This is a genomic window from Aeromonas sp. S9(2024) (assembly GCF_041403185.1).
In the GTDB taxonomy this organism is placed as follows: Bacteria; Pseudomonadota; Gammaproteobacteria; order Enterobacterales; family Aeromonadaceae; genus Aeromonas; species Aeromonas enteropelogenes.
Genome location: NZ_JBGLRE010000012.1, coordinates 57,672 through 144,566, shown reverse-complemented (window position 1 = coordinate 144,566; position 86,895 = coordinate 57,672). Strand labels below are relative to the sequence as shown.

95 protein-coding genes, 1 tRNA gene and 1 pseudogene (1 of these 97 cut by a window edge) are annotated in these 86,895 nt (G+C 60.1%); 29 read left to right on the top strand and 68 right to left on the bottom strand.

Going from position 1 to position 86,895, the window contains the following annotated elements; genetic code table 11:
- Window positions 1-170 precede the first annotated feature (170 nt).
- The 28 genes from rplQ to rpsJ all read right to left on the bottom strand — a co-directional run bounded on the left by rplQ (window position 171) and on the right by rpsJ (window position 13,794).
- On the bottom strand, window positions 171-554 hold the full coding sequence (gene rplQ / locus ACB028_RS17830; RefSeq protein ID WP_005307999.1) for a 50S ribosomal protein L17: 384 nt from the start codon (window positions 552-554) through the stop codon (window positions 171-173).
- 43 nt (window positions 555-597) lie between these two features.
- Complete coding sequence (gene rpoA, locus ACB028_RS17825) at window positions 598-1,587, bottom strand: DNA-directed RNA polymerase subunit alpha (protein ID WP_005307997.1); 990 nt, start codon at window positions 1,585-1,587, stop codon at window positions 598-600.
- Between the two features lie 25 nt (window positions 1,588-1,612).
- Window positions 1,613-2,233 carry a 30S ribosomal protein S4 gene (gene rpsD, locus ACB028_RS17820; protein WP_005307996.1) on the bottom strand — a complete coding sequence of 207 codons (621 nt, stop codon included), beginning with the start codon at window positions 2,231-2,233 and terminating at the stop codon, window positions 1,613-1,615.
- Window positions 2,234-2,273: 40 nt separating this feature from the next.
- Window positions 2,274-2,663 carry a 30S ribosomal protein S11 gene (gene rpsK, locus ACB028_RS17815; RefSeq protein ID WP_005319702.1) on the bottom strand — a complete coding sequence of 130 codons (390 nt, stop codon included), beginning with the start codon at window positions 2,661-2,663 and terminating at the stop codon, window positions 2,274-2,276.
- 14 nt (window positions 2,664-2,677) lie between these two features.
- A complete protein-coding gene (gene rpsM, locus ACB028_RS17810) occupies window positions 2,678-3,034 on the bottom strand; it encodes a 30S ribosomal protein S13 (RefSeq protein WP_005307991.1) in 357 nt (118 codons plus the stop codon).
- Between the two features lie 139 nt (window positions 3,035-3,173).
- The gene (gene rpmJ, locus ACB028_RS17805; protein ID WP_005319705.1) at window positions 3,174-3,287 is read right to left on the bottom strand and encodes a 50S ribosomal protein L36; all 114 of its coding nucleotides are present in this window, start codon (window positions 3,285-3,287) and stop codon (window positions 3,174-3,176) included.
- 27 nt (window positions 3,288-3,314) lie between these two features.
- Entirely contained in the window at window positions 3,315-4,643 is a 1,329-nt protein-coding gene (gene secY / locus ACB028_RS17800) for a preprotein translocase subunit SecY (protein WP_026456047.1), read from the bottom strand.
- A gap of 8 nt (window positions 4,644-4,651) precedes the next feature.
- The gene (rplO, locus tag ACB028_RS17795; RefSeq protein WP_026456046.1) at window positions 4,652-5,089 is read right to left on the bottom strand and encodes a 50S ribosomal protein L15; all 438 of its coding nucleotides are present in this window, start codon (window positions 5,087-5,089) and stop codon (window positions 4,652-4,654) included.
- Window positions 5,090-5,091: 2 nt separating this feature from the next.
- Window positions 5,092-5,271, bottom strand: a complete 180-nt coding sequence (gene rpmD, locus ACB028_RS17790; RefSeq protein ID WP_005307985.1) for a 50S ribosomal protein L30 — start codon at window positions 5,269-5,271, stop codon at window positions 5,092-5,094.
- A 6-nt stretch (window positions 5,272-5,277) separates the two neighbouring features.
- Entirely contained in the window at window positions 5,278-5,778 is a 501-nt protein-coding gene (rpsE, locus tag ACB028_RS17785) for a 30S ribosomal protein S5 (RefSeq protein ID WP_005342686.1), read from the bottom strand.
- A 14-nt stretch (window positions 5,779-5,792) separates the two neighbouring features.
- The gene (gene rplR, locus ACB028_RS17780) at window positions 5,793-6,146 is read right to left on the bottom strand and encodes a 50S ribosomal protein L18 (protein ID WP_005340606.1); all 354 of its coding nucleotides are present in this window, start codon (window positions 6,144-6,146) and stop codon (window positions 5,793-5,795) included.
- A gap of 9 nt (window positions 6,147-6,155) precedes the next feature.
- Window positions 6,156-6,689, bottom strand: a complete 534-nt coding sequence (gene rplF / locus ACB028_RS17775) for a 50S ribosomal protein L6 (protein ID WP_026456045.1) — start codon at window positions 6,687-6,689, stop codon at window positions 6,156-6,158.
- A 13-nt stretch (window positions 6,690-6,702) separates the two neighbouring features.
- The gene (gene rpsH / locus ACB028_RS17770; protein ID WP_010672564.1) at window positions 6,703-7,095 is read right to left on the bottom strand and encodes a 30S ribosomal protein S8; all 393 of its coding nucleotides are present in this window, start codon (window positions 7,093-7,095) and stop codon (window positions 6,703-6,705) included.
- A gap of 20 nt (window positions 7,096-7,115) precedes the next feature.
- Complete coding sequence (gene rpsN, locus ACB028_RS17765; RefSeq protein ID WP_005340609.1) at window positions 7,116-7,421, bottom strand: 30S ribosomal protein S14; 306 nt, start codon at window positions 7,419-7,421, stop codon at window positions 7,116-7,118.
- A gap of 10 nt (window positions 7,422-7,431) precedes the next feature.
- Window positions 7,432-7,971 (bottom strand): 50S ribosomal protein L5, encoded by a 540-nt coding sequence (gene rplE / locus ACB028_RS17760; protein ID WP_005331162.1) that lies wholly within the window; start codon window positions 7,969-7,971, stop codon window positions 7,432-7,434.
- 13 nt (window positions 7,972-7,984) lie between these two features.
- Window positions 7,985-8,302: a 50S ribosomal protein L24 gene (gene rplX / locus ACB028_RS17755; RefSeq protein WP_005307977.1), complete on the bottom strand. Its 318-nt coding sequence runs from the start codon at window positions 8,300-8,302 to the stop codon at window positions 7,985-7,987.
- Between the two features lie 11 nt (window positions 8,303-8,313).
- Window positions 8,314-8,682: a 50S ribosomal protein L14 gene (rplN, locus tag ACB028_RS17750; protein WP_005307975.1), complete on the bottom strand. Its 369-nt coding sequence runs from the start codon at window positions 8,680-8,682 to the stop codon at window positions 8,314-8,316.
- Window positions 8,683-8,829: 147 nt separating this feature from the next.
- On the bottom strand, window positions 8,830-9,078 hold the full coding sequence (gene rpsQ, locus ACB028_RS17745; protein WP_005307966.1) for a 30S ribosomal protein S17: 249 nt from the start codon (window positions 9,076-9,078) through the stop codon (window positions 8,830-8,832).
- The gene (gene rpmC / locus ACB028_RS17740; RefSeq protein ID WP_005307965.1) at window positions 9,078-9,269 is read right to left on the bottom strand and encodes a 50S ribosomal protein L29; all 192 of its coding nucleotides are present in this window, start codon (window positions 9,267-9,269) and stop codon (window positions 9,078-9,080) included. The genes rpsQ and rpmC overlap by 1 nt, the downstream gene beginning before the upstream one ends.
- Window positions 9,269-9,682: a 50S ribosomal protein L16 gene (gene rplP / locus ACB028_RS17735; protein ID WP_005307963.1), complete on the bottom strand. Its 414-nt coding sequence runs from the start codon at window positions 9,680-9,682 to the stop codon at window positions 9,269-9,271. Before rplP ends, rpmC begins: the two co-directional genes overlap by 1 nt.
- Before the next feature lie 13 nt (window positions 9,683-9,695).
- Window positions 9,696-10,409, bottom strand: a complete 714-nt coding sequence (gene rpsC, locus ACB028_RS17730) for a 30S ribosomal protein S3 (RefSeq protein ID WP_005331168.1) — start codon at window positions 10,407-10,409, stop codon at window positions 9,696-9,698.
- Window positions 10,410-10,412: 3 nt separating this feature from the next.
- Window positions 10,413-10,757 carry a 50S ribosomal protein L22 gene (gene rplV, locus ACB028_RS17725; protein ID WP_005319741.1) on the bottom strand — a complete coding sequence of 115 codons (345 nt, stop codon included), beginning with the start codon at window positions 10,755-10,757 and terminating at the stop codon, window positions 10,413-10,415.
- A 10-nt stretch (window positions 10,758-10,767) separates the two neighbouring features.
- On the bottom strand, window positions 10,768-11,046 hold the full coding sequence (gene rpsS, locus ACB028_RS17720; protein ID WP_005307960.1) for a 30S ribosomal protein S19: 279 nt from the start codon (window positions 11,044-11,046) through the stop codon (window positions 10,768-10,770).
- A gap of 22 nt (window positions 11,047-11,068) precedes the next feature.
- Window positions 11,069-11,890, bottom strand: coding sequence for a 50S ribosomal protein L2 (gene rplB / locus ACB028_RS17715; RefSeq protein ID WP_026456043.1), 822 nt, complete (start codon window positions 11,888-11,890; stop codon window positions 11,069-11,071).
- Window positions 11,891-11,905: 15 nt separating this feature from the next.
- Window positions 11,906-12,208: a 50S ribosomal protein L23 gene (gene rplW, locus ACB028_RS17710; RefSeq protein ID WP_342011043.1), complete on the bottom strand. Its 303-nt coding sequence runs from the start codon at window positions 12,206-12,208 to the stop codon at window positions 11,906-11,908.
- Complete coding sequence (gene rplD / locus ACB028_RS17705; RefSeq protein WP_005307949.1) at window positions 12,205-12,810, bottom strand: 50S ribosomal protein L4; 606 nt, start codon at window positions 12,808-12,810, stop codon at window positions 12,205-12,207. The genes rplW and rplD overlap by 4 nt, the downstream gene beginning before the upstream one ends.
- A gap of 17 nt (window positions 12,811-12,827) precedes the next feature.
- Window positions 12,828-13,460 carry a 50S ribosomal protein L3 gene (gene rplC, locus ACB028_RS17700; RefSeq protein ID WP_005307947.1) on the bottom strand — a complete coding sequence of 211 codons (633 nt, stop codon included), beginning with the start codon at window positions 13,458-13,460 and terminating at the stop codon, window positions 12,828-12,830.
- Window positions 13,461-13,482: 22 nt separating this feature from the next.
- The gene (gene rpsJ, locus ACB028_RS17695; RefSeq protein ID WP_005307944.1) at window positions 13,483-13,794 is read right to left on the bottom strand and encodes a 30S ribosomal protein S10; all 312 of its coding nucleotides are present in this window, start codon (window positions 13,792-13,794) and stop codon (window positions 13,483-13,485) included.
- 356 nt (window positions 13,795-14,150) lie between these two features.
- Between rpsJ and ACB028_RS17690 the strand changes: the two genes are divergently transcribed.
- Window positions 14,151-15,065 (top strand): DMT family transporter, encoded by a 915-nt coding sequence (locus tag ACB028_RS17690; protein ID WP_042027323.1) that lies wholly within the window; start codon window positions 14,151-14,153, stop codon window positions 15,063-15,065.
- 36 nt (window positions 15,066-15,101) lie between these two features.
- Here ACB028_RS17690 and envZ read toward each other — a convergent pair whose 3' ends face one another.
- Together envZ and ompR are read right to left on the bottom strand one after the other, a co-directional pair.
- A complete protein-coding gene (gene envZ / locus ACB028_RS17685) occupies window positions 15,102-16,412 on the bottom strand; it encodes a two-component system sensor histidine kinase EnvZ (protein ID WP_371144855.1) in 1,311 nt (436 codons plus the stop codon).
- A complete protein-coding gene (ompR, locus tag ACB028_RS17680) occupies window positions 16,409-17,131 on the bottom strand; it encodes a two-component system response regulator OmpR (protein ID WP_026458451.1) in 723 nt (240 codons plus the stop codon). Before ompR ends, envZ begins: the two co-directional genes overlap by 4 nt.
- 227 nt (window positions 17,132-17,358) lie before the next feature.
- Between ompR and greB the strand changes: the two genes are divergently transcribed.
- Together greB and ACB028_RS17670 are read left to right on the top strand one after the other, a co-directional pair.
- A complete protein-coding gene (gene greB, locus ACB028_RS17675; RefSeq protein WP_042027321.1) occupies window positions 17,359-17,832 on the top strand; it encodes a transcription elongation factor GreB in 474 nt (157 codons plus the stop codon).
- A 189-nt stretch (window positions 17,833-18,021) separates the two neighbouring features.
- Window positions 18,022-20,331, top strand: a complete 2,310-nt coding sequence (locus tag ACB028_RS17670) for a Tex family protein (protein WP_371144854.1) — start codon at window positions 18,022-18,024, stop codon at window positions 20,329-20,331.
- A 57-nt stretch (window positions 20,332-20,388) separates the two neighbouring features.
- Here the strand turns inward: ACB028_RS17670 and ACB028_RS17665 are convergent, their stop codons facing one another.
- The 4 genes from ACB028_RS17665 to bioH all read right to left on the bottom strand — a co-directional run bounded on the left by ACB028_RS17665 (window position 20,389) and on the right by bioH (window position 22,592).
- On the bottom strand, window positions 20,389-20,667 hold the full coding sequence (locus tag ACB028_RS17665) for a hypothetical protein (RefSeq protein WP_026456822.1): 279 nt from the start codon (window positions 20,665-20,667) through the stop codon (window positions 20,389-20,391).
- Window positions 20,668-20,750: 83 nt separating this feature from the next.
- Window positions 20,751-21,521 (bottom strand): putative metalloprotease CJM1_0395 family protein, encoded by a 771-nt coding sequence (locus ACB028_RS17660; RefSeq protein ID WP_216993450.1) that lies wholly within the window; start codon window positions 21,519-21,521, stop codon window positions 20,751-20,753.
- 1 nt (window position 21,522) lies between these two features.
- Window positions 21,523-21,756, bottom strand: coding sequence for a flagellar hook protein FlgE (locus ACB028_RS17655; protein WP_042027316.1), 234 nt, complete (start codon window positions 21,754-21,756; stop codon window positions 21,523-21,525).
- Between the two features lie 71 nt (window positions 21,757-21,827).
- On the bottom strand, window positions 21,828-22,592 hold the full coding sequence (bioH, locus tag ACB028_RS17650; RefSeq protein ID WP_371144853.1) for a pimeloyl-ACP methyl ester esterase BioH: 765 nt from the start codon (window positions 22,590-22,592) through the stop codon (window positions 21,828-21,830).
- 38 nt (window positions 22,593-22,630) lie between these two features.
- Between bioH and ACB028_RS17645 the strand changes: the two genes are divergently transcribed.
- Both ACB028_RS17645 and nfuA read left to right on the top strand, forming a co-directional pair.
- Entirely contained in the window at window positions 22,631-23,359 is a 729-nt protein-coding gene (locus ACB028_RS17645) for a ComF family protein (protein ID WP_371144852.1), read from the top strand.
- 80 nt (window positions 23,360-23,439) lie between these two features.
- Complete coding sequence (gene nfuA, locus ACB028_RS17640; RefSeq protein WP_026456827.1) at window positions 23,440-24,018, top strand: Fe-S biogenesis protein NfuA; 579 nt, start codon at window positions 23,440-23,442, stop codon at window positions 24,016-24,018.
- A 72-nt stretch (window positions 24,019-24,090) separates the two neighbouring features.
- Here nfuA and gpsA read toward each other — a convergent pair whose 3' ends face one another.
- The 3 genes from gpsA to ACB028_RS17625 are packed head-to-tail and all read right to left on the bottom strand — an operon-like array spanning window position 24,091 to window position 26,047.
- Window positions 24,091-25,095, bottom strand: coding sequence for an NAD(P)H-dependent glycerol-3-phosphate dehydrogenase (gene gpsA / locus ACB028_RS17635; protein ID WP_201942489.1), 1,005 nt, complete (start codon window positions 25,093-25,095; stop codon window positions 24,091-24,093).
- A 2-nt stretch (window positions 25,096-25,097) separates the two neighbouring features.
- Window positions 25,098-25,568 (bottom strand): protein-export chaperone SecB, encoded by a 471-nt coding sequence (gene secB / locus ACB028_RS17630; RefSeq protein WP_026457218.1) that lies wholly within the window; start codon window positions 25,566-25,568, stop codon window positions 25,098-25,100.
- A 47-nt stretch (window positions 25,569-25,615) separates the two neighbouring features.
- Window positions 25,616-26,047 (bottom strand): rhodanese-like domain-containing protein, encoded by a 432-nt coding sequence (locus ACB028_RS17625; protein WP_042027311.1) that lies wholly within the window; start codon window positions 26,045-26,047, stop codon window positions 25,616-25,618.
- 245 nt (window positions 26,048-26,292) lie between these two features.
- On the opposite strand from ACB028_RS17625, the gene gpmM reads away from it, so the two are divergent.
- Window positions 26,293-27,822, top strand: a complete 1,530-nt coding sequence (gene gpmM, locus ACB028_RS17620) for a 2,3-bisphosphoglycerate-independent phosphoglycerate mutase (RefSeq protein ID WP_342013763.1) — start codon at window positions 26,293-26,295, stop codon at window positions 27,820-27,822.
- A 9-nt stretch (window positions 27,823-27,831) separates the two neighbouring features.
- Entirely contained in the window at window positions 27,832-29,133 is a 1,302-nt protein-coding gene (envC, locus tag ACB028_RS17615; protein ID WP_371144851.1) for a murein hydrolase activator EnvC, read from the top strand.
- A gap of 139 nt (window positions 29,134-29,272) precedes the next feature.
- Here envC and ACB028_RS17610 read toward each other — a convergent pair.
- Window positions 29,273-29,923, bottom strand: a pseudogene (locus ACB028_RS17610) (Qnr family pentapeptide repeat protein).
- A gap of 88 nt (window positions 29,924-30,011) precedes the next feature.
- Between ACB028_RS17610 and ACB028_RS17605 the strand changes: the two are divergent.
- Complete coding sequence (locus ACB028_RS17605) at window positions 30,012-31,019, top strand: substrate-binding domain-containing protein (RefSeq protein ID WP_371144850.1); 1,008 nt, start codon at window positions 30,012-30,014, stop codon at window positions 31,017-31,019.
- Window positions 31,020-31,093: 74 nt separating this feature from the next.
- On the opposite strand, the gene ACB028_RS17600 is transcribed toward ACB028_RS17605, so the two are convergent.
- From ACB028_RS17600 to ACB028_RS17590, 3 genes are read right to left on the bottom strand one after another with little or no spacing between them, the layout of a single operon-like run.
- Complete coding sequence (locus ACB028_RS17600; protein WP_371144849.1) at window positions 31,094-31,735, bottom strand: bifunctional 4-hydroxy-2-oxoglutarate aldolase/2-dehydro-3-deoxy-phosphogluconate aldolase; 642 nt, start codon at window positions 31,733-31,735, stop codon at window positions 31,094-31,096.
- A 9-nt stretch (window positions 31,736-31,744) separates the two neighbouring features.
- The gene (edd, locus tag ACB028_RS17595; RefSeq protein ID WP_371144848.1) at window positions 31,745-33,541 is read right to left on the bottom strand and encodes a phosphogluconate dehydratase; all 1,797 of its coding nucleotides are present in this window, start codon (window positions 33,539-33,541) and stop codon (window positions 31,745-31,747) included.
- The gene (locus ACB028_RS17590; RefSeq protein ID WP_026456630.1) at window positions 33,538-34,047 is read right to left on the bottom strand and encodes a gluconokinase; all 510 of its coding nucleotides are present in this window, start codon (window positions 34,045-34,047) and stop codon (window positions 33,538-33,540) included. Before ACB028_RS17590 ends, edd begins: the two co-directional genes overlap by 4 nt.
- A 245-nt stretch (window positions 34,048-34,292) precedes the next feature.
- On the opposite strand from ACB028_RS17590, the gene gntU reads away from it, so the two are divergent.
- The 4 genes from gntU to ACB028_RS17570 all read left to right on the top strand — a co-directional run bounded on the left by gntU (window position 34,293) and on the right by ACB028_RS17570 (window position 41,628).
- Window positions 34,293-35,633 carry a gluconate transporter gene (gene gntU / locus ACB028_RS17585; RefSeq protein ID WP_026456631.1) on the top strand — a complete coding sequence of 447 codons (1,341 nt, stop codon included), beginning with the start codon at window positions 34,293-34,295 and terminating at the stop codon, window positions 35,631-35,633.
- Window positions 35,634-35,785: 152 nt separating this feature from the next.
- Complete coding sequence (gene pssA, locus ACB028_RS17580; protein WP_371144847.1) at window positions 35,786-37,135, top strand: CDP-diacylglycerol--serine O-phosphatidyltransferase; 1,350 nt, start codon at window positions 35,786-35,788, stop codon at window positions 37,133-37,135.
- A gap of 192 nt (window positions 37,136-37,327) precedes the next feature.
- A complete protein-coding gene (gene recG / locus ACB028_RS17575; RefSeq protein WP_371144846.1) occupies window positions 37,328-39,397 on the top strand; it encodes an ATP-dependent DNA helicase RecG in 2,070 nt (689 codons plus the stop codon).
- Between the two features lie 152 nt (window positions 39,398-39,549).
- Window positions 39,550-41,628, top strand: a complete 2,079-nt coding sequence (locus ACB028_RS17570; RefSeq protein WP_371144845.1) for an AsmA family protein — start codon at window positions 39,550-39,552, stop codon at window positions 41,626-41,628.
- A gap of 45 nt (window positions 41,629-41,673) precedes the next feature.
- On the opposite strand, the gene ACB028_RS17565 is transcribed toward ACB028_RS17570, so the two are convergent.
- Window positions 41,674-42,594: a bifunctional GNAT family N-acetyltransferase/hotdog fold thioesterase gene (locus ACB028_RS17565; protein WP_026456896.1), complete on the bottom strand. Its 921-nt coding sequence runs from the start codon at window positions 42,592-42,594 to the stop codon at window positions 41,674-41,676.
- 51 nt (window positions 42,595-42,645) lie between these two features.
- On the opposite strand from ACB028_RS17565, the gene ACB028_RS17560 reads away from it, so the two are divergent.
- Window positions 42,646-43,326 carry a spermidine synthase gene (locus tag ACB028_RS17560; RefSeq protein ID WP_371144844.1) on the top strand — a complete coding sequence of 227 codons (681 nt, stop codon included), beginning with the start codon at window positions 42,646-42,648 and terminating at the stop codon, window positions 43,324-43,326.
- Here ACB028_RS17560 and dtd read toward each other — a convergent pair.
- From dtd to ACB028_RS17540, 4 genes are all read right to left on the bottom strand, one after another.
- The gene (gene dtd / locus ACB028_RS17555) at window positions 43,315-43,752 is read right to left on the bottom strand and encodes a D-aminoacyl-tRNA deacylase (RefSeq protein WP_371144843.1); all 438 of its coding nucleotides are present in this window, start codon (window positions 43,750-43,752) and stop codon (window positions 43,315-43,317) included. The genes ACB028_RS17560 and dtd overlap by 12 nt on opposite strands.
- An 86-nt stretch (window positions 43,753-43,838) precedes the next feature.
- Entirely contained in the window at window positions 43,839-44,711 is an 873-nt protein-coding gene (locus tag ACB028_RS17550) for a virulence factor BrkB family protein (RefSeq protein ID WP_042070586.1), read from the bottom strand.
- 163 nt (window positions 44,712-44,874) lie between these two features.
- Window positions 44,875-46,131, bottom strand: coding sequence for a malic enzyme-like NAD(P)-binding protein (locus ACB028_RS17545; protein ID WP_342013757.1), 1,257 nt, complete (start codon window positions 46,129-46,131; stop codon window positions 44,875-44,877).
- A 179-nt stretch (window positions 46,132-46,310) separates the two neighbouring features.
- Window positions 46,311-47,744 carry a DUF2867 domain-containing protein gene (locus tag ACB028_RS17540; RefSeq protein ID WP_371144857.1) on the bottom strand — a complete coding sequence of 478 codons (1,434 nt, stop codon included), beginning with the start codon at window positions 47,742-47,744 and terminating at the stop codon, window positions 46,311-46,313.
- 220 nt (window positions 47,745-47,964) lie between these two features.
- Between ACB028_RS17540 and ACB028_RS17535 the strand changes: the two genes are divergently transcribed.
- Window positions 47,965-49,050: a hypothetical protein gene (locus tag ACB028_RS17535; RefSeq protein ID WP_371144856.1), complete on the top strand. Its 1,086-nt coding sequence runs from the start codon at window positions 47,965-47,967 to the stop codon at window positions 49,048-49,050.
- 68 nt (window positions 49,051-49,118) lie between these two features.
- Here ACB028_RS17535 and priA read toward each other — a convergent pair whose 3' ends face one another.
- The gene (gene priA, locus ACB028_RS17530) at window positions 49,119-51,326 is read right to left on the bottom strand and encodes a primosomal protein N' (RefSeq protein ID WP_371144842.1); all 2,208 of its coding nucleotides are present in this window, start codon (window positions 51,324-51,326) and stop codon (window positions 49,119-49,121) included.
- Between the two features lie 147 nt (window positions 51,327-51,473).
- On the opposite strand from priA, the gene rpmE reads away from it, so the two are divergent.
- On the top strand, window positions 51,474-51,689 hold the full coding sequence (rpmE, locus tag ACB028_RS17525) for a 50S ribosomal protein L31 (protein ID WP_005306787.1): 216 nt from the start codon (window positions 51,474-51,476) through the stop codon (window positions 51,687-51,689).
- Window positions 51,690-51,769: 80 nt separating this feature from the next.
- Here rpmE and ACB028_RS17520 read toward each other — a convergent pair whose 3' ends face one another.
- Window positions 51,770-52,420 (bottom strand): chromophore lyase CpcT/CpeT, encoded by a 651-nt coding sequence (locus ACB028_RS17520; protein ID WP_223379512.1) that lies wholly within the window; start codon window positions 52,418-52,420, stop codon window positions 51,770-51,772.
- Between the two features lie 306 nt (window positions 52,421-52,726).
- Between ACB028_RS17520 and rraA the strand changes: the two genes are divergently transcribed.
- Entirely contained in the window at window positions 52,727-53,212 is a 486-nt protein-coding gene (gene rraA, locus ACB028_RS17515; protein ID WP_026456861.1) for a ribonuclease E activity regulator RraA, read from the top strand.
- 272 nt (window positions 53,213-53,484) lie between these two features.
- On the opposite strand, the gene ACB028_RS17510 is transcribed toward rraA, so the two are convergent.
- From ACB028_RS17510 to ACB028_RS17500, 3 genes are all read right to left on the bottom strand, one after another.
- Complete coding sequence (locus tag ACB028_RS17510) at window positions 53,485-54,159, bottom strand: 7-cyano-7-deazaguanine/7-aminomethyl-7-deazaguanine transporter (protein WP_042027298.1); 675 nt, start codon at window positions 54,157-54,159, stop codon at window positions 53,485-53,487.
- 94 nt (window positions 54,160-54,253) lie between these two features.
- On the bottom strand, window positions 54,254-54,541 hold the full coding sequence (locus ACB028_RS17505; RefSeq protein ID WP_216993428.1) for a DUF3630 family protein: 288 nt from the start codon (window positions 54,539-54,541) through the stop codon (window positions 54,254-54,256).
- 10 nt (window positions 54,542-54,551) lie between these two features.
- Window positions 54,552-55,979: a YdiU family protein gene (locus ACB028_RS17500; RefSeq protein ID WP_371144841.1), complete on the bottom strand. Its 1,428-nt coding sequence runs from the start codon at window positions 55,977-55,979 to the stop codon at window positions 54,552-54,554.
- Window positions 55,980-56,082: 103 nt separating this feature from the next.
- Between ACB028_RS17500 and ACB028_RS17495 the strand changes: the two genes are divergently transcribed.
- The gene (locus ACB028_RS17495) at window positions 56,083-56,385 is read left to right on the top strand and encodes a c-type cytochrome (RefSeq protein WP_201942446.1); all 303 of its coding nucleotides are present in this window, start codon (window positions 56,083-56,085) and stop codon (window positions 56,383-56,385) included.
- Between the two features lie 84 nt (window positions 56,386-56,469).
- Here ACB028_RS17495 and recQ read toward each other — a convergent pair whose 3' ends face one another.
- Window positions 56,470-58,305 (bottom strand): ATP-dependent DNA helicase RecQ, encoded by a 1,836-nt coding sequence (gene recQ / locus ACB028_RS17490; RefSeq protein WP_371144840.1) that lies wholly within the window; start codon window positions 58,303-58,305, stop codon window positions 56,470-56,472.
- A gap of 132 nt (window positions 58,306-58,437) precedes the next feature.
- Between recQ and ACB028_RS17485 the strand changes: the two genes are divergently transcribed.
- Complete coding sequence (locus ACB028_RS17485) at window positions 58,438-58,902, top strand: thioesterase family protein (protein ID WP_042027294.1); 465 nt, start codon at window positions 58,438-58,440, stop codon at window positions 58,900-58,902.
- Between the two features lie 124 nt (window positions 58,903-59,026).
- Window positions 59,027-59,554, top strand: a complete 528-nt coding sequence (locus tag ACB028_RS17480) for a hypothetical protein (protein ID WP_026457638.1) — start codon at window positions 59,027-59,029, stop codon at window positions 59,552-59,554.
- Between the two features lie 359 nt (window positions 59,555-59,913).
- Here ACB028_RS17480 and ACB028_RS17475 read toward each other — a convergent pair.
- The 9 genes from ACB028_RS17475 to ACB028_RS17435 all read right to left on the bottom strand — a co-directional run bounded on the left by ACB028_RS17475 (window position 59,914) and on the right by ACB028_RS17435 (window position 69,057).
- Window positions 59,914-59,990 (bottom strand) — tRNA-Pro (locus tag ACB028_RS17475).
- Between the two features lie 154 nt (window positions 59,991-60,144).
- Window positions 60,145-60,849, bottom strand: coding sequence for an MOSC domain-containing protein (locus ACB028_RS17470; protein ID WP_371144839.1), 705 nt, complete (start codon window positions 60,847-60,849; stop codon window positions 60,145-60,147).
- Between the two features lie 45 nt (window positions 60,850-60,894).
- On the bottom strand, window positions 60,895-61,737 hold the full coding sequence (locus ACB028_RS17465; RefSeq protein ID WP_026457636.1) for an ABC transporter permease subunit: 843 nt from the start codon (window positions 61,735-61,737) through the stop codon (window positions 60,895-60,897).
- Window positions 61,734-62,639, bottom strand: a complete 906-nt coding sequence (locus ACB028_RS17460; protein WP_042027291.1) for an ABC transporter permease subunit — start codon at window positions 62,637-62,639, stop codon at window positions 61,734-61,736. The genes ACB028_RS17465 and ACB028_RS17460 overlap by 4 nt, the downstream gene beginning before the upstream one ends.
- Window positions 62,636-63,790, bottom strand: a complete 1,155-nt coding sequence (gene potA, locus ACB028_RS17455; RefSeq protein ID WP_026457327.1) for a polyamine ABC transporter ATP-binding protein — start codon at window positions 63,788-63,790, stop codon at window positions 62,636-62,638. The genes ACB028_RS17460 and potA overlap by 4 nt, the downstream gene beginning before the upstream one ends.
- Window positions 63,791-63,868: 78 nt before the next feature.
- Window positions 63,869-64,954, bottom strand: a complete 1,086-nt coding sequence (locus ACB028_RS17450) for a polyamine ABC transporter substrate-binding protein (protein WP_042070603.1) — start codon at window positions 64,952-64,954, stop codon at window positions 63,869-63,871.
- Between the two features lie 119 nt (window positions 64,955-65,073).
- Window positions 65,074-66,171 (bottom strand): polyamine ABC transporter substrate-binding protein, encoded by a 1,098-nt coding sequence (locus ACB028_RS17445; RefSeq protein WP_329602421.1) that lies wholly within the window; start codon window positions 66,169-66,171, stop codon window positions 65,074-65,076.
- A 53-nt stretch (window positions 66,172-66,224) separates the two neighbouring features.
- Complete coding sequence (locus ACB028_RS17440; protein WP_371144838.1) at window positions 66,225-67,586, bottom strand: aspartate aminotransferase family protein; 1,362 nt, start codon at window positions 67,584-67,586, stop codon at window positions 66,225-66,227.
- 139 nt (window positions 67,587-67,725) lie between these two features.
- A complete protein-coding gene (locus ACB028_RS17435; RefSeq protein ID WP_224210620.1) occupies window positions 67,726-69,057 on the bottom strand; it encodes a glutamine synthetase family protein in 1,332 nt (443 codons plus the stop codon).
- A 465-nt stretch (window positions 69,058-69,522) separates the two neighbouring features.
- Between ACB028_RS17435 and ACB028_RS17430 the strand changes: the two genes are divergently transcribed.
- The 6 genes from ACB028_RS17430 (at window position 69,523) to yegD (ending at window position 74,722) form a co-directional block, all read left to right on the top strand.
- Window positions 69,523-69,909 (top strand): TraR/DksA C4-type zinc finger protein, encoded by a 387-nt coding sequence (locus tag ACB028_RS17430; protein WP_026457164.1) that lies wholly within the window; start codon window positions 69,523-69,525, stop codon window positions 69,907-69,909.
- 184 nt (window positions 69,910-70,093) lie between these two features.
- Entirely contained in the window at window positions 70,094-70,948 is an 855-nt protein-coding gene (locus ACB028_RS17425; RefSeq protein ID WP_216993425.1) for a hypothetical protein, read from the top strand.
- Window positions 70,949-71,017: 69 nt separating this feature from the next.
- Window positions 71,018-71,485, top strand: a complete 468-nt coding sequence (locus ACB028_RS17420) for a CreA family protein (RefSeq protein WP_026457162.1) — start codon at window positions 71,018-71,020, stop codon at window positions 71,483-71,485.
- Between the two features lie 19 nt (window positions 71,486-71,504).
- Window positions 71,505-72,185: an SDR family oxidoreductase gene (locus ACB028_RS17415; RefSeq protein ID WP_026457161.1), complete on the top strand. Its 681-nt coding sequence runs from the start codon at window positions 71,505-71,507 to the stop codon at window positions 72,183-72,185.
- A gap of 76 nt (window positions 72,186-72,261) precedes the next feature.
- Entirely contained in the window at window positions 72,262-73,251 is a 990-nt protein-coding gene (locus tag ACB028_RS17410; protein ID WP_026457160.1) for a 2-hydroxyacid dehydrogenase, read from the top strand.
- A 94-nt stretch (window positions 73,252-73,345) separates the two neighbouring features.
- Window positions 73,346-74,722 (top strand): molecular chaperone, encoded by a 1,377-nt coding sequence (gene yegD, locus ACB028_RS17405; protein WP_371144837.1) that lies wholly within the window; start codon window positions 73,346-73,348, stop codon window positions 74,720-74,722.
- 71 nt (window positions 74,723-74,793) lie between these two features.
- On the opposite strand, the gene ACB028_RS17400 is transcribed toward yegD, so the two are convergent.
- Both ACB028_RS17400 and ACB028_RS17395 read right to left on the bottom strand, forming a co-directional pair.
- Complete coding sequence (locus tag ACB028_RS17400) at window positions 74,794-75,615, bottom strand: formyl transferase (protein WP_201942435.1); 822 nt, start codon at window positions 75,613-75,615, stop codon at window positions 74,794-74,796.
- Between the two features lie 11 nt (window positions 75,616-75,626).
- Window positions 75,627-76,955, bottom strand: coding sequence for a DUF4910 domain-containing protein (locus tag ACB028_RS17395; protein WP_371144836.1), 1,329 nt, complete (start codon window positions 76,953-76,955; stop codon window positions 75,627-75,629).
- A gap of 326 nt (window positions 76,956-77,281) precedes the next feature.
- On the opposite strand from ACB028_RS17395, the gene ACB028_RS17390 reads away from it, so the two are divergent.
- The 3 genes from ACB028_RS17390 to malZ all read left to right on the top strand — a co-directional run bounded on the left by ACB028_RS17390 (window position 77,282) and on the right by malZ (window position 80,452).
- On the top strand, window positions 77,282-77,698 hold the full coding sequence (locus ACB028_RS17390; protein ID WP_042027272.1) for an META domain-containing protein: 417 nt from the start codon (window positions 77,282-77,284) through the stop codon (window positions 77,696-77,698).
- A 69-nt stretch (window positions 77,699-77,767) separates the two neighbouring features.
- The gene (locus ACB028_RS17385) at window positions 77,768-78,616 is read left to right on the top strand and encodes an HDOD domain-containing protein (protein ID WP_042027271.1); all 849 of its coding nucleotides are present in this window, start codon (window positions 77,768-77,770) and stop codon (window positions 78,614-78,616) included.
- A 6-nt stretch (window positions 78,617-78,622) separates the two neighbouring features.
- A complete protein-coding gene (malZ, locus tag ACB028_RS17380) occupies window positions 78,623-80,452 on the top strand; it encodes a maltodextrin glucosidase (protein WP_371144835.1) in 1,830 nt (609 codons plus the stop codon).
- A gap of 126 nt (window positions 80,453-80,578) precedes the next feature.
- Here malZ and ACB028_RS17375 read toward each other — a convergent pair whose 3' ends face one another.
- Together ACB028_RS17375 and ACB028_RS17370 are read right to left on the bottom strand one after the other, a co-directional pair.
- Entirely contained in the window at window positions 80,579-81,112 is a 534-nt protein-coding gene (locus ACB028_RS17375) for an ATP--cob(I)alamin adenosyltransferase (protein WP_371144834.1), read from the bottom strand.
- Between the two features lie 86 nt (window positions 81,113-81,198).
- The gene (locus ACB028_RS17370) at window positions 81,199-82,341 is read right to left on the bottom strand and encodes a DUF5610 domain-containing protein (protein WP_042027325.1); all 1,143 of its coding nucleotides are present in this window, start codon (window positions 82,339-82,341) and stop codon (window positions 81,199-81,201) included.
- A 170-nt stretch (window positions 82,342-82,511) separates the two neighbouring features.
- Here ACB028_RS17370 and trmA point away from each other — a divergent pair, with 170 nt between their 5' ends.
- Window positions 82,512-83,645, top strand: coding sequence for a tRNA (uridine(54)-C5)-methyltransferase TrmA (gene trmA, locus ACB028_RS17365; RefSeq protein WP_371144833.1), 1,134 nt, complete (start codon window positions 82,512-82,514; stop codon window positions 83,643-83,645).
- Between the two features lie 77 nt (window positions 83,646-83,722).
- On the opposite strand, the gene mglC is transcribed toward trmA, so the two are convergent.
- The 3 genes in view from mglC to mglB are tightly spaced (at most 54 nt apart) and all read right to left on the bottom strand, a layout consistent with a single transcriptional unit that may run on beyond the window.
- Entirely contained in the window at window positions 83,723-84,733 is a 1,011-nt protein-coding gene (gene mglC / locus ACB028_RS17360; RefSeq protein ID WP_026456961.1) for a galactose/methyl galactoside ABC transporter permease MglC, read from the bottom strand.
- Window positions 84,734-84,749: 16 nt separating this feature from the next.
- The gene (gene mglA / locus ACB028_RS17355; RefSeq protein ID WP_371144832.1) at window positions 84,750-86,270 is read right to left on the bottom strand and encodes a galactose/methyl galactoside ABC transporter ATP-binding protein MglA; all 1,521 of its coding nucleotides are present in this window, start codon (window positions 86,268-86,270) and stop codon (window positions 84,750-84,752) included.
- 54 nt (window positions 86,271-86,324) lie between these two features.
- Window positions 86,325-86,895, bottom strand: partial view of a galactose/glucose ABC transporter substrate-binding protein MglB gene (gene mglB / locus ACB028_RS17350; protein WP_082037535.1) — the 3' portion only. It continues 416 nt past the right edge of the window; 571 of the gene's 987 nt are visible here — the last part of the coding sequence; its start codon lies off the right edge, out of view — the gene reads right to left on this strand; its stop codon occupies window positions 86,325-86,327.

Genomic DNA, 86,895 nt, shown 5'->3' with positions numbered 1-86,895 from the left:
AGTTGAGGCAGTTGAGGCAGTTGAGGCAGTTGAGGCAGTTGAGGCAGTTGAGGCAGTTGAGGCAGTTGAGGCAGTTGAGGCAGTTGAGGCAGTTGAGGCAGTTGAGGCAGTTGAGGCAGTATCAGAATCCACTAAAAGAAAAGCCGGGACAAGCCCGGCGTTTTCTTTTATCACTCAGCAGCTGCTTCAGCAGCGGCCGGACGGTCTACCAGCTCAATATAAGCCATAGGGGCGTTGTCGCCAGCACGGAAACCGCATTTCAGAATGCGAGTATAACCGCCGGCGCGCTCCAGGTAGCGCGGGCCCAGTTCATTGAACAGCTTAGCCACGATCGCGTTATCGCGAGTACGGGCAAATGCCAGGCGACGATTAGCAACGCTATCAGTCTTGGCAAGGGTGATCAGCGGTTCAACTACACGACGCAGCTCTTTTGCCTTAGGCAGAGTCGTCTTGATGATCTCATGACGAACCAGGGAGCTGGCCATGTTGCGGAACATAGCCTGACGATGGCTGCTGTTCCGGTTCAGTTGACGACCACTCAAACGATGGCGCATGACCTTATCCTTCTAACTAAATCTGTGAAACCCGTAATCTGGATTACTCGTCAGCGATGCTGGCGGGCGGCCAGTTCTCAAGGCGCATGCCAAGAGACAGACCACGGGAGGCCAACACGTCCTTGATCTCAGTCAGGGACTTCTTACCGAGGTTAGGAGTCTTAAGCAACTCAACTTCGGTACGCTGTACCAGATCACCAATATAGTGGATAGCTTCTGCCTTCAGACAGTTCGCAGAACGAACTGTCAGCTCCAAATCATCGACAGGACGCAGCAGAATCGGATCAAACTCGGGTTTCTCTTCTTTCTTCTCGGGCACGCTGACATCGCGCAGATCCACGAAGGCTTCCAGTTGCTCGGCCAGAATAGTGGCAGAACGACGGATGGCTTCTTCAGGATCCAGGGTACCATTGGTCTCCATGTCGATGACCAGCTTGTCCAAGTCGGTACGCTGTTCAACCCGTGCTGCCTCAACATTGTAGGCAATACGAACGATGGGGCTGAACGCGGAGTCCAGCAGCAGGCGACCGATAGGACGCTCTTCATCATCGTTGTGAACACGAGCAGAAGCAGGCACATAACCACGACCGCGCTGAACTTTCAGGCGCATGCTGATTTCAGCATTGGCACCAGTCAGGTGGCAGATTACGTGCTCCGGGTTTACGATCTCGACTTCATCACCGTGAGTGATATCACCAGCGGTAACGGGGCCTGTTCCAGACTTGGTCAGGGACAGAGTTACCTCGTCCTTGCCTTCCAGCTTCACAGCGATACCTTTCAGGTTGAGCAGGATTTCAAGAATGTCTTCCTGTACACCTTCTTTGCTGCTGTACTCATGCAGTACCCCGTCAATTTCGACTTCAGTAACTGCACAACCGGGCATAGAAGACAGCAAAATACGACGCAGGGCGTTGCCCAGCGTGTGACCAAAGCCACGCTCAAGTGGCTCAAGAGTCACTTTCGCATGAGTCGGGCTAACTTGCTCGATGTCAACTAGCCGCGGTTTAAGAAAATCTGTTACAGAACCCAGCATTGTGTCCTCTCTTTAGAAGCTAGCTTTACTTGGAGTAAAGCTCGACGATCAGCTGTTCGTTAATGTCGGCAGACAGGTCGGAACGCTCCGGCAGGCGCTTGAAGGCACCTTCCATTTTAGCGGCATCAACCTCTACCCAAGTCGGCTTCTCGCGCTGACCAGCAACCTCAAGGGCAGCTTTGATACGCGCTTGCTTCTTAGCCTTCTCACGAACGCAGATCACGTCCTCAGGGGAAACCTGGAAAGAAGGAATGTTCACAACGCGACCGTTGACCATGATGGCCTTGTGGCTCACCAGCTGACGAGACTCAGCACGGGTAGCGCCGAAGCCCATACGGTAAACAACGTTGTCCAAACGACCTTCCAGCAGCTGCAACAGGTTTTCACCGGTGTTACCCTTTTGACGGGCAGCGTCGCGGTAGTAGTTGCGGAACTGTTTTTCCAATACGCCGTAGATACGACGAACTTTTTGTTTCTCGCGCAGCTGAACACCGTAGTCAGACAGACGCGCTTTACGCGCACCGTGTTGACCAGGAACGGTGTCAATCTTGCACTTAGAATCAATCGCACGAACACCAGACTTCAGGAAGAGGTCGGTGCCCTCACGACGGCTAAGCTTAAGCTTAGGACCGATATATCTTGCCATCTTCTTTCTCCAACAATCCTAGACCAAGTAGCTAAACGCGTTACACGCGGCGCTTCTTGGGAGGACGACAACCGTTGTGCGGGATCGGAGTCACATCAGTAATGTTAGTGATGCGGAAACCAGCCGCGTTCAGAGCGCGGATGGAAGACTCACGACCGGGACCCGGACCTTTGACCATGACTTCCAGGTTCTTCACGCCGTATTCTTTGGCGATCTCACCAGCGCGCTCAGCAGCTACCTGGGCAGCAAACGGAGTGGACTTACGGGAACCACGGAAACCGGAACCACCAGAGGTAGCCCAAGACAGAGCATTGCCCTGACGGTCAGTAATGGTCACGATTGTGTTGTTGAAAGATGCATGAACGTGCGCAATACCGTCGCTCACTTGCTTTTTAACGCGCTTGCGAGCACGAGTCGGAGTTTTAGCCATTTTCTACCTTCCCGTTACTTCTTGATAGCCTTGCGCGGACCCTTACGGGTACGAGCGTTGGTCTTGGTACGTTGACCACGAACAGGCAGGCTACGACGGTGACGCAAACCACGGTAGCAACCCAGATCCATCAAACGCTTGATGTTCATGGAAATCTGACGACGCAGGTCACCTTCAACGGTGAATTTACCTACTTGTTCACGCAGACTCTCGATCTGAGCTTCGTCCAGGTCTTTAATTTTCACATTCTCAGCGATACCGGCTGCGGCACAGATGGCCTTGGAGCGGGTACGACCGACGCCATAAATAGCAGTCAAAGCGATGACAGCATGCTTATGGTCAGGAATGTTAATGCCAGCGATACGGGCCACTATTCACTCCTACATATAGTAGATTACGACCACCACAAAGCCCGTGAGCGGATACGTGGCGGTCAACCAATGCACAACAAAAGTTGGCTGGCTATATTAGCCAGCACAACTATTTGTTGCAAGTACTAACCGTAAAAAATTAGCCTTGGCGTTGCTTATGCTTAGGCTCGCTGCAAATCACACGCACCACACCGTGACGCTTGATGATTTTGCAGTTACGGCAGATTGCCTTAACGGAAGCACGAACTTTCATTGCTTAACTCCGTAACTACGCCGACCTTTAGCGGCCGTAGCCCTTCAGGTTGGCCTTCCTCAGGACGTCGCCATATTGATGAGACATCATATGGGTCTGAACCTGAGCCATGAAGTCCATGATAACTACCACGATAATCAGCAGCGAGGTGCCACCGAAGTAGAACTGTACGTTCCAGGCAGTCATCAGGAACTGGGGTACCAGACAGATAAAGGTTATATAGAGTGCACCTGCCAATGTCAGGCGAGTCATAACCTTATCGATATAACGTGCTGTCTGCTCGCCCGGGCGAATCCCCGGGATAAAGGCTCCACTCTTCTTCAGGTTGTCTGCTGTCTCGCGCGGATTGAACACCAGCGCAGTATAGAAGAAGCAGAAGAAGATAATGGCTGCTGCATACAGCATCTCGTAAAGCGGTTGACCCGGCTGCAGGACCATAGAGACCTGCTGCAGAATATCAGCAACTTTACCCTCACCCTGACCAAACCAAGAGGTGATGGTCCCTGGGAACAGGATGATACTGGATGCGAAAATCGCAGGAATCACACCGGCCATATTTACTTTCAACGGCAGGTGTGTGCTTTGCGCTGCGAATACCTGGCGGCCTTGTTGACGCTTGGCATAGTTCACGACGATACGACGCTGACCACGCTCCACGAACACCACAAAGTAAGTCACTGCGAAAACAATCAAGCCCAGCAACAACAACAGCAGGATGTGCAATTCCCCTTGACGTGCCTGTTCGGCCGTAGCGCCAATGGCATGCGGCAGACCGGCAACGATACCCGTGAAAATAATCAGCGAAATACCATTACCAATCCCACGCTCGGTAATCTGCTCACCCAACCACATCAAAAACATGGTACCGGTGACCAGACTCACAACGGCTGTGAAGTAGAAGCCAAGACCCGGATTAGTCACGAGCCCCTGCATCATGTTCGGCAGACCGGTTGCGATACCAATGGCCTGGAAAGTTCCCAAAACCAGCGTGCCCCAACGGGTATATTGGCTAATCTTGCGACGGCCGGATTCACCTTCTTTCTTGAGTTCAGCAAGAGCGGGGTGAACCACTGTCAGCAGCTGGATAATGATCGATGCCGAAATGTACGGCATGATCCCCAACGCAAGAATAGAAGCACGCGAGAGTGCACCACCACTGAACATGTTGAACATCTCAATGATGGTGCCCTTCTGTTGCTGGAACAACTCGGCCAGTACGGCGGCGTCAATACCAGGAATCGGCACATAAGAGCCTGCACGGAAAACGATAATCGCCCCGAGAACGAAGAGCAGACGGCTCTTCAGTTCACTCAGACCACCCTGTGCTTTAACATCCAATCCTGGTTTCTTAGCCATTGTACTGATTATTCCTCGATTTTACCGCCAGCGGCCTCGATGGCTGCGCGTGCACCCTTGGTGACGGACAGACCACGAACAGTCACAGCACGGTCAATGTTGCCAGACAGAACAACTTTAGCGAACACGATGTTTTTGGTAACAACACCGGCTTGCTTCAGAGTGCTCATATCGACCACATCACCTTCTACCAGGGCGATTTCGTTCAGGCGCACTTCGGCAGAAACCAAAGACTTGCGAGAGAAGAAACCGAACTTCGGCAGACGGATTTTCAAAGGCATCTGACCACCCTCGAAACCGTTGCGGACTTTACCGCCACCGGAACGAGAGGTTTGACCTTTCACACCACGACCACCAGTCTTGCCCAGACCGGAACCGATACCACGGCCCGGACGGTGCTTAACGCGCTTGGAACCAGCGGCCGGAGACAGAGTATTCAGACGCATGCTTAGCCCTCCACCTTAACCATGTAGTAAACCTGGTTGATCATACCGCGTACGCAAGGAGTATCTTCCAGCTCAACGGTGTGACCAATGCGACGCAGGCCCAGACCACGCAGAGTTGCCTTATGCTTGGGCAGACGGCCGATAGAGCTGCGAGTTTGAGTTACTTTTACAGTGTTAGCCATGTCACATTACCCCAGGATTTCTTCAACGCGCAGACCACGCTTGGCGGCGATCTGTTCCGGTGATTGACCGTGAACCAGAGCGTCTACAGTAGCGCGAACGACGTTGATTGGGTTGGTGGAACCGTAGGTCTTGGCCAGCACGTTGTGGATACCAGCAACTTCCAGAACAGCACGCATAGCGCCGCCTGCGATGATACCAGTACCTTGGGAGGCCGGCTTCATGAACACGGTAGAACCGGAGTGAACACCTTTCACCGGGTGGTGCAGGGTGCCGTTGTTCAGCTCAACCTTGTTCAGGTTACGCTTGGCCTGTTCCATTGCTTTTTGAATAGCAGCCGGAACTTCACGGGCCTTACCATAACCGTAACCTACACGGCCGTTACCATCACCCACCACGGTCAACGCGGTGAAGGACATGATACGACCACCTTTAACAGTTTTCGAAACACGGTTTACTGCAATCAGCTTTTCTTGCAGTTCGCCGGCTTGAGATTCGACTTTAGCCATCTTCGACTCCTAGCTTAGAACTGAAGACCAGCGTCACGTGCAGCAGCTGCCAGAGCAGCAATGCGACCGTGATACTTGAAACCGGAACGATCGAAAGATACGTTCTGAACGCCTTTGGCAATAGCACGCTCAGCGATAGCTTTACCTACAGCGGTAGCAGCGTCTGCATTACCGGTGTATTTCAGAGCTTCACTGATGGCTTTCTCTACTGTGGAAGCAGAGGCCAGAACTTCGGAACCGTTGGCTGCAATAACCTGCGCATAGATATGACGCGGGGTACGGTGCACAACCAGACGGGTGGCTCCCAGTTCCTGCATCTTTTTCCGAGCACGAGTAGCACGACGGAGACGAGCTGCTTTCTTGTCCATAGTGTTACCTTACTTCTTCTTAGCTTCTTTAGTACGCACTTGCTCGTTGGCATAGCGTACACCCTTGCCCTTGTAGGGCTCCGGAGCGCGGTAAGCACGGATATCGGCGGCGACTTGGCCAACCAGCTGCTTGTCAACGCCACGCAGAACAACTTCAGTCTGGGACGGGCACTCAGCGGTTACACCAGCCGGCAGCTCATGCTCTACCGGGTGAGAGAAGCCCAGAGCCAGCGCGACAGCATTGCCCTTGATGGAGGCTTTGTAACCTACACCAACCAGCTGCAGCTTACGCTCGAAGCCTTGGGTAACACCGATTACCATGTTGTTGACCAATGCACGGGCAGTACCGGCCTGAGCGTCAGCACCAGCGATGCCGTCGCGCGGGGCGAACTTCAGTACATTGTCTTCTTTGGTCACTTCTACAGCGGCGTGGATAGAACGAACCAGGGAACCTTTACCACCTTTGATGGACAGTTCCTGACCGTTCAGAGTCACTTCTACGCCAGCAGGAATAGTGACGGGTGCCTTAGCAACGCGAGACATTTCCGACCTCCTATTAAGCGACGTAGCAGATGATCTCACCACCCATGCTTGCTTTGCGAGCAGCACGGTCGGTCATCACACCTTTAGACGTGGACACGATAGCAACACCGAGACCACCCATTACTTTCGGCAGATCGGTAGTGCGCTTGTAAATACGCAGGCCAGGACGGCTCACGCGTTGGATCAGTTCTACAACCGGCTTGCCCTGGAAATATTTCAGTTCAATTTCCAGTTCCGGCTTCACGTCACCAGCTACGTTGTAGCCAGCGATGTAACCTTCTTCTTTCAGCACTTTGGCAATAGCCACTTTCAGCTTGGAAGAAGGCATGGAAACCGCAACTTTGCTCGCCGCCTGACCGTTACGGATGCGGGTCAGCATATCCGCGATCGGATCTTGCATGCTCATAGTCTAACTCCCGAGATTCTTTACCAAGAGGCCTTTTTCAGGCCCGGAATTTCGCCCTTCATGGCATGCTCACGCACCTTGATGCGAGACAGGCCAAACTTGCGCAGGAAACCGTGCGGACGACCAGTAATATTGCAACGGTTACGCTGGCGGGACGGACTGGAATCACGGGGCAGCTGTTGCAGTTGCAGAACAGCATCCCAACGCGCTTCTTCAGAAGCGTTCATGTCAACGATGATAGCTTTCAGCTCGGCACGCTTGGTCGCGTACTTGGCTACCAGCTTGGCACGCTTTGCTTCGCGCGCTTTCATGGATGTTTTAGCCATAACCCTAACCTTACTTGCGGAATGGGAAGTTAAAGGCAGCCAGCAGAGCACGGCCTTCTTCATCGGTATTCGCGGAAGTGGTGATGGTGATATCCAGACCACGGACGCGATCGACTTTGTCATAGTCGATTTCCGGGAAGATGATCTGCTCACGCACGCCCATGGAGTAGTTACCACGACCGTCGAACGCTTTAGCGTTCAGGCCACGGAAGTCACGGATACGCGGTACGGAGATGCAGATCAGCCGTTCCAGGAACTCCCACATACGCTCGCCACGCAGGGTTACTTTACAACCTATCGGGTAGCCTTCACGAATCTTGAAGCCCGCAACAGATTTGCGAGCTTTGGTGATCAGCGGCTTCTGACCGGAAATGGCAGCCATGTCGGCAGCAGCATTTTCCAGCAACTTCTTGTCAGAGATCGCTTCACCAACACCCATGTTCAGGGTGATTTTCTCGATCCGAGGGACTTGCATGATAGTCTTGTAACCGAACTGCTTGGACAGTTCATTTACTACATCGGATTTGTAGTAATCATGCAGTTTCGCCATCGTTAAACTCCAATTACTTCACAAGTTCGCCGGTGGATTTGAAGAAACGAACTTTCTTGCCGTCTTCAATCCGGAAACCAACGCGGTCAGCTTTGCCAGTGGCAGAGTTGAACAGCGCTACGTTAGATACATCGATGGGGGCTTCTTTGGTGACGATACCGCCAGCCTGACCCAGTGCGGGTACCGGCTTCTGGTGCTTCTTCACCTGGTTGATGCCTTCCACGATTACCTTACCTTTGGCAATCAGGACCTGGGTGACTTTGCCACGCTTGCCCTTGTCTTTGCCGGTAAGAACAATCACTTCGTCTTCGCGACGGATTTTAGCTGCCATCGTTCGACTCCTTACAGTACTTCGGGTGCCAGGGACACAATCTTCATGAACTTCTCATTACGCAGTTCACGGGTCACCGGGCCAAAAATACGAGTACCGATTGGCTGTTGGTTGTTGTTAAGCAACACAGCCGCATTGTTGTCGAAACGGATGACAGAGCCGTCCGGACGACGAACGCCTTTACGGGTGCGTACGACCACCGCGTTATACACATCACCTTTCTTCACTTTACCGCGAGGAATGGCTTCCTTGATGGAAACCTTGATGATGTCGCCGATGCCGGCGTAACGGCGGTGCGAGCCACCCAGAACCTTAATACACATTACACTGCGAGCGCCGGAGTTGTCGGCAACACCCAGCATACTTTGCATCTGGATCATCTTAGTGCTCCGCTTTGTTTACTTCTTATCCCCAACGGGATCTGGCTGCCTTCAAAAGGCGCGAAACTATAACACAGGATTTTTAGAAAAGGTAGCCTAAAAAACAAACGGCCCCTGGAAGGGGCCGTTTGGGCAAAAAAGTACCGATTAGGCCTTTTCTACGACAGCAACCAGGGTCCAGGACTTGGTCTTGGACAGCGGGCGGCACTCGCGGATTTCCACGAGATCGCCAGCTTTGCACTCGTTGTTTTCGTCATGTACGTGCAGCTTGGTAGTACGCTTGATGATCTTACCGTAGATCGGGTGCTTTACCTTGCGCTCGATGGCAACAGTGATGGACTTGTCCATCTTGTCGCTGATTACACGACCCTGCAGAGTACGGATTTTGTCAGTCATTACGCACCTGCCTTCTCAGTCAGTACAGTCTTGATACGTGCGACGTCACGACGCACTTGTTTCAGAGTGTGAGTCTGAGCCAGCTGGCCGGTGGATGCTTGCATGCGCATGTTGAATTGCTCACGCAGCAGGCCCAGCAGTTCCTGGTTCAGTTCTTCGACGCTCTTTTGACGCAGATCTTGGGCTTTCATCACATCACCGTCTTAATTACGAAAGTGGTCTGAACAGACAGCTTAGCTGCGGCCAGGGCAAACGCTTCACGCGCCAGAGCCTCAGGTACACCGTCCATCTCGTACAGAACCTTGCCAGGCTGGATCGGGCAAACCCAGTATTCCACGTTACCCTTACCTTTACCCATACGAACTTCCAGGGGCTTCTCGGTGATGGGCTTGTCCGGGAACACACGGATCCAGATCTTACCTTGACGCTTAACGTGACGGGTCATGGCACGACGGGCTGCTTCGATTTGACGAGCAGTCAGCTGACCACGAGATGTCGCCTTCAGGCCAAAGGTACCGAAGGATACTTCGTTACCAGAGTTGGCCAGACCGCGGTTACGACCTTTGTGGGTCTTGCGGAATTTAGTACGCTTAGGTTGCAACATTTACCGAATCTCCTTACTTGGCAGCGCGGCGCTTGTTGTCACGCTTGGGCTTCGCAGGAGCTTGCTCTTGAGCAGCGGCAGCGTTGACAGCAGCCAGACCACCCAGAACTTCGCCCTTGAAGATCCAAACTTTAACGCCGATCACACCGTAAGTGGTGTGGGCTTCAGAAGTTGCGTAGTCAATGTCGGCACGCAGGGTGTGCAAAGGCACACGACCTTCACGGTACCATTCGGTACGCGCGATTTCAGCGCCGCCCAGACGACCGGAAACTTCCACTTTGATGCCCTTGGCACCCAGGCGCATGGCGTTCTGTACGGCGCGCTTCATAGCACGACGGAACATTACACGACGCTCCAGCTGGGAAGTGATGCTGTCGGCAACCAGTTTGCCATCCAGCTCCGGCTTGCGGACTTCGGAAATGTTGATCTGAGCAGGCACGCCAGCAATTGCGGCTACAGCTTTGCGCAGTTTCTCAACGTCTTCGCCTTTCTTACCGATCACAACACCCGGACGAGCGGTGTGAATGGTCACACGGATGCTCTTGGCCGGACGCTCGATGGTGATCTTGGACAAGGACGCGTTTTTCAGTTCCTTGGTCAGGAACTGGCGTACTTGAAAATCGCTGTACAGGTTGTCAGCGAAGTCTTTGGTGTTCGCGAACCAGGTAGAATTCCAAGGCTTGGTAATACCCAGGCGAATGCCATTAGGATGTACTTTCTGACCCATTGCTTATCTCCCAGCCTTAGCGTCGGATACCACTACAGTGATGTGAGCGGTACGCTTGAGGATACGATCCGCGCGACCTTTGGCACGAGGACGGATACGCTTCATGGAGGGACCTTCGTCAACCATGATAGTGGCAACACGCAGTGCGTCGATGTCGGCGCCTTCGTTGTGCTCAGCGTTGGCAATGGCAGATTCCAGCACTTTCTTCACCAGAACAGCAGCCTTTTTCGGGCTGAAGGTCAGGATGTTCAGAGCCTTGTCTACGGACAGACCACGTACTTGATCGGCTACCAGACGAGCTTTCTGGGCAGAAGTACGGGCATAACGGTGTTTAGCGATAGCTTCCATCATTTATCCCTTAGCGCTTCTTAGCCTTCTTATCAGCAGCATGGCCGCGATAAGTACGAGTAGGTGCGAATTCACCCAGTTTGTGACCGATCATTTCTTCGGTAACGAAAACCGGAACGTGCTGACGACCATTATGGACAGCGATGGTCAAACCGATCATGTTCGGGATGATCATTGAACGACGGGACCAGGTTTTAACCGGCTTTTTATCCCCGCTTTCCACCGCTTTCTCTACCTTCTTCAGCAAGTGCAGGTCGATAAATGGACCCTTCTTGAGAGAACGTGGCATGGTGATTCCTCTATGTTAACAATTACTTGTTACGACGACGTACGATGTACTTGTCGGTACGCTTGTTCTTACGGGTCTTGAAGCCTTTAGCCTTCTGGCCCCATGGGGACACAGGCTGCATGCCCTTGTTACGACCCTCACCACCACCGTGCGGGTGGTCTACCGGGTTCATCGCCATACCGCGAACGGTCGGACGAATACCACGCCAGCGGTTTGCACCGGCTTTACCCAGTTGACGCAACATGTGCTCGGAGTTACCAACTTCACCGATGGTGGCGCGGCACTCGGCCAGAACTTTACGTACTTCGCCGGAACGCAGACGCAGAGTTACATAGTTACCTTCACGAGCCAGGATCTGGATGAAAGTACCAGCGGAACGAGCCAGCTGGGCACCTTTACCAGGCTTCATCTCAACAGCGTGAACGGTAGAACCAACCGGGATGTTGCGCATCGGCAGGGCGTTACCTACCTTGATGGCTGCATCAGCACCAGAAGCGATAGCGTCACCAGCTTTCAGGCCTTTCGGAGCCAGGATGTAACGACGCTCACCGTCTGCGTACAACACCAGAGCGATGTTCGCGGTACGGTTCGGATCGTATTCCAGGCGTTCTACTTTGGCCGGGATACCGTCTTTGTCGCGCTTGAAGTCGACGATACGGTAGTGTTGCTTGTGACCACCGCCGATGTGACGGGTGGTGATGCGGCCGTTGTTGTTACGACCACCGGACTTGTCTTTCTTGTCCAGCAGAGCTGCAAAGGGCTTGCCCTTGTACAGGTCTTGGTTGACGATCTTGACGACGTGGCGGCGGCCCGGAGAAGTAGGCTTGCACTTAACGATTGCCATTTTTCAGAACTCCTCTTACTCGGCTGCGCCCATGAAGTCGATGTCCTGACCAGCTTTCAGGGTCACATAAGCCTTTTTCCAATCGGAACGACGGCCTACGCGTGCACCTGCGCGCTTGGTCTTACCCTTCATGTTCAGGGTACGGACGGTCTCAACTTCGACCTCGAACAGTTTCGCAACTGCAGCTTTGACTTCCGCCTTGGTGGCATCAATAGCAACTTTGAACACGATAGTGTTCTGCTTTTCTGCAACCATGGTGCTCTTTTCAGAGATGTGCGGAGCCTTCAGAACTTTCAGCAGACGCTCTTCACGGATCATGCCAGCATCTCCTCGATTTGCTTAACTGCGTCAGCAGTCATCAGAACCTTGTCGAAAGCGATCAGGCTGACCGGGTCGATACCGGCAACGTCACGCACGTCAACTTTGTACAGGTTACGAGCAGCCAGGAACAGGTTCTCATCGACTTCAGCAGTCACGATCAGAACGTCAGACAGTTCCATTTCTTTCAGCTTGGCGATCAGTTCTTTGGTTTTCGGAGCTTCGATGCCGAACTTCTCAACAACGATCAGGCGCTCTTGACGTACCAGCTCGGACAGGATGCTACGGATAGCGCCGCGGTACATCTTCTTGTTTACTTTCTGGCTGTGATCTTGCGGCTTAGCAGCAAAAGTCACACCACCGGAACGCCAAATGGGCGAACGGATGGAGCCAGCACGGGCACGACCAGTACCCTTCTGACGCCACGGCTTTTTGCCGCCACCAGACACTTCAGAGCGAGTCAGCTGCGCACGAGTACCCTGACGGGCACCAGCGGCATAAGCAACGACAACCTGGTGAACCAGAGCTTCGTTGAATTCGCGCCCGAAGGTAGTCTCGGAAACTTCAAGAGCGCTCTTGGCGTCTTTCATTACCAATTCCATTACTATCTCCTCAGACGTTACGCTTTGACGGCAGGTTTAACGATCACGTTGCCGTTGGTTGCACCCGGTACTGCACCTTTGATGAGCAGCAGGTTGCGTTCAGCGTCAACACGAACCAGTTCCAGGTTCTGAGTCGTTACACGCTCAGCACCCATGTGACCAGCCATCTTTTTGCCCTTGAATACACGGCCCGGGGTCTGGTTTTGACCGATGGAGCCAGGTACACGGTGGGACAGAGAGTTACCGTGGGTCATATCCTGGGTGCGGAAGTTCCAGCGCTTAACAGTACCGGCAAAACCTTTACCCTTGGATGTGCCGGTAACGTCTACCAGCTTAACGTCAGCGAGAAGATCTACTTTCAGCTCGCTACCAACAGTGAAAGTTTCACCGTTGTTCAGGCGGAATTCCCACAGACCGCGACCGGCTTCTACACCAGCTTTGGCGAAGTGGCCAGCTTCCGGCTTGGTTACGCGGCTAGCTTTCTTGGAGCCAGTGGTAACCTGAATAGCGTTGTAGCCGTCGGTTTCTACAGATTTGACCTGAGTTACACGGTTAGCTTCAACTTCGATAACAGTCACCGGGATAGAAACGCCATCTTCAGTGAAGATGCGAGTCATACCCACTTTGCGACCTACAAGACCGATTGTCATTGTTATCAACCTCTTTCCGTAATTAACCCAGGCTGATCTGGACGTCTACACCAGCTGCCAGATCCAGACGCATCAGAGCGTCTACGGTCTTGTCAGTCGGCTCAACGATGTCTACCAGACGCTTGTGAGTGCGGATCTCGTACTGATCACGCGCGTCTTTGTTGACGTGCGGGGAGATCAGAACGGTGAAACGCTCTTTGCGAGTCGGCAGCGGGATAGGACCGCGAACCTGCGCGCCAGTGCGCTTAGCAGTTTCAACGATTTCCGCAGTGGATTGATCAATCAGACGATGATCAAAAGCCTTCAGGCGGATACGGATTCTTTGGTTCTGCATTGACAGAGCTCCAATAGATAAAAGAACATAAACCAACACCGCCCGACCGAGATTGCTCCCGCCAGAGGTGTGATTTTTCACGTTTCCTCCCATATCGGGAGGACTGTATGGCTGATGCCCGTAACCGGGGAAACTCAGCAAGCAGACATATCGTCTGGCTTACCTCATGGGTAAGCGGAGGGGATTATACGGATTTTTCAAATTTGCGCAAGGGAAAGCGAACAGATTGTGCGCAATTTTATGTGACAGATGGATCTCGCACTAACCTGCTCATTTGGCGCACGAACGGGAGCCACGACAACCTCGCAAACTGGCTGATACACTGGCCCCCGCCTTCGTCAACGGAACGACTTTCAATGCTTAAAGATCAAAAGAAAGCCTATCAGTACGGACTCTGCGCCGTGGCCCTCTGGTCGACGGTCGCCAGTGCCTTCAAGATCTCTCTCACCTATTTTGAGCCGGTTCAGTTGCTGCTGGTTGCCGCCTTCACCTCGACGCTGACGCTGACCGCCATCGTTGCCAAGCAGGGCAAGTTGGCGCTGTTGCGAGATTACATCAAAGCTCGCCCCCTCTACTATCTCACGCTTGGAGTGCTGAATCCTTTCCTCTATTACCTGCTGCTATTCAAAGCGTACGACCTGTTGCCGGCCCAGCAGGCACAGACTCTCAACTACACCTGGGCCATTACGCTCAGTCTGCTGGCCGTCCCCTTCCTCGGCCAGAAGCTGCGCCGCCGCGATGGCGTCGCCATCGTGCTCGGCTACTTCGGCGCCCTGGTGATCGCCACCAAGGGGGATGTCTTCTCCCTGCAGTTTGACAGCCCGCTCGGGGTGACACTGGCACTGGTGTCCACCCTCATCTGGGCCAGCTACTGGATCCTCAATACCCGCAATCAGGGGGATCCCGTCGTCAGCCTGCTGCTCGGTTTCATCATCAGCCTGCCGTTCATTGTCGTGGCGACCTGGCTGCTCTCCGATTTCGCCATGACCGCCTGGCAGGGATGGGCAGGCGCCATCTATGTGGGCCTGTTCGAGATGGGGTTCGGCTTTGTGCTCTGGTTGATGGCGCTGCGCCATGCCACCAACACGGCCCCCATCAGCAACCTCATCTTCATTTCACCCTTTGCCTCCCTGGTGCTGCTCAACCTGCTGATCGGCGAGACCATCCACCCTGCAACCCCTATCGGGCTGGCGCTGATCGTGGCCGCCTTGCTGATCCAGCAGCTGAAATACGGCAAGCGCTATCGCAAGGCGAGCGAACCCCAGGCCTGATAATGCAAGGGGCGAATCACTCGATACGCCCCTCTTTCAATCCATCCACTCCTGCGGCTGATGCTTCGGCAAGCGGATCTCCACCTGCAGCCCTCCCCACTCCGAGCGCCCCAGCCGGATGGTACCGTGATGCTGGGCCACGATCCGGGCGACGATGGCGAGCCCAAGGCCGCTCCCCCCTGTGGTGCGCGCCAAATTGCCCTGAGTAAATGGCTTGAGCACTCGAAAGTGGTCCTGCTCCGGGATCCCGGGCCCATCATCAGAGAGGCGCAAGCGCACCCAGTGGCCATCATCCTTCAACTCGCCAAGCAGCCGGGTTGCGCCATAGCGCAATGAGTTACCCGACAGGTTACTCAGCACCCGGCGCATGCTGACCGGATTACACGCCACCCTGACCGCCTCTTCCGGCAGGGCCAGCTCGACCTCCAGCCCCTGCTCGGCATGCATCAGCAAGGCATCGTGCACCAGCTGGGTCAGGTCGACAGGATCCAGATTTTTCACCTCGTCCGGACGGATATAGTCGATGAACTGATCGATGATAGCGTTGGATTCGTCGATATCGGCGTTGATGCTCTCCTTGAGGTACTCATCCCCGGACGACATCATCTCGGTCGCCAGCCGAATGCGGGTCAGCGGCGTGCGTAGATCGTGGGAGACACCGGCCATCATCAGGTTGCGCTCCTCGATCAATCCCTTGATGGAGCTGGACATGTGGTTGAAGGTGCGGGTCAGCCGACGCACCTCCCGCGATCCCTGCTCCCCGAGCGCATCGGGAAAGTTGCCCCTCGCCACCGAGACGGCCCCGGCTTCCAGGTCTTCCAGCGGCCGCACCAGCTGGCGAGCGAAACGCCATGCGGCAAACAGGGTGATCACCAGCAAGACGCTCATGTAGAGGATCAGCGGCTCTATGTCATCATCCTCGATCTCGGTCAGGGGGATACGCACCCAGATTTTGCTGGCCTGAGGTGGCTGGATCCAGATGATGTAGTGATCCTGGATCTCGACCCGTACCTTGGTCGGGCCACCCAGCTCCTTGCTGATGTTCTCTGCCAGATAACGATAGGGCTTGGACTCCTTAAGCCCATGTTGTTCCGCCTCGCTCTGGGTGTAGATGTCGCTGCCGGTCGCCACATAGACCAGCGCCTCGGCATCGTCGCTCAACTCCAGCTGGTTGCTCTCGACCGGAAAAATCAGTTTGACCTGGTTGGCCAGCAGATGGCTGATCTGCTTGACGGTCGGCGCCAGCAGATAATTGTAGAAAGTGGCATAAGAAACGATCTGATAGACCACCAGCACGGCGGCCAGAAACCAGAGCATGCGGGAGAACATGCTACCCGCTTTTTTCATGTGCGTTCACCGTCCGGGACGAAGACGTAGCCCAATCCCCAGACAGTCTGCAGATAGCGGGGCTGGGCCGGATCCTGCTCCAGCATGCGGCGCAAGCGGGATACCTGCACGTCTATGCTGCGCTCGGTCGCCGTGTATTCGCGCCCCCTGGCCAGATTCATCAACTTGTCGCGGGAGAGCGGCTCGCGAGGGTGGCTGACCAGCACCTTGAGCACCGCAAACTCTCCGCTGGTCAGGGCCATGGGCTCGCCATCACGACTCAGTTCCCGGGTCGCCAGATTGAGCTGGTAACCACCAAAGCTGACCACTTTTTCGGCGGTAGAAGGCGCCCCCGGCAACTCGATGGTGTGGCGACGCAGCACGGCGCGGATCCGGGCCAGCAACTCGCGCGGATTGAACGGCTTGGGCAGATAGTCGTCGGCCCCCATCTCGAGCCCGACGATGCGATCTACTTCATCTCCCTTGGCGGTCAGCATCAGCACAGGGATCTGGTTGCCCCCCTCGCGCAGACGACGGCAGATGGAGAGGCCGTCTTCGCCAGGCAGCATCAGATCGAGCACCATCAGGCTGAAATTTTCGCGCGTCAGCAGACGATCGGCCTGCTCACCATTGGCCACACCGCGCACCACGAACCCCTGTTCGGTCAGGTAGCGCTCAAGCAGGGAGCGTAGTTTCAAATCGTCGTCCACGACCAGGATCTTGTATTGCTGCTGACTCATCGCTTTGCCTCTCAATATCATCTGCCTCAATACTAGGGGCCGTCAGTACGGGAGAAAAGCATAAATGTGTTACCGGTTATTACCTGGATCCCACTTCCCCACCAAGACAAAGTAGACTCAGCCCCCTGGCTACGGACCACGATTTCCCTCGACAGCAGGATGACAAAAGCTAATATTCCCGTGCAGTTAGACTCGACCTCCTCCATTTGACCAGATCACGGATCACCATGAAGACAAAGCTGATCACCCGCGAAGGTTATAACAAGCTGAAGGAAGAACTCGATTTCCTGTGGCGTCAGGAGCGCCCCGAGGTCACCAGGAAGGTCGCTTGGGCGGCCAGCCTGGGGGATCGCAGCGAAAATGCCGACTACCAGTACAACAAGAAGCGGTTGCGAGAGATCGACAGGCGGGTGCGCTATCTGCGTAAATGTCTGGAGGAGCTGGGGATCGTCGACTATTCCCCGGCCCAGGAGGGCAAGGTCTTCTTCGGCGCCTGGGTGGAGGTGGAGAGTGAAGAGGGCGAGATCAAGCGCTTTCGCATCGTCGGCTATGACGAAATCTTCGGTCGCAAGGATTACATCTCCATCGACTCCCCCATGGCCCGCGCCCTGCTCAAGAAAGAGGTCGGCGACGAGGCCATAGTACGCACGCCGGTCGGTGATGCCTGCTGGTATGTCAACGAGATCAGTTACACCAAGTAGCATGCAGGGGAAGGAGCCACTTCCCCCCAACCTTGTTTCCCCTCCCCCAGCCGATGACGCCCCCCCAATCGGCTCGAAGCGGCTTGCCCCCGGTGCGATAGGGTGGCATCCACCCGCGCGACCCCATATAGTGCTCACACTCGGCGCCGGATGGCGCGAATCGATCAACAGAGGCGCTCAACAGATACCATGACGCAAAGCATTGAGAGACAGATCGCCGGCGAGTTGAACGCTCGCCCGCAACAAATCGAAGCCGCCATTCGTCTGCTGGATGAAGGTGCCACCGTTCCCTTTATCGCCCGTTACCGCAAAGAGGTCACCGGCGGCCTGGACGACAGCCAGCTTCGCACCCTGGAGAGCCGTCTCGGCTACCTGCGCGAGTTGGCAGACCGCCGCCAGGTGATCCTGCGTTCCATTGAGGAGCAGGGCAAGCTCACCCCCGAGCTGGCCCGTGAGCTGAACGAAGCCGACAGCAAGACCCGGCTGGAAGACCTCTACCTGCCCTACAAACCCAAGCGCCGCACCAAGGGACAGATGGCCATCGAGGCCGGGCTGGAACCGCTGGCGAATCTGCTGCTGGACGACCCGATGCGGGATCCGGAGCAGGAGGCCACCGCCTTCCTCAATACCGAGCAGGGCATCACCGATAACAAGAGTGCCCTCGACGGTGCCCGTTACATCCTGATGGAGCGCTTCGCCGAACAGGCTGACCTGCTGGAAAAGCTGCGTGACTACCTGTGGCAGAACGCCACCCTGCGCGCCCGCGTGGTGGCCGGCAAGGAGCAGGAGGGGGCCAAGTTCAAGGACTACTTCGAGCACGACGAGCCGCTGCACAAGGCCCCCTCCCATCGGGTGCTGGCCATGTTGCGCGGTCGCAACGAGGGTGTGCTCAACCTGGCGCTGGTCACAGGCGAGGACGAGAGCGCCAGCCCCTGCGAGGGGATCATCGCCCACCATCTCAAGCTCAATCTGCAAAACCGCCCCGCCGACAAGTGGCTGCAGGGGGTAGTGAGCTGGACCTGGAAGATCAAGCTCTCACTGCAGATGGAGACCGAGCTCATCGGTCGTATCCGTGAGTCGGCGGAAGAGGAGGCGATCAAGGTGTTCGCCATGAACCTCAAGGATCTGCTGATGGCGGCCCCGGCCGGCATGCGTTGCACCATGGGGCTGGATCCCGGCATCCGCACCGGGGTCAAGGTGGCCGTAGTCGATGCCACCGGCAAGCTGGTCGATACCGCGACCATCTATCCGTTCGAACCGAAATGCCAGGTGGATCAGAGCCTCAAGACCCTGAGCGAACTGTGCCAGAAGCACAAGGTCGAGCTTATCAGCATCGGTAACGGCACCGCCTCGCGGGAGACCGACCGCCTGGTGAGCGACCTGTTCGAACGCTACCCCGCCGCCAAGGCCCAGAAGATTGTAGTGAGCGAAGCCGGGGCCTCGGTTTACTCCGCCTCCGAGCTCGCCTCCCTGGAGTTTCCGGATCTCGATGTCTCCCTGCGTGGCGCCGTCTCCATCGCCCGCCGCCTGCAAGACCCGCTGGCCGAGCTGGTCAAGATCGATCCCAAGAGCATCGGTGTCGGTCAGTACCAGCACGATGTCGGCCAGAGCCAGCTGGCCCGCCGACTGGATGCCGTGGTCGAGGACTGCGTGAACGCGGTGGGAGTGGATGTGAACACCGCCTCGGTCGCCCTGCTCAACCGGGTGTCCGGCCTCTCCCAGACCCTGGCCCAGAACATCGTCGCCTATCGCGATGAACATGGCGCCTTCCAGAACCGTCAACAGTTGCTGAAAGTGAGCAGGCTCGGGCCCAAGGCCTTCGAACAGTGTGCCGGCTTCCTTCGCATTCGTGGCGGCAGCAACCCGCTGGATGGCTCTGCCGTGCACCCGGAATCCTACCCCGTGGTGGAGCGGATCCTCGCCAAACTGGAACAGACGGTGGATAGCTTGCTCGGCAACAGCAGCCTGCTGCGCACCCTGAAGCCCGCCGACTACACCGACGAGCAGTTTGGCGTGCCTACCGTGACCGACATCATCGGCGAGCTAGATAAACCGGGTCGCGACCCCCGCCCCGAGTTCAAGACGGCCACCTTCAAGGAGGGTGTGGAGAAGTTAAGCGATCTGATGCCCGAAATGATACTGGAAGGGGTCGTCACCAACGTCACCAACTTCGGCGCCTTCGTCGATATCGGCGTCCATCAAGATGGCCTGGTGCACATCTCCTCCCTGACCGATCGCTTCGTCAAGGATCCCCGCGAGGTGGTCAAAGCAGGCGCCATAGTGCGGGTCAAGGTGCTGGAGGTGGATGTGCCGCGCAAACGGATCAGCCTGACCATGCGTCTGGATGAAAAGGCCGGCCAGCCGGCGCGCAAACCGGCACAGCCGCATCACTCCCATGGAGGCAATGCCAAGCTCAGACACGAATCGCGTCAAAATGCCCCTATGGGCGGCGCCATGGGCAACGCCTTTGCTGCAGCCCTCTCCAAGGCCAAGAAATAAAGCGCAGCCAGAAAATGCAAAAAGCCCCGCGAGGGGCTTTTTGCATCAGGCGCGAGCTTACTGGCTCAAGGTGTTCAGGATGCTCTCGGGATCCTGGTGCTGGGCCAGCACTTCCCGCAGTCGATTGAATGCCTTGCAGGCCTCCTGTGGATACTTGCCATAGGAGACCACGCCGGTATGGTTCCAGCCCGCCGCCAGCATTACCTTCTTCTTGAAGTGGGTCCCCTCGGTCCCACCACCACCCAGCTGCATCAAAAACTGTTCCATCTGGAGGTGTGGCGGAGGAACGCGGGAGAAAGTGGCGAAATCTTCCGGTTTGACTTCATCAAAGTGCATGACAGCTCCTGCTAGATAGGATGGGCCTGACCTTCAGATTAGTTGCAAAACCGGGGAACAAAGAAAAGTATCGCGCAGGGAATTCAGACCTGGAGATTAAGGGAGTGGCCAGCCGCCGGACTGACCGCTTGCTGGTAGCGGCCGGCTATCACCTGGTTGCGTCGATCCATGTAAGTACTCAGCACGCCCGTGGTCGCGGGATCATGCTCGGCCATCAGTGCCTTGCGGGCCTTGGCCTCTGTTGAGGCAGCACTGCGGGCTACGCTCAAGTCCTGGGCAGAGGGCTCGGCAGGAGCAAGGGCCGCAGCACGGACCTGTTGCATCTTGGCAATGGTGGCTTCGGGATCTCCCGCCACCTCGCCAGTATCGATAGACACTTCACCGCCAGTGGCATAACGCTTGCCATCCGGCCCCAACGAAAATTGGTAGGTAGGCGCACCGGCATAAGCGCCACCGACAGACTGGTGCGCCTGCTCATGGGTACGCACCTCCTGATCTCGGTCACTCAGCTCCTTGACCTGTTGCTCCTGCCGTTGTTGCTGTTCCTGCTGCTTGGGATCCTGTTGCTTGCGCTGCCCATCTTCACCAGTCGCCTCGACAAAACGGTGATCCAGGGCATGGGGAATCGTGGGCTGAGTTGACTCACGATTGTTCTGGGCCGGCAAAGTGCTGCTGGCCGTCTGACCGGCTTTCGATTTCTCTTTCTGGGAACCGACTTCGGTTTCGGCGCTGGATGCCTGTCCGGAGCGGGTCTGCGGGATCAGCTCGGCCCGGCGATTATCCGTCCTGGCCGCTTCCACTTGAGGTTGCAGCTGGGTAGGGATCAGCGTGGGCAGGCTGACATTGACGTTCATATCACACCCGGATATCGATCAGGGTGCCCATCATATCGCTGGCGGTCTGCATCACCTTGGTGGAGGCACCGGCCTGGATCTCCGCCACCTTGAGGTTGACCAGCTCATCCGTCACTTGCACCTGATCGCCACTCGGGGTATTGAGGCGGGCGATCTGGCTGGACGCCCGATCGGCGATCTGTTCAGCTCGCTGGAACCCCTGCACCCCGCTGTTGAAGGCAGATTCAATACGCATGATGTAACTCCTCTGGGAACAGATTAATTATCCGTCACCTCGGAGGATTAATGAAGCTTTCAGGCTGTTTTTTAGCCAACAAAATGCCTGATGGCTTCAACAAACTCCGTTGGATGGGAGATAAAAGGCGCATGCGAGGCCTTGTTGAAGGTCACGCTGCGACTGGCGGAGTAACGCTCGTCCAGTAGGGGAATGACCGCCTTGGGCACCAGTGAATCCAGTCGGCCATAGACCCGCAGCCAGGGCAGTGAAAGCGACGCCAACTCATCGCGCAGATCGATGTCGGCCAGCAAACCGAGTCCGGCCTCCAGCGCGGCCAGTTGCGGAGCCGGCCGTTCAGCCAACCAGTGGCGCAGCTGACGGATATCGTCGCGGGCATGTTCGCTGCCCATCGCCTGGATTGCGAGGAAGCGCTCTATGGTCTGGCGAAAATCCCCTGCCAGCATCTGGTTGAAGCCGGTCAACACCTTGGGGGCAATCCCGGGCCACTCGTCGCGGGCCATAAAGCAGGGGGAACTGGCTACCGTGATAAGGCTTGCGACACGCTCGGGATGGCTCAGGGCAATCTGGCTGGCGACCAGACCACCGAGGGACCAGCCGAGCAGATGGCATTTTTCCGGCAATACGGCCGCAACCTGCTCCGCTAGCCAGGAGAGGCTGTAATCGACCGTATCGGCCAGCGGGCTGTTGCCAAACCCCGGCAGATCCACCAGATGTACCCGGTAATTTTCCGCCAATGGCGGGACAATGCCATGCCAGACGGCGCCGTTCATCCCCCATCCGTGCAACAGCACCAGATCGGGCCCATGACCAAACCGCTCTACCGATACGCTCATCTAGACTCAAGATCCTTGTTCATGTCTCTGGGGTCAGCATGTTAAAGCGACTGCTCGTCAAAGCAAGTCCGCTGCTCGGCAGTCATAGTGACTGGCAAGGGAGTTGTCTGCTCTGTCATCAGTCCTGTGATGCCGAGCCCTTGCTGTGCAGTTGGTGCCGAGAGGCCCTGCGGCAGCCTCATCCAAGATGCCGCCTGTGTGCTGCGCCCTTGCAGGAATATATGAAAGAAAGCCTGTGGGTATGCGGCCGCTGTCAGCGCCGTCCTCCCCCCTGGGAGCGGTTGCAGGTTATTGGCGATTACCTGACGCCTTACCCCCTGCTGATCCCCCGGTTGAAATATGCAGGCCAGACCTTGCTGGCACCCTTGCTCGCTCGCCTGTTGGCGGACCATCTCGATCAAAGCGATCCGCCGGAAGCCATCATCCCAGTGCCCCTGCACTGGTGGCGTCACTGGTGGCGAGGCTTCAACCAGGCGGAAGAGATTGGTCGCGCACTCGGCGAGATAACCGGCATCCCGCTCGACCAGCGGTTGCTGCAGCGCATCAAGGCCACCCCGCAGCAGACCCGGCTCACCGCCGGCCAGCGACGGCGCAATCTGCGCGGCGCGTTCAGAGTCTCTTCCCATCAATATCGTCACGTCGCCCTGCTTGATGATGTAGTGACCACAGGCGCCACCGCGGGCCAGCTCACCCGCCTGCTCCATGAGAGCGGCATCACAAAGGTTGAAGTGTGGGCAATATGCCGTACTCTCAAGCACATCAAGTAACCCTCTGCATGCTACCCAAGCCCGGATAACCGCGTTATCATGAATACCCTAGTCGTACACTCAGGTTTGTGAGGATAGTGATGATCAGCATTTCCGACGCCGCCCAGGCACATTTCCGTAAACTGTTGGAAAAACAGCCTGACGGCACCAATATCCGGGTGTTTGTGGTCAATCCGGGAACCCAGAATGCCGAGTGTGGCGTCTCCTATTGCCCGCCCGATGCAGTCGATCCGGAAGATCAGCACCTGCCCTTCAGCGGTTTCGACTGCATGGTCGATCCCCTGAGTGCCCCCTTCCTGGTGGATGCCACCATCGATTTCGTCACCGATCAGATGGGTTCCCAGCTGACCCTGAAGGCCCCCAACGCCAAGATGCGCAAGGTAGCCGACGATGCCCCGCTGATCGAACGTATCGAGTACGCCCTCATCTCCGAGGTGAACCCCATGCTGGCCGGTCACGGCGGTAAGGTGACCCTGACCGAGCTGACCGAAGATGGTTACGCCATCCTGCAGTTTGGCGGTGGTTGCAATGGTTGCTCCATGGTCGATTACACCCTGAAAGAGGGGATCGAGAAGCAGCTGCTGGAGAAGTTCCCGGGCGAGCTCAAGGGCGTGAAAGACGCCACCGAGCACCAGCGCGGCGACCACTCCTACTACTGATGACGCCTTGCCTTAGTGGCAAAAAAAGGCCCCGCCAACTGGCGGGGCCTTTTGCATCGGGCAATCGGCAGATTACTCGTCCTTCTTGTCTCGTGACAAGAGAGCGATAGCAGCCTCTTTCGGGTTTTTCCCCTCGTAGAGCACCTTGAAGATCTGCTCGCAGATGGGCATCTCGACGCCGCAGCGGGCCGCCAGCAGATGCACCTCCTTGGTATTGCGATACCCCTCCACCACCTGACCGATCTCGGTCATGGCAGTGTCCACATCCTTGCCCGCCCCGAGGGCCAGACCGAAGCGGCGGTTGCGCGACTGGTTGTCGGTACAGGTGAGCACCAGATCCCCGAGCCCCGCCATCCCCATGAAGGTCTTGCCATCGGCGCCAAGCGCGGCGCCCAGGCGCTGCATCTCCACCAGGCCCCGGGTGATGAGGGCGGTTCTGGCATTGGCACCAAACCCCAGCCCGTCGGAGAGACCGGCCCCGATGGCGATGACGTTCTTCACTGCCCCACCCAGCTGCAGGCCGACGAAGTCCGGGTTGGTATAGACCCGGAACGAGCGGCCGCAATGGAGCAGTTGGGAGAGATCCTCGGCAAAATCATCGTGGGTCGAAGCGACCGAGATGGCGGTCGGCAGACCGGCGGCCAGCTCTTTGGCAAAAGTGGGGCCGGAAATCACCGCCAGCGGCATGGCATCACCCAGCACCTCGCGGGCCACGTCCTGCAACAGACGGCCGCTGTCCGGCTCCAGACCCTTGGTGGCCCAGGCGATACGGGTGTCAGGGCGCAGGAAAGGTTTGACCTGGGCCAGCACCTGGCCAAACACATGGCTCGGCACAACCAGCAGCAAAACGGGCGCGGCCTGCACCGCCTGTTGCAGATCGGCTGTCAGCTGCAGATCGGCGGGAAAGGGGACATCCGGCAGAAAAGCCTTGTTGCAGCGATCTTGTTCCAGCTCGGCGACATGGGCGGGATCGTGACCCCACAACAGGGTCGGATGGCCATTGCGCGCCAGAGAAATGGCAAGGGCGGAGCCGTAAGACCCCGCCCCCAAGACCGAGATAGCGATCTGGTCAGCCATTATCAGGCTTCCGCGGTCGCCTGCTGGGCCTGAGCTTGCGCCATGTGCTGGGCAAACAGGGCATCGAAGTTGACCGGTGCCAGGTTCAGCTGCGGGAAGGAACCCTTGCTCACCATGTTGGCCACGGCTTCACGAGCATACGGGAACAGGATGTTCGGGCAGAAGGCAGCCAGGCAGTGAGCCAGCTGCGGCTCAGGCAGGTTGCCGATGGTGAAGATGCCAGCCTGCTGCACTTCGCACAGGAAGGCAGTCTCTTCACCCAGCTTGCAGGTGACGGTCAGGGTCAGTACGACTTCGTAGACGCTGTCGGCCAGGATGTTGGTCTTGGTATCCATGTCCAGCTTGACGTCCGGCTGCCACTCTTTCTGGAAGATGTGCGGAGTGTTGGGCGCTTCGAAGGAGACATCCTTGGTGTAAACACGCTGGATGTGGAATTCCGGTTGTACTTCCTGGTTGTTGATCTCGTCAGCCATTTCGTTTGATTCCTTTTTATATGGATAAGTGGGCACAGGCCCTTACATCAGCGTTTCTTGGTGACCGGCAGATTCTCTGCACGCCACTGGGCCATGCCACCGCCGAGCACATATACCTGCTTGAAGCCAGCCTTGCTCAGCTGACGGCCGGCGCCGCCCGCAGTCATTCCCGACTCGCACACCACTATGATGGGGGCATCTTTATGCTTTTCAACCGGCCCCAAGTTATTGCTCTGGATCTGGGCGAGCGGCAGATGCTGGGCACCAGCCAGATGACCCTTGGCATAATCTTCCTGACTGCGAATATCCACCACTGTGGCATTCTCACGGTTGATCAGCAGGGTGGCAGTGTGATTGTTGACGGTTTTCACCGGAGACAAACGGGCACGCACAGTGGTGTAAACCAGGGTGCCCGCCAGGCCCAACCAAGCTGCCGTCAGCAGCGGGTTGCGGGCCGCAAAATCCAAATACTCTTGCATCTTCTACTATCCAGGGACCAAGACAAGGGCCCGAGTATACATGGGGGTGTGGCTAAGATCAGCCATCTTGGCGGCAAAGCGCGAGCAGGCTCCCATCATGCGCTAGCTCGATCAGGAGGAGCGGAGAGCCCCCTACTGGGCGATGGGAGGCAGCCTTGGCTATCAGGTGACTATTTCGGCAGATGTAGTAATATTACGCTAGTTTCATTTCCCGCATTTTTTCCAATCCGAGAGGACATAGCCTTATGTCAACAGCTAAGAAACCTTTGGTTCTGGTCATCATGGACGGTTGGGGCTACAGCACCAAGCAAGAGCACAATGCCGTCGCCGCCGCCAAGACTCCCAATCTCGATCGTCTGGCTCGTGACTACACCAGCACCCTGATCTCTGGCTCCGGCCTGGACGTGGGCCTGCCGGATGGCCAGATGGGCAACTCCGAAGTCGGCCACGTCAACATCGGTGCCGGCCGCATCGTCTATCAGGAGCTGACCCGCATCTCCAAAGACATCCAGGATGGTCCTTTCTTCGACAACGTCGAACTGGCCAAGGCTGTTGACGCTGCCGTGTCCAATGGCAAGGCCGTTCACATCATGGGTCTGATGTCCCCGGGCGGCGTACACAGCCACGAAGAGCACATCATGGGCATGATCGAGATGGCCGCCAAACGTGGTGCCGAGAAGATCTACTTCCACGCCTTCCTGGATGGCCGTGACGTGCCGCCGCGCTCCGCCCAGTCCTCCATCGAGCTGTTCGATGCCCTGTTCGCCAAGCTGGGCAAGGGGCGTTTCGCCTCCATGATCGGCCGTTACTACGCCATGGACCGGGACAACCGCTGGGATCGCGTACAGCAGGCCTATGACCTGATGACCCAGGGCAAGGGCGAGTTTACCGCTGCTTCCGCCACCGAGGCCCTGGCTGCCGCCTATGCTCGTGACGAGAACGACGAGTTCGTCAAGGCGACCCGCATCGGCGAAGCCGCACCCATGGTTGATGGCGATGCCCTGATCTTCATGAACTTCCGTGCCGACCGCGCCCGTGAAATCACCCGCGCCTTCGTTGATACCGACTTCACCGGCTTCGCTCGTGCCGCCGAACCCAAGCTGAACTTCGTGATGCTGACCGAGTACGCGGCCGACATCAAAACCGCCTGCGCCTACCCGCCGACCGCCCTGGTCAACACCCTGGGTGAGTGGCTGGCCAAGCAGGGCAAAACCCAGCTGCGCATCTCCGAAACCGAGAAGTACGCTCACGTCACCTTCTTCTTCAACGGCGGCGAAGAGGCCTGCTTCACCGGTGAAGATCGCGAAATTGTGGCGAGCCCGAAAGTGGCGACCTACGACCTTCAGCCGGAAATGAGCTCCGGCGAGCTGACCGACAAGCTGGTTGCGGCCATCAAGAGCGGCAAGTACGACGTCATCATCTGCAACTACCCGAACGGCGACATGGTCGGCCACACCGGCGTGTTCGATGCAGCCGTCAAGGCGTGTGAAGCCGTCGACCACTGCATCGGTCGCGTCACCGACGCGCTGGCCGAAGTAGGTGGCGAGTGCCTGATCACCGCCGACCACGGCAACGCCGAGAAGATGATGGACGAAGAGACCGGTCAGGCGCACACCGCCCACACCAACCTGCCGGTTCCGCTCATCTACTTCGGTCGCAAAGCCGAGGTGGTAGAAGGTGGCAAACTGTCCGATCTGGCTCCCACCATGCTGACCCTGATGGGTCTGCCGGTGCCACCGGAAATGACTGGCAAGCCCCTGATGATTCTGAAATAATCCTTCCCCATGCGGGGATGCGAAGTTATTTCACAGAAAACCAGTCGCGTCGGCCTGTTGGCCGGCGCGCTGTTTTTTTGCCTGTTTTGCGGCACGAGCCAGGCCTGGGCAACCAACCAGCAGCTGGGTACCATGCAGACCCAGATCAAGGAACAGCAGAAGACCATCAAGCTGAGCAAGCAGGAGCTGACCAAGCTCAATGCCCAGCTCAAGGCCGATGAGCAAGCCATCTCGGCAGCTGCCGCCAAGCTCAACCAAACCAAACAGCAACTCAAGCAGAACCAGCAGAAGCTGGCCGGTCTGCAGCAAGACAAGCTGGATCTGGAAGAACAGGCCAAACATCAGAAGCAGTTGCTGGCCAGGCAGGCGGAAAGCGCCTTCCAGGCGGGCAGCCACGACTACCTCAAACTGCTGCTCAACCAGCAGGACCCGGCCAAACTGAGCCGCTCCCTCGACTACTACGACTACCTCAACAAGGCTCGTATCGAAGCCATCGAGGCGCTGCGCGCCACCCGCACCAAACTGGCCAAAAACCAGCTGGCGACCAAAGAGACCGAGAGCCGGCTGCAGGCCTTGCTGAGCGAACAGCAGGAGCACCACCAGGCCCTGTTGGCCAGCCAGCAGAGCCGCGCCAAGTTGCGCAACCAGTTGCAACAGTCGGTGCAGGATGACGAGCAGAAGCTGGCCAAGCTGGTCAAGGCGGAGAAAGCCCTGAAAGCCCGGCTGGAGGAGCTGCGCCGCAAACGGGAAGAGCAGGAGCGCCGCGAGCGGGAACGCCTCGCCAAGCTGAAGGCCGAGCAGGAACGCCAGCGCAAACTGGCGGAGCAACGCCGCGCCGAGGAGCAGGCCAATCAGCAGAAAGTGGCCAGCAAAGAGCCGGAATCCAGCTCCAGCATCAGCGGCGCCGGCCACTACAGCGGCCTCAAGACCAATGGCAATCTGCGCTGGCCGGTTCAGGGCCCCATCCTCATCTCCTACGGCTCACCCCGTACCGCCCAGCTCAAGTGGAAAGGCACCCTGATCGGTGCCAGCGAAGGGACCCAGGTCAAGGCGGTGGCATCGGGCCAGGTAGTCTACGCCGACTGGCTGGACGGCTTCGGTATGCTGCTGGTGATCGACCACGGTCGCGGCTACATGAGTCTCTATGGCCACAACCAGTCGCTGCTGCGCCAGGTCGGCCAGAATGTGGAACAGGGCGAACCCGTGGCTCTGGTCGGCGACAGTGGCGGCCAGGACAGGCCCGGCCTCTACTTCGAGATCCGCTATCAGGGAGAAGCCATCAACCCCGCCAAATGGCTGGCCAAACGCTGACCAGGGGTCCCGGCCTCGCGCTTCCATCGAAAGCGGCGAACCAGGAACGACAAAGCCTGCATAATGCAGGCTTTTTTATTTGTCACGTGCGGCACAAGAGGCGGCAAAGTGATGAAAAATTACCTCTTTTTCGGCCCGCTCAGGGAAAGACAACAAGCCCGATCTGCTCCAGCAGGGTCTGCTGCTGATCTTCATTTATCTGCACCCCGGTCAGATCGACCCGCCGCAGATCCAGCCCGGGCAGATCACACTGGCGCAGGTCACAACCCTGCAGCTTGAAACTGGTCCACTCTATCTGGCCAAACTCGGAACCGCTGAGATCGGATCCCGCCAACGAAGCCCCCAGCAGGTTGGCCCCCTGCCAGCGGTTGCCGCTCAATTCGCATTTTTCCAGCAGGCAACCTTCGAAACTGGCGTAGCTGAAGTTGTTGCCGGTCAGATGGGCTTCGCAGAAGTAGCTCCTGGCGGTGATCTGGTTGGCGAAACTGGCGTGACCAAAGTTGATGCCCATCGCCTGACAATCACGCATCTCCAGCCCCAGACACTGGCTGCGGCTGACATCCGCCAGAGTGAGATCGCAGCGCAGGAAGCTCGCCTCCCTCAGATCGCAGCCCTGTAACTGGCAACCCAGCTCGCGCTCCCTGTCATAGAAGCAGCAATCGACGAAGCGACACTCGCCCAGATCCAGTCATGAGAAGTCACACCCGATAAAGTGACACCCGGAGAAATGCTCGCCCTCCACATCCTGTTGCTCGAAGCGAACCCCTTCGAAATGTTTGCCTCTGATCATCGGAAAATCCTTCCACTACGGTTTCATATGCTGACTTTGTCCGGTAAAAACGGTAATGTTACACGTAACATCCACGCTGGACACCGACATGACGACCACCCGCAAGCGCCGCCCCACCCTGCAAGACATCGCCGATCAGACCGGCGTGACCAAGATGACCGTCAGTCGCTACCTGCGGGATCCCCAGACCGTGGCCGAGGGGACCCGGGAACGAATCGCGGCGGCGGTGGAGGAGCTCGGCTACATCCCCAACCGGGCGCCGGATATTCTTTCCAACGCCACCAGCAAGGCGATCGGCATTCTGATCCCCTCCCTCTCCAACCAGGTCTTCTCGGCGGCGATCCACGGCATCGAGTCGGTGACTCGCCCCGCAGGCTACCAAACCCTGCTTGCCCACTATGGCTACAACCCGGAACGGGAAGAGGAACAAGTGGCCTCCCTGCTCTCCTACCATGTGGATGGTCTCATCCTCTCCGACAGCCAGCACACCGAGCGCACTCGCAAGATGATCGCCACCGCCGGCATTCCGGTGGTGGAGACCATGGATCTGCCACAGGATCCCATCGACATGGTGGTCGGCATGGATCACAAGGCCGCTGCCCGGGCCATGGTAACAGAGATGCTGCTGCGCGGCCGCCGCAAGCTGGTCTATCTCGGGGCCCGCCTCGACGTGCGCACCCAGTTGCGGATGGAGGGCTACTACCAGGCGATGGCGGATTTCGGCCTGGAGGGGCGCCACCTGCTGACAGAGCAGTCTTCCACCTTCACTCTGGGGGGCGAGCTGCTGGATCTGGCACTGGTGCGCTATCCCGACCTGGACGGCCTGTTCTGCACCAACGATGACCTGGCGGTCGGCGCCCTGTTGCAGTGTCAGGCGAAGTGGATCCCGGTACCCCAGCAGATCGCCATCGCCGGCTGCAATGCCCTCGACATCGGCCATGCCATGACCCCCAAGCTGGCCAGTATCGCCACCCCCCGCGAGGCGATCGGCCGCGAGGCGGCCACCATGCTGCTGGCGCGGCTCGATGGCAAAGCCCTGGCGGAGACCCGCAAGGACATGGGGTTCACCCTCTATCTTGGTGAGAGCCTGGGGTAAATAGCCCGCACTGCGCCATAAACAGAACAGGCCACCCGAGGGTGGCCTGTCAGCTTGGCAAGCATGATTGTCCGTTAGCGTTTCACCAGTTCGACCGCTTCGCGGGAGAGGCGGGTCACCTCCTCCCAGTTGCCGCTCTTGACCGCATCGGCCGGCAGCATCCAGGAACCGCCGACGGTGGCGACACACTTGAGTGCCAGATAATCGGCCACGTTCTTCGGACCGATACCGCCGGTGGGACAGAACTTCACCTGGGGCAGCGGCGCGGCGATGGCGGAGAGCGCCTTGGTGCCGCCATTGGCCTCGGCCGGGAAGAATTTCAGGTGGTCATAACCCGCTTCCAGCGCCTGCATCACCTCGGACGGAGTGGCCACCCCCGGGATCAGCGGGGCCGTGCTGTTGGCCGCGTGGGCCAGCAGCGCCGGGGTCATCCCCGGGGAAATGACGAAGCGGGCACCGGCGGCAACGGCGGCATCAAACTGCGCGCAGTTGAGCACGGTACCGGCACCCACCATGGCATCTGGCATCGCCTTGGCGATGAGGGCAATGGCCTCCAGCGCTACCGGGGTGCGCAGGGTGATCTCGAACACAGAGATGCCGCCATCGAGCAGCGCCTTGGCCATCGGCAGCGCCTGCTCCAGTTCGTTGATGACCATCACGGGTACCAGCGGGGAGGCGGCAAACACCTCGGCCGGAGTCACTTTCCAGTTCTGCATAGTTCTTCCTTAGTCAAAGATGGTGGCGCCGCACTCGGCGCTCGATACCGCGCGACGCATCACGCTAAACAGTTCACGGCCCCATCCCTCTTGCTCCAGAGTGAGGTCAATCTCGGCCTGGGTGCGACCGCTCAAATCGGTCAGGCAGTCGAGACGGCCGGACTCGGCATCCACCCGCAGCAGATCGCCGTCTTGCAGCAGGCCGATGGCCCCGCCGTGCAGCGCTTCCGGGGTGACGTGGATGGCGGCCGGGATCTTGCCGGAGGCGCCGGAGAGACGACCGTCGGTGACCAGCGCCACCTTGTGGCCCGCCTTCTGCAGGTTGCCGAGCACCGGCATCAGCTTGTGCAGCTCCGGCATGCCGTTGGCGGCCGGGCCGTTGTGGCGCACCACGATAACGGTATCCTGATTGAGATCCCCCGCCTTGTAGGCCGCCTCCACCGCATGCTGGGAGGAGAAGACCCGGGCAGGCGCCTCGATGACGCGGTATTCGGGGGCGACCGCAGAGACCTTGACCACGGCGCGGCCCAGATTGCCCGCCAGCAGCTTGGTGCCGCCGGTGGCCTGGAATACGGCCCCCGAGGGGGACAGCACGCTCGGATCCCGGCTCTCGCCGACCGGTTGCCATACCAGCTTGCCATCGACCAGTGCAGGACGAGTAAGGTAGTCCGCCATCTCGCCAAATACCGGCACGGCGTCCATGTTGAGCAGATCGGCCTCGGCCAGCCGGCGCATCAGGCCCGGCACGCCACCCGCCTGTTCGAAGGCGTTCACGTCAGCCGGACCATTCGGGTACATGCGAACCAGCAGTGGCACCACGTCGGAGAGATCACTGATATCGTCCCAGGTCAGCACCAGGCCGGCGGCGCGGGCCAGCGCCACCATGTGGATGCTGTGGTTGGTGCTGCCGCCGGAGGCAAGCAGGGCCACCAGGCCGTTGACCAGGGAACGTTCGTCGATCACCTTGCTCAGCGGACGATAAGCCGCAGAGCCCGGGATCATGGCGCTGATGCGGCGGGCGGCCTCGTCGGTGAGGGCCCGGCGCAGCTCGCTGTGGGGATGCACGAAGGCGGACCCTGGCAGCATCAGGCCCATGGCCTCAAATACCAGCTGGTTGGTATTGGCGGTACCGTAGAAGGTGCAGGTACCGGCCGAATGGTAGGCGCCGCACTCCATCTTCAGCAGGGCATCGCGCCCCACCTCGCCGGCGGCGTACTGCTGACGCACCTTCACCTTCTCGTCGTTACTGATGCCGCTCGCCATCGGGCCAGCCGGCACGAAGGCGGTCGGCAGATGGGCATGGGAGAGCGCCCCCATGATCTGGCCCGGCGCTATCTTGTCGCAGATGCCGAGCAGCAGGGTGGCATCAAAGGTGTTGTGAGAGAGCGACAGCGCCGTAGCCTGGGCGATCAAATCGCGGGAGAAGAGGGACATGTCCATCCCCGGCTGGCCCTGGGTCACGCCGTCACACATGGCGGGCACGCCGCCGGCTACCTGGGCGCTGTGGCCCAGCTCGGCCAGCGCCGCCTTGATCTGATCCGGATAGCCCTGATAGGGCTGATGGGCGCTCAGCATGTCGTTGTAGGCGGTGACTATGCCCACGTTGGCGCGGGTCATGTCGAGAATGCGTCCCTTCTCGTCACAGCTGGATGCAGCGACGGCGTGGGCCAGGTTACCACAGGCCAGGGCGGCACGGGTCTTGCCCTGCTCGGCCTGACGTTGAATGCGGGCCAGGAAGGCCTGACGACGGCTGGCACTGCGCTCGCGGATGCGGGCAGTAACCTCTGAGATGACGCTGTGTGTCATTCGGCTTGCTCCAACGCGGTGACGGCGCGGTCAACAACCTGTTCGAAGGTGCCGTCTATATCGATATGGAAGACCCCTGCCTCGCCATCCGGGCGCTCCAGGGTATCAAACTGACTTTGTACCATGCTTTCCCGCATGAAGTGGCCCTTGCGAGCCCGCATGCGCTCCAGGATCAGAGGCTGATCGCCATCCAGGAACAGGAAGCTGACCGACTCGTTACCCTCGCGGATCTGGTCGCGGTATTGTTTCTTGAGGGCGGAGCAGACGATGACACCCACCTCGTTCTTCTGTTCCAGGCTGTAGGCCGCATCGCGGATCCGCTCCAGCCAAGGGGCGCGATCCTCATCGTTGAGAGGGGTGCCACCGGCCATCTTCTGGATGTTGGCTTTCGGGTGCAGATCATCGCCATCAATGAACTTGGCCCCCAGTGCCTCGGCCACCTTGAGACCGACGCTGGACTTGCCGCTGCCACACACTCCCATCACGATAATGCACTTACCCGCCATAATTTGACCTCTGTCCCACTTTTCAAAAAACCAGCTGTTGATGGGTTCTAATCTAACACGTTACCGGTAACATGTTACCGGTAACTACAAAAAATGTGAAGCCGGCCACAGACAGTAACCCATACTCTCCGGCCTCGTGCTAAATGCCACAGACCAAAACATATATATAAACAAATCATGATGTTATGTTTGGTGCTGAGTCCTGCGGCATTGCCACTGAACAACTAAAAAAGGAACAGAGAACAATGTCGGATATCTCTTTGATCATGACGGCAGCCGGATCCATCGTGCTGCTGCTCTTCCTGGTGATGAAGGCCCGGTTGCACGCCGTCGTCTCCCTCATCCTGGTCTCCATGGTGGCGGGTCTGGCCGCCGGCATGAACCCGGCCGATATTGCCGCCACCATCCAGAAAGGGATGGGCGGCACCCTGGGCTTCGTGGCCGTGGTGGTGGCGCTCGGCGCCATGTTCGGCAAGGTGATGGAAGTGACCGGCGCCCTCGACCGGGTGGCACATACCCTGCTTGGCAAGTTTGGCGTCAAGCGCGCCAACTGGGCCATGGCGCTGACCGGCTTCGTCTGTGCGCTGCCGCTCTTCTTCGACGTGGCCGTGGTGCTGCTGATCGGGGTGGCGTTTGCCATCGTGCGTCGTGGCGGCGGCAGTGTGGTGAAGATCGGTATCGCCCTGCTGGCGGGTATCGCCACCTGCCAGGCCTTCCTCATTCCGGCGCCGGGCCCCATCCTGGTGGCCTCCCAGCTGGGTGCCGATTTTGGCTACATGATCCTGTTCGGCCTGATCGCCGCCGTGCCGGCACTGATCCTGGCAGGCCCGCTGTTCGGTGACTTCATCAGCAAGATCGTCGACGTGCCGCTGCCCGCCGATGCCCAGAACAGCGTCCATGACGACAGCAAGTCCCTCCCCTCCTTCGGGCTGGCCATGGGCCTCATCGGTCTGCCGCTGCTAATGATCGGTCTCAAGACCATAGTCGGGCGCTTCGTCGAGACAGGTTCCACCCTGCACGGCTGGCTGGAATTTGTCGGCCACCCCTTCACCGCCATCATGGTCGCCTGTCTGGCCGCCTTCTATCTGCTGGGCATTCGTCGCGGCATGTCCCGTGACGAGGTGATGAACGTCTGCAACAGCGCCATCCAGCCCGCCGGCGTCATCATCCTGGTGACCGGTGCCGGTGGCGTGTTCAAGCAGGTATTGGTGGATTCCGGTGTGGGCGCGGCTCTTGGCAACATGCTGGCCGACTCAGGCCTGCCCATCGTCGCCCTGGCCTTCATCCTGGCCGCCGCGGTGCGGGTCATCCAGGGTTCTGCTACCGTGGCCATGCTGACCGCCTGCGGCCTGGTGCTGCCGATGCTGGAGCCGCTGGGTCTGAACGGTGCCCAACTGGCCGCCGTGACCATCGCCATCGGCGGTGGTGCCATCGTGCTCTCCCACGTCAACGACTCCGGTTTCTGGCTGGCCAACCGCTATCTGGGCCTCTCCGAGAAGCAGACCCTGCAGACCTGGACCGTGATGGAAACCATCATCGGCACCACAGGCGGCGTGATGGCGATGATCATCTACAGCTTCCTCTAAACGTTGCTGTCATCCCCCGGAAAAAGGCCTCCTTCGTGAGGCCTTTTTCATCTTTCTGACGATTCTTTCTTTGGCTGGAAGGGCGAGATTGTTAGAATCGCCTATTCATCGCTCCGAGTGGAACGCTTAACCCCGTGATTTCAGGTTTCTCTATGCATTCATCGGCCCATTATCGACAACTGCTTGCACGCCTGCCCCAGATCGCCGTCGCGGCGGATCAGTTTGAAGTGCTCTACAGTGCCCAGGATTTCAAGCGCCGCATTCTTGCGCTCATCGCCAGCGCTACCCGCCGCATCTATCTGGTCGCGCTCTATCTGCAGGATGACGAAGCCGGACGGGAGATCCTCGCCGCCCTCTACGCCGCCAAACAACGCAACCCCGCTCTCGACATCAAGGTGTTCGTCGACTTCCACCGTGCCCAGCGCGGCCTGATCGGCAAGGGCAAGCAGGGGGGCAACCACCTGATGTATCAGGAGATGGCCGACCGCCACGAGCACAAGATTGAAATCTACGGCGTGCCCGTCAAGGGACGCGAGCTGCTCGGCGTACTCCACCTCAAGGGCTTCGTCTTCGACGACGTGGTGCTCTACTCCGGCGCCAGCCTCAACGACATCTACCTGCACCAGCAGGATCGCTACCGCTTCGACCGTTACCACCAGATTGCCAGCCCCGAACTGGCCCGCAGCCTGGTCAACTATGTTGACGACCAGTTCGTGAAGAGCGAGGCGGTGCAGCGCCTGGATCGCACCGACATCCCCAGCGCCAAGCAGCTGAAGGGGCCGATCCGCCGCTTCAAGCAGCAGCTGCGCCGCAGCCAGTACCGCTTCGAAAGCATCCCGGTCAACACCCAGGAGGTGGCGATCACGCCGCTGGCCGGTCTGGGCAAGCGGGGCAACCAGCTCAACCAGATGATCCGCAACCTGGTGCGCGCCACCGAGCGGGAGATCTTCATCTGCACCCCCTACTTCAACCCGCCCAAGGAGTTGAACAAGGATATCGAGGAGCTGCTGGCCCGCGGCTGCAAGGTGACGATCGTGGTGGGCGACAAGACCGCCAACGACTTCTTCATTCCGCCGGAAGAGAAGTTCTCCACCATCGGCGGCCTGCCCTATCTCTACGAGACCAACCTGCGCAAGTTTGCCGAGCGCAACCAGCATCACATCGATGATGGCCGTCTCAACCTGATGCTCTGGTGCTGCGAACGCAACTCCTACCATCTCAAGGGGATCTTCGTGGATGACGAGTGGGCCATGCTCACCGGCAACAATCTCAACCCCCGCGCCTGGGCGCTGGATCTGGAGAACGGCCTGCTGATCCACGACCGTCACCACCTGCTGCGTCCCCAGTTCAACGCCGAGCGCGAGAACATCCTGACCAACACCAAGCGGATCAGCCACTTCGATCAGGTAGAGCAGATCAAGGACTATCCGGATCAGGTGCGCAAGCTGCTGGCCAGAATCCACAGGGTCAAGGCCCATCTGCTGCTCAAGCGCATCATCTGACGCGAGGCGCTACCGCCCCTTCGCAGCCTGCCACAAGGCCTGCCATTCCCGGCAGGCCTTGCTCAAAAACGGCCCCGACCAGCCTCTTTCACCTGTTTCATCCCATCCTTGCCACGGCAACGCGGCTTGCGCCGCAACATCAATAGACCCTATTATCTGGACATATTTACAGTGTTTTCGGGCATCTAATTGATGAAATTGGATAAAATTCCTCTCGATAGCCTCAAGGGTGTCGGCAGCAAGATGCTGGAGAAACTCGAGCGGCTGGGGCTGGCCACGGTGCAGGATCTGCTGTTCCACCTCCCCCTGCGCTACGAGGACCGCACCCAGGTGTGGCCCATCGGCGATCTGCCGCCCGGCCTGCACGGCGCCGTCGAGGGCGAAATCCAGGATACCCAGCTGGTGATGGGGCGCCGCCGCATGCTGGTCTGCCGCATCAGCGACGGCACCGGCACCCTGACCCTGCGCTTCTTCAATTTCACCGCCGCCCAGAAGAACAGCCTGGCCCAGGGTCGGCTGATGCGCTGCTTCGGCGAGGTGCGCCCAGGCAAGTACGGGCTGGAGATGGCCCACCCCGAGTACAAGCTGCTCGGCGACGATCAGGCGGGCCAGACCGAATCGGCCCTCACCCCCGTCTATCCGACCACCGAAGGGCTGCGCCAGCTCACCCTGCGCAACCTCACGGATCAGGCGCTGGCCCAGCTCGATCTCTACGGGGTGGAGGAGCTGCTGCCCGCCGGCCTCTACCCCCATCAGATTGAGCTGGCCGCCGCCCTGCGCCTGCTGCACCGCCCGCCCCCCTCGGTGGCGCTGCCGCTGCTGGAAAACGGCCAGCATCCGGCCCAGCAGCGACTGGTACTGGAGGAGCTGCTGGCTCACAACCTCTCGGTGCTCAAAGTACGCGCCCAGTCGCAAACCCAGCTGGCACGGGCTCTCAAACCGGCCCCCAAGCTGGTCGAACAACTGCTCGGCGCCCTGCCGTTTAAACCGACCGGAGCCCAGAGCCGGGTGGTGGCGGAGATAGGTAAGGATCTGCAGCAGAGCCACCCCATGATGCGGCTGGTGCAGGGGGACGTGGGCTCCGGCAAGACCCTGGTGGCGGCCCTAGCCGCCCTGCAGGCCATCGGCAATGGCTGTCAGGTGGGGTTGATGGCACCGACTGAACTCCTGGCCGAACAGCACGCCATCAACTTCGCCAAGTGGCTGGAACCGCTCGGTATCCAGGTCGGCTGGCTAGCGGGCAAGCAGAAAGGTAAGGCGCGGGAAGAGGCGCTGGCTGCCATCGCGGATGGCAGCGTCAAGATGGTGGTGGGCACCCATGCCATCTTCCAGGAGCAGGTGGTGTTCCAGCGTCTGGCGCTGGTGATCATCGACGAGCAGCACAGGTTCGGCGTGCACCAGCGCCTCGCCCTGCGCGAGAAAGGGGAGCGGGAGGGAGTCCATCCCCATCAGCTCATCATGACCGCCACCCCCATCCCCCGCACCCTGGCGATGACCGCCTATGCCGACCTCGATACCTCGGTCATCGACGAGCTGCCGCCGGGCCGCACCCCCATCACCACGGTGGCGCTGCCGGACAGCCGCCGCCAGGACGTGATCGAGCGGGTCAGGCTCGCCTGTACCGAGGGCAAGCAGGCTTACTGGGTCTGCACCCTGATCGAGGAGTCCGAGGTGCTGGAGTGTCAGGCCGCCGAAGACACTGCCGCCGAGCTGCAAAACTTGCTGCCCGGTCTGCATATCGGCCTGGTGCACGGCCGGATGCGACCGGTCGAGAAACAACGGGTGATGGAGGAGTTCAAGGCGGGTATTTTGCAGTTGCTGGTCGCTACCACCGTCATCGAAGTGGGGGTGGATGTGCCCAACGCCAGCCTGATGATCATCGAGAACCCTGAGCGGCTCGGGCTGGCCCAGCTGCACCAGCTGCGCGGCCGGGTCGGCCGGGGGGCGGTAGCCTCCCATTGCGTGCTGCTCTATCATGCTCCCTTGTCCAAGACGGCCCAGAGCCGGCTAGGGGTGCTGCGCGAGACCAATGACGGCTTCCTGATCGCCCAGCGCGATCTGGAGCTGCGCGGCCCGGGGGAACTGCTCGGCACCCGTCAGACCGGGCTGGCCGATCTCAAGATTGCCGATCTGGTGCGCGACCAGCCGCTTATCCCCCAGGTACAGAAGATGGCGCGCTTCCTGATGGACAAGCACCCAGATCATGTCGAACCCTTGATCCGCCGCTGGCTGGGACTACGGGATCACTACTCCAACGCTTGAGCAGAGGAAAAAAGGTGGAATGATGTCAAAAGTTCCTGGTGGACAAGCATCCGTTTCATCCCATGTCGACCCGCTGATCCGCCGTTGGCTGGGACTGCGGGACCACTACTCCAACGCCTGATCACGCAAACAGAAACAGGAGGAAAGCACTCATGAATTCCTGGCTACGCGGCCTGCTCTACACCTTCGCCTTCCTGCTGCTGTTTGTCTGGGTCGCCCTCGGGCTGTTCGACGCCGAACGGGCCAAGGGGCCCATCGCCAGCTGGATCAGCCAGCAGACCGGGGTGCCCGTCAGCATAGGCCGGCTGGTGTTCAATCCGCTCCACCCCTATACCCTGCTGGCCGAACAGGTGCGCTACGGTGATGCGGTCACCCTCGACAAGCTCTATCTGGAAATCGAGGATATCGACTGGCTCAACCGGGACGTGCGCATCGCCCATCTCGATCTCATTCGCCCGGCTATCAAACTGCCGCTGCCGAACCGGCTGCCAGACTTGCCGATCCGCTCCCTCACCATCGCCGACAGCACCATAGATCGCCTCAGCCTGCAGAGTGACGCCCTGACCCTGCGCGGCCTCAACGCCACCCTGAGCGACTGGGAGCTAATCGACCCCAAACGCCAGCCACAGGCTAACCTGACCCTCAACATAGGCCAGCTGGAGACACCGCAATTCACCTTCGCCCGCCTCAACCTGAAGGGGCGGCTGGAAGGGGAGGTACTGTCCAGCGACAAGCTGATAACCAACCTGTTCGACGGCCTGCTGGAGACGGGTCTGGTACTGGACTGGCCCGCCCGCAGCCTGCAACTGCGCGATCTCAAAGCACGCGGCATGCGGGTCGAGCTGGGGGATCTGGCACAACATCCCTTCCCCCTGCGCCAGGTCAGCCTGGATCGGGGCCAATTCGACGAGGTGAGCATCAACGACATCAGGCAGGAGCTCGCCTTCAACAACTTCAGCGGCCAGCTCACCGCCTTCAACTGGCAAACAGGTAGCCAGCCGAGCGGCTATCTGGCCGGCACCCTGGGTGACATGGGGCGCGGCCTGTTCCAGCTGGAAGCCATCAAGGGCAAGCTTGCCTTCTCCCCCCAACAGATCGAGGGCGAACTGCAGGGCAAGGCCTACGAGGGGGAGTTCAACCTGGAGCTGGCCCTCGATAGCCAGCAGCAGAAGCTGACGTTGAAAGACATGGCCCTGAGCGGCATGGACATCAGCCTGCCCCAGGGGTGGTGGCAGGATTGGCAGAGCTGGCGGCCACAGCAGATCGACATCCGCAAGCTGACGTTTGACAAGCTCAAGGTGCTCTCCTTCGATGACAGCCTACCCCTGTCGCTGACCGGCTGGCAGCTCTACCTGACCGATTTGAGCCTGCGAGGCAACCAGCCCGGCCCCCTGTTCGGCCGCGCCCGCGTCGAGAGCAAGTGGTTCGAGCTGGTGTGGGATGGTCTCAGCGCCCGCAACGGCGAGCTGGATGGGGAGCTGACCCCCAGCACCTGGCAGCTCGACAAACTCACCAGTTCGCTGCCGGATGAGGGGAGCCTCACCCTGAATGGCCAGTGGGGACGGAAGCCGGGCCAGCTCAGCCGCCTGCAACTGAACGCCGCCAAGCTTGACTTGGATCAGTGGGGCAAAATACTGCACTCCCCCGTCTCCTTCGCGGGCAAGGCGGATCTCAGCGCCGATCTGCAGGCGACGCACGGCAAGAGCGCCGGCGAGTGGCGCAGCACCCTGCAGGGAAGCTTCGCCCTCGACGCCGACGAGCCCTTCTGGGATAAGGTGAAGATAGATCCCCTGCTGGATGAGTGGTTCAAGGGGGCGACCCCGCCCACTCTCACCCCGGAGCAGCTGTGGCAAGCGATGCAGGAGGGAGATACCCCCTTCTACCGCATCAGGCTGCAAGGCAAGATCGAGAATGGCCAGCTGAGCGTCGAACAGGCGGGCGCCTCCACCATCACCCACCTGCTGGCCCTGCAGGGTGGGATCGACTTGGTCAACGAACAGTGGCAGCTGGATCTGGGCGTGCTCAATGGCAAGCGCTGCGCCGAACTGACCGGTCAGTGGCGCGGACCGCTCTCGGCACCAACCCTGACCTGGGCCTTCCCGCAGCAACAAGCGTCATGTGACTGGGAGGTGGGTGTCCGCTACCCCGCCCAAGGTCGCAGCGCCCCGCTCTGGCGACCGGCTCCCGCGGCAAAAGCCCAGACCGGGCAGGAAGCGCCGGCAGAGCAGTAAACAACAAGGCCTCATCATGAGGCCTTGTTTGCATCGCACAACCGGTTACAGCACCGGCGCCTGACCGCGCCGCTTGATGGGTTGCACCACGTACTGGCCAACGAATTCCACCGCCAGCTTGTCACCGCTGAACAGCTTGATCTTGAGACTGAACTTGGCGGACTCCCCGCTCTTGAGCGGCTCCAGCACCGCGGGCATGCCCTCCCGGGCGACCCGCGCCTCCGGCTCCTCGTCGACCGGACGGTAGTACTTGATGTTGCCCTCCGCCAGCACTATGTCCCCCATCAGCCCGGCCTCCTTGAGCTGCAGCCAGATCAGGCCCCAACCCGCCAGTACGCACTGGCTGTAGATGCTGCCGGCAAACATGGTGTCGTGCACATTGAGGTTGGCCGCCAGGTTGGCCTTGAGGTGGAAGGTCTGGCCGTCGTAGTGGGTGATGTGCATCCCCATCTTCTCGCTGATGGGAATCCCCCTGGACCAGCGGGTGGTGAGGTCCTGGCACCACTCGGGACGGTACTGGATGGTCTGCATGGGGGTCAGGGACTTGATCATCTGACGGTGCGGAATGCGACCGAAGGAGACAGGCCCTTCACCCACCTCGAGAAAGCCGCACCTGCGGTAGAACTCCACCGCCTCCTGACGGGCGTTCATCACCAGTCGTTTGACCTTCTCGCTCAGGGCCAGTTGCTCGAGATCTTCCACCATGCGGGCGCCCAGCCCCTGGCCGCGATATTCCGGGCGCAGCGCCATGAAGCGGATCTGCGCCTCGTCACCGCCGACAAACAGACGGCCAACGGCAATGGGAGTACCATCGGGTGCCAGCATCAGGCGATGAATGGCAACGGAGTCGTATTCGTCCCGCTCGGAACCGAGGGGCAGATTGAAGGGTTTACGCAGTAGTTCCCAGCGCAACTGATAATAGGCATCCAGCTCGGCTGCCGTCTGGGGGGTGACCACCCGGTACATAGTTCCATCCTTGAGTTACACTGGTCGAAAACCATCTTGCCGTGCAAATTCATGGACTTCAATCTGCAAGCGTACCAAGCCGACCACTTATTGCACCTCAGCGTCCAGCCACGGCGCCGCCTCTCGGTGCAGGAAAATGCCCACCATCGCTGGCTCGAAATCGACGGCGTGGTGCAATCCGCCATGTCACTGAACGACCCCGCGCTCCTCTGTCTGCCCCACCAGCAGGTGATCGCCTGCCTGCTGCCACAGCAGGCCGACAACATCCTCGAGCTGGGACTGGGTGGCGGCGATCTGACGCGCCATATCCGGCGTCGCTGGCCCGCGGCCAGGCACGAATGCGTCGAGCTGGACGAGGAGGTGATCACCCTCTATCGCCAGTTTTTCCAGCATCCCGGGGAAGAAGATAACCGCGCGCCCCAGGTACATCAGGCCGATGCCCTCGCCTTCCTCGAGCAGAGCGAGGCCAGCTACGACCTGGTGCTGCTCGATCTCTTCAGCCAGGATGGCAACCCGCTGCAGCTGTTTCAGGAGCGGATCTATCGGGCACTGGCTCCCCGCCTGAGCGGGGATCTCATCGTCAACCTGCTGCCCCGCACCCGGCTCGAGCTGAGCCAGGCCCTGCTGCTGCTGGAGCAGTGGGTCGGCCCCACCACTCCCTATCCGGTGCCCGGTTTCGTCAACGTGATCGTCCACACCCGGCCGCGCCAGGGCGACGAATCAGACCTGTAGCCAGAAGGTCACCGGGCCGTCGTTGACCAGCGCCACCTTCATATCGGCGGCAAAACGCCCCGTCTCGGTCGGGCTCTCCCCCGCCCGGGCCTGTGCCACAAAGTAGTCGTAAAGCCGCTCGGCCTCCGCCGGATGGGCCCCGCCGGAGAAGCTCGGGCGCATCCCCTTGCCGGTATCCGCCGCCAGGGTGAACTGGGAGACCACCAGCAGGCTGCCACCGGCCTGGCCCACATTGAGGTTCATCTTGCCGTTCTCGTCGGAGAAGATCCGGTAGCCGCCCACCTTGTGCAGCAGCTTGTCGGCCTTGGCCTCGTCATCTCCCTGCTCCACCCCGAGCAGCACCAGCAGCCCCCGACCGATGGCCCCGGTTACTTCGCCCTCGACGGTCACGCTGGCCTCGGACACCCGCTGAATCAATGCAATCACATCCCTCTCCTCTCAAAACAGAACGACCGCCCTTCGGGAAGGGCGGTCGTCGATGCTACCAATAAAACCGCCGGCAAGGCGACGGCTTAGGCAAGCTCCTCGCTCGCCGGCTTCTCGTATTCACCGAGGCAGGCGGTGGTTTCCGCGCCAAGCAGCACCACCAGCCAGCTCAGATACACCCAGACAAATAGGATCGGAATGGTCGCCAGGGCGCCATAGATGGCCTGATAGGAGGGAAAGTTGGTGATGTAGATGGCAAAGCCGCGCTTGGCCAGCTCAAACAGGGTGGCCGCCACCAGGGCGCCAATGAAGGCGTGCACCAGCCGTACCTTGCAGTTGGGTACCACGGTATAGACCAGCAGGAAGGTGAGCACCGAGAAGAGGAACGGCAGGCTGCGCAGCAGCAGGTAGCCGGCGCCGAACAGACTCTCCTCCGACAGGAAGCGCAGCGACAGTATGTAGGAGGAGATGGCGATGCTGGCCCCGATGAGCACGGGTCCCAGGGTCAGGATCATCCAGTACATGGCGAATGCCTGGGCCAGCGGCCGGCTCTGGGTCGAGCGCCAGATGTAGTTGAGGTTCTTGTCGATGGCCGAAATCAGCATCAGGGCCACCACGATCAGGGCGCCGATCCCCACCGCCGTGGTGTTGGTGGCATTGGCCACGAAGCCGTCGATGTACTCCTTGACCATGTCGCCCGCGGTGGGCACGAAGTTGTGGTAGACGAACCGCTCCATCTGCTGCTTGATGCTCTGGAATACCGGGAAGGCGGACATCATGCCGAACACCACGGCGATCATGGGCACCAGGGAGAGCAGGGTGACATAGGCGAGATAACCGGCGGTCACCGTCAGCCTGTCCTGCTGGAAGCGGCCCCAGACAAACTGGATAAAGTGGCGGCCATCGTGGCGCAAGAAGGAGAGGGCGTGGGCCAAACGGCCGTGAATTTGCTGCTGCATCTTGATTCTCGTAAGCGTCGTCATGCAGACATTGTGTCAGAGGGGAGCGCTGTTTGACCACCTCTGCACCCGGATTGACCTGTCGGCACAGGCACCCTTCACCTCCTCAACCCAATTCTGCTTATAAAAAAACGGCCCCGATGACGGGGCCGTTTGCGCTGACTCAAGAGAGCATGTAGTCGGCAGGCAGTTCGGTGCGGGCAACGCCGGATTCCACCGCCGCCAACGCCACAGCGCGGGCAACGCGCGGCAACAGACGGGCATCCATCGGCTTGGGAATGACGTAATCCTTGCCGAAGGCAAGCTCGCTCACGCCGGCGGCAGTCAACACCTCGGCCGGTACCGGCTCCTTGGCCAGACCGCGGATCGCTTCGACCGCCGCAATCTTCATGGCATCGTTGATGCGGCTGGCACGGGCGTCCAGGGCGCCGCGGAAGATGAAGGGGAAGCAGAGCACGTTGTTGATCTGGTTCGGATAATCGGAGCGGCCTGTGCCCATGATGAGGTCATCTCGCACCGAGTGGGCCAGGGCGGGCTTGATCTCGGGATCCGGGTTGGAGCAGGCGAAGATCACCGGGTTGGGGGCCATCAGGGCCACCGCCTCGGCGGGCAGCACGTCCGGGCCGGAGACGCCGACGAATACGTCAGCCCCGTCGATCACCTCCATCAGGGTACGCAGCGGGGTGTCGTTGGCGAAGCGCTGCTTGTACTGGTTCAGATCGGTGCGACCGGTGTGGATCACGCCCTGACGGTCCAGCATGAAGATGTTGTGCGGCTTGGCGCCACACTTGATCAACAGCTCCATGCAGGCGGTGGCGGCAGCTCCCGCCCCCATGCAGACGATGCGGCTGCTGCCAATCTCCTTGCCCTGTACTTCCAGCGCATTGAGCAGACCGGCAGCGGTGACGATGGCGGTACCATGCTGATCATCGTGGAAGACCGGGATGTCGCAGCGCTCGATCAGTGCCTGTTCGATCTCGAAGCACTCGGGAGCCTTGATGTCTTCCAGGTTGATGCCGCCGAAGGTATCGGCAATGGCGGCGACCGTGTCGATGAACTGCTGGCTGGTTTCGTGCTTCACCTCGATGTCGATGGCGTCGATACCGGCAAAACGCTTGAACAGCAGGGCCTTGCCCTCCATTACCGGCTTGGAGGCCAACGGACCCAGATTGCCCAATCCCAGGATGGCGGTGCCGTTGGAGATGACGGCCACCAGGTTGCCCTTGCCGGTATAACGGTAGGCATCGGCCGGGTTGGCGGCAATCTCGCGTACCGGCTCTGCCACACCAGGGCTGTAGGCCAGCGCCAGATCGCGGGCGGTCTCGGCGGGCTTGGTGAGGGCGATGGCAATTTTGCCCGGTACGGGCTGAGCGTGGTAATCGAGTGCTTGTTGACGAAGATCGTGACGCTGATCGGACATGGGTGACCCCGATACGGATGTGAATGAGTGGTGCATTGGCTCGCCGATGGCGAGGGCTGGGGATCATAAAGAAAACCGGCGGGCTTTCACAGAGGAAAGTATCGCCATCATGGCGCCGACAAGCCAGTAATCAGCATGTCATACCAGCCAATAATACCTATTTAGTTATAGATATGGTTTCAATCCATGACGGGTATCCCCGCCATCGCCTCCGCCTCTCGGGCAATCGCCTCCGTCATCCCCTGAAAGATGAAGAGGTGGAACGGCAGCATGGCGAGCCAGTAGGCCAGTCCCCAGGCCCCCTGTGGATGCCAGTGGGCCGTCACCTTGAGCCGGGTCAGGCCAGATTCCTCCGGCAGTATGTTGAACTCAAGCCGCCCGACACCGGGCGCCTTCATGTTGAACAGCAGATCCAGCCTGCGCCCCTCGTCCACCCCGAGGATCTGCCAGGAGTCCAGCATATCCCCCTTCACGAAACGATCCGGATTGGTGCGACCACGGGTCAGGGCCGGGCCACCGATCAGGTGATCCATCCATTCGCGCACCACCCACAGTTGGTTCATGTAGAAGTAGCGCTTCTCGCCCCCCAGCTGTTGCAACACCTGCCACACCACCTCGGGGGCGGCGAGGCAGATGGCTTCCCCGCTGGCGGTGCGGTCATAGAAGCCGTATTCGGGATGGCGCCAGCGCAGACCGAGCGGCGTCTCTTCCCCCTGCTGTTCGGCCCCGAGTCGCTGCTCCAGCGCCAGGCTCTCCGTCAGCGCCTCGTCGAAGCTGAGAAGAGTCTGCGGCAGCAGGGTCCGCAGCGGACCGTCATCCGCCGGGATGTCGTGCTTGAGCCCCCCCACCAGCGCCTTGGCCACCGGCTGCGGCACCGAAGTAACAAATTGCAGCCACCAGGCGGATAGGCGCGGGCTCAGAAACGGCAGTGGCACTATTGGGCAGCGCTTGCCGATGTGGGCGGCGAACTTCTGCAACTGCTGCTGATAGCTGAGCAGCTCGGGGCCGGCGGCGTTGAAGATCTGGCCGTCCACCCCCTCAGCCTCCACCAGCCCGCCCAGATAGTGCAGCAGGTTGGAAAGCGCGATGGGGGGCGTGCGCGAGCGCACCCACTTGGGGGTCACCATCATCGGCAGGTTGAACACCAGATCCCGCATCACTTCGAAGGCGGCAGAGCCGGGCCCTATGATGATGCCGGCACGCAGCTCCACCGTCGGCACTCCGGCGGCGCGGAACAGCTCGCCGCAGTGACGGCGGGAGTTGAGGTGGCGGCTGTTGCACAGCTCCGGCTGAATGGCGCCAAGATAGATGATGCGGCGCACCCCGGCGGCCCGCGCGGCGGCGGCGAAGTTCTTCACCCCCTGCTGCTCCAACCGGTGAAAATCGGCTCCCGCCCCCATGGCGTGCACCAGATAGAAGACGGTGTCGATGCCCGCCAGCGCAGGCAACAGGGTGATGGGCTTGAGGCTGTCGGCAAGGCGAAACTCCACCCCGGGCGGCAGCCGGCAGGGGCGCCGCGCCCCGGCAACCACCCTGTAGCCCAGCGTTTGCAGATGGGGCACCAGGTAAGAACCTATGTAGCCCGCCGCTCCCATCACCAGACAATCACGCATCACCACCTCCGTCCCGCTCAATTCAGGCGCCACCCAGCTGTCAGCAGAGCTCATACAGGACGCCATCCCCATACCCGCATGCGGGCCTCACCATCATGCTGTCTGACGGCCACTTTGCAACATCAAGATAACAGAGTCGCCGCTTAGTGCGATTCGGTGTTAATCCCTCTTCTGCATGCGGTCGATAAATGACCAGGTGGATAGCGCCGAGGGCACAGGGATGCGCATCGATCACTACGACCTCCAGGGGGAGGTGCAATACCAGCAGCAACAGGCGCAGGCCCGCAAGGTACGCAACCTGGGGCCCGCGGCTGCGGCTATCAATCCGGCAGGCACGCAAACGCCCGCCACCACCAGCGAGGCGCACACCAGCCTCACGCTGACACAGACCGGCGCCCTGACACTGCAAGGGGCCAACCGCGCCACCACCAGTCAGCCGCAGGCCACCCCCACTCCAGCGCTGGCCAAACCCGCCGAAACCGGCAAGAGCGAGGAACAAGACGGCATCCCCAACGACGGGCTCGACAACCGCCAGCGCCTCATCAAGCTGATGATCGAAGCCATGGTCGGCCACGAAATCGAGGTGCCAGACCCTATCCAGCAGAGCCATCAGGAGGAGGCAGCCTCCACTCAAAGAGGGTCAACCGGCCAGGCTGCCAGTCAGGATCAGGTGGTGGAGGTGACTGACACCCTGCTGCAACAGGAACAACTCAAGGTGATCGCATCGGCCAGCGTCCAGACCAACGATGGCCAGACCCTGCAGCTGGATCTCGGCTTTGTGCTCGACTGGCGTCAGCTGGAGGTGAGCCAGCGCCGCACCACCCTGAATGCCCTCAAGGATCCGCTGGTGCTGAGCCTGGACGGCAAGATAGCCGCTCTGACCGACGCCCGGGTCAATTTCGACATCGATCAGGATGGTAAGGCGGACAGCCTGCCTGGCCTCGGCGAGGGGAGTGGCTTCGTGGCGCTGGATCGCAACGGCAACGGCACCATAGATGACGGAGGCGAGCTGTTTGGCGCCCGCTCCGGCAACGGCTTCGGTGAGCTGGCGGCCCTGGATGAAGATGGCAACGGGGTGCTGGATGGGCGGGACAGCCAGTTCTCGGCGCTGCAGTTCTGGCAGCCGGAACAGGCCCCCATCGCTCTGGTGGAGCTGGGGATCGGCGCCATCCTGCTGCGCCCCCTCGATACCCCCTTCAACCACCTTGGCGAGAGCGGCAGTCAGGGGGTGTTGCGCCAGTCCGGCCTCTATGTGACCGAACAAGGCAAGGGAGGCTGGGTACAGCAGATCGATCTGAGGGTCTGAACCCGGATGCAAGATCGCAAGTTTGGCCACTGACGAGACATGCCAGTGACCGCTTGAACCGGCTTAGCTTAGCTCAGCTCGGTGGGATCGATATCCAGACTCCAGCGCACCTTCTTGGTCTCGGGCCAGCTATCCAGCTCCTTCACCGCCCAATCCAGCAGCTGGGCCAGGGTTGCCCGGCTGGGCCCCTGCACCAGCAACTGCATGCGAAACTTGCCCGCCTTGCGCTCCATAAAACCGCTGATGGGCCCGAGCACCTGCAGATGGGGATAACGGGCGCTGCGTAGCGTCTCGGCGAGACGGGTAAGAAACAGCTGCACCTCGTCACGGCCGTTGGCCTCGGCCCGAAACAGCCCCTGATAGCTGAACGGCGGCAGCCCCAGCAGGCGACGCTCTTTCAGCGCCGTATCGGCAAAGTGGCCATAGCCATTCTGGGTCAGATCCTGCAGCAGGGCGTGCTCCGGGTGATGGCTCTGCAATACCACCAGACCCGGCTTGCTGGCGCGACCGGCACGACCCGCTACCTGGGTATAGAGCTGGGCCAGCTTTTCGGCGGCCCGAAAATCGGCGCTGAACAGGGCGCCATCCACATCCAGCAGCCCGACCAGCGTGACATCTGGGAAGTGGTGGCCCTTGGCCAGCATCTGGGTACCGATCAGGATCTTGTACTTGCCCGCCTTGATGTCGCCGAGATGGGTCTCCAGCTCCCCTTTGCGGCGGGTGTTGTCCCGATCGATGCGCACCACAGGATATTGTGGAAAAACCGTGGTGAGCAGTTGCTCGAGCTGCTCGGTGCCGACACCGGAGCCGATCAGTTCGCTGCTGCCACACTCGGGACAATGGTGGGGTAAAGGACGAATACTGTCGCAGTGATGACAGTGCAGGCGCCGGCCGGCCTGGTGCCAGGTGTACCAGGCATCGCAACGCTCGCAGGCGGCGCTCCAGCCACATTGATGGCAGATGAGGGCCGGCGCATAGCCGCGGCGATTGAGAAACAGCATCACCTGGTTGCCGGCCGCCAGATGCGACCCCATCAGCTGCTCCAGCTGGGGCGAAAGCCCGGCCTGCAGCCGCACGTTCTTGATGTCCAGGATCACCTGGCGAGCAGTCTGGGCGTTACCGGCGCGGCGGGTCAGGCTGAGGTGGTGATACTTGCCACTGCGGGCGTTGTGCAGCGTCTCCAGCGAGGGGGTGGCCGAACCGAGCAGGATGGGAATGCCGGCACGATGGGCCCGCATCACGGCAAGATCCCGGGCATGGTAGCGAAAGCCGTCCTGCTGCTTGAAGGAGCCGTCGTGCTCCTCGTCGATGATGATGATGCCGAGGTGCTTGAACGGGGTGAACACGGCGGAGCGGGTACCGATCAGGATGGCGGCGCCCCCGTCACGGCAGGCGAGCCAGGCATCGAGCCTCTCCCTGTCGTTCATGGCGGAGTTCATCGCCACCACGGGCACGTTGAAGCGGCGGCGAAAGCGATTGATGGTCTGCGGGGTGAGGCCGATCTCCGGCACCATCACCAGCGCCTGCTTGCCCGCCTTGAGCAGGGGTTCGAGGATGCTCAAATAGACTTCGGTCTTGCCGGAGCCGGTGATGCCATCCAGCAAAAAGGCGCCGAACTTGTCGCTCTGGCTGGTGACGGCAGAGACCGCCAGCGCCTGCTCACCGTTGAGGCGCAGCCCCTCGCCCGGCTCAAAATGGGTAGCCCAGTCACCGTCGTGGCTCGGCTCCAGGCTGCGCTTCTCCAGCAGCCCCTTCTTCTCCAGCGCAGTGAGGGCAGCGCTCTGGATCTCCTCCTGCTTGAGGGCGGAGGGGGTCTGTGGCCCCTTGCGCAGCAAGGCGAGGGCCTGCTGCTGCTTGGCCGCCCGCTTGAGCTCGTTGAGGTCCATGGCCATACCAGCTTCGGTGGCAAACCAGAACTCCAGCTCCCGATAGGCGGCGGGCTCTCCCTTGCGCACCAGCACCGGCAGGGCGTGGGGCAGCACTTCCCCCAGCGGGTGCTGGTAGTAGCTGGCACTCCAGTTCATCAGCGCCAGTATGTCCGGCCCCAGCACCGGCGTCGCATCGAGTACGCGCTTGATGGGCTTGAGCTTGTTGCGGGGCACCTGGCTCTCGGCCGGGTGATCCACCACCAGACCGACCAGAGTCTGGGGGCCGAAAGGGATCTCGACCCGGCAACCGGGTTCGGGCAGAGGCAGGGGGGAGAGATAGTCGAAATGACGGCGTAACGGCACCGGCACAGCCACACGAACCAGATCCAGCGTTTGGGAAGAATTCACCAGGGGTTGCCTATTTTTTCTGCGAAGCCACTTGCCTGATCTCAGGCATTTCCTATATTATTCGCAGCCTTTGAAACTGTGTTCAACAATCGTGTGGTGTCCGACAAGAGATCGGATGGCGACACGGCCTATTAATTGAGGTTGTCCATGAAAGCTGGTATCCATCCTGACTACGTAGCCATCACCGCCAAGTGCTCTTGCGGTAACGTCATCAACACTTTCTCTACCGTTGGTAAAGATCTGAACCTGGACGTGTGCTCCGAGTGCCACCCGTTCTACACCGGCAAGCAGAAAGAAGTTTCTAGCGGCGGCCGCGTAGACAAGTTCAACAAGCGTTTCGGTGCGATGACCACCAAGAAGTAATCTTACTTCTGAAGAATTCTGAAAAAGGCGCCCGATGGGCGCCTTTTTTACATCCCAAATTTACCCACCAGATAACCGGATCATTGTCCCCGTTCCTCGCTTCGGCGCAGATAGACGTATCCCTCTCCCGGGCTGCCCCAGCGCGCCTTGCCTTTCAGATCATATGCCCGATCCAGCAGCCTGACGCTGTTCGGCCCAATCCAGATATGTTGCACCAGGGTCGCGGCCCCGCCAAAGTTGGTGGCGCAGTGCCCGACCCGGGTATGGCCGGCATATTCGCCGGCGAAGGTGCGTGCCAGCCAGATCTCGCACCCCTGGCGTAAAGAGAGCTGTTGCGGGGTCAGAGAATCGAGCAAGGCAGGGTTGTGCCAGGCTCCGGCAAAATCGGTCGCCATCGGCATGGTCAGCTCGGCCATCAGGATGCGTCCGTCGGGCGCGGGCGAGAAGCGGTAGATGCGCTGGCGAAAAGGACGCACCGCACGCTGGGTCAGATATTGCTCGGCATATACCCAGCGATAGCCCTGACGGCCGCGCCAGATCTCCATCAGCCGCAGCTCGGCGCTGGTAAAGCGGCTATCATAGCTGGCCTGCTCCTTGCTCGAGAACTCCCCGCTGAACCAGGAAAGCAAGGGCTCCATGCTCGACGTGGGCGAACCATTCCCGGGTATTGTCCCTGCCAACGCCAGACAGGAGCAGAGCAGCCCGAGCACGGCCGCCAGCAACTTTGCCATCGAATCCTTCCGAATCATCATAGTGGCGGCGATTATATGAGCGAATCCCGTCAATAACAGCCATCAGGATCAAATCCTGGCCACTCTGGGGAAAAAACCTTGTGGGAAGAGACCTACGGATATGATGAAAATCCCCTTCCCCGCCAATATTGGTCGGCCAGACAAGAAAGCGACACCGGCTGGCAACATGGTGCAGGTGCTGGCACAAAAGCGGGAGCGTGCCGACCTGTTCAAGGAATATTCATTGAAATGCCGGGCTCACTCCTTATACTGGATCCACCTGTTTCCGGCGGTGGATTTGACACAATGGAATACAACACTTCAGAACTGTGCGACATCTATCAGGACATGGTGGATGTGCTCGAACCCATGCTCTGCTCCTTCGGCGGCCGCGCCTCTTTCGGCGGCGTCATCACCACGGTCAAATGCTTCGAATCGAACGGCCTGATCCGTGAAATCGTCAAGGAAAACGGCGTCGGCCGCGTATTGCTGATCGATGGCGGCGGCTCCATGCGCCGCGCCCTGATAGACAGCGAGATCGCCACCACGGCTGCCGAGAACGAATGGGAAGGGATCGTCTGCTACGGCTGCGTGCGCGAAGTCGACATCCTGGAAGATCTGGATATCGGCATTCAGGCACTGGCGGCTATTCCCGTGGGTGCCGACAGCAAGGACGTTGGTGAAACCGATCTGCCGGTCAACTTCGGTGGTGTCACCTTCCTGCCGGATGACCATCTCTACGCGGATACGACCGGGGTGATCCTCTCCCCCGAGGCGCTCGATATCGAGTAAGCCGCAACTAGAATGACAACGGGAGCCAAGGCTCCCGTTTTTTATGGCCGCTTTTCGCCAGACGCAGACAAAAAAAGAGGGCCAGTAAAAACTGGCCCTTTAACTGGAAGCAATGTGAGCAATGTCGTGCCTTCACAAGAAGTCCATCACGTTGGAACAAATGAAGTCTTTCCCGGAAAACAAGTTAACAATAATCATTCTCATTTAACTGTGCAACCCTTATTTGCCAAAAAAGCAAAAAAATTGACCACCGCTAAGGGTGGTCAATTTCGTCAGGCTTGTCGTGTGGCCGTCTGCAGGCTGGCCAATCCAGCCTCGCCCACCAGCTTACGGCTGAGGTAACGCAGCAATACACCATAGAGCGGAACGAACAACCCCAGGCTTATCAGCAGCTTGAATACATAGTCCACGGTCGCGATCTCGACCCAGTGTTCGGCCATGAAGGGGTCCGTGCTACGCCAGAAGGCGATGCTGAAGAAGGTGATGGTATCCACCAGATTGCCAAACAGGGTGGAGGCAGCCGGCGCAATCCACCAGTGCTTGAGCAGCCGCAACCGGTTGAACACCACCACGTCCATGAACTGCCCCACCAGATAGGCCATAAAGCTGGCCAGGGCGATGCGTGCCACGAACAGGTTGAACTCGGCCAGATGGCTGACCCCCTGGAAGCTCCCCTCGAAAAAGAGCACCGAGAGCACATAGGAGATAGCCAGCGCGGGCAGCATCACGGTCTGGATGATCTTGCGCGCCAGGCCGGCACCGAAGATCCGCACCGTCAGATCAGTAGCCAGGAAGATAAACGGGAAGCTGAACGCACCCCAGGTAGTGTGAAAGCCGAAGATGGTGATCGGCAGCTGCACCAGATAGTTGCTGCTGGCAATGATCAGGATGTGGAACAACGAGAGGCGCACCAGCGCCGTCTGGTGCTGAGCAGGGGTCAGATTCATATTGTGACCTTTTTGGTTAATGGGGTTAGGGAACCCATACCGCCACCATTGGCGATAATTGAGGGGCGGCATTATACCGCCCCCTATCGATAGTTCAATCTTTATGCTGTTCAGCAAGCCAGAACAGCACCTCCTGATCGGCCGGGTGAACCGCGGTCAGCCAGCAACCGCTGTAGTGTTCATACTCGAGTCGCAGCCGGCTGCCTTCAAATTCCAGCAGCCAGCTGTGGCGGTCTGCCCCCCATTCCCGTTCGATCACAACCAGCTCCCACGCGGCCAGCAACGACTCGGCACGGGCGGGAAAGTTGTCCCACTCAAGCCCATCACACGCCAGCATCACCACGCCGGCGTCCGTATCTGTCTGTGTAATTCGCCAGTTCATTCCTTGCCTCTCAACTGCTGCACGACAGCTCGCCACCGCAATACCAAGCGACAACCGGCGTGGCGAGCTCCTCATATTCAGGCTGTTCATCAAAGGGGTTTTGCAAGACTGCAAACAGCCGCTCAAACGGCATCATATCCCCTCGCTCTGCAGCCTCTATCACCTGCTGGGCCAAGGCATTGCGTAGCACATATTTCGGATTGACCGCATCCATCTTCGTCTTGCGGACAGCGTCCTCGCTCCCCTCCCGGGCTAGGCGCTCACGATAGTCCGTCAACCACCCCTGCCAAGCGGCAGGATCCGGCAACAAGGCCAGCAGGGAGGCGGGCCACTCCCCCTGTCGGGTCAGTTCGCCCAGCCGGCGCAAGAAGAGGTGGTAGTCCACCTTGTGCGCCGCCAGCAGTCGGAACAGCTCGCGAAACAACGCCGGATCATCGTCCTCCCACACCACCAGCCCCAGCTTGGCCCGCATCAGCTCGGAGTAGTGCAGCATCAGCTGGTGCTCGTACTGAGCCAGGGCCGACGCCAGGGCGTCTCCCTCGACATGACCCGCCAGCGCCTGGGCCAGCTTTTGCAGGTTCCAGTAGCCGACCGCCGGCTGCTGATCCAGGGCGTAGCGACCGCCCGGATCCGAGTGGTTGCAGACGAAGTCCGGCACATAGGCGTCGATGAAGCCGTAGGGACCGTAATCCAGGGTCAGCCCGAGCAGCGACATATTGTCAGTGTTCATCACCCCGTGGCAGAAGCCTGCCGCCTGCCACTTGGCGATGAGCCGCGCGGTGCGGCGCACCACCTCGGCAAACAGCTCGGCCCCGTTCGCAAGCTCCTGGAAATGATGACGCAGCGCATAGTCGATGAGGGCCGGGATCTTCTCCCCCTGCCCGCTCCAGGCGAAATACTCGATGTGGCCGAAGCGCAGGTGGCTGGAGGCGGTGCGTAGCACGGTCGCCCCTGTCTCCACCTGTTCGCGGTAGACCGGCTCCTGGCTACCCACCAGCACCAGCGCCCGGGTAGTCGGGATGCCGAGGGCATGGAGCGCCTCGGAGGCCAGATACTCGCGAATGCTGGAGCGCAGCACGGCACGGCCATCGCCAAACCGGGAGAAAGGGGTCTTGCCCGCCCCTTTCAGATGCAGATCCCAGCGCTGGCCATCCGGCGCCAGTTGTTCTCCCAACAACAGTGCCCGTCCGTCACCAAGGCGCGGGCTGTAACCGCCGAACTGGTGGCCCGCATAGACCTGGGCCACCGGCTGCATGCCGGGCAAAGGCTGCCCATGACCACAGCAGGCCAGCCAGTCGGCCTCGCTCACCGCCCCCAGCCCCAGCTCGCCGAGCAGCGCACGGTTGAGGTGCAGCAGGCCGGGGGCATGCAGTGGTTGGGGGGCGACGGGCTCGCAGGCCCAGGGCAGTTCGGTGGCAAAAGTGTTGATCAACTTCATGGTGATGCGGGTCGTCCCTGCGTATGCTCGTGTCACTCTTTATACCGCCCCCGGCCATTTCCGGCTAACAGGCGATCGCGTATTTCATATCAAGGAGAAGAAGATGCAGAAATGGGTGTATGCCCTGCCTTTGCTGGCTCTGGCCTGGGGACACAACGCCAGGGCGGCGGATATTGAGGCTGGCAAGGCCAAGGCTGCGGTGTGCGCAGCCTGCCACGGCGTCGCAGGCAAAGCGAGCGTGCCGGTTTATCCTCACCTGGCAGGCCAACAGGAGGCCTATCTGTTGAAACAGCTGAAAGCCTTCAAGGATGGCAGTCGCAAGGAGCCACTGATGGTTCCCTTCATGGCCCCGCTCACCGATGCCGACATGGAGAACCTGGCGGCCTATTACGCCAGCCTGAAATAATTCACGGCGTCCGGATAATGGGCGCCTTCCCCCTGATGTGCCGGTCTGAATCTGCCACGGTCGATGATGCTTCGCTAATCGATCCTAGCGCCGGCAGTAGTCGATGATAAGGTCCATAAAGGCTTCACCGAAACGCTCCAGCTTGCGATGGCCGACGCCGTTGATCGCCAGCATCTCGTCTTCCGTCATCGGCATGAGCTGTGCCATCTCCACCAGGGTCGCATCGTTGAACACCACGTAGGGCGGCACCTCTTCATCCTCGGCAATCTGTTTGCGCAGCGCGCGCAACTCCTTGAACAGCCGCTTGTCGTAGTTGGCGTTGTCGAGCAGGCCGTTGCGCTTCTCCTTGCGGCTGGAGATGGGCTGCAGGCGGGGTACCGCCAGTTCCAGCTTCACCTCGCCGCGCAGCACGGGGCGGGCCGCCTCGGTCAGCTGCAACACCAGGTTGCGGGTGATGTTCTGGGTCAGCAGGCCTTTGTGGATCAGCTGGCGGATCACGCTCATCCAGTACTCGTGGCTCTGATCCTTGCCGATGCCGTAGGTCGAGAGCTTGTCGTGGCCGTGATCCTTGATGCGCTGATTGAGCGAGCCGCGAAGCACCTCCACCACATAGCCTACCCCGAAGTTCTGGCCCACCCGCCAGACGCAGGAGAGTGCCTTCTGGGCGTCTTCGGTGCCGTCATAGCTCTTGGGCGGATCGAGGCAGATGTCGCAGTTGCCGCACGGCTTGTCGTTGTACTCGCCGAAGTAGTTGAGCAGCACCTGGCGCCGGCAGGTCTGCGCCTCGGCAAAGGCCGCCATCACGTTGAGCTTGTACTGCTCCACCTGCAGCTGCTGGGGGTTTTCGATGTTGTCGAGCAAGCGGCGCACCCGACCGATATCGGCGGGATCGTAGAGCAGCAGCGCCTCGGCCGGGGTGCCGTCACGACCGGCGCGGCCGGTCTCCTGATAGTAGGACTCGATGTTCTTGGGGATGTCGTAGTGCACCACGAAGCGCACGTTGGGCTTGTCGATGCCCATGCCGAATGCCACCGTCGCCACCACTATCTCGATGTCATCCTTGAGAAAGGCTTCCTGGGTCTGCTGACGCTGCTCGAGCGGCAGGCCGGCATGATAGGGGGCCGCCTTGCAGCCGTGTCGAGAGAGCCGCTCGGCCACTTCTTCCACCCGGTTGCGGCTGGAGCAGTAGACGATGCCGCAGTTGCCCTTCTGGCTCTGCACATAGCGCAGCAGCTGCTCGGCCGCCTTGAACTTTTCCACCAGGCTGTAGCGGATGTTGGGCCGGTCGAAGCTGGCGGTGTGGATAAAGGGATCGTTGAGCTCCAGTCGGTGCAGCATGTCGCTGCGGGTCGCCTCGTCGGCGGTGGCGGTGAGCGCCACCACGGGCACCTGGGGGAACCACTGCTTGAGCCGTCCGAGCGCCGCATATTCCGGCCGAAAATCGTGACCCCACTGGGAGACGCAATGGGCCTCGTCGATGGCGAACAGACCGAGCGGCAGTTCGGCCAGCCGGTCCATGAACTCATGCTGCAGCAGACGCTCGGGGGAAACATAAACCAGTTTGATCTCGCCGCGCCGCATGGCGGCAAAGTTCTGGATCATCTCCTCCCGGCTCAGGGCCGAGTTGATATAGGCCGCCGCCACGCCGTTGGCACGCAGGCTGTCCACCTGATCCTTCATCAGCGAAATGAGGGGGGAGACCACCACCCCAAGCCCCGGTCGCAGCAGTGCCGGGATCTGGTAGCACAGCGACTTGCCGCCGCCGGTGGGTTTGAGCACCAGGGCATCACGCCCCGCCACTATCTGCTCGATGATCTCGAGCTGGCCCGGCCGAAATTGCTGATAGCCGAAGACCGCTTGCAGCAGGGCTAGCGGTGTCTCTGGCTGAGGGTCAGGCAGGGTTTCGGCAATCGCAGTCATGGGCTCTCCTTTGGGGTCGCCATTCTAAAGCAGCCGCCGTCCACAATAAACCTGCCATTGCGACTGTTAAGGAAGTGTTGCAGACTGGCTGGAGTTTTTACTCGGCTTTGCTGACAAGGATCGGGATCAAGGATGAAACAGATGCTCAAGAAGATGGCGCTCAGTGGCATTGCCAACCTGTTTGCCGAGAAGATGCCATTCAACAAGCTGATCGGCATGCAGGTGACCCACTACGACTTCGACAAGGTGGAGCTGCGTATCAGGATGGACGAGAAGCTCATTGGCAACCCCTTCCACAACATTCTGCACGGCGGCGTCACCGCCAGCCTGCTGGATGTGGCGGGCGGCATGATAGTCGCCGCCTCCTGCATCGACGAGCTGGAGGATTTCTCCCCCAGCTACCTCAAGGAGCGCTTCTCCCGCCTTGGCACCATCGATCTGCGGGTGGACTATCTGCGCCCGGGGCGCGGCAACGAGTTCATCGCCACCGCCCACATCATCCGCGCTGGCAGCAAGGTCGCCGTTGCCCGCATGGAGCTGCACAACGAGGAGGGGACCCATATCGCCTTCGGAACCGGTACCTATCTGGTTGGATGAGCCCGCTTAATGCATAAAAACCACTCTGTTAATCCACTTTTAATCATTAGATTCCTTACCCCCTCCGCCCGATAAAGAGCCATACTGAGATCCGGGATTGTTTGCAGAGGGAGGATTGCAGGCGATGAGTGCGAAACTGGCGACCACACCATCCAGAGCCTTGTTGATGCGTATCGAGTCCATGCTCGACGAGGTGCAGACACCCGAGTGTCGTCACTGGCTGGAACAGGAGCTTGAGGGCTATGCGCTCTCCTCGCCCCTGCCTTGGTATCGCATCGTTCCCTGCCGGCAACGCGGTCACTTTTTGGATCTGAAGACGGGAAAATATTTGACCTGTCATATCAACAGTCAAACGCTATGCCAACGCGATCTGGCCCAAATTCAGTTCATCTATGCCCGTGAACCCGCCGCCCACTATTTGCTGCAACGCAATTCCGGTATTGAGCCCTGGCCAGAACAGCTGCTGGAAGATTATCAGGAGCAGCTGATCCCCGGCCATCTATGCCTGCAAGCCTGGCATGAGCCCGTGATTTCATTACGTGCACAACTGATGGAGGGAATTGAACATTTCATTAGTGAGTACCCCAAGCACGCGGCCTTGCAACCTCAGCACAGCTTCAAGGCATTGCGGCATCAGCACTGGCATATCTGAGTAAGCGCCTGGCGCGCAAGGAGGGCACTATAGACAAGACCCATAGCGAGATTGCCACAATCTGAGAGTGCCGGAGTCAGGATCAGACTCCACCCATGGGCCACCGGGCGGTGGCCCTTTTCATGCCTGCAGCAATCCCCCCTGCCACTCAGCACTCGTCCACTTCTTGTGATCGCAAAATACAGTCACGACTCAGCCATCATCGGCAGTGCTCGGCCCGGGAATACCCCAGATATTCCGGATGCGGAACTAGATGGCCCAAGCTACGTCAGGAAAGAGAAGCTGCCGGCTGGCAGAGAGAAGAAAAGGGGGAGAGTAGAAATGCGAAAAGGCCGCTCATTGAGCGGCCTTTTCAAATGTGGTCGGTGTGAGAGGATTCGAACCTCCGACCCCTTCGTCCCGAACGAAGTGCGCTACCAAGCTGCGCTACACACCGATGTCTGCGGGACGGGAATTTACCGAAAGCCCCGACCCGACACAAGCCTTTTTTGCATTAAAAGGGAAAAAAAGTGCTGCTCGCTCAACTATTCAGCGTTTTAAGCACGAGTTTACCGGAATGCAGCCAGGTGATGACATTCCGGCAACCGGGCTCAAGGCAACTGCAGCGACTCGGGCCCCAGTAAACGGGGTCGCCAGTCAGCCACCATCCCGTGCTCCAGCCAGCTGACCGCATTCTGACGCCAGTTGGGCGACAGCGCCGGGTTCTCCAGCAACAGCAGTAGATCGGCTTCGTTGCGTACCTGATTGAACAGGATATCGGCGGTGCGCTTCACCGTCAGCTCTGGATAGGGCCTGTCCACCAGCTCCAGAGTCTGATCCGGTGCGACCATGCCCTCCTCCAGCACCCGCAGCAACCAGCCACAGCGACCACTGAGCTGCATCACCTGGGACATCTGACCATAGCCAAAACGCTGGTTGAGTTTGAAACAAGGCGATCTGGGCTGACTTATCTGGATCAGCGCCTCGCCGAGTCGATAGACATCGCCGATGCAAGCCTGTGCTTCGGCCAGCCCGAGGCCAGAGAGGTTCTCACCAAAAGCGGCGGGTTGCCATGGCGTTTTGGGCGCGGGCAAGCCCAGCGCGGTTTGCCAAGTCTGCCACCAAGGGTAGTGATCGGCGGGATAGTAGTGCAGCGCCCGATCCGGGCCGCCGTGATGACGTTGATCGCTTTGCTCATCCCCCTCCAGTCCAAGCTGGCCGCAAAACAGCGGCACCGTGGCGGGGTGTTTGTGAATGGCTGTCGTGAGACCGGGCACCAGTTCGGCGCCACGGCCAGTAAAGAGAGAGATCCGCATACTCATCCTCCGAATTGACGAGAGTAGGCGGATCTTAACACGAGGTCAGGCGACAGCCTGCATCTGGGCTGTCATGGCGATCTCGGCGCGGCGGCGTTTCTCCGCCTTGGCCATCAGATACCAGCTGCCAAAGGTGAACAGGGATACCGACAGCAGGATCAGGCTGGCAACCGCATTGATCTCGGGTTTCACGCCGAGACGCACAGCCGAGAAGACCTCCATCGGCAACGTGGTCGAGCCCGGGCCGGAGACAAAGCTCGCCAGCACCAGGTCATCCAGCGACAGGGCAAACGACATCATGCCGCCCGCCGCCAGCGAGGGGGCGATCATCGGGATGGTGATCAGGAAGAACACCTTCCAGGGCTTGGCCCCCAGATCCATGGCCGCCTCCTCGATGGAGAGATCCAGTTCCCGCAACCTGGCCGACACCACGATCGCCACATAGGCGGTACAGAAGGTGGTGTGGGCAATCCAGATGGTCACCATGCCCCGCTCGGCGGGCCAGCCCACCAGCTGGGCCATGGCCACGAACAACAGCAGCAGGGAGAGACCGGTGATCACCTCGGGCATCACCAACGGCGCCGTCACCATGCCGCCGAACATGGTCCGGCCGCGGAAGTGAGGGATCCGGGTCAGCACAAAGGCCGCCACTGTACCGAGCGCTACCGCCGCAATCGCGGTGTAGAAGGCGATCTCCAGCGAGCGCAGCACTGAGCCTATCAGCTGCTTGTTGTCCAGCAGGCCGAAGTACCACTTCAGCGACCAGCCACCCCATACGGTCACCAGCTTGGAGGCGTTGAAGGAGTAGATCACCATGATGACCATGGGCAGGTAGATGAACAGCAGACCCAGCCACAGCATCAATTTGGCAAAACCGAAACGCTTCATGCTTTACCCTCCAGCTCTTTGGCCTGGTTGCGGTTGAACAGGATAATGGGGACGATCAGCACCGCCAGCATCACCACCGCCAGGGCAGAGGCCACCGGCCAGTCACGGTTGTTGAAGAACTCCTGCCACAGCACTTTACCAATCATCAGAGTCTCGGGGCCGCCCAGCAGTTCCGGAATCACGAACTCGCCCACCACAGGGATGAACACCAGCATGCAGCCGGCGATGATGCCGTTCTTGGAGAGCGGTACCGTGATTTGCCAGAAACGGGTGAGGTTGCGGGCACCGAGATCGGAAGCCGCCTCCAGCAAGCTCTGGTCGTGCTTGACCAGGTTGGCATAGAGCGGCAGCACCATGAACGGCAGGTAGGAGTAAACGATGCCGATGTAGACCGCCAGGTTGGTGTTGAGGATCTGCAGCGGCTCGTCGATGAGGCCTATCCCCATCAGCAGGCTGTTGAGCAGGCCGTTGTTGCTGAGGATGCCCATCCAGGCGTAGACCCGGATCAGGATCGCGGTCCAGGTCGGCATCATGATGAGCAGCAGCAGAACGGTCTGGGTCTCCTTGTTGGCCCGGGCGATGGCATAGGCCATCGGATAACCAATCAACAGACAGAGCAGGGTGCTGATGAAGGCCATCTTGAGGGAGCCGAGATAGGCAGCGATATAGAGCTCATCTTCCCGCAGCAGCAGATAGTTGCCCATGTTGAGCAGTATGGTGAGCTGGTTGTCGGCCCAGCTCACCACATCGGTGTAAGGCGGGATCGCTACATCCGCTTCGGCGAAGCTTATCTTCACTACGATGATGAAGGGCAGCAGGAAGAAGAGGAACAGCCAGAAGAACGGGATGCCGATCACCAACTGGCGCCCGCCCAATATCTTCAGTCGTTTCAATGCATTCATGATTGCAGCACCACGCCGCTGTCATCTTCCCAGTAGAGGAACACCTGGTCATCCCAGGTCGGCCGCTTGCCGTGGCGTTCGGCGTTGGCGATGAAAGCCTGAACGATCTTGCCCGAGGGCAGCTGGATGTAATAGACGGAGTGGCCGCCCAGATAGGCGATGTCATAGACCTCGCCCTTGGTCCAGTTGAAATCGGGGTGCTCGATCTCGACCGGTTTTTGCAGGCTCATCAGCAGCTTCTCCGGCCGCAGGGCATAGGTCACCTTCTTGTTCTCGGCGCGGGAGCTGATACCGTGGCCCACATAGATGGGCTGCTCCAGGTCGGCACAGGCGATGGTGGCATGGTCCTGCTCATCCTCCACCAGCATGCCGTCAAACAGGTTGACGTTGCCGATGAACTCGCACACCAGCCGGCTGGCCGGGGTCTCGTAGATGTCCATCGGGCTGCCGATCTGCTCGATACAGCCGAGATGCATGATGGCGATCCGCTCGGCCATGGTCATGGCCTCTTCCTGATCGTGGGTCACCATGACGCAGGTCACGCCGACCCGCTCGATGATCTCGACCAGCTCCAGCTGCATCTGGGAACGCAGCTTCTTGTCCAGTGCCCCCATGGGTTCGTCCAGCAACAGCAGCTTGGGGCGCTTGGCCAGGGAACGAGCCAGAGCTACCCGCTGCCGCTGACCACCGGAGAGCTGGTGCGGCTTGCGGCGGGCATACTGGGTCATCTGCACCAGCTTGAGCATCTCCTCCACCCGGGCATCGATCTCGGCCCTGGGCAGGCCATCCTGCTTGAGGCCGAAGGCGATGTTCTGCGCCACCGTCATGTGGGGGAACAGGGCATAGGACTGGAACATCATGTTGATGGGGCGCTCATAGGGCGGCATGTCGGTGATGTCGACCCCGTCGAGGAACAGACGTCCCTCGGTGGGGCGCTCGAACCCGGCCAGCATCCGCAACAGGGTGGATTTACCCGAACCGGACCCTCCGAGCAGGGCGAAGATTTCGCCCTTGTGGATGTTGAGCGACACATTGTCGACCGCCAGCGTTTCATCGAACTGCTTGCTGACCCGATCGATCTTGACCAGCACTTCTTTGCGCTGCTGACTGCCCTCGAGGGCTTTCTTGTAGGCACTGGAGGCTATCGCCATTACCAAACTCCCAAGCGTGACACCGACCAGAGGGTCGATTCATAAAAGCGATCTGGCGCCCCAGAGCGGGCACCAAGGTTAGGTTCCGGACTTGATCTTCGTCCAACTCCGGGTCATTTGGCGCTGTACCGCACGTGGATGTGCCTCCTGCACAAACAGATGCTCCAGCACCGCTTGAGGCGGGTAGACCCGCTCATCCTTGCGCACCTCCTCATCCATGAACTCTCCGGCCTTGGCATTGGGGTTCGCATAGCCCACATAGTTGCTGATCTTGGCGATCACCTCGGGCCGCAGGACATAGTTGATGAGGGCGTGGGCTTCTTTGACATTGTGGGCATCCGCCGGGATGGCCATCATGTCGAACCAGAGGTTGGCTCCCTCCTTCGGAATGCTGTAGGCGATATTCACCCCTTTGCCCGCTTCCTCGGCTCTCGCCGCCGCCTGCAGGATGTCGCCGGAGAAACCGGCCGCCACGCAGATGTCGCCATTGGCCAGATCGCCGATGTACTTGGAGGAGTGGAAGTAGGCCACATAGGGCCGCACCTTCAACAGCTGGGCCTCGGCCTTCTTGATGTCGGCCGGTTCGTGGCTGTTGGGATCGAGTCCGAGGTAGTTGAGGACGGCGGGGATCATCTCGTCGGCGGAGTCGAGAAACGCGACGCCGCAACGGGAGAGTTTTGCCATGTTTTCCGGTTCAAAGATGGTGGCCCAGGAGTCAATCTTGTCGACCCCCAGCACCGCCTTGATCTTGTCGACGTTGTAGCCGATGCCATTGGTTCCCCACAGATAGGGCACCGCGTATTGCTGACCCGGATCCACCTTGTCGAGCTGGCCGAGCAGCACGGGGTCCAGGTTGGCCAGATTGGGCAGCTGGGATTTGTCCAGTTTCTGGAACGCTCCCGCCTGGATCTGCTTGGCCAGGAAATTGTTGGAGGGCACCACCAGGTCGTACCCGGTCCGCCCCGTCAGCAGCTTGCCCTCAAGGGTCTCGTTGGAGTCAAACACGTCATAGACGGTCTTGATCCCGGTCGCCTGCTGGAAATCGCTGAGGGTCGTCTCGCCGATATAATCGGACCAGTTGTAAAAGTGCACCACAGGGGCTGCCTGGGCCACATTCGCCAGCCCCATGGTCAGGGCAAGGGTGATCAACTTGGTAGTATGCACTGTGTCAGTTCTCCTGTTTTGTGGTATTCCGGCTGCGCATCCCTTCGCGCGGCCCATCCCGAAGGGATGGCATCACAATCCTCCCGGCCGAACTGCGGACCGGGAGGAGCACTCGTCACTTACTTGCCGGACTTGATCTTGGTCCAGCTGCGGGTCATGGTCCGCTGCACCTTGGCCGGCAGATCCGGGAAGGTGTAGATCTTCTGCAGGGTCGCCGCATCGGGATAGACACCCGGATCGGTGCGGATCGCCTCATCCACCAGCGGAGTAGCTGCCTTGTTTCCGTTCGGAGCCTGTATCTGGTTGGTGATGTTGGCGATCACCTCCGGCTTCATCAGGTAATTGATGAAGACGTGAGCAGATTCCACGTTCTTGGCATCCGCCGGGATGGCGATCATGTCAAAGAAGCTGCCTGCGCCTTCCTTCGGAATGATGTAGGTCAGCGCGACGCCATTTTTGGCCTCGGCGGCACGTGCCTTGGACTGTTGCAGGTCCATGGAGTAACCGACCGCCACACACAGGTTGCCGTTGGCCAGATCCGAAATGTACTTGGAGGAGTGGAAATAAGCGGTATAGGGGCGAATGGAGAGGAACAGCTCCTCGGCCTTCTTCAGCTCGGCCGGCTTCTGGCTATCCGGCTTGAAGCCCAGATATTGCAGGGCCGCAGGCAACATTTCGGTCGGCGAGTCGAGGAAGGAGACGCCGCACTCCTTGAGCTTGGCCATGTTTTCCGGCTTGAACACCAGATCCCAGGAATCCACCGGGGCCTTGTCACCCAGTACGGCCTTCACCTTCTCGGGGTTGTAGGCAAAGCCGATGGTGCCCCACAGATAGGGGATGGAGTACTGGTTGCCCGGATCGCTCGGTTCGAGCGCCTTGAGCAGGTTGTCATCCAGATTTTGCCAGTTGGGGAGCTTGGACTTGTCCAGCTTCTGGAACACGCCCGCCCTGATCTGCTTGGCCAGGAAGGGGTTGGACGGCACCACGATATCGTAGCCAGACTTGCCTGCCAGCAACTTGGCTTCCAATACCTCGTTGCTGTCGAACACGTCATAGACCACCTTGATGCCCGTCTCCTTCTGGAAATTATCCAGGGTATCCGAGGCGATATAGTCGCTCCAGTTATAGACGTGCAACACCTTCTCTTCAGCCATTGCTCCGGCGCTTGCCATGACCAACGCCACAGAGGCAGCGATCACTCCCGTTTTGAAAGACATCATCCTTGTCTCCTAAGCAAATTGTATGCGCATGCCAACCTGCCTGGCACCAGCTATCCCTTCAGCTTCGCAGCAGTCAGATCCAGACTGAGCCTTGCCAGTTTGACCAATTCATCAACCTGTTCCTCGGTGATGACCAAGGGGGGCGATATGATCATGGTATCGCCGACCGCCCTCATCACCAAGCCATTGTTAAAGCAGAATTCCCGACACGTCATTCCGGCATTTGCCTCGGCCGGAAAACGCTGGTTGGTCTGCTTGTCCCGGACAATTTCCAGCGCGGCCACCAGGCCTTTGCCGCGAGTTTCGCCCACCAGAGGATGGTCGGCCAGCTCGCTCCAGCGACGCTGCAAATAGGGGCCGATAGTATCATGCACTCGCTTAACTATGCTCTCGTTTTGCATAAGCTGGATGTTGGCTACCGCCACGGCGCAGGCCACCGGGTGACCCGAGTAGGTGAAGCCGTGGTTGAACTCGCCCCCCTCCTCCACCAGCACCCTGGCGACCCGATCGCTCACCATCACGGCACCCAGCGGCAGATAGCCGGAGGTGATCCCCTTGGCCAGGCACATGAGGTCCGGTTTGATGCCAAACCCTTCGCTGGCAAACCAGTGGCCGGTGCGGCCAAACCCGCAGATCACTTCATCGGCGATGAGCAGGATGCCGTACTGATCGCAGATGCGCTGGATCTCGGGCCAGTAGCTGTCGGGCGGAATGATGACGCCGCCGGCCCCCTGGATCGGCTCGCCGATGAAGGCCGCCACCTTGTCCACTCCCAGCTCCAGGATCTTTTTCTCCAGCTGGCGAGCACGCTCCAGGCCGAACTCGTGGGCACTCATCTCCTGCCCCTCGCCGAAGTGATAGGGCTGATCGATGTGCACTATGCCGGGGATGGGCAAGCCACCCTGAGCATGCATGCCCTTCATGCCGCCGAGGCTCGCCCCCGCCACGGTGGAGCCGTGGTAGGCGTTGTGGCGGCTGATGATCACCTGCTTGTCGGGCTGCCCCTTGCTGGCCCAGTAGTGGCGCACCATGCGCAGCACGGTATCGTTGCACTCGGAACCCGAGCCGGTGAAGAAGACGTGATTGAGATGGGCCGGCGTCACCTCGGTCAGCAGGGTGGCCAGCTCGATCACCGGCGGGTGCGCAGTCTGGAAGAAGAGGTTGTAGTAGGGCAGCTGCTGCATCTGGCGGGTGGCAGCCTCCACCAGCTCCTGGCGGCCGTAACCCATGTTGACGCACCACAACCCCGCCATGCCGTCGAGGATGCGCTTGCCGTCGGAGTCCTCCAGATAGACGCCATCGGCCTTGGTGATGATGCGGCTGCCCTTCTTGTTCAGGGCCTGAAAATCGGTAAAGGGGTGCAGGTGGTGGCTGGCATCCAGTTGCTGCCACTCACGGGTGGTGTGCTGCATTTCTTGCTCCTCGGTTCCTTCGACTCAAGCGGTTTGTTTCGTGAATCGAGAGGCTGCTGGCGCGCTGCCAGCACTCTCGATATGAGCGGGGAGGTTCAGCCTCCCCACAGGGGGGATGCGTGACGGGCACGCATCCGGGTCACACGTTCAGCAGCAGGAATTCCCGTTCCCAGCGGCTGATCACCCCGAAGTAGGTCTCGTATTCCTTGCGCTTGACCGCCACGAAGGCGCGGGTGAAGCGCTCGCCCAGCATCTCCTTGATCGGCTCGCACTGCTCGAGATGGCTGAGCGCCTCCTCCAGCGAGCGGGGCAGGCTGTAGGGCAGCTCGTAGGCGCTCGACTTCATCTCGGGCAACGGGTCCAGCTTCTCCATCATGCCGAGATAGCCGCAGGCCAGGGTGGCGGCCAGCGCCAGATAGGGGTTGGCATCGGCACCGGCGAAGCGGTTCTCCACCCGGCGGGCATTGGGCTCGGAGAAGGGTACCCGCAGCCCGCAGGTGCGGTTCTCCACCCCCCACTGCACGTTGCGCGGCGCGCTCTCGCCGAAGGTAAGGCGGCGGTAGGAGTTGACGTTCGGCGCCAGCAGGGCGGTCACCGCCGGGGTGTATTTCTGCAGCCCGGCGATGAAGTGCATGAACAGCTCGGAGTGGCCGCCGCTCTCGGTGCCGAACAGATTGCGGCCGTTCATGTCCTCCAGACTCTGGTGGATGTGCATGGCGGAGCCGGGCTCGTTGCTCATCGGCTTGGCCATAAAGGTGGCGTAGATGCCGTGGCGGTGAGCCGCTTCCCGCATGGTGCGCTTGAACAGGAACACCTGGTCGGCGAGATCGATGGCATCCCCGTGCAGGAAGTTGATCTCCATCTGGGCGGCGCCGGATTCGTGGATCAGGGTATCCACCTCCAGCTCCTGGGCCTCGCAGTAGTCATACATGTCTTCGAAGATGGGGTCGAATTCGTTGACCGCATCGATGCTGAACGATTGGCGGGCGGTCTCCGGGCGACCGTTGCGTCCCACGGGAGGCACCAGGGGATAGTCGGGATCTTCGTTGCGGGTCACCAGGTAGAATTCCAGCTCGGGTGCCACCACCGGCTTCCAGCCCTGCTTCTCGTAGAATGACAGAACCCGGCGCAGTACCGAGCGGGGGGCGATGTCGATCAGCTTGCCATTGACATCGAAGCAGTCGTGGATCACCTGGGCGGTCGGCTCCAGCGCCCAAGGCACGAAGCGGATGGTGTTGGGATCGGGATAGAGCTGCATGTCCCGCTCCAGCGGGTCGATCATGCTGTCATCGTCCGGGTATTCGCCGGTTACCGTCTGGGTGAAGATGACCTCGGGCAGGCGCATGCCCCCCTCGCGTAGAAACTTGTTGGCTGGGATGATCTTGCCCCGGGCGTTGCCGGTGAAATCCGGAAACAGGCACTCCACCTCCGTGATGCGATTGTTCTCCATCCAGCCTTTGATACTGTCCATGTTAAACCCCGACTTTCGATTGTCATTGGCAAGGGTGTCTAATATATGGAACACCCTTGTTATCAAATTGTAATCAACATCACCATAAAAGCCCGCCATCAAGGGCAATGTCAAGGTGAACTGTTTAAAAAAATATAAATATCGGTGCATATAATGACCAAGACGGCACCAAATACTAAACACTTCATCCTGGACTCAGCTCATTGCAAAGCCAGTGCCAACAGGGGTTTCAGGACGCGACAGAACCCGGCCGAACAGTGGTCCGAATGGGCTTTTCTTTGCAAGGGCGCACAATCCTTGTCCCATTTGCTTTGCTTGGCTGCATTTTTTTGGTACAAGGCCCGCCCTGATTTGCACTCTCTTGCACGATTCGGGTGCAAATCGGACACAAGGGCTTGGTCTGCAGGCAGACAGCCCCCATAAACAGGGATAATTGGGTTAGTAAACTGACTGGTAGTAAATCGTATGTGTGATTTCATGACTGAAGACCAACTGGCCTTTTACAAGGGGCAGATCGAGCAACAGATCGTCGAGCTCGAGGAACGCCTCAACTCCCAGGCCAGCCAGGCCATCGCCACCGATACCAACGAGATGGCTGATGAAATTGACCGTGCCAGCATCGAGGAGGCCCGCCGTCTGGAGCTGAACCGCATCGAGCACGACAAACTGCACCTGCGCAAACTGCGTGGCGCGTTGAAGCGCATCAGCGAAGGAGACTTCGGCTACTGCGAATCCTGCGGTGACGAGATCTCTCTCAAGCGGTTGCAGGCCCGTCCAGAATCCCGTTTCTGCGTCGAGTGCCAGAGCACCAAGGAATTCAACGACACTCACGTATTCCGCCGCGTCGCCTGATCTCTGTAGACCGTCGCGATCCGCGGTGAATCGCGGGCAGGCTGCACGGCCACAAGGTATCCGGTTCATCTCGATGAACCGCGAACCTGACGGCGAACACGCCTTGCTCATGACTTCGCCACAAGATCGCGGAGAAGTTCTGATAGACTCCGGGCTAGCCCCGGATTCTAGAGGAGAACAGAGAGTGAAATGGCTCATCAAGCTGTGCTTGTGTCTGCCCCTGCTGGCACAAGCACAGGTTCTGCAGGTCAAGATCCCCAGCCGGCCCATCAACAGCCTGGATCAGGAGTACCAGATCAAGCTGCTGGAACTGGCCCTGACCCGCTCCGGACAACCCTTTCGCATCGACCCCGTCGAACTCGATCTCAACCAGTTCACCCTGCAGCAGCAGCTGGTCAAGGGCAAGAAGATCAATGTGTTCTGGATGGGTACCTCCAGCGCCCTCGAATCCGCCCTCATCGCCATCCCGATCCCGCTGTTTCGCGGGCTGGAAGGGCTGCGGCTCTCGTTCATCCACCAAGATGCCCAGGAGAAGTTCAACCAGATCAACACCCTGGCCGATCTCAAGCAGATGAAGGCATTGCAGGGTGTCGGCTGGGCCGACAACAGGATCCTGGAGAATGCCGGCATCCCCACCTATTCGGGTCGCTACAGCAACCTGTTCCGCCTCATCAATGACGGTGACAAGGTGGACTTCTTCCCCCGCAGCCTGGTGGAGATCTTCGCCGAACATAGCGAACTGGCCGAGCAATACCCCCGTCTCGCCATCGAGCAGCACCTGCTGCTGCGCTACCCCTTCGCCCAGTTCTTCTTCGTCAGTCCCAACAATCCCAAGCTGGCCAAGGCGATTCAGACCGGGTTGGAGCGAGCCTACGCCGACGGTAGCTTCATGAAGTTCTTCAATGAGAACCCCAGGATCCGCGAGGCGCTGGCCAGCGCCAACCTGGATCAGCGGGTCACCATCAAGCTGGATAATCCGGACATGACCCCCTTGCTCCAACGCATTCCGGCCCAATATTGGCAATATCCGCCCCGCTAAGGGGGCGTTTGTCGCAAGCGGCCACCCCAACGCCGGGTTGGCCACTCTCCACCGCGCCCAGGAGTTGATATGCAAAAGACCAAGATGAGCCTGCTGCTGGCGGGTTGCCTGCTGGCCATGCCGGCCCTCGCCGACAAGGCCGATCCCGTCGGCGAGGTAAGCACCTCGTTCAAGCTGCTCGGCCCCAACCACAAGATCCTGGTGGAGGCGTTCGATGACCCCAGGATCGACGGCGTCGCCTGCTATCTGGCGCGTCCCAAGACCGGCGGCGTCAAGGGCGGACTGGGGCTGGCGGAAGATCCGTCCCACGCCTCCCTCTCCTGCCACCAGATCGGCCCCATCACCCTGCCCGAGAAGCTGAAGGCGGGAGAAGAGGTTTTCGACGTCAGCACCTCCTTGGTGTTCAAGGAGCAGAAGGTGGTGCGCTTTTACGACCAGAAGCGCAATGCGCTGGTCTATCTCACCTACAGCACCAAGCTGGTGGACGGCTCCTACAAGAGCGCCGTCAGCGCTGTGCCCATCATGCCCTGGGGCTGATCCGCGCAAGGAGGCAAGCATGTACGAAACCGTTCTGATCACCGGCGCCACCAGCGGCATCGGCCACGCCCTGGTGCACGACCTGTGCGCACGCGGCTACCGGGTCTATGCCACCGGCAGGAGCGAAGCCGCCCTGGCCGAGCTGATGGCCGCCACCGGCTGTCTCGGCAGCAGCGCCGATCTCACCGATCCCCCGCAGGCCATGGCCCTCTATCAGCGGGCTCGCGAAGCGCTGGGGCGGGTCGATGTGCTGATCAACAACGCCGGCGCCAACCCGCGCAAGGCGCCGATCGCCGACACCACGCTGGAAGAGTTCGAGCTGCAGTACGCCCTCAACCTGCGCGCCCCCTATCTGCTCGGACGCGAGGCCCTGCGCGAGATGATCCCGCGCGGCAACGGTTACATCATCAACGTGGTGAGCACCTGCGCCCTGCGCCACCCCACCCCCATGGGCATCTACAGCACCATGAAGAGCGGCCTGGCGAGCCTGAGCCAGGTGATGATGAAGGAGGCCCAGCCCCACGGCATCAAGGTCTCGACCCTCTACCCGGGCGGCGTCGATACCCCGTTTCGGGCCGAGGCCAAGCCTCACTACATGCAACCCGCCAGTGTGGCCACCACCATCACCACCCTGCTCGGTCTGCCGGCGGACGTGATCGTCCACGAGATGACCTTCCGGCCGCCGTTCGAGCTGGAGTGAGTACGTCATGCGGGCATGGTGATCAGGATCACGGTTTGTAGTAACGTGACGCCATCAACCGATACGGAGTTCCAACATGAAAGTCGCCGTTTTCAGCAGCAAGAGCTATGACAAAGAGCATTTCAACCAAGCCAACAGCCAGTACGGCTTCAACCTGGAGTTTTTTGATGTTCGTCTGGAGGCCAAGACGGCCCGACTGGCTCACGGCTTCCCGGTCGTCTGCCTGTTCGTCAACGACGATGCGGATCGCGAAGTCCTGACCGAGCTGGCCGCCAACGGCACCAAGGTCATCGCCCTGCGCTGCGCCGGTTACAACAATGTGGATCTGGCTGCCGCCAAGGAGCTGGGGATGAAGGTAGTGCGGGTACCGGCCTATTCACCGGAGGCGGTAGCCGAGCACGCGGTGGGGCTGATGATGACCCTCAACCGCCGTATCCATAAGGCCTATCAGCGCACCCGCGACGCCAACTTCTCGCTGGAGGGGCTGGTCGGCTTCAACATGCATGGCCGCACCGCCGGCATCATAGGCACCGGCAAGATTGGCATCGCCACCCTGCGCATTCTCAAGGGCTTCGGCATGCGGCTGCTGGTAAGCGATCCGTACCAGAACCAGGCGGCGCTCGATCTGGGGGCCGAGTACGTGGATCTCGACACCCTGTTCCGCCAGTCCGACGTCATCAGCCTGCACTGCCCGTTGTTCAAGGAGAACTACCACCTGCTGAACAAGGAGGCGTTCGACAAGATGAAGGACGGGGTGATGATCATCAACACCAGCCGGGGCGGCCTGCTCGACTCCAACGCCGCCATCGAGGCACTCAAGACCGCCCGCATCGGCGCCCTGGGGCTGGACGTCTACGAGGAAGAGGAAGATCTCTTCTTCGCCGACAAGTCCAACGAGGTGATCACCGATGACGTGTTCCGCCGTCTGTCGGCCTGCCACAACGTGTTGTTCACCGGCCACCAGGCCTTCCTGACCCGCGAGGCGCTGCACGCCATCGCCGATACCACCCTCAGCAACATCCGGGCGCTCGACGGCCAGGGTCGCTGCGACAACGAGGTGGAGTAAGGGATAACCCCTTTGTTCACCCTGCGCCGGGTTGTGAGACCCGGCGCCATCGGGTAGGCTAGCCCCCCTTTTTTATTCAGGAGTCTGGCTGCCCATGTTTATCGGATTTGATTACGGTACCTCCAACTGTGCCGTTGCCGTGATGGAGCAAGGCAGCCCCAGGCTGCTCAATCTCGGCGCCTCCCGCTATCTCCCCTCCACCCTGCACGCCCCCCATCGGGATGCCATCGCGGGCCTGCTGGCCGAAGGGCTGGCCCCGACCCGTCAGGCGGAATACCTCAAGCTGCGCGGCCCCGTGGTGACCCGAGCCCAGAGCGTGCGCCGCCAGATGCGGGAAGAGGGGCTGATCGACGAGCTCAGCTTCGGCACCGCGGCGCTGGAGCGCTATCTGGAGGAGCCGGACGAGGGCTATTACATCAAGTCGCCGAAATCCTTCCTCGGCGCCTATGGTCTCAAGGCTCCCCAGATTGCCCTGTTCGAAGACATCGTCTGCGCCATGATGCTGCACGTTCGCCAGCAGGCGGAACAGCAGACCGGAGCCCCCATCCGCCAAGCGGTGATCGGCCGCCCGGTCAACTTCCAGGGGCTGGCGGGGGAAGAAAGCAACCGCCAGGCCATCGCCATCCTGACCGAGGCGGCCCGCCTCGCCGGGTTCGAACAGGTGGAATTTCTCTACGAGCCGGTGGCGGCCGGTTTTGAATTCGAGGCGCGCCTGACCGAAGATTCCGTGGTACTGGTGGTGGATATCGGCGGCGGTACCACAGACTGTTCCATGCTGCGCATGGGCCCGAGTTACCGTGACCAGCTGGATCGCAGCGGCGATCTGCTCGGCCACAGCGGCCAGCGCATCGGCGGCAACGACTTCGACATCCGCCTGACGGTGGAAGGCATGATGCCACTGCTCGGCATGCACGAGACCCTCAAGACCGGCAAGCCGCTGCCCCACCCCCTGTTCTGGGACGCCGCCGCCATCAACGACGTCAGCGCCCAGAGCCGCTTCTACAGCCTGGATACCGCCCGCCAGCTGCAGGATCTGCAGCTCGACAGCCAGCCCGGCAGCAAACTATCGCGCCTTGCCAACCTGCGGGCCCACAAACTGAGCCACCAGCTGGTGTGGCGCGCCGAGCAGGGCAAGATCGCCCTCTCGGAGCAGGATCTGAACCGCCAGTCCCTGGACGAGCTGGAGAAAGGGCTGGCAGCCGAACTCAATCGCGAGCAGCTGGCCTGCGCCTCGGCGCCGCTGCTGGAGAAGATCGGCGAGCTGATGGATGAGGCCATCGCCGCCGCCGGTGTACAGCCGGATCGCATCTTCGTCACCGGCGGCAGCGCCCGCTCGCCGCTGATCGCCAGCTTTATCCGCCAGAAGCTCCCGGCTATTCCGCTGGAAGGGGGCGATGACTTCGGCTCGGTCGCCTCCGGTCTGGCCCGTTACGCGGAGCGGTTGTTCACTTCGGCGAACCAGGGGGAATAACCGCCCCGGCTCAGGAGTGCCACAAAACAACAGGGAGGCCAATGGCCTCCCTGTTGTTTCTCATGCAACCCTCAGGGCTGAGGGCTGGTCATGTCGAGGCCATCGACGCAAAGCAATCTGGCCGGCGGCATGGCGATACCCGAATCGAGGCAGTAGTCGACTATCTTGTCCTCGAACTGGCCGTATACCACCTCCAGATGCTGGGGTTGCCACATGCGGGCCGTCCAGATACGCCCCGTGCTGGTGGCGGCGATGCCTGACACGGGTTGCTCCCTGGCCAGCAGGATTCCGAGCACGGCAGGCAGCGTATCGCAAAACTCCCTGACAGCCCGGCAGGCCAGATCATGCAGCCGATCGCCACGTCGCGGCGTGACAGCCGTCTGGTAGAGGATATTGCCGCCATCGATGGCCTCGGTCGTCTCGTGCAGGGTCATCCCCGTCATCTGGGGCTCCAGCATGTAGCTGGGCCAGAAGTGGGTGATGCAGCCACGGTACCAGGGCGAGAGGCCGCCGTGCACATTCCACGCCATGCCGTCAAAGCAGTTCAGCAACTCGGGGGAGAGTTTGTGGCAACCGTAGGAGAGCAGCAGTGTCGGCTGCAACTGGCTGATCCTGCGGATCATCTCGGGCCCGTTCAGCTCGTCATGCCCGATGCTGATGGCCGCATCCAGCGGTGCCCCCTGGGCGGCAAAATAGTGCTGCTCACACTCGTCACGCAAGCGGAAGTGGTGTTGCCACAGTGCGGTCAGGCGCCCATTCAGATGAGCCGGTGGCGCCGGTGTGAAGTATTCCCGCCGTTCGGCGAACCAGGTCACCGGCAGGCCGCTGGCCATCACCTGGCGCGCCAGGTAGCGGTGGCGGGGGTGATCCCCGGTAATCAGGACTATCGACATGTTTTCTCCTGTCAGCGGCACTGCGGGGCAGTAAACCGGATAAGCTCAGCCTCTTCCAGCAAGGGTACCACGGCCAGCAGGGTGGCCAGCGGCATCCTGGCACGACGCGCCATCTGCAGCAGCGTGTGCCGGCCGTCGGCCAGATTCAGGATCCACTGCATCGCCATCAGCTGGGTACGGCCATCCAGCAGCTGATCGCTCGACTTGCTGTAGCTCGCAGGCGAATTCAGGTTGGGGTAGAGCCCCCGTTTGCCGAGCTGAGGTTCACCGTAGGGGTTGGTACGCTCGAATACCCCGGCATTCTCGTGCTGCAACAGCAGTTGTTCGAGCTGAGCGATGGCCTCGATCAGACGGGAGATCTGCATGAACTCCTTGGTATCACCGCTGGTATGGTATTCGGCAAAGTTGCCGTAGACGGTGCGGGCCGCTTGCGCCACCGGCAGGTCAAAGCCCGGCGAGCAGTACTGGCGCTCGTCCGACCCGTGGCAGGGGGTGAACTCGCGGACCGCCCAACGCTCGGGCTGTTCGCTGGCCAGCTGGCGTACCAGTTGATTGAGCAGGCACTCCTCCTGCCTGGCCAGCTTGACGGAGAGGACGCTGGCCGGCCCTCCCAGACAGGTCAGCACCAGACCACCGATGCAGTGGGACTTCAGGTGCTCGCCATAACGATGCAGGTAGCAGAGGCTCCCAATGGTTTCGGGCGCCAGCACGAAGCGGTAGCTGAACCGCCGCTTCGGCCAGCGGGCCAGCCTGTGGTACAAGCCGAGCAGCACCAGGGGGCCGCTCAGCTCGTTGTTCGCCATGCTGGGGTGACACAGATAGCTCGACAGCAGAAACTCCTGCCGGCTCTCGCCGCCCAGCAGGGCCGTGCCGTAATTGATCTCGCCGGCCTGGAACCGGCTGTCGATGCGCACCTGATAGTCACCGGGAGCCAGCTGCGCCAGCTCGTTGTGGGTGAGGCAAAACCCCCAGTTGGGCTGGTAATAGGAGGTGACGTAGGGGATCAGATCCGGCAGATGCGGCAGGGTATGAAGCCGGGGGCGCAACTCCTCGAGCGAATAGCGCCCCTCAACCGGCGCCGAATAATTGACCACCCTCAGGTTGTGATCGGCAAAATCGGCCACCACGCGGCCATCTGGCGCAGTCAGTGTCGCCGAATCGATATGCCATTCGTGCGGGACAGTCCAATCGAAGACCTGGGTGCCGGAGGGCGTGCTCTCCAGCTGCAATGGCATCTGCTCGGCAAAGATGGCCAGACTCTCGCGCAGCCCCGCCCCCGAGATGCTGCGACAGATGGGAAACAGGCGGTCAAACAGTGAGTCCAGCTGCTCGGTGGTCATTTTATATGTTTCATCAAGGCGTTAATCGTTGCGGCACTTTATCACACCCGGCATTGATGGCACCAAATGACCGACTGGTGCACGTTCCCAAACGCCCCTGATCATCTGTTGTCTGCATGGGGAGCTGGCATTCTGTTGTCTGTTGCCCGACCGGCTGTTTACCCAGCAGATCGGGCACATTGCCGGCAAAAAGCAGATAGATGTCGCTATTTAACGACACAGGGGCAAAATGGCGGCGACAGAAGCGGTCGGCTTGCTCTCCTCTGCCCCTGCTGCAAATGGTCCCGACAGGATATGCTTGTCGCTCCCCCCAACGGAGCCTTGATATGTCCAGATTGCCCGCCCTGCTGATCCCCCTTTTCATGCTCGCCGGATGCAGCTCGACTGCCTTTGTCCAGCAGGATCTGCAACATCATCACTGGGTGCTGAGCAAGCTGGATGGCCAACCGGTCGCATCGGTGCGCGACAATCCTCCCGACCTCGAGATCGGCGAACACTTCACCGTCAACGGCATCGCAGGTTGCAACCGTTACTTCGGCCAGGGCCATCTGAAAAAAGACAAGTTGTGGGTCACCAGCCTCGGCAGCACGGTCAGGGCCTGCACGCCCCCCCTCGATGCCATCGAACAGGCGGTGCTCACCACCCTGACAGAGGGGGCGCGTCTGAGCGGCGACAGCCAGACCCTGATCCTGCAGGGCAAGCAGCACCGTTTGGAATACCAATTGCGCGACTGGGTGTTTTGACGCTCAAAAGCCGCATCACAAACAGGAACATGTTGCCCGGCTGTGGCACAATATGAGGCAGAATTCGCAATGGAGGCTGCCTCAGCCATGTCGATGGACCGTCTGTTTGACAAGATCAAGCAACTCCCCACCATACCCAAGCTGCTGCACGAGTTGATGCAGAGTTTCAACGATGACAACGCCCGCATCGACCTGATTGCGGCCAAGATCGCCATGGATCAGGTGATCAGCGTCAAGGTGTTGAGGATGGCCAACTCGGCCGCCCTGCGCCGTGGCAACGAAGTGACTTCGGTCGAGCAGGCGGTGATCCGCCTTGGCTTCAACCGCTTGCGCTCCATCGTGGTTGCCTCCGGCATCATAGGCAGCTTCAAGACTCCCCCCAGCTTTGACAAGAACAAGTTCTGGACCGAGACCTTCCAGGTGGCCACCATCGCCAGGACGCTGGCCAAAGAGGCCAATGTGCTGGATCCCGAAACCGCCTTCACCTGCGCGCTGATCCACAACATTGGCGAGTTGCTCATCCAGAGCACCCTGCCGGAAGAGGCCGAACTCATCAATCTGGCGATCCAGAAGGGGAGCAGCCGGGTCGAGGCCCAGCGGGAGATGCTTGGATTTGACTACGCCCAGCTCGGAGCCGAGCTGGCACGGCGCTGGAACCTGTCGGAGAGCTTCGTCGAGGCCATCTCCCAGCAGCTGGATCCCCTCTCCCACGATCCGATCAGCAAGGAGGCGGTGCTGATCCGCCTCGCCGTGTTTATCTCCTTCGCCTGGAATGCGGGGGTGCCTGCCCAGGCCATCATAGCCCGCTTCCCCAAACCGTTGGCCGACCAGCTTGGGCTGGACCCCAAGTCGTTGGCAAACCAGCTCGAAACGCTGCACGAACAGGGCAACGCCCTTGCCGAGCTTCTGACTCAATAAGTGATCATGACCCATCCGTTTCTGTTTCATCCCCAGGTGGCGCCCTGGTTCAAAGAGAGCGCCGATGCCCTGCAACTCACCCTGTTCAGCGAACTGGACGCCCCGATCCGCGAGGTGTGGCTGCGCCACGAGCCGGACAACGAGGAGTATCTGGTGCCGATGACAGCGGTCTCCACCCGCGATCGGCTGCAGGTATGGCAGGTCACCCTGCCACTTCACAAGGGGCAGGACATCCACCTCTACTGCTTCAAGTGCCTCACCGATGAGGAGCAGTGGTGGCTGCACGGTGCCGGCGTCAGTTCGGCCATGCCGCCGCGGGAACAGCATTTTCGCTTCAACAGCCTGCACCAGCCGCCGGCCTGGGTGCAGGATCAGGTGTTCTACCAGATCTTCCCCGACCGCTTCTGCAACGGCGACCCGTCGCTGAGCGTCAAGCATCACGAGTACGAGTACCGCGGCAAGGCGGTCATCAGCAAGGCCTGGGGCGAGCCGGTCAGCCGTCACGACGAGGGACACGGCGCCTGCGAATTCTATGGCGGCGATCTGGCGGGTATCGATGCCAAGCTGCACTACCTGCAGTCCCTCGGGGTGACGGCGCTCTACCTCAACCCCATCTTCGATTCACCGAGCAACCACAAATACGACACCCAGGACTATTTCAAGGTCGACCCGCATCTGGGCACCAATGCCCAGTTCGCCGAGCTGACCCGCAACCTGCACCAGCGCGGCATGAAAATCATCCTGGATGCGGTGGTCAACCACACCTCCACCGAGCACCCCTGGTTCTGCCCGCCGCTGGGGGCCCAGAGCAACCCGGATTCGCCATGGCGCAGCTTTTATACCTTTGATGGCGATGGGGATTACGTCAGCTGGAAAGGCATTCGCAGCCTGCCCAAGCTCGATTTCTCCAGCGAGCAGGTACAGGACGCCGTCTACCGGGCCGATGACGCCATCCTGCGCTACTGGATGCGTGCCCCCTACCAGATCGACGGCTGGCGCTTCGATGTCATCCACATGCTGGGTGAGCGGGGCACAGCCGAGGGCAACAGCGGCCATGTGCGCGCCATTCGCGGCGCGGTGAAGCAGGAGAACCCGGACGCCTACGTGCTCGGCGAACACTTCTTCGAGGCGAGCCAGTGGCTGCAGGGAGATCAGGAAGACGGCGCCATGAACTACTATGGCTTCGCCCACCCGATCCGCGCCTTCCTGGCCGGGCAGGATATCGCCTATCACCCCATCAAGATCAGCGCCGAGGAGCTGGATCGCTGGCTCAGGCTGGCACGGGCCCACATCCCGTTCAAGAACCAGCTGGCCCAGTTCAACCTGCTGGACAGCCACGACACCGCCCGCTTCCTCCACCTGCTGGGAGAAGACAAACAGCGGATGCGCCTCGCCGCCACCCTGCTGCTCACCTATATCGGCGTGCCCTCCATCTACTACGGTGACGAGGTGGGGCTCTCTGGCGGCAACGACCCGGATTGCCGTCGCTGCTTCCCGTGGGAAACCACCGCCTGGGATCACGTGCTGCACGACCACTACCGCCGCCTGACCCAGATCCGCCGCCAGCGCCCCTCCCTGCGCCGTGGCGATATCCAGACCCTCTACGCCGGCCCCCACAGCTATGTGTTCGCCCGCACCCTGCAAAGCGATCAGGTGGTGGTGGCCTGCAATCGTCATCCCAGCGAGCCGCGCACCATCAGCCTGCCCCTGTGGCAGACCGCCAGCCCGGCCAGCCGCTTCACCGATGCCTTCAACGGCGACAAGTTCGAAGTGGTGCAGGGAGAGCTGCAACTGACCGTCCCCGCCAATTCGGCCAGGGTGCTGCTTTCCAGCTGAGAGTGACGCTCTCCAGTTGAGAATAAAAACCGGAGCCCAGTGCTCCGGTTTTTCGTTTGTGCAATCGGCGCTGGCTGGCAACCCCGCCCATGGCTGCGGGCAGCGCCCTATGACGGCCCGACCGTATCAGTAGTTGATGCTGACGTAGGGTACTTCCGGCACCTGCCACAGCTGCTTGAGGCAGACGGTGAGCACAAAGAAGAAGTTGGCCAGCAGGTTGGCGAAGCGATAGAGGATGGGGTCGAATGCGACGCCACTCTCTTCCAGCCGCACCAGCAGTCGCACCACCTTCTTGCTGCCGCAGCGGCACAGATGCAGGATCGGGATGGGTTGCGGCCCCTGGGGCAGCACGAAACCGGTGACCCGGCCACGGCTCGCCTCGTTATAGTGATCGTAACGTCCCTTGAGCCAGTCCAGATCTTCCTCGAAGATGCCGAGCTTGCCGCGTACCGAACCGTTGAGGTTGTAGATAAGCCGTTGCAACGCTGCGAGATCCGCCAGCATGGGCTGAATATCGGCATCCGGTGCAAGGTGTGACAGCACGGCCCCCACCTGACAGCAGAGCTCGTCGGTGGCGATTTCAAAATCACATTTGAGCGACGTTTCGAAAATAAAGGGGTAGCAGAGCTCGCGCTTGTCTCTGGGCTTCTTGGGGTTCATGGGACGACCGGATTGAAGAAAAGGCCAGTTTGCCAGCCCCCGGCGGGCGTGGCAAACGGCTGATTATTAAGGAGTGAGGCCGGCTATCAGCCGTACTGGCTGTCGGTTCCGGTCGCGGGCTGGAACTGGCCAATCATCCGCAGCGCCTCTAGCATACGCTGGTTGAAGCTGGTGAAGCTGTTGACCTGAGCCGGTTCCTCCTCCCCTCTGGCGGCCAGCACGGCAGGCACCAGCGCCTGTTGCTGGGAGGCGGGCAACAGGGTATCCGCCTGCTGCTGCACCTGATCAAGTTTGGGCAGGTAGTCGGCCAGCGGTTTGAGCATCTCCTGCAGGGAGTGGGCCCCCTGATAGGTCTGGCTCAGCTTGACGCTCTGCTTGAGCTTGAGGGAGTAGGAGGCCAACTGGCTGTCATCCAGTTGCAGCTCGCCCGCTTTCTTGAGCAGATCGTCGAAGTTGCCTGAGAAGAAGCTCCCCGCCAGATCGTCGATCCCCTTGACCAGCTTGCCGATAGAGTCCATCTCTTCGCTGCTGAGATCCCCTTCCAGGGAGAAGCTGAAGCTCTGGCTCGACTTGAGGCTGAACTGGCTGCCCCCCTCACCCTGCCTGGACTTCATCTGCCAGCTGTCGTTGAAACGCAGCAGCACCTTGTCGCCATCCTTGGTTTCGATCTCCAGAATGCCCTGCTGGCGGCTGGCCATCTCGATCGCGGCCCGCTCGGTGGGGGAGACCTTGCCGAAAAACTCCCGTTCAAACTCCTCGAGCCCGTCCTGGATCAACTTGTAGCTCTGCTCGATGCCGGTCTTGATGTCCTCGTTGTCGGTAGCCAGATCCCCCAGCTGCTGCTTGGCTGCGTTGAAGCCCATGTCGACCCCCTTGCGGGCCTGCTCCATCATCTTGGTCAGCTCGTCATCGGACTTGCCATCGGCACGAGCTGCCCCCAGCCGGCCGGTGACGAACTGCAGCACGTTGTCGGCCACCGACTGGAAGTCAAACAGGGTCTCGGGGGTGATCTCCTCCGGCGCCTTCGTCTTGGGCGCCTGATAGTGCTGGCCGTTGATCTCCAGGGAGAATTGCAGCGCCTGCTGGATCAGCACCTGAGCCCACTTCGGCGGCTGGTGCAGGGAGACCTCCTCCCCGCCCTGATTCTGCTTTGCCTGTGCCTGTTGGGGCGATTTGGGAGAAACACCCACTCCCTTGGGTTGGGCTGCGCCCACGCCATCGATTTGCATCATGTGTCCTCCCATCATGCCTGTAGATCGGATATCGGCCCGATTGCACACTTCTTGACCACAAAATACTGGACAATCCAGAGCGGCCTTTTAAAATCGGGCCCCTTTGGGTGGCCTGTTGCCTTCCCCCGTTTTCGTTCCGGCCCGGCCGGTGTGCATATGAGGTATCTATGACCCAATCCCAACGGGCTTCCGATGACTCCCATCCCCTGCGGACTCCTGCCGACTACCAGGCCCAGCTCGACGAAAAATGCGAGCGACTCACCCGACTGTTCGCCGGCTACCCGCTCCCAAAGCTGGAGGTGCATGCCTCACCCGCCGAATATTACCGGATGCGCGCCGAATTTCGCATCTGGCACGAGGGGGATGACCTCTTCCACTGCATGTATGCACCGGCCACCAGAGAGATCATCCGGGTCGACCAGTTCCCCACCGCCAGCCGCCTCATCAACCAGCTGATGCCTGTGTTGCTGGAGGGGCTGCGCCCGCAGCCGGTGCTGCGCCGCAAACTGTTCCAGATCGACTATCTCTCGACCCAGTCCGGCCAGATCGTTGTCAGCCTGCTCTACCATCGCAAGCTCGAGGCCGAGTGGCAGCAAGCCGCCGAGGCATTGCAGGCCGACCTGCGTGCCAAGGGGTTCGATCTGCAGCTGATTGGCCGCGCTCACAAGCAGAAGATTTGCCTCGGCAACGATTTCGTCGTCGAGCAGCTGAACGTCGCCGGTCGTCAGTTCACCTACAAGCAGGTGGAGAACAGCTTCACCCAGCCCAACGCCGCCATCAACGAGCAGATGCTGGGTTGGGCGCTGGACGTGACCCGGGGCAGCGAGGGCGACCTGCTGGAACTCTACTGCGGCAACGGCAACTTCTCCATCGCCCTGGCCCAGAATTTCAGCAAGGTGCTGGCCACCGAGATCGCCAAGCCGAGCGTGGACTCCGCCCAGTTCAACATCGCCGCCAATGGCGTCGACAACCTGATCATCCTGCGCATGTCCGCCGAGGAGTTCACCATGGCAATGCGCGGTGAGCGTGAGTTCAACCGCCTCAAGGGGGTCGACCTCTCTGCTTACCAGTGCAACACCATCTTCGTCGACCCGCCCCGCGCCGGTCTCGACGATGCTACCGTCAAGCTGGTGCAGGATTACGACAACATCCTCTACATCTCCTGCAACCCCGAGACCCTGCAGGCCAACATGCAGGTACTCGGCGAGACCCACGAGATCGCCCGCTTCGCCCTGTTCGACCAGTTCCCCTGGACCCACCATATGGAAGCCGGGGTCTATTTGAAGCGCAAGGCCGGTTAAGCCGTAAGAAACACATAAAAAAACAGGGCCGGATGGCCCTGTTTTTTTATTGCCGTACTGCCCGCAGGCAGTTGCCATTACTTCTTCTTGGCGTACTTCATGGAGTCCAGCGCCACCGCCAGAATGATGATGCCGCCCTTGATGATGAACTGCCAGTAAGGGCTGACGCCGATATAGGTCAGACCGTAGTTGATCAGGGTGAAGATGAGTACCCCGGTGATCACCCCGGCCACGGTACCCACGCCGCCGGCGAACGATACCCCGCCCACCACGCAGGCCGCGATGGCGTCCAGCTCGTACATGAAGCCCAGGTTGTTGGTGGCACTGCCGATACGGCCCGCTTCCAGCATGCCGCCGAAGGCGTAGAAGACGCCGGCCAGGGCATAGATCATCACCAGGTTGACCGCCACATTGACACCGGAGACCTTGGCCGCTTCCGGGTTGCCACCGATGGCGAAAATGTTCTTGCCAAAGCGAGTCTTGTTCCACAGCACCCAGACGAACACGCTGGCGATGGCCGCGTAGAAGGTCAGGTAGGAGAGCTTAAACCCTCCTATCCGGATAAAGCCCTGGGCAAAGCTGGAGAAGCGGGGATCGAAGCCGGCTACCGGCGAAGCGCCCACCGAATCGAAATAGAGGGAGTTGATACCGTAGACGATGATCATGGTCCCCAGGGTGGTGATAAAGGGGGTCACATTCAGGTAGGCCACGATCAGGCCATTGATGAGGCCAATCAAAGCCCCGACGGCGCACACCAGCAGGATCACCACCGGGATGGGCACCTCGCCCAGGGTCGGGAAGACCTTGTTGACGTTGGTCAGCGCCTGCAGCATGGTCGCCGCAATGAGCGCCGCCAGGCCCACCTGGCGACCGGCCGACAGGTCAGTCCCTTGAGTGATGATGATGCCCGCCACCCCGAGGGCAATGATGACCCGCACCGAGGACTGGGTCAGGATGTTGCTGAGGTTGGTGAGGCTCAGGAACGAGGGTTCCTTGATGACGATGATCATCAGCAGCACCAGCAGCACCACATAGATGCCGTTCTCCTTGAGCGCCTGCATCAGGTTGAAATTTTTTGCCGACTCCATAAATGTCTTCCTGTCTCTAGAGGTACAGAGATGCCAGACGCAATATCTCGCTCTGGTCAGTTTCTTTGGTATTGACGATCCCGGCGACCCGGCCATTGCTCATCACCAGGATGTGGTCGGTGATCCCGAGCAATTCCGGCATCTCGGACGAGATGATGATGATGCCCTTGTCCTTCTTCGCCAGCTCCAGAATGAGCTGGTAGATCTCGAACTTGGCCCCCACGTCGATGCCGCGGGTCGGCTCGTCCAGCATCAGGATCTCCGGCTGGGTCAGCAGCCAGCGGCCGATGATCACCTTCTGCTGGTTGCCCCCCGAGAGGGAGCCGATCTGGGTCTGCTGGGTCGGTGTCTTGACCCGCATGGAGTCGATGACCCACTGGGTGTCGCTCTTCATTTTCTGGTCGCTGAGCAGCCCCATGGAGCCCTTGTAGTTGTCCATGTTGGCGATCAGGGAGTTGAAGGCGATGTCGAGACGGGAATAAATGCCGGTGGAACGACGCTCTTCCGTAACCAGGGCGAAACCGTTGCGAATCGCCTCGTGGGCATTGTGGTTCGCGATCTCCTTGCCATGAAGCCGGATGCTACCCTCGACATGCTCACGGATGCCGAACAGGGTTTCGACGATGTCGGTACGCTTGGCCCCCACCAGACCGGCGATGCCAAGGATCTCCCCCTTGTGCAGGTTGAAGGTGATGTCCTGGATGGAGGGCTGGTTCTTCGCCGTCAGGTGCTCGACCTCGAGGATCACCTCTTTCGGCTGGTTGGTTTTCTCCGGGAAGCGCTGGGTGAGCTCGCGACCGACCATCATGCCGATGATCTGATCCATGGTCATCCCCTTGAGGGGCTGGGTCGCCACCCACTGGCCATCCCGCAATATGGTGATCTCGTCACAGAGCTGGAAGATCTCTTCCATCTTGTGGGAGATGTAGACGATGCCGCACCCCTTCTCCTTGAGCTTGTTGATGATCTTGAAGAGGTGGTTGACCTCTTTCTCGGTCAGGGAGGAGGTGGGTTCGTCCATGATGACGATCTTGGCATCGTAGGAGAACGCCTTGGCGATCTCGATCATCTGCATCTGGGAGACCGACAGGGTCGCCACCTTGACCCTGGGGTCGATGTCGATATCCAGCTCGTCGAAGATCTGCTTGGTGTCGTCATACATCTTGTCATGGTCGATGAACCACCCCCTGGTGGGGTAGCGACCGAGCCACATGTTGTCCATCACGGAGCGTTGCAGCACCAGGTTCAGCTCCTGATGCACCATGGAGACACCGTTCTCCAGCGCCTCCTTGGAGGAGGTGAAGTTGATCTCCTGCCCCTTGAAGAAGATCTTGCCCTGATCCTTCTCGTAGATGCCGAACAGGCACTTGAGCAGCGTGGATTTCCCCGCCCCGTTCTCGCCCATCAACGCATGCACAGAATGAGGACGGACCCGTAAATTGACATTATCGAGTGCCTTGACGCCAGGAAAGCTCTTACTGACGTCAATCATCTCCAACAGCCATTCTGATTGTTGCTGTGTTGTCATATCAGCCATCACATCTGGTTGAAACAGAGGGCAAGGGGATCTCCCTTGCCCTGAAGGGGAGGATTACTGGAACTGGGACAGGTTGTCTTTATCGACACCGACGTAGGGAACACGGACGACCTTGTCGACAATGTTCCAGCTGGTGCCTTCACCGGCGGGTTTGCCTTCGGCCAGGTTCTTGGTCAGATCGAAGGTGGCCTTGGCCTGGTTGGTCGCATCGTTCAGCACGGTACCGGCCATGGCACCGCTCTTGACCAGCGCCAGGGCCTCCGGCAACGCATCGACACCGAACACCGGAATGGCGGTCTTGCCCTGAGCCTTGAGGGATTCAACAGCGCCCATTGCCATGCCGTCGTTGTTGGCGATGACCACTTCGATCTTGTCGGCGTTGGGGCCGGAGATCCAGGCATCCATCTTGTCTTTCGCCATGGCGGTATCCCACATACCGGTATCCATGTGAAGCTGCTGGGTCTTGATGCCACCCTCGTTCAGGGTCTTGACCACGTAGGTGGTGCGGGCTTCCGCATCCGGGTGGCCCGGTTCGCCTTTCAGCAGCACGAACTGGATGACGCCATCCTTGTTCAGATCCCAGGCCGGATTGGCTTTCCAGTGCTTGGCAATCAGCTGACCCTGG

Coding starts and splice junctions, on each gene's coding strand:
- rpsN (WP_005340609.1), bottom strand. CDS start 7,421: ATGGCTAAAACATCCATGAAAGCGCGCGAAGCAAAGCGTGCCAAGCTG.
- ACB028_RS17400 (WP_201942435.1), bottom strand. CDS start 75,615: ATGTCGATAGTCCTGATTACCGGGGATCACCCCCGCCACCGCTACCTG.
- pssA (WP_371144847.1), top strand. CDS start 35,786: ATGCATTCATCGGCCCATTATCGACAACTGCTTGCACGCCTGCCCCAG.
- ACB028_RS17600 (WP_371144849.1), bottom strand. CDS start 31,735: ATGCAGAACTGGAAAGTGACTCCGGCCGAGGTGTTTGCCGCCTCCCCG.
- rpsK (WP_005319702.1), bottom strand. CDS start 2,663: ATGGCTAAAACTCCGACTCGTGCTCGCAAGCGCGTTAAAAAGCAAGTG.
- ACB028_RS17500 (WP_371144841.1), bottom strand. CDS start 55,979: ATGAAGTTGATCAACACTTTTGCCACCGAACTGCCCTGGGCCTGCGAG.
- recG (WP_371144846.1), top strand. CDS start 37,328: ATGAAATTGGATAAAATTCCTCTCGATAGCCTCAAGGGTGTCGGCAGC.
- ACB028_RS17565 (WP_026456896.1), bottom strand. CDS start 42,594: ATGTACCGGGTGGTCACCCCCCAGACGGCAGCCGAGCTGGATGCCTAT.
- rplN (WP_005307975.1), bottom strand. CDS start 8,682: ATGATCCAGATGCAAAGTATGCTGGGTGTTGCCGACAACTCCGGCGCT.
- ACB028_RS17420 (WP_026457162.1), top strand. CDS start 71,018: ATGCAAAAGACCAAGATGAGCCTGCTGCTGGCGGGTTGCCTGCTGGCC.
- ACB028_RS17480 (WP_026457638.1), top strand. CDS start 59,027: ATGAGTGCGAAACTGGCGACCACACCATCCAGAGCCTTGTTGATGCGT.
- rplD (WP_005307949.1), bottom strand. CDS start 12,810: ATGGAATTGGTAATGAAAGACGCCAAGAGCGCTCTTGAAGTTTCCGAG.
- rplE (WP_005331162.1), bottom strand. CDS start 7,971: ATGGCGAAACTGCATGATTACTACAAATCCGATGTAGTAAATGAACTG.
- envC (WP_371144851.1), top strand. CDS start 27,832: ATGCGGGGATGCGAAGTTATTTCACAGAAAACCAGTCGCGTCGGCCTG.
- ACB028_RS17440 (WP_371144838.1), bottom strand. CDS start 67,586: ATGCAGCACACCACCCGTGAGTGGCAGCAACTGGATGCCAGCCACCAC.
- gpmM (WP_342013763.1), top strand. CDS start 26,293: ATGTCAACAGCTAAGAAACCTTTGGTTCTGGTCATCATGGACGGTTGG.
- ACB028_RS17665 (WP_026456822.1), bottom strand. CDS start 20,667: ATGCACTTTGATGAAGTCAAACCGGAAGATTTCGCCACTTTCTCCCGC.
- rplF (WP_026456045.1), bottom strand. CDS start 6,689: ATGTCTCGCGTTGCTAAGGCACCCGTCACTATTCCTGCTGGCGTAGAA.
- ACB028_RS17535 (WP_371144856.1), top strand. CDS start 47,965: ATGCGCATCGATCACTACGACCTCCAGGGGGAGGTGCAATACCAGCAG.
- ACB028_RS17560 (WP_371144844.1), top strand. CDS start 42,646: ATGGACTTCAATCTGCAAGCGTACCAAGCCGACCACTTATTGCACCTC.
- ACB028_RS17660 (WP_216993450.1), bottom strand. CDS start 21,521: ATGAACGTCAATGTCAGCCTGCCCACGCTGATCCCTACCCAGCTGCAA.
- ACB028_RS17495 (WP_201942446.1), top strand. CDS start 56,083: ATGCAGAAATGGGTGTATGCCCTGCCTTTGCTGGCTCTGGCCTGGGGA.
- ACB028_RS17415 (WP_026457161.1), top strand. CDS start 71,505: ATGTACGAAACCGTTCTGATCACCGGCGCCACCAGCGGCATCGGCCAC.
- ACB028_RS17670 (WP_371144854.1), top strand. CDS start 18,022: ATGACGCAAAGCATTGAGAGACAGATCGCCGGCGAGTTGAACGCTCGC.
- rplV (WP_005319741.1), bottom strand. CDS start 10,757: ATGGAAGCTATCGCTAAACACCGTTATGCCCGTACTTCTGCCCAGAAA.
- ACB028_RS17385 (WP_042027271.1), top strand. CDS start 77,768: ATGGAGGCTGCCTCAGCCATGTCGATGGACCGTCTGTTTGACAAGATC.
- edd (WP_371144848.1), bottom strand. CDS start 33,541: ATGACACACAGCGTCATCTCAGAGGTTACTGCCCGCATCCGCGAGCGC.
- ACB028_RS17605 (WP_371144850.1), top strand. CDS start 30,012: ATGACGACCACCCGCAAGCGCCGCCCCACCCTGCAAGACATCGCCGAT.
- ACB028_RS17460 (WP_042027291.1), bottom strand. CDS start 62,639: ATGAATGCATTGAAACGACTGAAGATATTGGGCGGGCGCCAGTTGGTG.
- ACB028_RS17445 (WP_329602421.1), bottom strand. CDS start 66,171: ATGTCTTTCAAAACGGGAGTGATCGCTGCCTCTGTGGCGTTGGTCATG.
- ACB028_RS17505 (WP_216993428.1), bottom strand. CDS start 54,541: ATGAACTGGCGAATTACACAGACAGATACGGACGCCGGCGTGGTGATG.
- secY (WP_026456047.1), bottom strand. CDS start 4,643: ATGGCTAAGAAACCAGGATTGGATGTTAAAGCACAGGGTGGTCTGAGT.
- ACB028_RS17370 (WP_042027325.1), bottom strand. CDS start 82,341: ATGCAAATCGATGGCGTGGGCGCAGCCCAACCCAAGGGAGTGGGTGTT.
- ACB028_RS17465 (WP_026457636.1), bottom strand. CDS start 61,737: ATGAAGCGTTTCGGTTTTGCCAAATTGATGCTGTGGCTGGGTCTGCTG.
- rpsH (WP_010672564.1), bottom strand. CDS start 7,095: ATGAGCATGCAAGATCCGATCGCGGATATGCTGACCCGCATCCGTAAC.
- ACB028_RS17625 (WP_042027311.1), bottom strand. CDS start 26,047: ATGCAAGAGTATTTGGATTTTGCGGCCCGCAACCCGCTGCTGACGGCA.
- greB (WP_042027321.1), top strand. CDS start 17,359: ATGAAGACAAAGCTGATCACCCGCGAAGGTTATAACAAGCTGAAGGAA.
- rpmC (WP_005307965.1), bottom strand. CDS start 9,269: ATGAAAGCCCAAGATCTGCGTCAAAAGAGCGTCGAAGAACTGAACCAG.
- rpsS (WP_005307960.1), bottom strand. CDS start 11,046: ATGCCACGTTCTCTCAAGAAGGGTCCATTTATCGACCTGCACTTGCTG.
- ACB028_RS17655 (WP_042027316.1), bottom strand. CDS start 21,756: ATGCGTATTGAATCTGCCTTCAACAGCGGGGTGCAGGGGTTCCAGCGA.
- rplP (WP_005307963.1), bottom strand. CDS start 9,682: ATGTTGCAACCTAAGCGTACTAAATTCCGCAAGACCCACAAAGGTCGT.
- rplX (WP_005307977.1), bottom strand. CDS start 8,302: ATGGCAGCTAAAATCCGTCGCGAAGACGAAGTGATTGTTCTTACCGGC.
- ACB028_RS17410 (WP_026457160.1), top strand. CDS start 72,262: ATGAAAGTCGCCGTTTTCAGCAGCAAGAGCTATGACAAAGAGCATTTC.
- rplR (WP_005340606.1), bottom strand. CDS start 6,146: ATGGACAAGAAAGCAGCTCGTCTCCGTCGTGCTACTCGTGCTCGGAAA.
- ACB028_RS17375 (WP_371144834.1), bottom strand. CDS start 81,112: ATGAACCCCAAGAAGCCCAGAGACAAGCGCGAGCTCTGCTACCCCTTT.
- gpsA (WP_201942489.1), bottom strand. CDS start 25,095: ATGGCTGACCAGATCGCTATCTCGGTCTTGGGGGCGGGGTCTTACGGC.
- rplW (WP_342011043.1), bottom strand. CDS start 12,208: ATGATCCGTGAAGAGCGTCTGCTGAAAGTTCTGAAGGCTCCGCACATC.
- rpsD (WP_005307996.1), bottom strand. CDS start 2,233: ATGGCAAGATATATCGGTCCTAAGCTTAAGCTTAGCCGTCGTGAGGGC.
- rpsE (WP_005342686.1), bottom strand. CDS start 5,778: ATGGCTAAAGTCGAATCTCAAGCCGGCGAACTGCAAGAAAAGCTGATT.
- yegD (WP_371144837.1), top strand. CDS start 73,346: ATGTTTATCGGATTTGATTACGGTACCTCCAACTGTGCCGTTGCCGTG.
- rplC (WP_005307947.1), bottom strand. CDS start 13,460: ATGACAATCGGTCTTGTAGGTCGCAAAGTGGGTATGACTCGCATCTTC.
- rpsJ (WP_005307944.1), bottom strand. CDS start 13,794: ATGCAGAACCAAAGAATCCGTATCCGCCTGAAGGCTTTTGATCATCGT.
- ompR (WP_026458451.1), bottom strand. CDS start 17,131: ATGAGTCAGCAGCAATACAAGATCCTGGTCGTGGACGACGATTTGAAA.
- ACB028_RS17545 (WP_342013757.1), bottom strand. CDS start 46,131: ATGTCCGATCAGCGTCACGATCTTCGTCAACAAGCACTCGATTACCAC.
- ACB028_RS17435 (WP_224210620.1), bottom strand. CDS start 69,057: ATGGACAGTATCAAAGGCTGGATGGAGAACAATCGCATCACGGAGGTG.
- rraA (WP_026456861.1), top strand. CDS start 52,727: ATGGAATACAACACTTCAGAACTGTGCGACATCTATCAGGACATGGTG.
- ACB028_RS17570 (WP_371144845.1), top strand. CDS start 39,550: ATGAATTCCTGGCTACGCGGCCTGCTCTACACCTTCGCCTTCCTGCTG.
- rplB (WP_026456043.1), bottom strand. CDS start 11,890: ATGGCAATCGTTAAGTGCAAGCCTACTTCTCCGGGCCGCCGCCACGTC.
- mglC (WP_026456961.1), bottom strand. CDS start 84,733: ATGGAGTCGGCAAAAAATTTCAACCTGATGCAGGCGCTCAAGGAGAAC.
- rpsC (WP_005331168.1), bottom strand. CDS start 10,409: ATGGGTCAGAAAGTACATCCTAATGGCATTCGCCTGGGTATTACCAAG.
- ACB028_RS17645 (WP_371144852.1), top strand. CDS start 22,631: ATGTTAAAGCGACTGCTCGTCAAAGCAAGTCCGCTGCTCGGCAGTCAT.
- rplQ (WP_005307999.1), bottom strand. CDS start 554: ATGCGCCATCGTTTGAGTGGTCGTCAACTGAACCGGAACAGCAGCCAT.
- ACB028_RS17550 (WP_042070586.1), bottom strand. CDS start 44,711: ATGCAGCAGCAAATTCACGGCCGTTTGGCCCACGCCCTCTCCTTCTTG.
- ACB028_RS17540 (WP_371144857.1), bottom strand. CDS start 47,744: ATGCGTGATTGTCTGGTGATGGGAGCGGCGGGCTACATAGGTTCTTAC.
- secB (WP_026457218.1), bottom strand. CDS start 25,568: ATGGCTGACGAGATCAACAACCAGGAAGTACAACCGGAATTCCACATC.
- recQ (WP_371144840.1), bottom strand. CDS start 58,305: ATGACTGCGATTGCCGAAACCCTGCCTGACCCTCAGCCAGAGACACCG.
- trmA (WP_371144833.1), top strand. CDS start 82,512: ATGACCCAATCCCAACGGGCTTCCGATGACTCCCATCCCCTGCGGACT.
- rplO (WP_026456046.1), bottom strand. CDS start 5,089: ATGCGTCTGAATACTCTGTCTCCGGCCGCTGGTTCCAAGCGCGTTAAG.
- potA (WP_026457327.1), bottom strand. CDS start 63,790: ATGGCGATAGCCTCCAGTGCCTACAAGAAAGCCCTCGAGGGCAGTCAG.
- ACB028_RS17510 (WP_042027298.1), bottom strand. CDS start 54,159: ATGAATCTGACCCCTGCTCAGCACCAGACGGCGCTGGTGCGCCTCTCG.
- ACB028_RS17470 (WP_371144839.1), bottom strand. CDS start 60,849: ATGCGGATCTCTCTCTTTACTGGCCGTGGCGCCGAACTGGTGCCCGGT.
- ACB028_RS17395 (WP_371144836.1), bottom strand. CDS start 76,955: ATGACCACCGAGCAGCTGGACTCACTGTTTGACCGCCTGTTTCCCATC.
- rpsQ (WP_005307966.1), bottom strand. CDS start 9,078: ATGACTGACAAAATCCGTACTCTGCAGGGTCGTGTAATCAGCGACAAG.
- bioH (WP_371144853.1), bottom strand. CDS start 22,592: ATGAGCGTATCGGTAGAGCGGTTTGGTCATGGGCCCGATCTGGTGCTG.
- ACB028_RS17690 (WP_042027323.1), top strand. CDS start 14,151: ATGCTTAAAGATCAAAAGAAAGCCTATCAGTACGGACTCTGCGCCGTG.
- malZ (WP_371144835.1), top strand. CDS start 78,623: ATGACCCATCCGTTTCTGTTTCATCCCCAGGTGGCGCCCTGGTTCAAA.
- ACB028_RS17390 (WP_042027272.1), top strand. CDS start 77,282: ATGTCCAGATTGCCCGCCCTGCTGATCCCCCTTTTCATGCTCGCCGGA.
- envZ (WP_371144855.1), bottom strand. CDS start 16,412: ATGAAAAAAGCGGGTAGCATGTTCTCCCGCATGCTCTGGTTTCTGGCC.
- rpoA (WP_005307997.1), bottom strand. CDS start 1,587: ATGCTGGGTTCTGTAACAGATTTTCTTAAACCGCGGCTAGTTGACATC.
- ACB028_RS17485 (WP_042027294.1), top strand. CDS start 58,438: ATGAAACAGATGCTCAAGAAGATGGCGCTCAGTGGCATTGCCAACCTG.
- nfuA (WP_026456827.1), top strand. CDS start 23,440: ATGATCAGCATTTCCGACGCCGCCCAGGCACATTTCCGTAAACTGTTG.
- ACB028_RS17520 (WP_223379512.1), bottom strand. CDS start 52,420: ATGGCAAAGTTGCTGGCGGCCGTGCTCGGGCTGCTCTGCTCCTGTCTG.
- rpmE (WP_005306787.1), top strand. CDS start 51,474: ATGAAAGCTGGTATCCATCCTGACTACGTAGCCATCACCGCCAAGTGC.
- mglA (WP_371144832.1), bottom strand. CDS start 86,270: ATGGCTGATATGACAACACAGCAACAATCAGAATGGCTGTTGGAGATG.
- rpmJ (WP_005319705.1), bottom strand. CDS start 3,287: ATGAAAGTTCGTGCTTCCGTTAAGGCAATCTGCCGTAACTGCAAAATC.
- ACB028_RS17590 (WP_026456630.1), bottom strand. CDS start 34,047: ATGGCGGGTAAGTGCATTATCGTGATGGGAGTGTGTGGCAGCGGCAAG.
- ACB028_RS17430 (WP_026457164.1), top strand. CDS start 69,523: ATGTGTGATTTCATGACTGAAGACCAACTGGCCTTTTACAAGGGGCAG.
- rpmD (WP_005307985.1), bottom strand. CDS start 5,271: ATGGCTAACACTGTAAAAGTAACTCAAACTCGCAGCTCTATCGGCCGT.
- gntU (WP_026456631.1), top strand. CDS start 34,293: ATGTCGGATATCTCTTTGATCATGACGGCAGCCGGATCCATCGTGCTG.